We start from the raw sequence: 112,897 nt of genomic DNA on the forward strand, positions 1-112,897 counted from the left end.
GCCGATCTTGGCCTCAACATCATCCGCCCGCAGCTCGTCTCGGTGGCCGGTGCAGCCATTCCGTACCCGTTCGGCGGCAAGACGCGCCAGGTGCAGATCGACATCGATCCGCAGGCGCTTCAGGCACGCGGCCTCTCCGCACAGGACGTGGCGAATGCGCTCGCTGCGCAGAACCTGATCACGCCCGTCGGCACGCAGAAGATCGGCCGCTTCGAGTACACGTTGCAGCTCAACAACTCGCCGTCGGCGATCGACGAGCTGGGCAACCTGCCGGTGAAAGCGGTCAACGGCGCCACCGTGTTCATTCGCGACGTGGCGCACGTGCGCGACGGCTCTCCACCGCAGACCAACATCGTGCACGTCAACGGCGATCGTTCAGTGCTGATGACGGTGCTGAAGAACGGTTCCGCGTCCACGCTCGCGATCATTGCCGGCGTCAAGGAGCGCGTCGCCTCGATGAAGGATGCCTTGCCGGCGAACCTCAAGATCGCGCCCATCGGTGATCAGTCGCTGTTCGTCAGCGCTGCGATCGAGGGTGTGGCCCGCGAGGGCGTGATCGCCGCGGCGCTCACGAGCCTCATGATTCTCCTGTTCCTCGGTAGCTGGCGATCGACGGTGATCATCGCCACGTCCATCCCGCTCGCCATTCTCGGCTCGATCGCCGCGCTGTCGGCGCTGGGCGAGACGATGAACATCATGACCCTGGGCGGCCTGGCGCTGGCGGTAGGCATCCTCGTCGACGATGCCACCGTGACTATCGAGAACATCAACTGGCACCTGGAGCAGGGCAAGGACGTCGAGACCGCCATCCTCGATGGCGCCGCGCAGATCGTGACGCCTGCGTTCGTGTCGCTGCTGTGCATCTGCATCGTGTTCGTGCCGATGTTCTTCCTCGATGGCGTCGCCCGATTCCTCTTCGTGCCGATGGCCGAGGCGGTGATGTTCGCGATGATCGCGTCCTTCATCCTCTCCCGCACCCTTGTGCCGACAATGGCGAAGTACCTGCTGCATCCCCATTCGCATGACGATCCGCATGGGGACGGGAAGAAGCCTTCGCGCAATCCGCTGGTGCGCTTCCAGCGCGGATTCGAAGCACGCTTCGAACGGTTCCGCGAGAGCTACCACGGGCTGCTCGCCCTGGCCTTGCAGCACCGCAAGGTGTTCACGATCGGCTTTATCGCGTTCGTCGTGCTGTCGTTCGCGCTCGTTCCGATGCTGGGTCGGAACTTCTTCCCCGCGGTGGATTCCGGGCAGATCCTGATGCATGTGCGCGCGCCAGTGGGCACGCGCGTGGAAGAAAGTGCGCGCTTGTTTGCCGAAGTGACCGATGCGGTGCGTCGTGTCATTCCGAAGGACGAGTTGGGCACGGTGGTGGACAACATCGGCCTTTCGTCATCGGGCATCAACAATACCTACAACAACACCGGCACGATCGGCTCGCAGGATGGCGACATCCAGATCGCGCTGAACGAAGGCCACGCACCGACGGCTGATTACGTACGCTCGCTGCGCGAGACGCTGCCTCGGGAGTTCCCGGGCGTCACATTCTCCTTCCCGCCGGCCGACATCATCAGCCAGATCCTCAACTTCGGCTCGCCTGCACCGATCGATCTGCAGATCCGCGGTCCGAACCTGCCTGCGAATTTCGCCTATGCGAACCGCCTGCTGCGCGAGATCCGTCGCGTGCCGGGTGTCGCCGATGCGCGTATCCAGCAGTCGCAGACGAGCCCGGGCTTCAACGTCGATGTGGATCGCAGCCGCGCTCAGCAAGTGGGCATCACGGAGCGCGACGTCACCAGTAGCCTTGGCGTGAATCTCGCGGGATCGAGCCAGATCGCGCCGACCTTCTGGCTCAATCCGGCCAACGGCGTGTCCTATCCGATCGTGATGCAGACGCCGCAATACAGCCTGGACAGCCTGCCCGATCTGGAGAACGTGCCGATCAGCCCGAGCAGCGGGAACGCCGGTGCGCAGATCCTTGGCGGTCTCGCCACCGTATCGCGCACAGCGACCAATGCGGTGGTGAGCCAGTACAACATCAATTCGATGGTGGAAATCTACGCCACCACGCAGGACCGGGATCTCGGCGCTGTCGCCGCCGACATCCAGAAGATCATCGAGGCCAACAAGAAGGCGCTGCCCAAGGCGTCGAGCACGGCCCTGCTGGGTCAGGTGCAGACGATGAACAACGCGTTCTCGGGTCTGATTTTCGGCCTGCTGGGAGCGATCGTGCTGATCTACTTGTTGATCGTGGTGAACTTCCAGTCGTGGAGCGATCCGTTCGTCATCGTGACCGCGCTCCCCGCAGCCATTGCGGGCATCGTCTGGATGCTGTTCGCAACACATACCACGCTGTCGGTGCCAGCGCTCACGGGCGCCATCATGTGCATGGGCGTGGCAACGGCCAATTCGATCCTCGTCGTGAGCTTCTGCCGCGAACGTCTCGCTGAGCTGGGTGACGCGACGGCGGCAGCACTGGAGGGTGGCTTCGTGCGCTTCCGCCCCGTGCTCATGACTGCGCTCGCGATGATCATCGGCATGGCGCCCATGGCGCTTGGTCTTGGCGAGGGTGGCGAACAGAACGCGCCGCTGGGACGTGCCGTGATCGGCGGTCTCGTCTTCGCCACGGTTGCCACGCTGTTCTTCGTCCCGGTCGTCTTCAGCATCATCCACGCACGGCGTGGTCACCCGTCACCCACCCCGGCGAACGCTTCCGGAGAGCCCGTCCATGTCGCCTGATACGTTGCACACTCCTCCGCCGCGCCGGCTTCGTCTGGCCGGCATCATCGTTGCGATCGTCGTGCTCGCGATCGTCGTGGCCGGCGTGGCGACGCGCGCCAACGACTCGCGCAGGCTACGCGAATGGACCGATCAGCAAGCCGTCCCCACGGTCAGCGTGGTGACGCCGGAAGGCGGGCAGGGCGGCGGTGAGCTAAATCTTCCCGGTCGCCTCGCCGCCTATACGCGCGCACCGATCTTTGCTCGCACCAGCGGATACCTGAAGTACTGGAAGGCGGACATCGGGCAAAAGGTGAAGGCGGGCGACGTGCTTGCGGAGATCGAAACGCCGGATCTCGACCAGCAGCTGCTGCAGGCCAAGGCCGATCTCGCGAGCGCGCGAGCCAACGAGGCACTGGCGCAGACGACCGCCAAGCGCTGGCAGGCGATGCGCGATTCCGATTCGGTGTCCAAGCAGGAAGTGGACGAGAAGGTGGGCGACTACGACGCCAAGCACGCGTTGGCCCAGGCGGCGCAGGCCAACCTCGAACGGATCGAGGCGTTGAAGGGCTTTGCGAAGCTGGTGGCGCCGTTCGATGGCGTGGTGACGGCGCGCGAAACCGATGTGGGTGCGTTGATCAACGCAGGTGGTGGCGGCCAGGAACTGTTCGTGATCTCGGATGTGCGCAAGCTGCGCCTGTACGTGAACGTGCCGCAGAACTACGCGCCATCCATCCAGCAAGGCGCCACGGTGAAACTCACGGTACCGGAGTACCCGGGGCAAACGTTCAAGGGCACGATCGAGGCCAGCTCTTCGGCGATCAATGCGGCCTCGGGAACGACCCTGGTGCAGGTGCTGGTCGACAACAGCGACGGCAAGCTCCTGCCCGGAGGTTATGCCAGTGCGACCTTCGATCTGCCGGCCAACGCGTCGCTGTTGCGCGTGCCCGCGAGCGCGCTGGTCTTCGACGACAAGGGCCTGCGGGTCGCCGTCGTCGATCGCGACAACAAGGTGACGTTCAAGCCGGTCACCATCGCTCGCGACTTCGGTAAGACGGTGCAGCTCGGTTCCGGCCTTGCCGCGGGTGATCGACTGATTGAAAGCCCGCCGGATGGTTTGGCCGATGGCGATACGGTGCGCATCCAGGCACCCAAGACCGCGGAAGGCGATCATGCCAAGGCTTGACCGGGTCGCTATGGCGGTCGCCACGTGCGTGTCGCTCGGGCTTTCGGCGTGTTCGCTCGCGCCTGCGTACAAGGTGCCCGAGGTACCTGTCGCGGAGCACTATGCGAATGCGTCGGGTCCCTGGGTCGAAGCGACCCCGGCCGATCATATCGACCGCGATGGCTGGTGGAAGCTCTACGGGGACGCGCGCCTCGACGACCTGCAGGCGAAGTTGCTGGCGAACAACGCGACGCTCGCCGCGGCACTGGCGCACTATCAGCAGTCGGTGGCGTTTACACGGCAGGTGAGTGCCGGCCTGTACCCGCAGGTGGGATTGAACGGCAATGCCTCACGCAATCGCCAATCGGATACGCGTCCGTTACGCGGCGCCACGTCGCCGGCCTACTACGATTCGTACACGATCGGCGGACAGCTCGACTACGAGATCGACCTGTGGGGGCGCGTGCGCGATACCGTCGCGGCGGGCACGGCGGAACAGGCGGCCTCGGCGGCGGACCTCGCCTCCGTGCGTCTCAGTCTGCAGGCGCAGCTTGCCGACAGTTATCTGCAGCTCAACGGCTTCGATCGGCAGATCAAGGTGCTCAACGAGAGCATCGATGCGTTTGCGCGCGCACTCGAACTGACCCGCTCGCGCCACGAGGGCGGGATCGCTTCGGGCCTGGATGTGGCGCGCGCGGAGACCCAGCTGTCGAATGCGAAGTCGCAACTGACTCAGGCGCAGGCGCAGCGCGCGCTGGTCCTGCACGGCATCGCGGTGCTCGTCGGCGATTCCGCCTCGGGCTTTACGCTTGCGGCAAACGACGCGCCGGTGCAGGTGCCTGCCATTCCGCTCGAAGTGCCGTCGCTGCTGCTGCAGCGGCGACCGGACGTTGCCGCCGCCGAACGACGTACGGCGGCGGCAAACGCGCGCGTGGGTGTGGCACGGTCCGCGTATTTCCCGCAGCTCACGCTCGACGGGCAAGGCGGGTGGCAAAGCGACCGCTGGGGAAGCATCGCCACCGCACCGAACCGGTTCTGGTCCATCGGGCCGACGCTATTGCTCAACGTCTTCGACGGCGGGCGTCGCAAGGCGGCCGTCGAGGCCGCGAAAGCCGCGACGGACGAAGCCGGCGCGCAGTATCGCGGTGTGGCACTCGCGGCATTCGCGCAGGTGGAGGACAACCTCACGCTGCTGCGCGATCTCGGCACGGCGCTGGTCGATCAGCGTGCGGCAGCAGCTGCGGCGCAGCGCTCGGTGGATCTCTCACTCAATCGCTATCGCGAGGGCGCCGTGGGTTACCTCGACGTGGTGCAGGCGCAAACCGCGGCGCTGGATGCGCGACGCAACGTGATCGACCTGGAGACGCGACAGCTGCGCGCCAGCGTGCAACTGGTGCGTGCGCTCGGTGGCGGGTGGAACGCGTCATGAGATACGTTGCCCACCGCTTGCGGCGGCCGTAGGGCGCTGCGATGCGGGTGTGACCGTTATCGGCACGGGTCGGGGCACCGCACATGCCGCGACGCTATAGTGGCGCCATGCGCGACATCCTCGACCGCCAGAAACTCGCCCAGCTCAACGACGGCTCGCCCTCGGCCGCGTTGCGCATCGATCGTCTCGACCGCGCCATCGGCTTGCTGGTCGACCATGCCGCCGACATCGCCGACGCGTTGCGCGAGGACTTCGGTCATCGGCCGATCGTCGCGTCCATGGTCACCGACGTGGCGGCGTCGATCGAGCCGCTGAAGCATGCGCGCCGTCACGTGCGGCAGTGGATGCGTCGCGAACCGCGCAAGGTATCGCCGCGTGCCCTGGCGTGGCTTGGCGCACGCGCCTGGATCGACTACCAGCCCAAGGGCGTCGTCGGGCTGATCTCGCCGTGGAATTTCCCGTTCAATCTCACCTTCGCACCGTTGGCCGGGATTCTCGCTGCGGGAAACCGGGCGATGATCAAGCCTTCCGAATTCACGCCGCGCTCGTCTGCACTCATGCAGCGGCTCATTGCAGGTGCGTTCGATGAGACCGAGGTCGCCGTTTTCACTGGCGACGCCGACGTGGGCGCAGCCTTTGCGGCGCTGCCGTTCGATCATCTGATCTTTACCGGCGCGACATCGGTTGCGCGACACATCCTTCGTGCGGCAGCAGAGAATCTTGTACCGGTCACGCTCGAACTGGGCGGCAAGTCGCCGGCCATCGTCGGTCGCGACGCCGATCTGGACCTCGCCGCACGACGACTGATGTTCGGCAAAGCGCTCAACGCAGGCCAGGTCTGCGTCGCGCCGGACTACGTGCTCGTAGAGCGAAGCAAGGTGGACGCCTTGATCGGCGCATTGAAGAATGCCACGGTCGCGATGTTCCCCACCTTCGATGGCAACGCCGACTATGCGGCGATCGTCAACGCCAGGCACTTCGATCGCCTGTGCGGTTATCTCGACGACGCCGAAGCCAAGGGCGCCGTACGCCATCCGCTGCATGTTCAAAACGGCAGGGCGGACGAGCGGCAGCTTGTACCTACCGTGCTGACCGGGGTGAACGACGGCATGGCGGTCATGCAAGAAGAAATCTTCGGGCCGATTCTGCCGATCGTTCCGTATGACGCGATCGATGACGCCATTGCGTACGTCAACGCCCATCCGCGTCCGCTGAGCCTCTACTACTTCGGCGACGACCGCGCCGAAAGCGAGCGCGTACTTTCGCGTGTCGTGGCAGGTGGCATCACGCTCAACGACACGATCGTGCATCTGACGATGGACGATCTGCCTTTCGGTGGCATAGGTCCGTCAGGCATGGGGGCATATCACGGAGTAGACGGCTTCCGGACATTCAGTCATGCACGTGCCGTCTATCGGCAATCGCGCTTCGATATCACGGCGTTGCTGCGGCCACCGTACGGGGCGGCGATAAAGCGCCTGCTGGCTCTGAAAATCCGGCGCTGACGCGCCACGCGAAGAGGTAACGCTCGACCCTCTTCGCGTGGTGGTGTCTCTTACAGCTTGGCGCCGAGCAGCTCTTCGAGCTTGCGCTGGTCCACGGCGAACTTGCGGATGCCTTCGGCCAGCTTGTCGGTGGCCATCGCGTTCTCGTTGTGGCCCCAGCGGAACTTGGCCTCGGTGAGCTTCTCGGTGGCCGCTTCGCGGCGACCCATGTCCTTCAGCGCGACCGGCAGGGCGTCGTTCGTTTCGTCCAGTTCCTTCAGCAACTCAGGCGCGATCGTGAGGCGGTCGCAGCCGGCGAGTGCCTGGATCTGGCCGATGTTGCGGAAGCTGGCGCCCATGACGACCGTCTTGAAGTCGTGCAGCTTGTACCAGTCATAGATGCGGCGGACCGACTGCACGCCCGGATCTTCCTCGGGGGCGTAGGTCTTCTTGTCGGTATTGGCGACGTACCAGTCGAAGATGCGGCCCACGAACGGCGAGATGAGGAACACGCCGGCTTCGGCGCACGCCACGGCCTGCTCGAAGCTGAAGAGCAGGGTGAGGTTGCAGTCGATGCCTTCCTTCTGCAGCTTTTCTGCAGCGCGGATGCCTTCCCAGGTCGAAGCGAGCTTGATCAGCACGCGCTTGCGATCGATGCCGATCTCTTCGTACATGCCGATCAGGCGCTTGGCCTTCTCGATGGAGGCGGTCTCGTCGAACGACAGGCGGGCATCCACTTCGGTGGACACGCGGCCCGGCACGAGCTTGAGGATCTCGCGGCCGATCAGGACGGCGAGGCGGTCGCTGGCGTCCGTGAGCTGGCGATCACGGTCGCCGCCCTGGGACTTGGCCCACTGCACGGCCTCGTCGATGTAGCCCGCGTAGTTCGGGATACCGGCGGCCTTGAGCAGAAGCGACGGATTGGTGGTGGCGTCCTGCGGCTTGTACTTCTCGATGGCCGAGATGTCGCCGGTATCGGCCACGACGGTGGTGATCTTGCGGAGCTGTTCGAGTTGGCTGGTCACGTTGGGGGTTCCGTTACCTGATAAGGGATCTATTGTCGCGCCTATCGCCCGACAAATGTAGGCATCCGTAAGTATCGGTCAGCGGACATCCACCTCCCGTGAGCGGCTGAGTGCCCCTGGGTCAGTACAGGTCGATGGGATCGACGTCCAGCGACCAGCGGACCTTGCGTGCCGCCGGAAGGCCGGCGAGCGCTTGCTGCCACGGTCGCAGGAAGTTGTGCAGGCGCGCGCGCGTGCTCGCCTCGACCAGGAGCTGGCCGCGATGCCGGCCGGCGCGCAGCGGCATGGGCGCCGGCATCGGCCCGGCGACGCGCAGTTCCTTCGGCTCACCGATCAAGGCGTGTGCCTCGGCGAGGAAAACGTCCACCTCGGCGCGGCCCAGGGCATCGGCGCGCAGAAGCACCTGATGCGCGTAGGGTGGCAGGTCGAGCAATCGCCGTTCATCGAGCAGCCCGGCCGCTACCGCCGCGTACCCGCCGCGCAACAAGGCGTGCAGCATCGGGTGGTCGGGATGATGGGTCTGCAGAAGCACGCTGCCGGGCTTGCTCGCGCGGCCGGCGCGGCCGGCGACCTGCACGACCAGTTGAGCCAGGCGCTCGCCCGAGCGGAAATCGATGCTGTGCAGCCCTTCGTCCACACCGACGATGGCGACGAGGGTGAGGTTGGGCAGGTCGTGACCCTTGGCGAGCATCTGTGTGCCGACCAGGATCGCCGGCTTGTCCTCGCGCAGGCCGTCGAGCATGTCGCCGAAAGCGTCGCGCCGCCGCGTGGTTTCGCGGTCGATGCGCACCACCGGTATCTCGGGAAAGCGTTCCGCCAAGGCCTCTTCGAGGCGCTCCGTGCCCTGGCCCTGTGGGCTGAGATTGGCCGAGCCGCAGCTGGGGCAGGCCGCGGGTACCGCCGTCGTGTAATCGCAGTGGTGGCAGATCAGGCGCCGCCGTCCGGCATGCAGTGTCAACGGCCGGTCGCAGCGTGGGCAGTCGGCGTGCCAGCCGCAGTCGTGGCACAGCAGGACGGGCGCGTAGCCCCGTCGATTGCGAAACACGAGCGCCTGCTCGCCGCGCGCTACGCAGGCCGCCACGGCGTGGACCAGCGTCGGCGACAGACCATGGTCCAGCCGCTGCGCACGCATGTCCACGATCTGCACGCGCGTGGGCTGCGACGCGCTCGGTCGTGCGCGCAGCACCAGCCGGCGATAGCGCCCGGCTTCGACGTTGCCCAGGGTTTCGAGCGACGGCGTGGCCGAGCCCAGGACCACCGGCACGCCCAACGCACGAGCGCGCACCACGGCGAGGTCGCGTGCGTGGTACCGGAAACCTTCCTGCTGTTTGTAGGACGGGTCGTGCTCTTCGTCCACGACGATCAGGCCGGCCTCCGGCAATGGGGTGAACACGGCGGAACGCGTGCCGAGAATCACGCGCGCGCTGCCGTTGCGGGCGCGCAGCCAGGCGCGGGCGCGCTCGCCCTCTGCAAGATTCGAATGCAACACTTCCACCGCCACGCCAAGCCGCTCGCGCAGGCGGCGCACGGTCTGCGGCGCCAGCCCGATCTCCGGCACCAGCAGCAGGGTCTGCTTGCCCTCCGCCAGCGCCCGCTCGATCAGGGCGAGATAGACCTCGGTCTTGCCGCTGCCGGTGACGCCATCCAGCAGGTAGGGCTGGAAACCGCCGAAGCCTTCGCCGATCGCCGCCACGGCGGCCGCTTGTTCGTCGCTCAGGGCCGGGCCTGGCGCGGGCATGGCGGGCATGGATGCCTCTTCGACCATGCTCTTTTCGAGCAGGCCGGCTTCCAGCAGCCGCCGCGACGCGGCGCGCCAGTCGGGCAGGGCGAGGCCGAGGTCCTCGGCGCTGCGCGGTCCATGGGCGAGAGCTTCCAGAAGGGTGGCTGATGCGCCCTTGCGGCGCTTGCCGTCGTGCGCCTCGCGGCCTGTTTCGGTCAAACCCCAGACCTCGCGGCCCGTAGCGGGCAGCGGCCGCGGCTCGCGCAAGGCGAGCGGCAAGGCATTGGCCACCGCCTCGCCCGGAGCGCCGGCCCAGTAGTCGGCAGCCCAGGCCAGGGTCGCGAGCAGTTCGGCGTCCAGCAACGGGTAAGGGTCCAGTACCTCGACGACCCGCTTCAGACGCTTCGTGCCCACCGCCGCCTCGGCCGCGGGATCCACCACCACGCCAACCATTTCACCCCGGCCGAACGGCACGCGCACGCGGGATCCCGCCTGGACGTCACCTGCCTCCGGGGGCAGGTAGTCGAACAGCGTGGGCAGCGGTACGGGAAGGGCGACGCGTAGGACGGCGGTCATGAGCTCGGACGGATTATCGCAGAGCCTGTTTCATGGGGTATGCCGATTTTGCTGGTCAATGATTGGTCACCGGCACATGGGCTTGCCCGCGAATGAGATCCCTCGAAAGAGGAATACGAGCTAAGTGCCTGCTGGGCGACCGCTTTCCGTGTTATCCACAAGTCCTGTGGATAACTCTGTGGATGAGCCTCGGATGGGAGGCATCCAGGGCGCATGGTTGAGCCGTTCCGGTTAGCTTGGGTACATTTTAACCAAGCTGAAATGTATCTATAAATCAAAGGGTTGTCCGTTTGCTCGACCGGGCCGTTCACTGACTGTCCATGAAGACTTGACAAACGCGAAGGCCCCTCGCGGCCTGTGCACAACCCTCTGGCGCTTAGGAGAAAGTCCTAGTGCGCTGCACCGATGAGAAAGGCAAAGCCCACGGCGAAGATCACGAGCCAGAAATAGACGCTGCCTATCAGCCAGTACTTCAGCAGCGTCATCGGCCAGCCCTGCCGATAGACCCGTTTCTGCATCAGCAGCAGGTAGATGGGCATCCAGGCCCACATGACGAACTGGACCAGGCCGATCAGCTTGGCCGCGATCGCCGCATGGGGCTGGATCGCCTCCTTGGCGAAGCCGAGGATCATCAGGCCGAGCAGGGAAATGAACAGGAACGCGTGGCTGTGCAGCGCCACGATGATGTGTTCCATGTAGAGCCGGCGGCGGAACACGTAGAACAGTTTCAGGATCAGCGCGAAGACCGGGATCATCACCAGCAGGGTCTGCGGGAGCACCGAGAAGAAGCCTTCACCCATCCGATGCAGGACCTCGGTTTTCTGTTCGCCGCCCGCCTGCAGCTGCACGATATTCGACTTGAAATGGGCGATGCCGGTAGCAAGCCGGCGCGTCACGAAGTCCGGTAGCCAGGCGATGTCGACCACGGTGGGCTGGTGCACCCAGTTTTGATTGCGATGCTCCGTCAACGGCATCGAAGGCTGCCCGGCCGGCGGGGCGATGGGGGGTGCCTTCAGTTCGGTCAGTCGGCGATTGGCGGCTTCGAGCACCACGTCCTTGGCCACACCCAGCCCCGCGCGAGCGGGAGCCGGCAGGGCCGGGTTGGCCATGGCTTCGTCAAGGTCGTCGATCTGTCCGTTGTAGAGCTTGAGCACTTCATCGGGCGTCTTCGCCGCCTGGAAGGCGGCCACGTCGTCGGCTGCCGGCTTGCCGTCCGTGACACCTTCGCCGAAGCGCACCTCGCTGAAGGCTAGGTGCACGAAGAAGAATGCCAGCAGGCAGAACACGAACATCAGCCGGAAGGGCGCGATGTAGCGCACGCGGCGGCCCGAGAAGTATTCCAGCGTGAGGAAACCGGGCTTCGTGTACAGCGGCGGGAGCGTATGGACGATCCGCTCGTCCAGGTGGAAGAACAGATCGCCCGCGTCTTCCAGCATGTGCGAGATCGGGCGTATCACGCTCTTGATCGACTGGCCGCAGCGGTGACAGAACTCGCCCTGTAGCTCCGCGCTGCAGTTCGCGCACAGCAGGACGGGCGAAGGCTTCAGCTCGTTCATCCGTTGTTCCTCCCCTTTCGGCTGCGGATGATGGCACGGCAACCGCTACAATGGGCGGCCCCTTACCGCGATCCTTCCATGTCCATCGACCGCGCCCGCGCGCGGCGAGAGATCGGCGCCACCTTGCGGTTGGCCCTGCCGATGATCGTCGCTCAACTCTCCGCCATCGGCACCAACGTGGTCGATGCCGTGCTCGCCGGCCACCAGGGCGCGCACACGCAGGCGGCTGTCGTCACCGGCGCGAGCATCTGGGTGCTGGCGATCGTAACGGGCATCGGCACGATGATGGCAGTGCCGCCTACGGTGGCTCAGCTCGACGGTGCCGGTCGGCGCAGCGAGGTGGGCCCGGTGTTCCACCAGGCCCTCTATATCGCTTGGGGGCTCGGCCTGCTGCTGGGCATCGCGGTCTGGCACGCCTCGCCGTTGATGGCGATTTTCGGCGTCGCGCCCTCCATGCGCCCGGACGTTGAGGCCTTCCTCCACGCGATCTGCTTCGCCGCGCCTGCCCTCACCACCTATTTCGCGCTGCGCGGTTTGTCCGAGGGGCTGTCGATGCCGCGCCCGTCGATGTATTTCAGCTTCGGTGGCCTGCTCGTGCTGGCGCCGCTGGGTTACGTGTTGATGTACGGCAAGCTGGGTCTTCCCGTGCTTGGCGCGCGGGGCAGCGGCATCGCCACGGCGATCGTACTGTGGCTGGAAATGCTGGGTTTTGCGATCTACGTGCTGAAGCACCGCAACTACCGCGACCTCCACCTGCGCCAGCGCATGGCGGTGCCGAACACGAAGCAGATCGGCCAGCTCCTGCATATCGGCGTGCCGATGGCGGTCACGCTGCTGATGGAGGCCGGGCTCTTCGTGGCGGTGGCGCTGTTGATCGGGCGGTTGGGCGAAACCGTGACGGCCAGCCACCACGTCGCGCTCAACGTGGCCTCGGTCGCTTTCATGATTCCGCTGGGGCTGTCGATGGCGATCACGGTGCGCGTCGGCAACGCGGCCGGTCGGCGTGACGTCGCTGGCGTGCGTTACGCCGGCATGTCCGGCATCACGCTCGTGCTGGTGACCCAGTTCGTGTCCTCCGGCGTGATGCTGCTCTTTCCGGAAGCCATTGCGCGTCTCTACACGAACGATGCGGCGGTGATCGCGACCGCATCGCAGCTCATGATCCTGGCTGGCTTCTTCCAGTTCTCCGACGGCATCCAGGTCGCCTCCAACGGCGCGTTGCGCGGCCTCAAGGACACCCGTGTGCCGATGGGTATCACCCTGTTCGCCTATTGGGGCGTGGGCATGCCGGTCGGCTGGTGGCTCGCCTTCCATCGCGACCTCGGCGCGCGCGGCATGTGGATGGGCTTGATCGCGGGCCTGAGCATGGCCGCGATCCTGCTGTTCGCAAGATTTTGGCGCAGTAGCGCCAAAGGCAATTGGCGCAACGATCCGGAGACCGCGGCGCCCCTGCCATTCCACACGTGATACCAACGGGCCGACGCGCTACGCTGCGCGCGACCTTCGAGGAACCGCTTAGATGTCGGACCGCTACGACGCCGTGCCACCGCCCCTGCCGAGCCGCCCCCAACCGGTACCGCCGCCCCGGCGAGGCGGCTTTGGACGTTTCCTGCGCGGCCTGGGCCGCGGCATCAACATCACGCGACTGGTGATCGTCAACACGATCTTCTTCGGTCTGCTCGCAGCGATCCTGCTGGTGGTGTTCCTCGGTAGCCGGGCCAATTTGGTGGACGAGGGCACCGTGCTGGTGCTGGCACCCGAAGGCTCGCTGGTGGAGCAGTACAGCGCCGATCCGCTCTCGCGGGCCATTGGCCGCATGTCGGGCGACGGCGTGAAGCAGGTGCAGGTGCGCGATCTGGTCCGGGCGATCGACAGCGCCGCCAAGGATCAGCGCATCACGCGCATCGTGCTGCGTCCGGACCGCCTGCAGCCCGGCGGCTTCGCCGCGCTGCGCGAGGTTGGCGCGGCGCTCGATCGCTTCCGCAAGGCAGGCAAGCCGGTGCTGGTCTGGGCCAACAGCCTTGAGCAGGGCCAGTACTACCTCGCCGCACACGCGGACAAGGTCTACATCGATCCGCAGGGTGGCGTGATGGCTACGGGCCTCGCGAACTACCGTCTTTTCTACAAGGATCTGCTCGACCGTCTCGGTGTGCAGGTACATCTGTTCCGCGTCGGTCAGTTCAAGAGCGCGGCAGAGCCATTCATTCTGGATCATGCGTCGCCCGAATCGAAGGAAGCCGATGCATTCTGGCTCGGCGGCCTGTGGACCACGTGGATCGACGAAGTCGCACGCATGCGTGGCATCGACCCTGCCGCGTTGCGCGCCGACGTCGACGAGTTGGCCGAACGCGTGCGCGACGCCAAGGGCAGCCTCGCCCAGCTCGCGGTGGAAGAGAAACTGGCCGATGGCATCGCCACCGAGCAGCAGTTCGTGCAGATGCTGCGCAAGGAAGGCGTGCCGGCGGGCAAGAAGGACCAGTCGTTCCGCCAGATCGATCTGGCCGGCTATCTCGCCGACCGCGGTCTCTCGCAGGCCGACATGCTACAGACGGGTCCGGGCGTGACCGTAGTCGTGGCCGAGGGCGAGATCACAGGCGGCAAGCAGGCGCAGGGCACCATCGGCGGCGAGTCGACGGCAGCGCTTATCCGCAGCGTGCGCAAGGACCGTCGCACCCGTGCGCTGGTGCTGCGCGTGAATTCGCCGGGCGGCGAGGTGTATGCGGCCGAGCAGATCCGTCGCGAGGTCGAACTGACGCGCGAGGCTGGCATCCCCGTGGTGGTATCGATGGGTGACGTCGCCGCGAGCGGCGGGTACTGGATCTCGATGAATGCGAATCGGATCTATGCCGAGCCGAACACGATCACCGGCTCCATCGGTATCTTCGGCATGTTCTTCACCGTGCCGGATACGCTCGCCAAGATCGGCGTGAAGAGCGACGGCGTTTCGACGGGCTCGCTTGCCGGCGCGTTCGACATGACCCGCCCGCTCGATCCCAACGTCGGCGTGCTGATCCAGAGCATTATCGACAAGGGTTACCGCGATTTCGTCGGCAATGTGGCGAAGGCGCGCGGCAAGGACTACGCCGCCATCGACGCCATCGCGCAGGGTCGCGTGTGGACCGGCCAGCAGGCGATGGAGCGCGGCCTGGTCGATCGCATGGGCAGCCTCGACGACGCCATCCGCGACGCGGCGACGGAGGCCGGCATGGGCAAGGACTTCAACGTGCGCTACGCCGAGAAGCCCATGGGTGCATTCGAGCGTTTCCTGACCAGCGTCGGCGACAGCAGCGAAGCGCGCGTGGCGATGTCCTGGGGCCTGCGCCTGCCGTCATGGGTGGCCGAATTGCCGAAGCTGGCGCCGGAGTGGTCGCTGTTCCGCAACGCCGAGGCCGGCAAGCCGCACGTCTACGCCTACTGCTTCTGCTCGCCGCACTGAGGTTCGCGCGGACTTAGTTGGCTTGCGCCTCGATGGCCTTGGCTTGCGCCTTGGCCTGGTCGTCCACGACCTTTTGCACGTCCTGCGCCTTCTTTTTCTGCGCTTCCATCGAGTCCCACGGGGTTTCGACCCGCGCCTGAGGCGCGGGCGGCTCGTGCGGTTGAGGTGGCTTCGAACAGGCCGCGCAAGCGGTCGCCAGAGCAAGGAGCGGGAGATAACGGGACATGGCGGTCCTCCTGGGTCGGGACGAGTCTCGCGCGCCCGCGAGGTCAGCGCAAACGCGTTCCGTAGAATTCCCCATGCCGTTCCACGTCCATGTGCCAGTCGAACAGGGTGGAGAGGGCGTTTCCGTCGAGGAGTTGCTCCTTGCCCCCCTGGGCATGGAGGCGCCCATCGCGCAGCATCACGACGTGCTCGATCTCCGGCACGATCTCTTCCACGTGATGGGTGACGAGCAGCAGCGTCGTTCCACTCCGCGCAAGATCGCGCAACAGGTCGAGGAAGCGCCTGCGCGTGCCGGGGTCCAAGCCGGCACACGGTTCGTCCAGCAGCAGGGCCCGCGGCCGATGGACCAGCGCACGTGCGATCAATACCCGGCGGGCTTCGCCGGTCGATAGCGTGGATACATCTCGGTCAGCCAGGTGCAAGGCGCCCACGCGATCCAGTGCCTCCACGGCCCGCTCGCGCATGGCGTCGTTCACGACGTGGTCCAGGCCCAGCGTCATCGATGCGAAGAAGCCGGAAAGCACCGTGTTCAGCGCGCTCTCGCTGCTGGTTTCGAACTCACGGCGCAGGTCCGAGGACACGACGCCAAGCAACGAGCGCAGTTCGGCCACGTTCCACCGATCGCGGCCGAAGACGCGCACCACCGGCGAGCCATCGTCGTGGACGAGCGGATAGATGCGTCGCTCGATGAGCTTCACCAGCGTGGACTTGCCCGAACCGTTCGGTCCGAGAATCGCCGTGTGCTGGCCGGGAGCGATGTCGAGCGTGAGCGCATCGAGCAGGGGGCGACCATCGCGAAGCACGGTCGCGCGGTCGATCGAAAGCAGCGGAGAGGTATCCATGCCTCGGAGCATACCGCGCACATCAGCCGTTCCCTTGTACGATGCCCGGCATCGCACGGGAGACCCGACATGCATCCACGACTCACCAACTGGCGCCTCGACGGGCGTACCGCCCTTGTCACCGGCGCGAGCAAGGGCATCGGCTATGCCTGCGCCCGGGAACTGGCCGCCCTCGGCGCCGACGTCCTGCTCGTGGCCCGTGACGAACTGGTGTTGCAGGAAGTGCGCGACGAACTCGCCGACGAATGCCCCGATGTGGAAGTGCTGGGTATGGCGGCCGACCTTGCCGACCACGAGGACCGCCTCGCGGTGTTCGACTGGGTGGCCGACCTCGGCATGAACCTCTCCATGCTCGTCAACAACGTCGGCGGCAATACGCCGAAGGCGACATTGGATTACGAGGACGACGAATACCGCGCTCTGTTCGAACTCAACGTGTTTTCCGCGTTCGAGATGAGCCGTGCCGCGTATCCGCATCTCGTGCAGCACGCGCACGCCGCCATCGTGAACGTCGGCTCGGTATCGGGCATCACGCATGTGCGTACCGGTTCGCCGTATGGCATGACCAAGGCCGCGCTGCACCAGATGACGCGCAATCTCGCCTGCGAGTGGGCCGAAGACGGTATCCGTGTGAACGCCGTTGCGCCCTGGTACATCCGCACCCAGCGCAGCGAACCGGCATTGGCGGACGTGGAATACCTGGAGGAAGTGCTCGATCGCACGCCGATGGGGCGCATCGGCGAACCGGAGGAAGTGGCCTCTGCAGTGGCCTTCCTGTGCCTTCCCGCTTCCAGCTACATTACCGGCGAGATCATCGCCGTGGATGGCGGTTTCCTGCGCTACGGCTTCTAAAGCCATTAAGATACGCGGTTCCCCAGCGCCGGCTCGTCGCGAGCGGTGGGCGCATCCGCAGCTTTTCGAGTGACCTCATGAACATCGGTATCGACTTCGGTACGAGCTATTCCGCCGCCGCAACGTATGTGGATGGCGAGCTGACGCTCGTTCACTTCGGCGACGCCAAGCAGTTCCGCACCGCCGTCTTCTTTCCCGAAGTGGTGCCGGATCCGAGCGATTTCCGTCTCACGCCCGAACTCGACGCGCAGGTCGAGGCCCACGTGCGCGACGCGCGTGCACAGCAACGCCAGTTCGCCACCGAGGCGCGGCAGCAGGGGCGTTCGTATACCGAGCGCAGCGATGCCGATCTGCATCGCGATGCGTTGCGCACCGTGCGTCGCCAGTGGATGGAACGCCGTGCGGCGGAATCGCCCACCGCCACGGTCGAGAGCTTTCAGCACGCCCTGTTCGGCGACGACGCCGTGCAGGCCTACCTCGAATATGGCGATGGCAATCTGATTGAATCGCCGAAGTCGATGCTGGGTTATCGGCTCGACCCGCAGGTGCGCAAGGTGATCGTGCACATCGCCACGCATATCCTCGAACACATCCGCCTCGCGGCGAGCCGCCAGCTTGGCGGACCGGTGCGCACGGCCGTGATCGGGCGTCCCGTGCATTTCCGTAGTTCGATGGGGGATAGGGGCTCCGAGCAGGCCGTGGAGATCATCCGCGAAGCCGCGGCCGTTGCGGGCTTCGATGCCGTAACGTTTCTCGAAGAACCCGCCGCGGCCGCCATGCATTATCACAAGCGCCTCGCTACGCGGCAGACGGCGCTCATCGTGGACATCGGCGGCGGTACCACCGACGTCGCCTTTGCCGAACTGGGTGGCGACGAGCTGCCGCGCATCGTCCGCACCTGGGGCCTCGCCAAGGGCGGTACCGACCTCGATGTGAACCTCAGCATGCACAGCTTCATGCCGCAGCTCGGTAACAACCTCACGCGGGTGCCGGTGCACCACTACGTGGAAGCGGCCAGCGTGCACAACCTGCCGAAGCAGCGCGAGTTCCGTCGGCAGGATTACCGCTTCGTGGACGAACCCTGGCAATCGCGCCTGCGCGCGCTGCAACAGCCTGGCGCCACCACCCGGCTCAACCAGACCGCCGAACGCAGCAAGATCGCCCTGAGCAGCGACGCGGAGACGGCCGCGGACCTCGGCTTTCTCGAGCCGGGCCTCGGCGTAAGCGTGGCACGCAGCGACCTCGATGCGGCGGTCGAGCCGTTCGTCGAGCGCATGCAGCGCCTGCTCGCCGAAGTGCGTGCGGAGTGGCCGGGCGTTCCCGGCAGCGTGTTCCTCACCGGCGGCACATCGCGTTCGCCGGTAGTCAAGGCCGCCGTGCGCGAAAGTTTTCCCGATATCCCGCTGGTCGAAGGCGATCCGTCGCTCGGCGTCGTCTCCGGTCTGGCGGTGGCGGCTGTCGAGGGGAGTACCGAGCCCGCATCGGCGTAACGCTAGCCGCAGCCCTTCAGTTGCGCTTGGAGCTGGGCATCCTTCACGTCCAGCGGTCCGCGCTCGCTCTTGAACGCGTTGCGGATCTGTCGCTGGTTGGCCTCCGCATCCTCGCGCAGCACCTGGCACGCTTCGGCGGGCGAGAGCGGGCGGCACTGGTCCTGCACCCATACGTAGTTGCGCGTCGCCACGGCGGCCGCCATCCCATTGCCGCGGTTCAATTCCGGCGCGGAAGCAACGGCGGCGCCGCGACCGTACGCATCGGACAGGGGCTGGCTCACGGCGCCGAGCACGCCGAACGGCGCCTGGTACGGCGCCGGTTGCCCGTTCTCGCTCGTGTACGGCTTGCCGTCGGTCGCACGTATGCAGCCGAACAGCCGGGGCGGTGGAACCGTCGCCGCGGGTGGGGGCGTCGCATCCGATGCGTCGGTGCGTGCCGGTGCCTCGGGCATCGGAGCCACCTGTCCATCGGCGGGCACGGAGTCGGGCAGGGCGATCGTCTCCTGGCGCTGGTTCTTCGCGCAGGGCGCCTGCTGGTAGATGGTCTGGCCGCCCGCCTGGCACTTGTAGACCGTGGTGGCCGTCGTGGTGCCACTCGCAACGCATAGCGCCAGTGTCATCACGAGACAGCGCACGATCAGAACTCCGCCACGTGGTCCTCGCAAGCGAGGCCGAGCGTCATGGCGCCCTCGCCGACGTTGACCATGCCCGTGATGCCCATCGGCGATTCGAGCACCGTCACGCCCGCGTCCTCGCAGGTTCGCACGAGCGCGTTATAGCCCGGCAGGTTGCGCATTTCATCCAGGTCGCCGCCGTAGCTGAGCGACAGCGAAGGCACCAGCAGGCCGGCCTGGACGCGCTTGGTTGCATATTCGAACAGGGTCAACGCCCCTTGTTCGAAGCCGCGCACCTTGCCCACCGGGCCGGTTTCGCCGCGGTGCGCGCGGAGAATCGGCTTGATGTCCAGCGCCGTGCCGAGCATGGAACTCAGGAAGCTCACGCTGCGATCGCCCTTGCTGCGGGCACGCGAGCGCAGGTAATTCAGATCGCGCGGCAGCATGTAGCCGTAGGAACAGTCGGCCACCTGAGCCGCCCGTTCGCGCACTTCGGCGGGCGACTTTCCCGCCTGGATCATGCGCACCGTTTCGGCGATCGTCGGCGCCGAGCCGGCAAAGATGTTGCGTGTGTCGACCACGCGCATGAGGAAGGGGCCAGCGATCCCCGCCGCTTCGCGGATGGGCCGGTAATTCTTCAGGATGGCGAAGCTCGCCTTGATGACGTTGTCGTGGATCGGGCTGCGCGTGGCCATGATGGTCAGGCATACGACGCAGTCGAAGTCCTTGACCATGCGTTCCAGGAACAAGGTCTGCACATCCTCGACGGAGCTGGCTTCCGTCTCGGCGGAATGACTGCGGCTGCCCAGCTTCTGATCGCGGAATCGCTGGATTTCCACCGGATCGCGGTCGTCCTTGAAACGCTGCTGATCCACCTTGACCGCGATCGGCATGACGGCGATGCCGTTCCTGATCACGAACTCATGCGGCACGTCACAGGCCGCGTCGATCGCCACACCGATTCGCATCGGTCCACCCCCGTCGAAGGCCATACGGCCCCGTGGCGCCCGGATCGCCCTTTGCGCTCCAGCTCGCCCCGCTGGGCCGGATGCTACACTTGCATGAATGAATTTGGCACTCCGCCGGCGTGGCGTCGCCGGTAACCGCGCCGTCGGCATGCAAGGGCGAACGCCGCCGGCGCACGCGCATCCGGATTCGACATGAAAACCAAGAACGACATCGTCTCCAACTGGCTGCCCCGCTATACGGGCACGCCGCTGGAGGGCTTCGGTCGGCATATCCTGCTGACCAACTTCGGGCATTACGTGGAACGTTTCGCCCAGGACCATGGCGTGGAGGTCCGCGGCCGCGACCGGCCCATGCCCAATGCCACGGCCGACGGCATCACCCTCATCAACTTCGGCATGGGCAGCCCCAACGCTGCCACGGTCATGGACCTGCTCAGCGCCATCGAACCCCAGGCCGTGCTGTTCCTCGGCAAGTGCGGTGGCCTGAAGCGGAAGAACGCCATCGGCGACCTGGTGCTGCCGATTGCCGCGATCCGTGGCGAAGGTACGTCCAACGACTACCTGCTGCCCGAGGTTCCCGCCCTGCCGGCGTTCCAGCTCCAGCGCGCGGTCTCCACGATGATCCGCGATCTCGGCCACGACTACTGGACCGGCACGGTGTACACGACCAACCGCCGTGTCTGGGAGCACGACGACGGGTTCAAGGACTATCTCCGCCGCACCCGCTGCATGGCGATCGACATGGAAACCGCGACGATCTTCGCCGCCGGCTTCGCCAACCACATTCCCTGCGGCGCGCTGCTGCTGGTCTCCGACCAGCCGATGATCCCCGAAGGCGTGAAGACCGAGACCAGCGACGCGTCCGTCACCGCAAACTACGTCGATCGACACATCAAGGTCGGTGTGGAAGCGCTGAAACTCGTACGCCGCCACGGTCGCAGCGTGAAGCACCTGCGTTTCGAAGACGACGGCGAATAAGCGCTGCTCGCGAAGCCGCGGGAAACAGTGACGAACGCCACCGTTTCTCGCGGCGCTGCGCATTTTGAGTTTTGTTCCATAGAGTGCGTGCTACCCCTGCGACGCGAACGTGGCCGCCTGCCAGCGTTCGACCTCGCCGCCGCTACCGTCCCTCTCTTTTTATCCAAGAAAGGGGGGCACCATGCTGTTGACGCACGAGGTCGCAGAGATGTCCGGGGCACGACGTGATTCGTGACGTCACGAAAGGGGGTACCACATGAAGTCTGCCGATCTGCTGCTCGGCATCCTTGTCACGGTGATCTGGGGAAGCAACTTCTCCGTCATCGAAGCAGGCCTGCGCGATCTCGATTCTTTTCTTTTGACCGGCCTGCGTTTCACCTTCACGGCGTTTCCGATGATCATCTTTCTGCGTCGACCGAGCGATGTGTCGCTTGCGGTGCTGGCGGCCTACGGGCTGCTGTTCGGCGTGGGCCTGTGGTGGGTTGTGAACCTCGCGATGGCGCTCGGGTTGTCGCCGGGCCTGTCGTCGCTCGTGTTGCAGTTCAGCGCGTTCTTTACGTTGATCCTGAGCGCCGTGATCCTGCGCGAACGCATAGGGCGCATTCCGATCGTGGGGATGGTCGTTGCGGCGGCGGGCCTGTTGCTGGTGATTGCGTTTACGGACGGACACACAACGCTCGTCGGTGTGGCGCTGGTCCTGCTGGCCGCGCTGAGTTGGAGCGCATGCAACCTCATCGTGAAGCGTTACAAGCCTGCGGACATGATCGCGTTCATCGTTTGGTCCAGCGTGTTTTCCGCGCCGGTGTTGTTTCTTCTCACTTGGCTGAAATATGGCAATGCACCCTTCAACGGACTGCTCACGGGACTCACGTTGCGCGCAAGCGTTTCCGTGCTGTTCCAGGCCTATGTCACCACGGTGTTCGGTTATATGGTCTGGAACAACCTGATGAAGAAGTATCCGGCCTCGTCGGTGGCGCCGCTGTCGCTGATCGTTCCGGTGTCCGGCGTCGTGACCTCGTACCTCGTCTACCACGAGACCTTCGCGCCGATGGTGTGGGTGGGCGTGGTTGTGATGCTCGTCGGCGTCGCGATCTTCGTGCTCGGGCCGCGTCTTCGGCAGACGCGCCACGCTACGACCTAGAAAGTTCTTCACGCATTACCGGGGAAGATGACGGCTCGATTTCGTGGTTGCTGTTGACGGCTCGCTTCGTCGGTTTGGCTCGCCTTTCGGCCTCGCATCGGCGCCTGTGCCGCTTCGGGAGGCAGCCCCCCCCCTCGTCGCGAAGACTTATGTCGTTCCTTGCGATAGGAGAGCCGCTCCGGGGCTCGGTGTCTGATGGCTTGCGCCCCGGAGTTCCGCGATCAACCCTATCTTGCCGCCCGGTGTCGTCGTGCTAGCCTTCCCGCCTCCATCCCTGCCTGCGGTGCCGACATGACGAAGTTCACGAAGAGGTTCCTCATCGCCAACGGAATCGCCCTTGCCGCGTCCTTCGGGGTTCAGGCCTTCCAGAACGACCAGCCGGCCAATGCCACCCCGCCCGCCAGCGCCGGGCAGGTGAGCGCGGCGCAACTGGACCAGGCCATCGCCGGCAGTTGGCGCTCGCCGCAGAACAAGGCGCGCGACGTGTATCGCCATCCCCGCGAGATGCTGACGTTCTTCGGCATTCGTCCGGACATGACCGTGATCGAGATCTGGCCGTCGGGCGGCTGGTTCACGGAAATCCTCGCGCCGTTCCTGCACGACAACGGCCACTACATTGGCGCGGTCGAAGCCGGCTCGAAGAGCACCGATGCGCTGCGCAAGAAGTTCTCGTTCGCGCCGGCGCAGTACGGCAAGGCCACCTTGCTGGAATTCAACCACAAGGCGCCAGTGCTGGGCGCGCCCGGTTCGGCGGACATGGTGCTGACCTTCCGCAACGTGCACAACTGGGCTGCCGACGGCAGTGCGGAAGCGATGTTCAAGGCGTTCTATGCGGTGCTCAAGCCCGGCGGCGTGCTGGGTGTCGAGGATCACCGTGCCGATGCGGGCAAGAAGCTCGACGAGGTCGTCAATTCCGGCTATCTGCCGACCGACTACGTGATCAAGCTCGCCACCGACGCCGGCTTCAAGCTGGATGGGCAGAGCGAGATCAATGCGAATCCGAAGGACGACCACCAGCATCCGAAGGGCGTGTGGACGCTGCCGCCTACGTATGAACTCGGCGACAAGGACAAGGCGAAATATCAGGCGATCGGCGAGTCCGACCGGATGACGCTGCGCTTCGTGAAGCCCGCTACCTCGAAGTAAGTGCTGCTGGCGCTCAACAAGCCCTTCGGGGTGCTCTGCCAGTTCACAGGCGAAGCCGGCCGGCGCACGCTGGCCGACTTCGTGCCGCAGAAGGGCGTGTATGCCGCAGGAAGGCTGGACCAGGACAGCGAAGGCTTGCTGCTCCTGACCGACGACGGACGGCTGCAACACCGGCTGGCCGATCCGAGGCACAAGCAACCGAAGACGTATCTGGTGCAGGTCGAAGGCGTGCCGACTGAAGGCGCGCTCGATCGCCTGCGCCATGGCGTGACGTTGAACGACGGACCGACGCTGCCGGCCGGCGCCGAAGCGATCGATGCGCCGGACTGGCTATGGCCCCGCGATCCGCCCGTGCGCTTTCGCAAGACGGTGCCCGATGCCTGGCTGCGTATCGTGCTGCGCGAAGGCCGCAATCGCCAGGTGCGCCGCATGACGGCGGCCGTGGGACTGCCCACGCTGCGCCTGATTCGCGAAGCCGTGGGGGCTTATCGTCTGGACGGCCTCAAACCCGGCGAACTGCGCGTCATCGATCCCTAGCGCGACGCCCTTACCACTCGGCTACCGAGCCGTCCGGGTGGCGCCACAGCGGATTGCGCCAGTCGGGGGCTTCCCGGCTGCGCTCCACGATCAGTTCCTCGTTGACGTCGATGCCGAGACCGGGGCCCGTAAACGGGCGCGCATAACCACCTTCGTCGAGCGCCAAGGCCTCGGCGTTGCGCACGTAGTCGAGCACTTCGCCGCCGCGGTTGTAGTGGATGCCCATGCTCTGTTCCTGCAACGTGGCATTCCAACTCACGAAGTCCACGTGCAGGCACGCCGCCAGGGCAATCGGACCCAATGGGCAGTGCGGCGCAAGCGCCACGTCGTACGCCTCGGCCATGGCCGCGATCTTGACGCATTCGGTAATGCCACCGGCATGCGAGAGATCGGGTTGGAGAATGGCGATGCCGCCGCGTTCCAGTACGTGCTTGAACTCGAAGCGCGAGTACATGCGCTCGCCCGCCGCGATCGGAATCGCGGTCTGTGCCGCGATGCGCGGATAGTATTCGGCTTGTTCGGCCAGCACGGGTTCTTCGATGAAGAGCGGGCGGAACGGCTCCAGTTCCTTCACCAGAACCTTTGCCATCGGCGCGGACACGCGGCCATGGAAGTCGAGACCGAACTCGATCGTGTTGCCGAAGGCTTCGCGGATTTCCGCCACTCGCGCGACGGCAGCATCCACGGCCTTGCTCGAACCGATCATGCCCATTTCCTCGCACCCGTTCATCTTGAACGTGTCGAAGCCGTGCGCCATGCGTTCGCGAATCTGCGCGATGATGTCAGCCGGTCGATCGCCGCCCACCCAGCAATAGGTTTTCATGCGGTCGCGCACGCGGCCGCCCAGCAGTTCGAAGACCGGCGCGCCGAGTACCTTGCCCTTGATGTCCCACAGGGCCTGGTCGATCCCCGCGATGGCGCTCATGAACACCGCGCCGCCGCGATAGAACCCACCGCGATACATCGCCTGCCAGAGATCGTTGATGCGCGAGGGGTCCTTGCCGATGACGAACTCGGAGAGTTCATGCACCGCCGCTTCCACCGTGCGTGCGCGACCTTCCACGACGGGTTCGCCCCAGCCGACGACGCCGTCGTCGGTTTCCATCTTGAGGAACATCCAGCGTGGCGGCACGCGGTAGGTAGTGATGCGGGTGATCTTCATGCTTATACCGCGCGATAGGCTTTGACGAAGGCTTGCGCACGTTCGCGTGTGCGCGAGACGGGCTGGCCTGCTTTGTACAGATCGCTGCCGAGGCCCGCACCGATGCAACCGGCATCGAGGAACTGTCCGATGTTTTCGGGCGTGACGCCGCCCACGGCCAGCAAGGGGATGTCCGGCGGCAGTACCGCGCGGATTGCCTTGACGTAGCCGGGCCCCCATTGCGCTGCGGGAAAGAGCTTCAACGACTGCGCGCCCGCTGCGAGGGCGGCGAACGCCTCGCTGGGCGTGCTGAACCCGATGGACGTGTACATGTCGCGTTCGCGCCCGCGCCGGATCACCGCGGGATCGGTGTTCGGCGTGACCAGCAGATGGCCACCGAGGTCGGCCACGGCATCCACGGCGTCCGGCGTGAGCACGGTGCCGGCACCGACCAGCGCACGATCGTCCGCGGCATCCAGAGCCAGAGGAATGCTGCGTTGCCAGTCCGGCGAATTGAGCGGTATCTCGATGGCGTCGAAGCCCGCCGCGAGCAGCACCGCGACGTGGGCGACGACCTCGTCGGGCGTGATGCCGCGCAGGATGGCGATGAGCGGAAGAGCGGTAGGCCAGGCCATGGGCGTCACTCGTGATAGAGCTGGGAACGGCCACCGTCGATGCGAATGTCGGCAGCGTTGATGTAGCGTGCTTCGTCGGAGGCGAGGAACAGCGCGGTATAAGCGATTTCCTCCGGCTCGCCGATGCGCTTGTTCGGAAGGATCGCCTCCTGCCGGCGACGCTCCGCCTCGGGATCGGGCGCGGCGGCGAAACCTGCTTCGGCGATGGCCGTCAGCACCAGCCCCGGCGAAATCGAATTCACGCGTATGCCCCGCGCGGCGTACTCGATGCCCAGCGCCTTGGTCAGGCCGATCAGCCCGTGCTTGGCGACCGGGTACGGGAAGCAGTGCGGAATGATCTTGTGACCGTGGACCGAAGCGATGTTGACGATGCTGCCGTGTCCCAGTTCGAGCATGCCGGGCAGCACCGCCTTCGCGCAGTTCCAGGCGCCTTTCAGGTCCACCTCGAAGCAGCGCGTCCATTCGTCGTCGCTCAGCGACAGGGGATCGTTGAAGACGTTGATGCCGGCGTTGTTCACCAGCACGTCGGGTGCGCCGAAGCGCTCCGTTGCGGCAGCCACCATGCGTGTCACGGCGTCGGGGTGGGTGACGTCGGCCTCGAACAGCATGGCGTCCTGGGTGTCGAGGCTCGCTAGCGTCTCGCGGGCCTGCGCATTGTCTTCCAGCACGTTGAGGACGACCTTCGCGCCGTGCATGGCAAACAGGCGCGCGGTCGCGGCGCCGATGCCCTGCGTGGCGCCAGTGACGATGGCGACCTTGCCCGCAAGGCGCGGCAGCGGCGTGATGCGCGGATCGGGGCGGTGGCTCATGCGCGTGGCCCCTGGCCGTAACGTGCCTCCGGCAGGCCGCGACCGCGTGGCGGCGTGCCGATGAAGATCGCGCCGTTGTCCGGCTCGCGCGTATGCACGGCGGCGTCGAGACCCTTGTGCGCCGAGGTGATGACCATGCGGTCGAGCGCGCTGCCGGCGAAGCTGACGCAGCTTGGCTGGCGTGCGGGGAGATCGATCACGGCATCCGCGCGACCGTCGGGCGCATAGCGCACCACGCGCGAGGCGCCCCACTGGGCATTCCAGAGAAACCCATCGGCGTCCACAGTGGAGCCGTCAGGCTCATGCCCCGCTTCCAGTTCCGCGAACACGCGGATGCGATCGATCTCGCCGCTCGTGGCATCGTAGTCGCAGGCCATGATCTGCGCGGTGGGCGAGTCGGTGAAGTACATCGTGCCGCCATCGGGGCTGAAGCAGATGCTGTTGGTGATCGCGGCCTTGGGCAGCGCGAGGCGGGTGAGCTTGCCATCGGCGCTGTAGCGCCAGAACGAGGCGGTCTTTTCCGGGCCGCGCTCGTTGAGCGTACCGAAGATGAAGTGGCCGGCACGGTCGCAGCGGCCGTCGTTGGCGCGCATGCCGACAAGGTCGGGCTCGATGTCCTCGAGCACGGTGAGGTTGCCGTCGCGGGTGTCGTAGCGGGCGAGCTGCTTTTCCAGCGCCAGCAGGAGCACACCCGGTTCGCTGGTGAGTGTAAAACAGCACAGGCGCGCCGGCATCGCCGTCTCGGTGATGTGGCCCGTGGTGGGGTCGTATGCATAGAGCCGCGAGGCGGCAATGTCGGTCCAGCGTACGAGTTGCAGGTGGTCGTCCCAGATCACGCCTTCGGCATGGGCCTGGCGGTGGGCGGATATTGGTTTGAAGGCGTCGGTCATCAGCGTGATTGCCTGCGGTTCTTGAGCTGATCCACGAGCACGGCGACGAGCAGGATGCCGCCGCGGACGAGGTACTGGTAGAAAGTATCGATGTTCATGAGGCTCATGGCATTTTGCACGGTCCCCATGATGAGGACGCCAACGAGCACGCCGCTGATGCTCGCACGGCCGCCCATCAACGACACGCCGCCGAGCACACAGGCTGAAATGACGTTGAGTTCGAAGCCTTCCCCGGCATTGGGCTGGCCGCTGGTGATGCGCGAGGCGAGGATGACGCCCGCCAGCGCGGCGATGAGGCCCTGGATCAGGAAAATGGCGATGCGGACGCGGTCTACGGCGACGCCGGCCAGGCGTGCGGCATCGGGGTTACCGCCAATGGCGAGCGTGTTGCGCCCATAGGCGGTCTTGTTGAGCAGCACGCCGAAGACCACGAAGCAGGCCAGGGTGACCCATACCGGCACGGGCAGCCCGATGAATTCGGCGCTGCCGAGCGCGAAGAAGGACTCGTTGGTCACGCCGACGGCTTGCCCGTGCGACGCGATGAAGGCGAGGCCGCGAACGATTTCCATGGTCGCCAGCGTCGTGATGAGCGCATTGATCTTCAGCTTCGCGATCACGGCGCCATTGACGAAGCCCACCAGCGCGCCGGCGGCGAGACTCACGGCGATGCCTATCGCCACGCTGCCTGTCGCGTTGGAGACGATCGCGCAGAGCACGCCAGCGAAGGCCACGGTCGATCCGACCGAAAGGTCGAAGTCGCGCGAGGCGAGGCAGAACATCATGGTGCATGCCACCATGCCGATCTGCGAGACCGACAGTGCAAGGCCGACGACGTTATCCCAGGAGAAGAAATAGCGCACCGTCGCGCTGAGCACGACGAACAGCACCACGAAGATGCCGATCAGGCTGTAGTCGTCGACGATCTGCCAGAGCAGGGCGCGGCGACGCTCTTCGCGCGTGTCGCGTTGGGGCACGATGGCGGCGGCGTTGGGCTCGGTCATGGGTCAGGCGTTCCTTATCGCGGTAGATCCCGCCCCTTCGGGCAGGGCAGCGGCGAGGACGTTTTCCTCGGTCGCCGAGGCGCGGTCGAACTGTGCGGTGATACGGCCGCGGCACATGGTGACGACGCGGTCCGATACGCCCAGCACTTCGGGTAATTCGCTGGAGATCATCACCACGGCGACGCCGCGCCCAGCGAGTTCGTAGAGCACGTTGTAGATCTCGTTCTTCGCGCCGACGTCGATACCGCGGGTCGGTTCGTCGACGATCAGCACACGCAGGTCTTTTTCCGCCAGCCAGCGCGAGAGCACGGCTTTCTGCTGGTTGCCGCCGGAAAGAAGACGGATTTCCTGGCGACGATGCGGGGTGCGGATGCGCAGGCGATCGATATACGTATCGGCAGTGCGTGCCTCGTTGCGGTCGTTCACGAACAGGCCGGCGACGAGATGGTTGCGCCGTGCGCTGATGTTGATGTTCTCCGAGACCGAGCGAACGCCGATGATGCCTTCTTCCTTGCGGTCCTCCGGGCAGAACACCAGGCCGTGGCGAATCGCGTCGCGCACGTGCGAGGGTCGGATGGGCTTGCCGTCCACGAGCACCTCGCCTGACGTTCGGCGGTCGGCGCCGTAGATCACCCGCATGATCTCGGAGCGACCGGCACCCACCAGGCCAAAGAAGCCGACGATCTCGCCGGCCCGGACGTCGAAGCTCACCGGCAACGGTACGGCGCGCCCTGCCACGCCTTTCACCGAGAGCCGCACGTCGCCTTGCGTGCGCGGCGTGTAACCGAAGATGTCGCCGATCTCGCGGCCGACCATGCGTTGCACGAGCATGTCGCGTGTGACGCCTTCGAGCGCGTCGAAGTCCGCCACCTTGCGCCCGTCACGGAAGATCGTGGCGGCATCGCACAGCTCGAAGATCTCGTCGAGGCGATGCGAGATGTAGATCATGGCCTTGCCCTGCGCGCGCAGATCGCGAACGAGGCGGAACAGTACGTCCGTTTCCCGGTGCGAGAGCGAACTGGTGGGTTCGTCGAGCGCGAGGATGGTGGCATCGCGCAGGATCGCCTTGACGATCTCCACCATCTGGCGCTGCCCGATCGACAGTTGCTTGAGCCTCGCGCGGGGATCGAGGTCGACGCCCAGAGCGTCCAGGCGCTCGCGCGTCCACGCCAGGGCGCGACGGCGGTCGACGAAGCCGAAGCGCGTCGGCAGGCGGCCGAGGAGGAGATTCTCCATGACGGAGAGTTCCGGTACGTACTGGAGCTCCTGGTGGATCACGGCGACGCCGGCCGCAATGGCGTCGGCGGCGCTGCGAAAATGCTGTACCTGTCCGTCGATCGCGACCTCGCCTTCGTCGGGCACGTACTCCCCGCCGAGGATCTTCATCATCGTGGACTTGCCGGCGCCGTTCTCGCCGAGCAGGCCGTGCACGCTACCGGCGCGCACCTGGAAGCCCACATCACCGAGTGCGCGCACACCGGGAAACGTCTTCCCGATGTGGCGGAACTCGAGGCGCGGGCTGCCGCTCGTCGTCAAAGCCCCATCTCCTTGCGTACTTCGGCAGCGTTGTCGCGCGTGATGAGCTTGCCCGTGGTCAGCGTGAGCTGGGGTGGCGCCTTGCCGTTCTTGATCCACTCGTACATGTTCACTGAGGTTTCGTAGCCGTGGCGCTTCGGGCTGATCAACACGCTGCCGAAGAAACCGGTCGGCTGGGCCTTCTCGAACTCGTTGAGCGCCGATTGGCTGCCGCCGATGCCGACGCCGATCAAGTCGTCGGCGCGGAAGTTGCGACCTTCCGCCGCGCGCACCGCGCCGAGCACGGCTTCGTCGTTCAGGCCGAAGGCAACCCAGTGCTTGTACTTCGGATTCTGGGTGATCGCGATGTTGGCGGCGTTGAAGGCGTTTTCCGTATCCGTCTTGGCCTGCGGCGCGTTGACGACGTTGTCCTTTGGGAAGCCCGAGGCGGTCAGCGCAGCAATGGCGCCATCCGTGCGTTCCTTCGCGGTGGGCAACTGGTCGTAGGAAATGCGCAGGGCGCCGGTTTCTTCCGGCTTCCATCCGCGCTTCTTCATCTCGTCGGCGATGGCCTGGCCGACCTGCTCGCCGATCTTCGTGGCGGAGATGCCCATGTGCGGTACGGACTCGATGGGATTGCCGGAGCCATCGACGAGGCGGTCGTCCACCGTCATCAGTTTCAATCCGTCGGCTTTCGCCTTGGCGACGATCGAAGGACCAAGCTTCACGTCGGGCGTGCAGATGATGAAGCCCTGGGCATGCTGAGCCTTCAGGTTGTCGATGGTGGTCAGCACCTGGCCGCCGTCGGGCGCACCGATCTTCACCAGAGTGAAGCCTTTCTCCTTGGCCGCTTGCTCGGCGTACTTCCATTCGTCCTGGAACCAGGGTTCCTCGGGCTGCTTAACGACGAAGCCGATCTTCACATCCTCGTTGGAACCCGAGGAGCAGGCGGAAAGAGCCAGCGCCAGGGCAAGCGCCTTGAGGCCAAGGGCGATCTTCATCTTCATGCGGTGCTCCTCGTGAGACTCATGCAGGGGTTAGTCGACCAGCCCGCGGCGGCGGGCGACGGCGATGGCGCCGTACCCCGCGAGATCGCGTTGCTCGTCGTCGCCCAGCACCGTGACGGTGCCGGAGAAGAAGTCGTCGCCCTCCACCAGCCTGCCGATGGCCTCGCGCAGGATGGGCTTGCCGCTGACGACGAAGCGCGTGCCGGGATTCATCCGGATCGCACTGGAATTCTTGAGGGTGAGCAGGTCCGACCCGAGCACGGCGCCAAGCAGAAAGTTGGCGCGTGCGTTCGCGTCGTAGACGGCGAACTGATCGAGGATGCGCACGCTGAAACACGCGCGACCCAGGCCGATCTTCTTCGCCGATGCGGCGCCCGCAAGCAGCATTTCCGCATCGATGCGCGAGGCGAAACCGTCCTTCAGTGAGCCGGCGAGAATGGTGTCGTGCGAGATCACATGCAGCAGTTCGCCGGCGAGCGTGGTGACGCAGCCGTCGATGCGGCGCTGCGCATCGATGCTGACGAACTTCGAGTGCGAACCGGGAAGCACGATGACGGTGGCCTCGTCGAGGCCCAGGCGTTCGACGAGGGCGAACGATTCCACTTCCTCGCCGCGCATCATGTCCATGGCCTCGCAGTTGTGCAGGCCGATGTGCTCGACGTTGTTGCGCACGCCCGGCACGAACCAGATCGGTGCGTGCCAGACGTTGGCGATCAGACTCTCTCGCATCGCGCCAGCGAGATCGTCGATGCCGGCGGCGGCTACGACGTGGGGAATCTCGCACAGCCCCATGTTCGAGGTGATCATGCCCGAGGCCAGCGCGCGGTCGATCTGGGTCGGTTCCAGGCGTGCTACGGCCAACGCCTCCGCGATCGTCTCGCGTACGCCTTCTTCGAGCTTTGCCTTACTTCCCGTGATCGCCGTATCGCGCACGCCGACCTGACGGGCGGCCCGGCCGATCACGTGGCCGTCCTGCCAGACGGTGACACGCGTGTTGGTGGTGCCGGTGTCGACGGTGAGGATGTTCATCGCAGGTCCGTTCGTAAAACGCCCTGGATTCTTGGCGTCGCCTGCCAAGGCAGGCAAACTAGAAATTCTTCGGGCCTTCCTCAAATTTTTCTTGATGACCTTGCAATGAAGCGCTCGTTACCCCTCAACGCCGTGCGCGTGTTCGAGCTTGCAGCGCAGCATTCAAGCTTTACCAAGGCAGCCGAAGAGTTGTCGCTCACCCCCGCCGCGGTGAGCGCGCAAGTCAAATTATTGGAAGGCTATCTCGGTACGCCGCTGTTTGTGCGTAGCAACAATCGCTTGAAGCTCACCGCAGCGGGGGAGAATTACTTTCCGCGCATTCGCGACGCTTTTCGTGCATTGCAGCAGGCCACCGACCAGGTCATGGGGCAGCGCAGCGCGTCGCTTCGCGTGTCCGTGCCGCCGACCTTCGGCACAAAGTGGCTCGTGCCGCGCCTGTTTCGATTCTTCGCAAAGCACCCCGACATTGCGGTGGAAGTGGTCACGGACGGCGGCGAGGGCGTGTGGGATCTTGCGGTGGACGATCGTCCGATCGACGGTGCGGAGCAGGCGATCCTCGCCGTGAGTCGCTATACCCCGGTGTGCTCGCCCGGCGTGGCGGCGCAACTGCAAGGACCAGAGGATCTCGCCGCGCAGATGCTGCTGCACGAACGGCCGGGCCGTCGCGCTGCGCCGGCTGTGGGCTGGGATCAGTGGCTTGAAAGCGCCGGGGTAAGTCCCGGTTCCGTCTCTCGCGACATGGGTTTCGGCGACGGCACGATGATGTTGCAGGCGGCCATCGAAGGGCAGGGCGTCGCCTTGGCCCAGGAACTGCTCGTGGCGTATGACCTGGCGGCCGGCAGACTCGCCGAACCGTTCCGCCTGGACGTACCGCTGCAGCACACCTATTACCTCGCCGTATCGCGCGAGGCCGGTGCGCGTGACGAGACGGGGTTGTTCAAGCAGTGGCTCTTCGCCGAACTGGGTACGGTGCCGTAACACCGAGGCGCGCTGATGCGTGCCGAGTCAGGTTCAGCAGTCGCGCTCGGCCTTCTTCCGCCGCCACCAGATGAATCCTACGATCGCGATGGCAGCAACGATGGCGAGCCACAGCCCCGTCTGCCCGCGGTGGATCCACATGGCCAGCCACTCGTGGTTGTGCGCGCCGAAGTAACCGAGATAGACCCAGATCGGTACGCTGATCGCAGCGGCAAGGCCGTCCAACAGCAGGAAGCGGAAGAAGCCCACGCGGTGGGTCGCGCCGGCGGTGATGAACACGGCAGTGCGCATGCCCGGAAGGAAGCGGGCCACGAACATCATGCGGTTGCCGTAGCGCTCGAACTTTTCCTGGACCTTCGCGTAGCGCTCGGGCGTCAACAGGCGCGCGACGAGTCGCCAGCTCATGATCCGTCCGCCGAAGTGGCGCCCCAGCAGGAACATCGTGGAATCGCCGACCAGCACGCCGGCCATGCCGACGCCGACCATCGTGTGGACGTCGCCATAGCCCAGGCCTGTGATGATGCCGCCGGCTACCAGCGTGATGTCTTCGGGAAGCGGAATGCCCGCGCCGCAAAGCATCAGGGCGAAGAAGACGGCGAGGTAGCCGTTCCTTCCAAAGAAATCGACGAGGTCGTTGAGCAGGTCCATCAGCAGCGCACGAATCCGGCTTCGGCCGGTCCCTTGGAGAAACGGAAAGGGGATGATCCCATGGATCGCGTTAGGTTCGCGGTGCGCCGCATCATTCGCCGTCCATCTGGGCGGGCGCGGCGCGGGCCGCCAGCAGGACACGCAGCTCGGCTTTCTCGGTGTCGTCGAGCACGCCATCACGCGACTTGGCGATGAGGTATTCGCGCCGCTGGGTGGTGACCTGGCGCTGCATCTGCGCCAGGGCGTCCAGGAACTCGGTGCGCTGCATGTCCGCTTCGCCGATGACTTCGGCTTGCATCAGCTTCTGCAGTGACGTGTATTCGGGGCGGTCGAGAAAGTGCTCGACGAGCACGGCGGGGTTGATGCCCGGTCGCGCACGCGCCACGTCGATCAACTCCGCAAGCAGTTCCACCCCAGGACGCTCGAGGCGAAGGAAGGCGTAGGGTGGCTCGACTTCTTCTGCCAGCGACGGCTGCGCAAGCAACAAGGTGATCGCGCTGCGTACGAGGCTGCGTTGAACGTTGGCGGGGCGAGTCGGTGCCTGCCGGGCCGGTGCGGGTTCGGCGTCGAGTACCGCGCGAGCGCCGGTGCGGCGTTGCAGCTCCTGCGCCATAAGGTCGCGGAACGCGCCATCCGGCAGCTTCGCGATGAGCGGACGCGCCCGTTCGGCGAGTCGCGCCTTGCCGTCGATACGACTGGTATCCACGTCCCGGCCGAGTTCCTCGAAGAAATACTCGGACATCGGCATGGACGCCTTCATCCGCTGCTCGAAGCCTTCTTTGCCTTCCTTGCGAACGAGCGTGTCCGGGTCTTCGCCATCGGGCAGGAACAGGAAGTGAGCCTGACGGCCATCGCGCATGCGCGGGAGGATCGATTCCAGGGCGCGCCAGGCCGCCTGGCGGCCGGCGCGGTCGCCGTCGAAGCAGAAATAGACGTCCGGCGCGGCGCGGAACAATACCTCCGCGTGCTCAGGCGTGGTCGCGGTACCGAGCGTGGCGACGGCGATGGGCAGGCCGGCCTGATGCAGGGCGATCACGTCCATGTAGCCCTCCACCACCATGATCCGGGTGAGGTGCTGGTGGGCCTGCTTCACCTGCCACAACGCGAACAGTTCGCGGCCTTTGTGGAACAGTGGCGTCTCGGGAGAGTTGAGGTATTTCGGGCTTTGCTCGGACGACAGCACGCGCCCGCCGAACGCGATGACGCGGCCGCGGCGGTCGAGGATGGGGAACATCACTCGCTCGCGAAAGCGGTCGTAGCGGTTGCCGCGCTCGTTGCTGGCGACCATGCCCGCCTCGTTCAGGAGCTGGCGTCGCCGGTCGGTGGTGCCCAGTGCCTTCAACACGCCATCGAAGCCTGCCGGTGCCCAGCCGATGCGGAAGCGCTTGACGATCTCGTCGTCGAGGCCGCGGCGGTCCACGTATGCACGGGCTTCGGGGCTGTTGCCCAGTTCGCGCTGGTAGAAGCTGGCCGCCTCGTCCAGCAGGGTATAGAGGTCGCTGCGGTCTTCGCGCGGTTTATCGTCGCGGGTGCCTTCATAAGGCACCTTGAGGCCCGCGGACTGGGCCAGTTCCTCGATGGCATCGGGGAATTCCAGGCGGTCGTAGTCCATGATGAACTTGATCGCGCTGCCATGCGCACCGCAACCGAAGCAGTGAAAGAACTGCTTCTGCGGGCTGACATAGAAGGAGGGGGACCGCTCGTTATGAAACGGGCAGCACGCGGTCCATTCCCGCCCCGCCTTCTTCAGCGGCACGCGCCGCTCGATCACGTCGACGATGTCGACGCGAGTCAGCAGTTCATCGATGAAGCTGTCGGGAATACGGCCACGCATCAGTCCCCTAGGATGCCATGCATCCGCGTCCGTATGGCGACTGGCGTGGGTTTAGAACGCCAGCTTGAAGACGCCGATGACGGCGAGGATCGCGATCACGAACAGGATCAGGAAGATCGCGAAGCACACCTTGGCGATGGTGGCGGCCACGCCGGAGACGCGGCTGAAGCCGAGCGCGCCGGTAACCAGGGCGATCAGACCGAAAATGATGGCGTACTTGAGCATGGAATTGATCCGTCAGATGCCGGAGGTACCCACCCCCGGTCGCGAGCGGAGGATGCGTTGACCTGCGTGGGGACCTTGTGAAACCGCCCGGAGGGCCCTTCAGTGGGGAGTCCCTGTGGGAGCCGCCATGGCGGCGAGAAGCCAACGAAGCGGTGTAGCCGTGAGGAAAACCCCTCAAGCCATGTTGCCGCGAGGCAGGCTTTCCTCGCCGCCATGGCGGCTCCCACAGGAGTGGCCCATGGCGGCGGGATGTGCCTGGATCAGGCCAGCTTTGCCTTGATGCGGCCCGCCGCGGCGGCCATGTCGGCTCGGCCGGCGGCCTTTTCCTTGACCAGGGCGACGACCTTGCCCATGTCGCGGGCGCTGGTGGCGCCGGACTCGGCAATGGCGGCTTCGATGATCGCGTCGAGTTCGGCGTCGTCGAGCTTCGCCGGCAGGTAGCCGTCGATGATGCCCATCTCGTAGCGTTCGATGTCGGCCAGGTCGGTGCGGCCGGCCTTGTCGTACTGCTCGATCGAGTCGCGGCGCTGCTTCTGCATCTTTTCGAGCACGGCCAGGACCTGGGTGTCGTCCAGTTCGATGCGCTCGTCTACCTCGCGCTGCTTGATCTGAGCCTGGACCAAGCGAATGACGGCCAGCCGGTCCTTTTCCCCGCCCTTCATGGCGGCCTTCATGTCTTCGGTGATCTTTGCCTTGAGACTCATCGCTTTTCTCCGGGACGACGAAAAGCCGGCTTTACCTTTCGGCAAAGCCGGCTCGGGATGTTCCGCCTGACTGCGGTGGCTGCGGGACCGCGCCAGCCGCGATACCATGCCGGCCAAGAGGCCGGATGGTGGATCAGTACATGCGGGTCCGGCGCGTCGTGTCGCGGGACAGACGGCGCAGGTGACGCTTCACCGCGGCAGCGCGCTTACGCTTACGCTCCTGGGTCGGCTTTTCGTAAAATTCGCGCTTGCGCGTTTCGGCCAGCACGCCAGCCTTCTCGCACGTACGCTTGAAGCGGCGAAGGGCAAGCTCAAACGGCTCGTTCTCGCGGACTTTAACGCTCGGCATGGAAACTCCACTTGTTTAAACTGACCCGTGAAGCCGGGTGAGCCGTGGATTATAACGTGATCGAGATGAGAAATTCAAAGCCTGTTCTGGGCGTGGAAACGTCCTGCGATGAAACGGGCGTCGCGCTGCTCCGCTGGGACCCGGAAAACCCGGGCCGCGGCCTGCTTTCCCATGCGCTTTTCAGCCAGATTGCCCTGCATGCCGAGTACGGCGGCGTGGTGCCGGAATTGGCCAGCCGCGATCACGTGCGCAAGCTGCTTCCGCTGGTCCGCGAGGCGCTGAAGACGGCCGGGTTGACCCCGGCCGACCTGGGCGGCGTGGCCTATACCGCGGGTCCGGGCCTGGTGGGTGCGCTGCTGGTGGGGGCTTCCGCGGCGCGAGCCATGGCCTGGGCACTCGGCGTGCCGGCCATCGGCGTACATCACATGGAAGGCCACCTGCTGGCTCCGCTGTTGGAAGACGACCCGCCGGAGCCCCCGTTCGTGGCGCTGCTGGTCTCGGGCGGCCATTCCATGCTGGTGGAGGTGAAGGCCATCGGCCAGTACCGCATCCTCGGCGACACGCTGGATGACGCGGCGGGCGAGGCCTTCGACAAGACCGCCAAACTCATGGGTTTGCCGTATCCGGGTGGCCCGGCGCTGGCGAAGCTGGCCGAGCAGGGCGTGCCGGGGCGTTTTCGGTTCTCGCGCCCCATGGTCGATCGCCCTGGCCTCGATTTCAGCTTCTCGGGTTTGAAGACCCAAGTGCTGCTGGCCTGGCAGGCATCGGATAAGAGCGAACAGACCCGCGCCGACATCGCTCGCGGCTTCGAGGAAGCCATCGTGGACACGCTGGCGATCAAGTGCCGCCGCGCGCTGGACGCTACGGGCGCGAAGCGGCTGGTGATTGCCGGCGGCGTGGGCGCGAATCGCCGCTTGCGGGAACAGTTGGCTCAGGCAGGCGAGGCCGACGGCTTCCGCGTCTACTTTCCGCGTTTGGCGTTCTGCACGGATAACGGGGCCATGATCGCGTTGGCCGGCGCCATCCGCCTGGCCGCCGGCCAGCATCAGGACGAGACGATCCAGGTCCACCCGCGCTGGAACCTGGAAACGCTGCCCTCGGCCGTCTGATCGCGGGCGATGATGCGAGATCGCGCCATCGCCCGCTTGGGATGCTCTGAATAAGTTCTCGCAAGCGCCACGTCACCCTATCCCTTTGTTTTTTATACGTGAGGGCCGAGCCTGTCTGTCCGCAGATCTTCGGTGCGCCGGCTCAACAGACGGCCAGTCTGCCTTCGCCGACGCCCCTGTGATCTGCGAACAGACAGGCTCGGTGGCGCTTGCGATAACTTGTTCAGAGCATCCCTTGCGCGACACCGCCTTCGTCGCCGACCCTGTAACACTTCCTCCAGGCATTACGACCCCCATGGATATCGTCTTTATCGAGGACCTGCGCATCGATGCGGTCATCGGCATCTACGACTGGGAGCGCCGCATCCGGCAAACCCTGTCGTTCGATCTTGAGATGGCGTTCGACAATCGACGCCCGGCCGCGAGCGACGACATCGCCCACACTCTCAACTACAAGTCGGTCGCGAAGCGCTTGCAGGCATATGTCGAAGCGTCCAGCTTCGGCCTCGTCGAAACCCTGGCCGAACGTTGCGCCGAGATCGTGCGCGAGGAATTCGGGGTGAGCTGGGTCCGCCTCAAGCTGTCGAAGCCCGGCGCGGTGCGCGGCGCGCGTGCGGTCGGTGTGCGGATCGAGCGAGGCACGCGGCCGACATGATCGAGCCGGCACGCATCGAAGGGCTGCTCAAGGACACCATCGCGTCGCCGGAGCTCCGGCAGTTCGTCCTCGTGGCGGGTCTGCTCGCCATCGCCTGGATCGTCGGACTGCTCGGCCGGTTGTTCCTGCATCGTGTGGTGCGCGTGGCGACGCGGCATACCGCCTGGCGCTGGGACGATGCGCTCTATGAGTACGGCACGTTCCGCTGGCTGGCGCGCATGCTTCCTGCCATCGTCGTGTACTACGGCATCGCGTTGTTGATGCCCGTCGCGGAAGACAGCATCGGAGCGCTCGTGCGCAACGTGGCCGTGTGCTGGATGATCGTCTGTGTGATCGCGGCGATGGCCCGTGCGCTGCTCGCCTTCGAATCGCTCTACAGCGCCACGCCTGCCGGCAAGCGTTCGATCAAGGGCGTGGTGCAGTTGCTGCAACTCGCGTTGTGGATCGTGGCGCTGGTGCTGGTCGTCACCAAGCTCACCCATCAGAGCATTGGCCTGCTGCTTTCGGGTATCGGCGCGATGTCCGCCGTGCTGCTACTGGTGTTCAAGGACACCATCCTCGGCTTCGTCGCGGGCATCCAGCTCAGTACCAATGACATGCTTCGCGTGGGAGACTGGATCACGATGGCCTCGGCGGGCGTCGACGGCGACGTGATCGACATCACCCTGCACACGGTCAAGGTGCGCAATTTCGATCGCACCATCGTCACCGTGCCCACGTGGAAACTCATCGGGGAGTCGTTCCAGAACTGGCGCGGCATGACCGAGTCCGGCGGTCGCCGGATCAAGCGCGAGCTCTTCGTGGACGCCGCCTGCGTGCGCTTCCTCGACGAGGAGGAACTGGAACGCTTCGGCAAGGTGCACCTGCTCAAGGCGTACCTGGAGCGCAAGCGCGAGGATATCCGTCGCTGGAACGAGGCCTTGGGTGAGCCGGGCAAGCTGCCGGTGAACCGGCGTCGGCAGACCAACATCGGCGCATTCCGCGCCTATGCCGAGGCATACCTGGCCGCACACCCGGACGTGCATGACAAGATGACCCGCATGGTGCGCATGCGCGACCCGGGGGCGCAGGGCATTCCGCTGGAGGTCTACTGCTTCACCAACACGGTCGTCTGGCTCGATTACGAGCGCATCCAGGCCGACATCTTCGATCACCTCATCGCGATCCTTCCCGAGTTCGGCCTGCGCCCGTTCCAGCAGCCTTCCGGTGGCGACGTACGCGAAGGCGTCGCGGCGTTGCACACCTCGCTGGCGACGGAGGGCTGACGTGGGCCGCGCCTATCTGAGCCTGGGTTCCAACCTCGACGCCGAGCACTGGCTCGGCCTGGCGGTGGCGGAGCTGCGCGCGCGCTTCGGTCCTCTGGACGTGTCGCCGGTCTATCGCAGTACCGCAGTCGGTTTCGACGGGCCCGATTTTCTCAACCTCGCCGTCGCGATGGAAAGCGACCTCGCGCCGGAAGCCCTCAACGACTGGCTGCATGCGCTGGAAGATCGCCATGGGCGTGTTCGCGGCGGCGATCGCTACGCGAGCCGCACGCTCGACGTCGACATCGTTCTATACGACGACCTGGTGTTGAGCGGCGCGGGTCATTTGCAAATACCGCGTGCCGAGCTGCGCCATGCCTTCGTGCTCAAGCCCCTCGCAGACATTGCTCCCGACCTTCGCCACCCGGTCGACGGCCGGACGATGGCGCAGCTCTGGGAGGCATTCCCCAAGGAAAGCGAACCCCTTGTGGTGGACGAGCACTGCACCCTGGCACTCGCGGGCCGCGCCTCATCGCCGGGGGCCTGACGACGCGGTGGCGGCAGTCACCGCAAGATGCTACAACGCCTCCCACATCGGACAAGGGGGTTCAAGGAAATGGGTAAGTTCGCACGTAGTTGGGCGCTGATGAAATCCAGCGCCAACATTCTTCGCCAGGACAAGGAGCTGATGCTCTTTCCGCTGCTGGCAGGTCTGGCCTCGCTGGTGGTGATCGCGACCTTCGCGTGGCCCGTCTTCGCACTGGCGTCGAGCCACCACGCGGAGTTTGAAGGCCAGCGCGAGCATGTCTCGCCGATCTTCATGCTGGTCAGCTTCCTGTTCTATTTCGTGCAGTACAGCGTGGTGATCTTCTTCAACGTCGCCCTCGCGTCGGCGGCGATGATCCGTCTCGATGGCGGAAATCCCACCCTTGGCGACGGCATTCGTGTCGCCATGAGCAAGCTGCCCAACATCATCGGCTATGCGCTGATCTCGGCCACCGTCGGCATGATTCTCCGTGCCCTGCAGGAGCGTTTCGGCCTGATCGGGCGGATCGTGGTGGGCTTTCTCGGCTTCGGCTGGACGGTTGCGACCTTCCTCGTCGTGCCGGTGCTCGCCGCGCAGGACGTGGGTCCGGTGGATGCGGTGAAGCGCAGCGCGTCGCTGCTCAAGGACACCTGGGGCGAGAACCTCATCGGCAACGCCGGCATCGGCGTGGCGGGTGGCATCCTCACCTTCTGCCTGATCTTCGTCAGTGGCGTTCTGTTCTTCGCGGCGGCGAGCACGCATTCGGTAGCCTTGATGGTGGCCGTCGGTGTCGTCGCCATCATCGCGCTGGTGGCGCTGAGCCTGTTCCAGACGGCCATGCACGGTGTGTATTCGGCGGCGCTGTACCGCTTTGCGCACGACGGCGATCCGGGCCAGGGCTTCGATCGCGCGCTGCTCGAATCGGCGTTCCGCCAGAAGAAGTAAGCACACGGGCCGCCTCAGGGCGGCCCGTTTCTTTCAGGGGATCAGATGGCGAGCGCTCGCCCGCCATCCACGCGCACGACCTGCCCGGTCGTGTAATGCGCATCCAGCAGCAACCAGCGCACCGCTTCTGCCACGTCTTCCGGTTCGCCCTTGCGACCGAGCGGCGTTTTCGCGATCAAGGCCTCCGCGGCCTCTTCGGGCTTGCCCGAGGTGGGCCACAGGATCGCGCCGGGAGCCACGGCATTTACCCGGACCTCGGGGGCCAGTTCTTTCGCGAGTGCCTGGGTCAGCATGGCCAGCGCGGCTTTCGCCATCGAATACACCGGATGGCCGGCGAGCGGCCGTTCCGCATAGATATCGACGATGTTGACGATGGCCCCCCTGGCGTCACGCAGCGCGGGCGCGGCAGCCTGGGCGAGGAAGAAGGGCGCGCGCGCGTTGGCGGCAAACAGGTCGTCCCATTGCGCGGGCGAGGTCTGGCCGACCGGCGTGGGATAGAAGGCCGACGCGTTGTTGACCAGGCCGTCGAGACGTCCGTACCGATCGAGCACGGTGTCGATGAGCTGCGCCGGTGTCGCATCGTCCGAAAGCGAACCGGAACAGGTCATGGCGCTGTCTGCGCGTGCTTCGTTGAGCGTGCGCGCCAGGGCCGTGGCCTCGTCCGCGGAGTCGCGGTAGTGGATGGCGACATCGCATCCGGCGGCATGCAGGCGGCGCACGATGGCAGCGCCAACGCGGCGCGCGCCTCCGGTGACCAGGACGACGGGGGGCTTGTTCATCGCAACTCCAATTCAGCGCCCACGGAGCTTGCCGCAACGGACGCTCGTCGTCACCTCGGTCGAGAACCCGCGCCATCGCGGTGCGACGTGGTCGGCCTTGCGCGGAATGGCTGTGCGCTTACGCGTCCACGTGCCGCGAGAGCGTTTCGTCGGTGACGACCAGATCGCCGTCCTCGACGTGCACCTCGCCACTGAAGAGGTCCATGGCGGTCTTGGCGACCTGATTCGTGTCGTAATAGGCGTAGGCGCCCACGCCGAGCGCGCCCACGACCGGCAGCCAGCGCGAGATGCCCTTGCCGACCGCGCGCTTGGACACGCTCATGCCGATGCGACCGGCCAGCTTCTGCAACACGCCGGTGGCCGCGGTGCGGAACACCAAGCGGTCGCCGACGCGAATGGCAACGTCGCGAAAGGCCTGCGCGGCCGTGTGACGGAACAGGCACCACAACATCTGCTCGCGGCCCAGCGTGGCCGTCTTGCCATAGGCCGCGGCAATGTCGCTGACGAGCTGCCCCTGGATGCGCCAGATGGCGACCAGCTCAGGCAGCACGGTCAGCCAGCCGAGCGGCCCCGGCGGCAAGGCGAGCGAACCCGCCGTGAGCGCCGCCTTGTTGGCGGCGGCCTTGGTCAGGCGGTGGCACGCTTCTTCCGCACTGCCCACGCTGGCGCGCGGTACGTCGCTTGCCGGGATCTGGCTCACGAAGTCGAGGATGGCCCGGGTGACGGGGCTCTCGTCGCGTCCGACGACGACCGGAACGATTTCCTTGGACGTCGAGGTCTGGGATGCGTCGCGCTTCGCCATCGTTTGCTCCGGGTGACTGGCCTGACATGGTGGCGGCGGCCACGTGAGTCGCCCATGAAGCGAAAGTCGGCAGAAAGGTTGCACCCGCATAGTCGCGTCGCCGAATTCCCCGTTGGCACGTCCGCATATAGTTACGTTATAACATTCTCTTAGAAGAAGGCCCTCATGCCCCGTCTCCGCCTCGCGTTCTGCATCGCCCTCGCCCTGTCCGCCCCCGTCATGGCCGACGACGCCCCGCCGCAAAAGGCCACGAACCTCGGTGAGGTGGACGTCACCGCGCGTCTCGACGAAGCGCGTAACAGCCTGTCGCCCGATACCGGCAGCAGTCAGTACGTCATGGACCGGCAGACGATCCAGGCGCTGCCGTTGGGCGATTCGACGCCGCTCAACCAGGTGGTCTTGCAGGCGCCGGGTGTGGTGCAGGATTCCTATGGCCAACTCCACGTGCGCGGCGATCACGCCAACCTCCAGTACCGCATCAACGGCGTGCTCATTCCGGAGAGCATCGGCGGGTTCGGCCAGACGCTCGACGCGCGGATGATTCAGAACGTGAAGCTGCTCACCGGCGCGCTGCCCGCGCAGTACGGCGAGCGCACGGCGGCGGTCGTCGACATCACCACGCGGAACGCTACCCAGGACGGCGTCGGCGGAAGCGTCGGCGTTACCGGCGGCCAGTTCGGCACGTTCAATCCGAATGCCACCCTGTTCGGGCGCAGCGGCAACTGGAGCGGTTTCTTCACCGCCAACTATCTCGAGAACGACGTGGGCATCGAGAACCCCACGTCCAGCCGCAAGCCGATCCACGACCACACCAACCAGGTGAAGGCGTTCGGTGATATCTCCTACCTCATCAACAACGACACGCGCCTCAGCTTCATGTTCGGCGCGACCAACAACCGGTTCGAGATTCCCAACAACCCGAACCAGACGCCGTCGTTCGGTTATCTCGACGTGACCAACTTCGACTCCGCCCAGCTCAACGAGCGCCAGCAGGAAAAGACCCGCTTCGGCGTGCTCAGCCTGCAGGGCAAGCTCGGCGAGACCGCGTATCAGGTATCGGCGGGGCAGCGCTACAGCAGCCTGGCGTTCACCCCGGATGACATCGGCGACCTCATGTTCAACGGCGTGGCTTCCGACGTGCAGCGCACGAACCGCGCGAGCACGCTGCAAGCCGACTTCTCGACGCCGCTGGGCGACAACCACACGCTTCGCTACGGCATCTATGGCGCCTTCGAACGCGCCAGCGCGAACAACAACGCTCTCGTGTTCCCCGCCGATGCCGATGGCAATCAGACCTCGACCACGCCGATCAACGTCGTCGATGCCAGCCGGATCATCGCGCGCACCTATGCCCTGTACCTGCAGGACGAGTGGAGCATTGGCGAGAAGTGGACGGTGAACTACGGCGTGCGCGCCGATCGCTATGACGCCTTCCGTCCCGAAAGCCAGCTCAGCCCGCGCGTCGGCCTGGTGTACCAGCCGACCGACAGCACCACGATCCACGCCGGCTTCTCCCGCTACTTCACGCCGCCGGCCACGGAAATGATCTCGCCGACGTCGATCGCGAAGTTCGCCGGCACGACCAATGCGTTGCCGGGTGCCGGTAACGACACCCCGCTGGCGGAACGGTCGAGCTACTACGACGTGGGCATCTCGCAGAAATTCGGCGATGCGTGGACCGTCGGCCTCGACAGCTACTCGCGTCACGTCTCGCGCATTCAGGACGAAGGTCAGTTCGGTGCCGCGCTGGTCTACTCGACGTTCAACTACGACCAGGGCAAGGTGAAGGGCGACGAGCTCACGGTGAACTACGACGGCGGCGCGTTGACCGCGTATTTCAACTTCGCCTACAACCGTTCCGTCGGCAAGCGCATCATCACGGGTCAGTACAACTTCAATCCCGACGACCTCGCGTACATCCAGGATCATTTCATCCACCTGGATCACGACCAGAAGTACACCTCGTCGGGCGGGATCAGCTACGCGTTTGCCGATTCCACGCGTATCGGCGCCGATTACCTGTTCGGCTCGGGCCTGCGTCGCGACGGCATCGTGCCGAACGGCGACACCATGCCCGCGTACTTCCAACTCAACCTGAGCGTGTCGCGCGACTTCCACCTGACCTCCGCGGGTGCCACCCACGCGCAATTGGCGCTGGTGAACGCCCTGGATCGCACCTACGAGCTTCGCGACGGATCGGGCATCGGCGTGGGTGCACCGCAGTTCGGTCCGCGGCGTGGCGTGTTCCTTTCGCTCCAGCAGGACTTCTGACGCGACGGAGGGCGGCTGCCTGGGGCGGCCGCCCGCTGGATGCGGGAACCCTGCGCCCCCCGGGGGACGGCCATCCGTTATCCTGCGCGTTCGCCCCCGAACGTGTACGGCATGAACGCACAGCTTCCCGAACCCGGCGCCGACGAGCGCACCCACTCCGATCACCTCGCCGCGCTGCTGCGTGAGGAAATCGCCTCGCACGGTCCGATGCCTTTCTCGCGCTTCATGGAGCGCTGCCTCTACACGCCCGGCCTCGGCTACTACAGCGCGGGCAAGGCGAAGTTCGGCGCCGAGGGCGATTTCATTACGGCGCCGGAACTGGGCACGTTGTTCGCCCGCTGCATCGTTCGCGCCAGCGAACCAGTACTGGCGTCACTTGGTGCCGAGGCGGATTTCCTCGAAATTGGCGGCGGGAGCGGCGCTTTTGCCGAGGCGGCGCTCATGGCGATGGACGCCGCGCAGCGCTTGCCGCGCCGGTTCATGATCCTGGAGCCCAGCGCGGATCTCCGCGAGCGGCAGCGCGAACGCCTGCACGCGGCGCTACCCCCCGAACTGTTCGAGCGTGTCGTCTGGCTGGACGGCCCTCCGGAAACCGACTGGGAAGGCGTGCTGTTCGCCAACGAAGTCATCGATGCTCTGCCGACGACACGCTTCACCACGCGCGATGGCGAAGTGTACGAGGAGCACGTGGTATTGGATGGCGATGGGCGCTTCGTCCGTGTCGATCGTCCGGCCGATGTGTTGGTCGGCGGCGCCGTGCGCCATGTGGAGCGTGATCTCGGACGCGAATTCGAGGCCGGCTACCGCAGCGAGATCCTTCCGCAATTGCCCTATTGGGTGCAGGCCGTAGCAGGAAGCCTGCGTCGCGGCACGATGATCTTCGCCGACTACGGTTACACGCGCGGCGAGTTCTATCTGCCCGAACGCAACGACGGCACGCTGCGCGCGTTCTACCGGCACCGCACGCACGCGGATGCCTTCTATCTTCCTGGCCTGCAGGATCTCACGGCATCGGTGGACTTCACGGCCTTGGCCGAGGCCGGCAACAGTGCCGGCTTTGGCGTCGCGGCGTACATGCCGCAGGCGCAGTTCCTGCTGGCCGCGGGCATGCAGGAATTCTTCGAGAACGACTATCTCGCGCTTACCGACGAGGCGGCACGCTATCGCCTGGCGCAGGAAGTGAAGAAGCTGACGCTCCCCGACCAGATGGGAGAGCGTTTTCAGGTGATGTTGTTTGCCCGTGGCATCGAGGCGACCGCGCTGCCGGCCGAGGTCATGGCGGCCGATCAGGGTTCGCGGCTGTAACAACGGCGGCGGTGCATTAGGCGCCGCCCAGCGGCAGACGCGCTACGGCGGGCTCTCCGGCACGGTGCGTGCGAGCGACGCAATGGCCTGCACCTGCGCCTTCTTCATAGCCTCGCCGATGGCAGGCCCTTGCAACCCCTGCGCAACGAACGGCTGCGACGTCACGGCGGCAGCGGCATCGCGACACGCACGCAGATAATCGGCCTGAGGATACGGCGCCGTCTCGCTGCCGAGCCGGCCGCGCTTGTCGGCCATGCACGCGAGTAGAAAGGTTTCCAGTCGCTCGGGGCGACGCAGCGCGCCGATTGCGTCGAGCAGACGCAGGACGGTGGCGGGCTTGAGTTCGAGCGCCATGTGCGCGTTGAGATGGTGCTTGCAGACCATCTCCGCCATGAACGCGTACTCGGTCGGCACCTTCAGTCGCGCGGAAAGCTCGCGCACCGGCGCGATGCCGCGTTGCTCATGCATGATGTGCCGCGGCAGGACATCGGCGGGGGTCAATGCCTTGCCCAGGTCGTGCGTGAGCGCACACCAGCCCACCAACGCATCGCCCGGCGCGAGCTTCGCCGCGGCATCCAGCACCAGTTCGAGGTGAATGCCCGTGTCGATCTCGGGATGAAACTCCGGGCGCTGCGGTACCCCGTAGAGCGCATCCACTTCGGGAAACAGCACGCGCAGCGCGCCGCATTCGCGCAGCACGCGAACGAAGATGGACGGCATCGGCTCGGACAGCGCTTTGCGCGTTTCCGCCCACACGCGCTCCGGCACGAGGTGATCCGCTTCGCCGTCCTGCACCATGTGCCGCATCAGGGCCATGGTTTCGTCGGCGACCGTAAAGCCGAGCGGCGCATAGCGCGCCGCGAAACGCGCGACGCGCAGCAGACGCACGGGGTCTTCGGCGAAAGCGGGGGAGACATGCCGCAGCGTTCGGGTTTCGATGTCGCGCACGCCGCCGAACGGATCGACGAGCGTCCCGTCGTCGCGCTCGGCGATGGCGTTGATGGTGAGGTCGCGACGTTCGAGATCCTGCTCCACGGTGACCGTGGGATCGGTATGGAAAGCGAAGCCGTGATACCCGCGTCCCGTCTTGCGTTCTGTGCGGGCGAGGGCGTACTCCTCCTTTGTCTCGCCGTGGAGGAATACGGGGAAGTCCTTGCCTACCGCCTTGTAACCGGCCTCTAGCATCGCCTCCGGCGTGGCGCCGACGACGACCCAGTCGCGGTCCACGACGGGCCGGCCCAGCAATTTGTCGCGGACGGCGCCGCCAACGAGGTAGATGTCCATGCGTCCTCAGGGCCGCCGACGTTCGCGCGCCGCATCGAGCCGGCGATGGCGCGCCGGTGCGGCGAGCAGGCGGGGCAGCCAGTCGGAAAAGCGCTGCGGCACGATGCCGAGTTGCGCGAGCCCGTCCTGTTGGCCGACCGAATCGATCAGCAGCGAGCGGAAGTTGTCCGGCGTGAAGGGCTTGCCGGGCACGAATTGCGCGAACGCTGCCTGGAGGCGACCGAGTGCGTCGGGCATCGGCAACACGAGTCGATGACGGCAACGCGCATCGCGGATGGCGCGCACGATCTCGATGAGCGACAACGTCTCGGGGCCGTAGAGCTGGTAGGTCTGTAGCATCGTGCGGCGGTCCACGACGGCGCGCGCGATGGCTTCCGCTACGTCGCCCACGTAGACCGGTGCCATCTTCGCGTGGGGGCGTGGCAGAGGCATGACGGGAGCCACGCGCAGCAGCGCGTCGAAGCGGCTGACCAGACCATCGCCGGGGCCGAAGATCGTACTGGCCTCGTAGATCGTCCAGTCCAACGTCGAGGCCTTCACCAGGGCTTCGGCTTCGCCGCGCGAACGCAGGTAGCCGGACTCGCCCTTGCCTGCGTTGAGCGAACTCATGAGATGCAGGCGGTCTACGCCGGTGTCCCTGCATGCCTCCACGACGGCCCTGACCAACCCCACGTGCACGCGTTCGAACGTGTTCTTGCCGCTTTCGTTGAGGATGCCTACGAGGTGGATGACGGTGTCGGCGCCGGCAATATGCCGCCGCAGGGTCGGCACGTCATGCACGTCCGCGTTGACGAGGGTGATGTTGCGGCCGACGGCGCGTTGCCGATGCGCTTCGCGGTTGCGTGAGAGCATGACGAGCTGATGGCCGTCCGCAGCCAGCCGCGGCACGAGCGCACTACCGAGGAATCCCGTGCCGCCGAGCACGACGATGCGTTGGGGTGTCATGGGTGGTTCTCCTCAGGCGAGGTCGCCAGCGTAGGCATCATGGCGACCCTCGCCAAGCCGTTCACCGCTGCGGTTCCTGCGGTGTCGGCGCCGACGATGCGGCGGCGGGTGGTGACTCCATGACAGCGGGAGCCGTCGGTGGCGTCGGCTTGGCCGCGGCCGGTGCTGGGCACGACACCGGCTTGCGAACAGCGCCCGGGCCGGGCAACGCGTAGGTGCTGCCGATGCGCGTCATCCGGGTGGCGATCGGTAAGGCATTGCCATTGAGACGCCAGTCGTAGATAACCGCGAAAGCCATCACGCGAGCGACGTATTCGCGGGTTTCCTTGTACGGAATGGTGGCGACGAACACGTCGGGATCGAGTGCCCCGCGTGCTTCCACCCATTGATCCACCTTGTTCGGGCCGGCGTTGTAGGCGGCGCTGGCAAGCCAGGGCGCGCCGTTGTAGCGCGCGGCCATCTGCGCGAGATAGCGCGTGCCGAGTTCGATGTTGGTCGTGGGTTCGTAAAGGCTGTCGCCGCCGGCCCAGGCGAGACCGTTGCGCTTCGCCACCAGCGCGGCTGTGCCCGGCAGGAGCTGCATGAGGCCGCGCGCGTCGGCGCCGGAGCGCGCATCGCTCATCCACGCGCTTTCCGCGCGGATGATGGCGTAGGCCCACGGCGCCTCGATGCCGGCCTGGTTCGCCTGCTCGACCACGCCATCCTGGCGAGCCAGCGGGAAGCGCTGTTCGTAGAGACGCAGCGCATCGCCGGAGGACAGGCCGAATACCGCGCGGTCGTACCAGCCGTTGCGGAAGGCGAGGTCGGCCGCGAGGCGCTGGGTGTCCGCATCGCGTCCGGCCAGTGCCGCAGTCCACTCGCGTCGCGCGAACTTCTGCAAGCCCACGGCATACAGCTCGAAGGCCCGGTTGAGGCCGGGGTCGGAGAGCAGCGCCGCCTCGCGCGTCTCGTCAGTCGCCATGCGGGCGGGGCAGATCGCGTAGGACGCATCGCTGCGATCGGCGGCGAGGAAACCGAAGTACGTCGCCTCCTGGGCGACCGAACGGTAGAGCGCCTTCGCATCGCCCTGGCGACCCAGCTTCTCCAGCACGAACGCCCGGAAATAACGCCACTCGCCGTCGTCCTTCTGCGACTCGCCCAGCGCATCGAGCGCGGCCAGCGCGGCGTTCCAGTCCTGTCGTGCCAGGGCCACGCGCACGCGCCATTCGCGCGTGGCATCGCTCTGCGCGCCGGGTGCCAGCGATGCCAGGCGGTCGAGCGCCGACTCGTCGAAATCCGTGGCGTGGAACAGCGCCAACGTGTTCTCGATCGCGTCTTTTTGCTGCTCGCTGAGCTTGAACCGTGGCGCGAGCGTGCTCCAGGCGCTATCGGCAAGGGTGGACTGCTTGCGCGCCATGCGTTGCAAAGCGAGCGTCACCGCCTGGCGATGGCGCGGCGTATCGGGCCACGTACCGGCGTCGCGCAGCGCGGACGCGGGATCGTTCAATGCCTGGCCGATGCGCTTCGCCGCTTCGGCGTCTTCGGGCGGAAGCCACGGTGCGAGCGAGGCGACCGTGCCGCCCTTGCCGGCATCGGCGGCGACCTGGATGCGTGACCACAGGCGATCCGTCGTGAGCAGGCCCTGATCGTGTGCCGCCGCGATCACGGGATCGCAGGCATTGGGCAGGCTCGCCTTTTTCCAGAGGTCGGCAAGATCGGTCTCGAAGACCAGTGGCTCGTTGCGCGAAAGCTTCGCCTGCAGTGCGAAACAGCTCAGCGCGTCACCGAGACCCGGCTGGTACATCGCGCTGAAGGTGGCCCAATCCTTGCGCCGCGCCAGTTCCCCGAGAAAATCCCGGCGCAGGTCGCCGGCGGGAATGAGTCCCGGGTAGCGCGCGAGATACGCGTCCACGTGGGCACGGTCGAGCGTGCGCAGATCGTGTTCGAGCGCCGCGGCCTCCAGGTACGGAAAGAGCACGTAGCTTTCGAGACCGACCGCCTGAGCGCGCCATGCGTCGCCGCCCTGCTGCGCGACCGCGTAGGCCTGGCGGAAGCGGGCGCGCTGGGTCTCCGTCGTATCCGCCGATGCGGACGCGGCCGCGAGGAGGCCGCAGGCGGCGAGGGCGAGGCTGCCCATGACACGGAGTGAGCGGGCGGCGCGTCGCGATGCCGGTGGAGCGATCATCGGGATTCCTTCACGGGTACGTCCGGCTGGATTGTAAGGGAACGACGCGCGCAGACTGGATGAACACCCTGAACGGCGGGAATCGCCCTGATGCGCGCGGCCCGCTAAGCTTGCACCGCTTACACCCGTTTTCGACCTGGAACGTCATGTCTCTTTTTCGCTACGCGCGGTTCGCCCGGCCGCTCGCATGGATTGTCCTCATGGCTGCGGCCGTGTTCGGCGCGGCCTACTGGTGGCTTCTTGGCCGTCCGGTGACGCTCCCGGATTCCCCAACGGCGAAGATCGCCTGCGTGTCCTATGCGCCTTACCGTTTGAAAGGCGAGACGCCGTTCGATCCTAAGGCGTTCATTTCGCCGCAGCGTATTGAGGAAGACCTCAAGGCGTTGTCCACGCGCTTCGATTGCGTGCGCACCTACTCGATGGGTCAGGGCCTGGGCGCGGTGCCTGACATCGCGGGGCGTTATGGCATGAAGGTGTTGATGGGCATCTGGCTGGGCCGTGATCCGGTGGCCAATGAGCGCGAGATCGCACTCGGCATCGCTGCAGCGAAACGCGATCACAATAGCTTGCGCGGCATCGTGGTCGGCAACGAGGTGCTGTTGCGCAACGAGTTGTCCGAGAAGGCGCTGGCCAGCTACATCGCGCGCGTGAACGAGGCCACCGATGTCCCCGTGACCTACGCGGATGTCTGGGAGTTCTGGAAGGAGCACCCCGCACTGGCGAACGTTACCGACTACATCACTATCCACATCCTGCCGTACTGGGAAGACGAGCCGGTCGCACCGGAGAAGGCGGTGCGCCACGTGGCGGACGTCTATCAGCGGATGAAGGCGGAATTTCCGGGTAAGCAGGTGATGATCGGTGAGACCGGTTGGCCCAGCCAGGGACGCACGCGGCGCGATGCGAGCGCCAGTCTCGTCAACGAGGCGCGCTACCTGCGCGAGTTCCTCAACTACGCCGCCACGGTGGACATGCCGTACAACGTGATCGAGGCGTTCGATCAGCCATGGAAGCGCGATCTCGAAGGCACCGTAGGCGGCTTCTGGGGCATCTTCGATGCGAAAGGTGAGCCGAAGTTCGCCATGACCGGACCGGTCGTCGAAGAATCGCGCTGGTCTTGGGGGCTCGCCGCAGGCGGTATCGTGGCCGTGCTGTTCGTCCTCGCGGGGGCCTTCCGCCGGCGCTGGCACGGCGTGCCGGGGTGGGCGGCGCTTGCGTTGTCGGGCTTCGCGACGGGTACTGCGCTCGCTGCGCATGCGCGCCTGTTGTGGTTCGCTTGCCGCAACCCGCTTGAATGGACCGTCGGTATCGCGGCCGGTGTGGCCGGTGCGTTCACGGCGCTCTGGCTGGCGCGCGCCATCGCCGCGCGTCTCGCGGCGCCGGTGAATCCCGCCGAGGTCGCGCCACGCCCCGCCGAGCGGCGCATGTGGGGTATGGTGTGGACCGATGCCTTCACACCGCAGCGCTTCGTCTGGATGTTCGTCCTGACGCTCTACGGGATTCTGATGGCCTTCAACGGGCGTTACCGCGATTTCCCCATCGGCCTGTTCGCCATGCCGTGCATCGGGTTCCTCACGCTCGCACTGTTGCGCACGCGGGAAGACGCGCTGATGCCGCTGGTGGAGGAACGCTTTCTGGCGATCTGGCTCGTGCTGCTGGGCATCGCGGTGGTCGTGCAGGAGCTTGGCGCCAACGTGGTCGCCTGGGGCTGGCTGCTGTTGAACCTCGCGCTGGCGTTCCCCGTGCTGGCGGCGTGGGCCCGTGCCGCAAGGCGTCCAAGGGACGCAAGGCCAGCGTGATGTGAAGGCACCGCCAGCGAGGTATCGCTCGCGGTGCCGATGACTGCTGCGCTAAGCGCGGACCGGCTGATCCAGCGCGGGCCTTGCGCGGTCGTATTGAATGCGCACCAGCCGCAGCGTGCCGATCAGCAGCGCGAGCGCACCGCCTTCGTAGCAGTACAACTGCAAGGCGATGGCGCCGAGCGAGACGGCGAGCACCGCGGCAAACGTATGCCGCCAGCACACGGCGAGCAGCGCCGCGAGCACCGCGGCGTAGCCGTAGCCATAGCTCAGGAACCCGCGCACGACAGCCTCGCGCAGGTCACACCACCACGGTCCCGTGGCGGCTTCGCACGCATGCGCCATGTGCGGCGGCTCGACGAACTCGTAACGCACGAGCGTGGCGGCGAGGGCAACGACGACGATGACGGCCCAGGGAAGGGTGGTACGCAGGGAGGATTTCATGCTGGCCTAGTCCTTGGTGGCTGTGCCGGCCGCGTGTGCCAGGGGAAGCGGCAGGCGGATCTCGGCGGCGAGCGGCAGATGATCCGAGAAAGCGCGTGGCAATGTCCACGTGCGTTCGAGGGCGATGTCTGCCGACGTGAGAATGTGATCGAGCGCGCGCCGCGGCTTCCAACTGGGAAACGTGGGCGTCGCCACGGTGGGCGGCTGCAGCGCCGTGCGCTCGAATAGATGGCGCATTTCCGGGCTGGTCGGCTCGGTGTTGAGGTCGCCCATGAGCACGGCATGCGGATACGGCGCCAGCAGCTCGGCGATGAAGGCGAGCTGCCCGAGACGCGCGGCGGCGCCGAGCGAGAGGTGGGCGATCACCACCACCAGTGCCTCGGGACCGTGACCGAAGCGGACGAACAGTGCGCCGCGGCCCTTGATTCGTCCGGGCAGCGGATAGTCGATGACTTCGCTCGGTTCGATCCGGCTCAGCAGCCCATTGGCGGAATGCGCCACGCGTGCCATCGGCCGGTTCGGCTGGTGGCTCCAGAACGGCATGCCCGCCGCCTCGGCGATGTACCGGGTCTGATTGAGGAAGCCGGAACGCAGGCTGCCGGCGTCGGCTTCCTGCAGACCTACCACGTCGAAGTCGTGGAGCAGTTCCGCCAGTGCATCGAGGTTGGCGAGCTTGGATCGACCCGGCAACACGGCGTTGACGCTGCGGGTCACGTAGTCGCTGTAGCGCTGCACGCTCGCGCCGGCAAGGATGTTGCAGCTCAACAGCCGCAAGGTGCCCTGCGGAGCGAGCGATGGATTCGGCGTGGCGCGGGTCATGGATGCTGCGTCGGTCTCGACTGGCCGGGGAGGCCAGAGGATGCCCCCCGCCGCGTGAACGGAGGGCATCGGTGGGGGCGGATTACTTGCCGCCCTTCAGTTCCCGGTCCACCAGGTATTTCGCGACCCCGTTGAGTTCGTCGAAATCCTTGATGCTGGCGCTGCGGTACTTACCATCGACGACGATGGTGGGCGTACCGTCGACGCCCCAGCCCTGGATCAGCTTGGTGTCGCGGTCGATCTGCTGCTTGGTCGCATCGCTGTTGGCCGCGGCCAGGAAAGCGTTCTTGTCGACGCCATAGCCCTTGGCGTACCAGTCGGCCAGCTCGTCGATGGTGCGCAGCGGGTAGTGGTCTTCGTGAATCGCCTTGAACAGCGCGGCATGGGACTTGTCGAGGACGTTGAGCTTCTTGGCGGCGTAGTACGCCTGCGCGTACGGCAGCCACGCATCGTTGAAGGCAGCCGGCAGGAGGCGGAACGCCACGCCCTTGGGCAGCTCTTTCTGCAACTGCTCGGCCTTCGGCTCGTAGTGCGCGCAATGGATGCAGCCGTACGAGAACACCTCGACCACCTCCACCTTGCCGTCCTTGGGATCGAGGCGCTGCGGCGTGCTGGTGGCGACGTACTGCTGGCCGTCGGTGTATGGCGCGGCGGCGGTATCGGCGGGCCGCGCGCTGCAGGCGGCGGTCAGCGCAAGGCCGACGAAGAGAAGCGAAAGACGCTTGAACATGGAAATCTCCGGAAGGGGTCGAATCGCGATCACTTGCCCGCGGCTTCCTTGCTGACGAGCCATTGGGTCAGCTCGACCGATTGCGGATAGCCGCCAGCAGAAATCGGGGTGAGGCGGTACTTGCCGTTGACGACGATCGTGGGCGTGCTATCGACCTCGTACGCACGGATCAGTTCATCGGCCCGCTTCATCTTCGTGTTGATGGTGAAGGAGTTGGCCGTGGCAACGAATTCTTCGGGCTTCACGCCGAACTTCGCATAGAACTTCGCGACGTCCTCGATCGTCGGCCAGGCCGACTGCGGCTTCGGCTTGCCGGTCTTCTGGTCCATCATGCCGAGTTCGCCGCTCTTGAACACCGCATCGAACATCGCGTCGTGGCTCTGCTTGTCCACGCCGAAGGCCTGTGCGGTGACGTAGGCGCGCTGCAGCAGCGGCCAGTTTTCGTCGGGGCGGAACGAGGCGGGCGTATAGGTCATCACCGCGCCCTTCGGCAGGCTCTTCGCCAGCTCATCCACCACGCCGTGGTACTGAAAGCACGCCGGGCAGCCGTACGAGAACACCTCGGTCACTTCGATCTTGCCGGGCGTGCTGGTCGGCTGCGCCGGATCGATGCGGAAGTAGTTCTTTCCTTCCACCCACTTGCCATCGTCGACGAAGGGCTTCGGCGCCGGGCGATTGGCGTCCTCGGCGTCCGCGCTTGCGGCGGCAGGGGCGGGCGAGGCGGCGCTACCGGCAGCAGCGGGTGCCGCGGTGGAGGCGGCAGCCGGCGCGCTTGCCGTGGTGGACGGTTGGGCGGGAGCCGTCGCTGCGGGCGCCGGCGCGGCGGTGGAAGCGGCGGGCGGGGTGCCGGCGGAGCCGTCGGTGTTGCCCGAACTGCAGGCGGCGAGGCCGATCAAGGCGGCGCAGAGGAGGGGAAGGCGCATACGCATGGGGGGTCCTTTTCTTACCTTCTTAAAAAGGAACGGGCCCGAAGGCCCGTTCGATCTCGCAACTTTAACGCCATCAGGGCGTCGCGGGCGCGGCAGACGTCGGATCGTTGGTATGCAGACCCTCGATGTAGCTGGCGACAGCGGCGATGTCCTTATCGTCGAGCTTCTGCGCAATGCTCGACATGATCTTGCCGTGCGGGGTGTCGGTCGTCGCGCTGCCGTCGTGCCATGCCTTCAGGCGCGCCTCGATGTACTTGGCATGCTGGCTGGTGAGCTGCGGGTAGTGCGCACCCGGATTGCCGCGGCCGTCCGGGCCATGGCAGGCCATGCAGGCGGGGATGCCGCGATCCACGTCGCCCTGGCGGTACAGCGTCTGACCCTGGGCGACCAGCGCCTGGTCCGCCACGCCCGGCAACGAGGCCTTGCTGGCGAAGTACGCGCCGATGTCGTGCATGTCCTGCTCGGACAGCGGCTGTGCGAAGCCCATCATGATCGGGTTCATGCGCTTGCCCGACTTGAAGGCTTCGAGCTGTGCGGCGATGTACTGCTCGCTCTGGCCGGCGAGGCGCGGGTATTGCGGATCGCTGGAATTGCCGTCGATGCCGTGGCAGGCGCCGCATGCGGCAGCCTTGCCCTGGCCGGCCGTCGCGTCGCCCGGCTTCACCGGACCGCTGGCGACCGTGGGCGTCTCGGCCTTCGGCATGCCTGCCGTGGCGGGATCGGTCGTGGGATTGCCGCCGGGCTTGGCCTCGGCGCTTGCCGGGGCCGGCGTGGACGCCGGCTTGGCGGGAACGGCGGTCTGGGCCGCGGCTGCATGCATGACGAGCAACGCGGTAATGGCAGCGGCGGCGTGCCGAAACTTCATAAGTCTCTCCAAAGGGGAACCTTCCGGACCGGGGCGCGTTCCCTGCCGCGCCTCATCCAAAAGATTATGGGGGGCGCGGGAGAGCCCGGTCAAACCGCGTCAACGCGCGGCGGGGTGCCCGATCGCATACACTGCCGGGCCTCCGTTTCTTCGTGCCCTGCGGGCCATCCTTCCATGTCTTCCAATCCCCTGAACGGCGCCCGCTTCGTCCTCGCCGCGCATGAAATCACCCAGCTGCCCTTCGACCAGGGCGCCGAGGTCGCTTTCGCCGGCCGCTCCAACGCGGGCAAGTCGAGCGCGCTGAACGCCCTCACCGGGCACAACGGTCTGGCGCGCACGTCGAAGACGCCGGGGCGGACGCAGTTGATGGTCGTGTTCGACCTGCCACCGTTGAAGACGGAGGGCGCGGCGCCCGTCGATGCACGCCTGGTCGACCTGCCGGGTTATGGCTACGCCAAGGTGCCCGAAGCGATGCGCCAGCATTGGCGAGCCGAGATCGACGCCTATCTGAAGATGCGCCGAAGCCTGCGGGGCATCGTGCTCATCGTCGACATCCGCCACGAGCTGAAGGACTTCGATCGGACGATGCTTTCTTTCTGCGCGGCGACCGATCTCCCCTGCCACGTGCTGATGACCAAGGCCGACAAGGTCTCGCGCGGTCAGGCGAGCAAGGCGCTGGACGTGCTGCGCAAGGACTTCCGCCAGAACGGCGTGCAGGGCACGGCCCAGGTGTTCTCCTCCACCGCGAAAACCGGTATCGAGGAAGCGCGTGCGCGGATCATGGAGCTGCTGGCGACGCCAAGGCCCCACGAACTGTAAGGCCGCCATCTGTGGGAGCCGCCATGGCGGCGAGGGAATCCGCCTCGCGGCTACACCGCCTCGTTGGCTTCTCGCCGCTATAGCGGCTCCCACAGTCGGTAGCGACTAGCCGGTGGGAGCCAGCCTGCTGGCGATGGGAGCTTGCCTCGCTGCTACACCGCTTCGTTGGCTTTTCGCCAGCAGGCTGGCTCCCACCGGCACCTTTTGGCTCATCGCTACCAGGGTGGCTCCTACCTTTGCTTCGTAGGTATCGCGCCGCTACATGGCGCGCTCCCACAGTCGGTAGCGATGGTTTCCGCGAGTTCTACCGGGTCAGCCCAGCGTGTCCATGAAGACCCTGCACAACGCTTCCATGCCCTTGCGGTCTTCGTCGTCGAAGCGTGCCACCGAGGGGCTGTCCACGTCCCACACGCCGAACAAGCTGCCGTCCGCCTTCACCAGCGGCACCACGATCTCCGAGTTGGAGGCTGCATCGCAGGCGATGTGCCCATCGAAGTCGTGCACGTCGCGGATGACCTGGGTCTGGCGCGTCTGCGCCGCTGTGCCGCACACGCCGCGACCGAGCGCGATGCGAATGCAGGCGGGCTTGCCCTGGAATGGCCCCACGACCAGCTCGGTGCCGTCGAACAGGTAGAAGCCGGCCCAGTTGAGATCGGGTACGGCGTCGTAGACGAGTGCGGCGAAATTGGCCGCATTGGCGATGACGCTGGTCTCGCCGTGCATGAGGCCCTCGGCCTGCTCGACCAGCTCGGCGTACAGCGTGGCCTTGTCGTCGGTGGCGATCGCCTTGGCTTCGAACATGGCAGGTTCCGGATGCAATTTAAGGGACAGAAGCCGTGTATGGTGCCACGTCCGTTCCTCCGCAAGGCCACCGCACGATGTCTCGACACTTCTTCGTCGCCGGTACCGATACCGGCGTGGGCAAGACGCACGGCACCCAGGCGCTGATCCATGCCTTTCGCCGCGCAGGCGATCGGGTGGCCGGCATGAAGCCGGTCGCCAGCGGCTCGGCGCGCACGCGCGACGGCCTGCGCAATCAGGACGCCCTGGACCTGCAGGCCGCAAGTACACCGCCGCCACCCTATGAACGCGTCAACCCGATTGCTCTGGAAGATGCGGTGGCGCCGCATCTCGCCGCACGCCTGACCGGCACGCCCATCGCGTGGGAACCGCTCGATGCCGCCTTCGAGACGCTGACCCGCGATTACGAGCGCGTCGTGGTCGAGGGTGTGGGCGGTTGGCTGGTGCCCCTGGCCGAAGGCATGTCCGCCGAAGACATACCGAGGCGCTGGAACCTGCCCGTGGTCCTGGTGGTGGGTGTGCGCCTGGGTTGCATCAGCCACGCGCGCCTGACGGCGCGGGCAATCGAGGCCGATGGATGCCGTCTTGTCGGATGGATTGGCAACCTCATCGAGCCGACCATGCCGTTGCTGGAGGAGAATGTGGCGACGTTGCGCGAGTATCTGCCGGCGCCTTGCCTTGGCGTGCTGCCGCATCGCGTGGCACCGGCGGACGCGGCCGTTCTGATCGATCTCTCTTCACTTGGCTGACGGTGCCTTCACGGCCGCAGCCTTAACTAGTGATGTCATGACCACCTACTACCTTTCCGTACAGGACATGAGCAGGGCGAAGGGTCCCGACCCCGAGCTTTCCTTCGAGGGCATCGGCCCGGAAAAACTCGCCGCCGACATCGCCGAAGCGATGCGCAGCGACAGCCTCTTCCAGCGTTGGCGCGCCAAGCAGCCGGACCCTGACGAGGTCGATCCGAGTCTGGGCGTCACCGACGCCTCGGCGTCGGCCAAGGGCGAGTTGTCCAACGACCGCAACGACGTCCAGCTCACCACCTCGCTGCCGATGCGGATCGTGAAGCATCGCCTGAACCTCCTGATCGGATCGAGCTGGCAGCTACGCGACACCCGCTGACGCGTGCCGCACGGCCGGTAACGGCCGTCCGTGCAGGTGCCCGCGACCGATGGTGGTTGTCCCCGCCGCATCGCCGCGGCTAGAGTCGGTGCCTTTCACGCCAGGGGACAACCTGCTCATGCCGAAGGTCCATACGCTCGCGATCGCCATGTCGATCGCTTTCGCCGCCCATGCGTCGGCCAGCGACGCCAGCGCCGCGACGGCGGCCCCGTCCTCTGGCGCACCGGCCGCCCAGGCCAAGACTGCCAAGGCTTCCCGCATGCACACCAACCCGTTGCTCACGCGCAGCACGCTGCCGTTCCAGGCACCCCCGTTCGACAAGATCGTCGATGCGGACTTTCAGCCCGCGCTGGAAGAGGGCATGCGTCAGCAGCTCAAGGAAATCGAGGCCATCGCCAATGCGTCGGCCGAACCCACGTTCGACAACACCATCGTGGCGATGGAGAAGTCCGGCGAGTTGCTCAAGCGCACGCAGAACGTCTTCGGCGCGCTGACGGGCGCCAACACCAACGACACGCTGCAGAAGGTCGATGAAGACGAATCGCCCAAGCTGGCGGCGCATAGCGATGCGATCTACCTCAACGACAAGCTGTTCAAGCGCGTGGAGACGCTCTACCAGAAGCGCGATGCGCTGAAACTCGATCCGGAATCGGCGCGTCTGCTCGACGTGGTCTATCAGGACTTCGTGCACGCGGGCGCCAAGTTGTCGCCGGCCGACAAGCAGCGGCTCAAGGCGATCAACAAGGAAGAATCGACGCTCAGCACACGATTCTCGAACCAGCTTCTCGCGGCGACGAAGGCCGGCGCGCTGGTCGTAGACGACAAGAAGGCGCTCGATGGTCTCTCCGACGCCGAGATCGAAGCCGCGGCGCTCGCTGCCAAGGACCGCAAGCTCGACGGGAAGTATGTGATCCCGCTGCAGAACACCACGCAGCAGCCGGACCTGCAGGCCATGAACGATCGCGCCACGCGCGAGAAGCTGTTCAAGGCGTCGTGGGAGCGTGCCGAGCACGGCGATGCCAACGATACGCGCGAGATCATCACGCGCATCGCGCTGCTGCGCGCCGAGCGCGCGAAGCTGCTCGGCTTCCCGAACTACGCCGCGTGGAAACTCGACGACCAGATGGCGAAGACGCCGGAGGCCGCCGAGGCCTTCATGGAGCGCCTCGCACCCGCGGCCGTGGCTCGCGCCACCGCCGAATCGAAAGACATCCAGCAGGTGATCGACCAGGAGAAGGGCGGTTTCCAGGTGCAGGCCTGGGACTGGGATCACTACGCCGAGAAGGTGCGCAAGGCGAAGTACGACCTCGACGAGGCGCAGATCCGCCCTTATTTCGAACTCGACAACGTGCTTCAGAACGGCGTGTTCTACGCCGCGAACCAGCTTTACGGCATCACGTTCAAGGAGCGCAAGGATATCCCGGTGTGGCAGACGGACATGCGCGTGTTCGAGGTGTTCGACAAGGACGGCACCTCCATGGCGTTGTTCTATTGCGACTACTTCAAGCGCGACAACAAGAACGGCGGCGCATGGATGAGCAACCTGGTGGACCAGTCCACGTTGCTCGGCACGAAGCCGGTCGTCTACAACGTCACCAATTTCACCAAGCCCGCGGCGGGCCAGCCGGCGCTGCTGTCGTTCGATGACGTAACGACGATGTTCCACGAGTTCGGCCACGCCCTGCACGGCATGTTCGCCGCATCGCGCTACCCCACGCTGTCGGGAACGAACACGGCACGCGACTTCGTCGAGTTCCCCTCGCAGTTCAACGAACAGTGGGCGACCGATCCGAAGGTCTTTGCCAACTATGCCAAGCACTACCAGACCGGTGCGCCGATGCCGGCCGCCCTGGTGGAGAAGATCAAGAAGGCGAAGAGCTTCAATCAGGGCTACGCGATGAGTGAGCTGATTTCCGCCGCCCTGCTCGACATGCGCTGGCACATGCTGCCGCCGAATTCGCCCAAGCCCGATGTGGATACGTTCGAAGCCAATGCGTTGAAGCAGGCGGGCTTCACGTTACCGCAGGTGCCGCCGCGCTATCGTTCCAGCTACTTCGCGCACATCTGGGGCAGCGGTTACGCCGCGGGTTACTACGCGTATCTGTGGACGCAGATGCTCGACTCCGACGCGTTCGAGTGGTTCCAGGAGCACGGCGGGCTCACGCGCGAGAACGGCCAGATCTTCCGCGACAAGATCCTCTCTCGCGGCAACACCGAAGAGCTGGGCAAGCTCTACCGCGACTTCCGCGGCAAGGATCCGAGCATCGAACCGATGCTGAAAGATCGCGGCTTGAAGTGATACAGGACGAGGGGCGGCCGCATGGCCGCCCCTCCTGGTATGGCGGTTGGAGGTCGATGCAGTTGATCCGCATCTTGCCACCGCCATTTGCTTTCCTTGGCTAATAGAGTGCTTCCTCTTGATGCGTCTCCAAGGTGACATCGGAGGTGGGGTACGCAATGCATGTCAATACATATCCTTTCTTTATTTGCTCATCGTCGAGGAATGATTGGTCGCTCTGATCGACCGTGCCGCTGATCAGTTTTGCGGCGCAAGTAGAGCAAGTGCCCGCTCTGCATGTATAGGGCAACGCTATGCCGGCTTCTTCGGCTGCGTCCAAGATGTATGTATCTGGGTCCGCTTCTATTTTCGCCTCTTTCCCTTCCGGCATTTTCAGTGTCACTTTGTATGTCGCCATGTCTTTTGCTCCCGTCCTTGATAGCTGCGGTTCTTCAGCGGGGTGCCCGTGAAGTCATCGATAGGCCCGCTCACGGATCGAGCTGAATTCGGCTGATCCGCATGTTGCCTCCACGCCAGACGATGCCCTGCACTTCCTCCAGCGGCGGTGCGCAGTAATCGATCGTGTGGCGCAGGAGGCTGCCGTCGTGGGCGCGCGCCACGCGCGGCTTGTGCACGGTCAGTGCCTGCACTTCCGTCAACGTCGTATGCCGCAGCAGGCCGACGTGCACGTCCACGGCGCGACTTTCCAATTCGATGTGAAAGGTCACGTGCCGGTACGCGTGACGAAACAGGATCTGGCAGGCGTTGCGCAGTCGCAGATTGCCTTCGCTGACGGCGGTTAACGCAAAGCCGTCCTCCGCCTCCACGATGACGAGCGCCTCGTCGCCCGTGACGACGAGCAGTTCGCCCAGATCGTGCGTCTGGTTCGCCGCAAGCGTGTGATAGGAGACGTGCTCGAAACGTTCGAGATGCGGCTTCACGGCAGGCGCGCCTTTGCCTTCAGGCAACAGGGCCAGCGCACGTTGTGCTTCGTTCGGCGGCTGGCGCGGGTGGTGCCGCCCTGCTGCTGATATCGGAAAGGGCGGCAGGTGTGCCGCGCCCTGCGTGGGAGCCGTCATGTGAAACCCTCCATGGCATGGACCGGCATCCTGCCGGCAATGAACGTGCTCAAGCTAAGCAGCGACGCGACTGCACTCGCAATAGGCCGGACGACGTAGGCGGTTCGGTTGCGTCATGCGCGGCGCGCGACGCCTATTCGAACGGCGTGTCCGGACGACCGACACTGGGATTGCACTCTGCCGCCCAGGTATCCGCGTAGCCCACGTAAGGCCGGTCGGGCTCAAGGTTCCAGGTGGGCTTCTGCGGAAAGTTGATCAGGTGACAATCGAGCTGGTTGATCATGCCGCGCGTGTTTCGCCAATTGAGATTGCCGCTGAATTTCTCGATGACTTCCATATCCAGGCTGTCCCGCTTGGTGAGGTCCTCGCTGACCCTTCGCCCACAGGGCGTGGGCGTGACCTCCAGCACCGGTCCGTATTCGTCGATATGCCATTTGCCGGAGACGACGAAGCCTTCGCCGGTCTGCGCGTCGCACGGTGCCGCTCGACCAAGCCGCGTGCTGTGCCGTGCATCGTCCACGATGCGCACGGGGTGGGGACGAAGCGTGTGTGCGATCCACACGACGAGACCGGCCAGCAACAAGAGGACGATACCCGCGACAGCGATGCCTGATGCTTTCATGACGTTCCATCCTTGAGGTCATGGTGACGTGGCGCTTCCAGCGCACGTGACGAGCATAGCGACTTGCGCGTCGTTGGCGGCGGTGCAAAAAAAAGCCCCTTCCCATCGCGGGGAAGGGGCTTTCGTTCCGGCGTGCCGGAAACGCTTTGCGATTACTCGCCGATCGTGAGCAGCGATGCGTTGCCGCCCGCCGCCGTCGTGTTGATCGTGAGGGTGCGCTCGCCCGCGAAGCGGAGCAGGTAGTGCGGACCGCCCGCCTTCGGGCCGGTGCCCGACAGGCCTTCACCGCCGAACGGTTGCACGCCCACCACAGCGCCGATCTGGTTGCGGTTGACGTAACAGTTACCCACGCGTGCGCGGCTCTGGATGAACTCGATGGTGTCGTCGATGCGGCTGTGGATGCCCAGCGTCAGGCCGAAGCCGGTGCCATTGATCTGATCGACCACCTTCTCCAGCTCCGAGCCCTTCCAGCGGATCACGTGCAGCACCGGGCCGAAGATTTCGCGGGTGAGCGTCTGCAGCGACGGGATCTCGTAGGCGCGCGGCGCGAAGAAGGTGCCGTTGGCCGTCGATTCCGGCAGCGTGACCTCGGCGATCTTCTTCGCCTCGCGATCCATGCGCGCCGCATGGTCCACGAGGATCTTGCGTGCATCCTCGTCGATCACGGGGCCGACGTCCGTGGAGAGCAGGCCCGGATCGCCGACCTTCAGTTCGGCCATGGCGCCGGCAAGCATGTCGATCACCTTGTCGGCGATGTCTTCCTGCACGAACAGCACGCGCGCGGCCGAGCAACGCTGACCGGCCGACTGGAATGCCGACGAAATCACATCCTTGACGATCTGTTCCGGCAGCGCGGACGAGTCGGCGATCATGGCGTTCTGACCGCCGGTTTCGGCGACCAGCGCTGCGATCGGTGCGTTGCGGGCAGCAAGCGCGCGGTTGATCGCCCAAGCCGTTTCCGTCGAACCGGTGAAAGCCACGCCGGCCACGCGCGGGTCGCGGGTCAGCGCGGCGCCCACGGTGCCGCCATCGCCCGGCAGGAACTGCAGCACATCGGTGGGGATGCCCGCCGCATGCAGCAGCTTCACCGCCAGGTAGCCGATGAGCGAGGTCTGCTCGGCCGGCTTCGCGATCACGGCATTGCCCGCCGCGAGTGCGGCGGCGACCTGGCCGAGGAAGATGGCGAGCGGGAAGTTCCACGGGCTGATGCAGACGAATACGCCGCGGCCGTTGAGGAACAGCTGATTGCTTTCGCCGGTGGGGCCGGGCAACTGCTCGGGCTGGCCGAACAGGCGACGCGCCATCGTGGCGTAGTAGCGCAGGAAGTCCGCGGCCTCGCGGATCTCGGCGATGGCATCCGGCAGGCTCTTGCCCGCTTCGCGCACGCACAGCGCGATGAACTCGGCGCGGTTGTGTTCGAGCTGCTCGGCAGCGTGCTCGAGGATGGCCGCACGGCTCGCCGCCGGCAGGCGATCCCAGCCCGGCTGCGCCTTCACGGCAGCGGCAAGGGCGTGATCGACGAGCGCGGCGTCGGCATTCTCGACGGTGCCGATGATGCGGCGACGGTCGGACGGATCGGTGACCTCGACCTTGGCGCCGGACGTGGCATGGCCCGCGACGAGCGGTGCGGCATTCCAGGGGCCGCTGTGGCGGTTGATGGCGTCGGCGAGTTCGTTGAGCTCGTTGTCGTTAGCGAAGTTCATGCCCATGGAGTTCTTCCGAAGTTCACCGTAGAGATTGACCGGCAGGGGAATGCGCGGGTGGGGAATGGAGGCGAAGCCGCGCACGATCTCGCACGGATCGGCGACCAGCTCGCGCACCGGCACGCTCTCGTCCACCACGCGGTTGACGAAGCTCGTGTTGGCGCCGTTCTCCAGCAGGCGACGGACGAGATACGGCAGCAGGTCCTCGTGGCTGCCCACCGGCGCGTAGACGCGGCAGGGCACGTTGAGCTTGTCCTTGCCGATCACCTCGGCGTAGAGATCGGCGCCCATGCCGTGCAGGCGCTGGTTCTCGTACGGCCGACCCTTCGCGATGTGATGAATGGCTGCGATGGTATGCGCGTTGTGCGTGGCGAACTGCGGGTAGATGAGGTCGCTGCCTGCGGCGAACAGGCGCTGGGCGCAGGCGAGGTAGCTGACGTCGGTATTCGGTTTGCGCGTGTAGACGGGGTAGCCCGACAGGCCGTTCTCCTGCGCGCGCTTCACTTCCGCGTCCCAGTAGGCGCCCTTCACCAGGCGCACGAACCAGCGGCGGCCGGTGGCACGCGCCTTCTCGGTCACCCAGTCGATGACGAACGGTGCGCGCTTCTGGTACGCCTGGATGACGATGCCCAGGCCGTTCCAGCCTTCGAGCGACGGGTGTTCGAAGACGTCGCCGATGATGTCGAGCGACAGCTCCAGGCGATCGGCTTCCTCGGCGTCCACCGAAAGCGCGATACCGTTCTTGTAGGCGAGCTGGGAGAGTTCGAGAAGCTTCGCGCCAAGTTCCACACGGGCACGGGCACGGTTCGCCACTTCGTAGCGCGGGTGCAGGGCGGAGAGCTTCACCGAGATCGACGGCGCCTCCAGATTGTTCGGGAAGGGGCCGCGCGCGCCCAGGGCGTTGATGGCGTCGCGGTAGTCCTGCTGGTAGCGCTCCGCGGTGGCCTGGGTGAGCGCCGACTCGCCGAGCATGTCGTACGAGTAGCGATAGACCGCATGCTCCTTCTCGGCGGAACGGTCGAGCGCTTCCTTGATGGTGCGGCCCATGACGAACTGGTGACCCATGATCCGCATGGCCTGGCGCACGGCGAGACGAACCACCGGCTCGCCGGCACGGCCCACGAGGCGACGCAACGCGGAGGTGAAGTCGTGGCGGGTTTCCTCGGCCAGATTCACCAGGTGGCCGGTGAGCATCAGGCCCCAGGTGGAGGCGTTGACGAACAACGACTCGCTCTGGCCCAGGTGCTTCTTCCAGTCCGCCTCGCCGAGCTTGTCGCGGATGAGCTTGTCGGCGGTGGCCTTGTCCGGAATGCGCAGCAGCGCCTCGGCCACGCACATCAACAGCACGCCTTCCTCGGACGAGAGGTCGTACTGGCGCATGAACGACTCGACGGCGCTCTGGTCCTTGGCGCGCGCGCGGACGCGGGTAACCAGACCGGCGGCCACGTCGATCACGTGCTCGCGCTCGGTCGGGGGCAGGGTGGCCTGGACCAGGAGGTCGTTGACGGCCTCGGTTTCGTCGCGCAGCCAGGCGGCCGTGATGCGCGCACGCGCCGGCTCGACGCCGGTCGGGAGTTCGGGACGGAGGATGGTCGGGTTCACTTGGGTGTGTGGGCACGGGGGAGACCGCCCATTGTAAGGGTGCGGCGCCCTTCGTGTGTTGTTGCGATGCGGTGTGGCCCGCGCGGGGCCTGGGTGCGACAACGCGCCGTCTTCCAACCTTGCTGCTTGCTGACTAGCGCCCTATCATCCCAACGTTCCAGGCACGCCAGGCTCCCATGATCGTGCTTCGACCGACCGCCGCGGGTCAGCCGCGCGTGTTGTGGCTTCGGCCCAACCGTGCGTTGGACAAGCGCGGTCTGCGTCGGCTGATCATCGGGCTTGCGGCGATGGCCTTGGCGACGGCGTCATGGGGTGCGTGGCAGGGCAATGTATTCGCCCCGGTCTTCGCCCTTCTGGAGGCCTTCGTCGTGGGATTCGCGCTTGGCGCGGCCTGGCGGGCTGGCGGCAGGGGTGAACGTATCGCGATTGGCCCGGATACGCTTGAGGTTCGTGCCGTACCGGGTCGCCGGACGGTCCGCTTCCAGACGTATTGGGTACGGATCGGACTGGCGCAGGGGAACGGGCGGCAGCGTCTGTTGCTTACGTCGCACGGAAACGAGCTCGAAATCGGTGCCTTCCTTGGGGAAGAGGAAAGGACCGAGGTGTCAAGGAAACTCATGGTGCTGCTGTCCGAAGTCTCAGGCCAGACGCGCAGGTAGGTTCAACAAAGGTGCAAGACATGACATCTGGCGGCATCGGACGATCGGTATCGGCGTGGGCGGCAGGCGCCCTCGCGCTGTTCGGAGGGGCGGCGTGGGCCAACCCCGAACCGAACCAGTTGAACATGACCAAGGGCGCGGCGGAGTGGTCGCCCTATGCGATGCACATGGTCGCCCTGTGGGTCTGCGTGGTCATCGGCGTGATCGTCTTCGGCGCGATGTTCGTGGCCATGTTCCGCTTCCGCAAGTCGCGCGGCGCCGTCGCCGAGAAGTGGTCGCACAGCACCAAGCTCGAAGTGATCTGGACCGTGATCCCGGTCATCATCCTGATCTTCCTGGCCCATCTGGCCACAGGTGGCCTCACCAGCTTCGCCGACACCACGAACTCCGAGATGACCATCAAGGTCACCGGCTACCAGTGGAAGTGGCGCTACGACTACGTCGACTACAAGGGCAAGGGCGTCGATCGGGTCGGCTTCATGTCGAAGCTGGAAGAAACCTCCGACCGCACCCGCCAGCTCGGCTCCAACCTCGATCCGGCGAAGATCCAGGTCGATGGCTATCAGACCTATCTGCTCGACGTCGACAAGCCGCTCGTCGTGCCCACCGATACCAAGATCCGCTTCGTGATCGTCGGCGGCGACGTCATCCACTCCTGGTGGGTGCCGGCGCTGGGCTGGAAGATGGACGCGATTCCGGGTATCGCCAACTCGGCCTGGACCAAGATCAAGGAGCCGGGCGTGTACCGCGGCCAGTGCGCCGAACTCTGTGGGCAGGACCACGGCTTCATGCCGATCGTGGTCAAGGCCGTGCCCAAGGCCGAATTCGAACAATGGCTGGCGACGCAGGAAGACGAGGCCAAGGTTCAGAAGGCCGCGCAGACTGCCCAGACCGCTCCCGCCCCGGCCCCCCAGGGTTAACCCGATTCAAGCTTAGGTAGAGGTGCAAGGCCATGGCGCACGCAGCCACCCACGACCACCACGATCACCACGGAGCCCCCAAGGGTTTCTTCCAGCGATGGGTGATGTCCACGAACCACAAGGACATCGGCACGCTGTACCTGATCTTCTCGCTGACGATGTTCTTCATCGGCGGCGCCTTCGCGATGGTCATCCGCGCGGAGTTGTTCAAGCCGGGCTTGCAGCTCGTGCAGCCGTATTTCTTCAATGAAATGACGACGATGCACGCGCTGGTAATGATCTTCGGCGCGATCATGCCCTCCTTCGTGGGCCTCGCGAACTGGATGATCCCGCTCATGGTCGGCGCGCCGGACATGGCACTGCCGCGCATGAACAACCTGTCGTTCTGGATCATGCCGTTCGCGTTCATCCTGCTGCTCTCGACGCTGTTCATGCCGGGCGGCGGTCCTGCCGGCGGTTGGACGATGTACCCGCCGCTGTCGCTGCAGGGCGAATCGATCGCGTACACGATCTTCGCGGTGCATTTGATGGGTATCAGCTCGATCATGGGCGCGATCAACATCATCGCCACGATCCTGAACATGCGCGCGCCTGGCATGGACCTGCTGAAGATGCCGGTGTTCGTGTGGAGCTGGCTGATTACCGCGTTCCTGCTGATCGCGGTGATGCCGGTGCTGGCCGGTGCGGTCACCATGCTGCTGACCGACAAGTATTTCCACACCAATTTCTTCAATGCCGCGGGCGGCGGCGACCCGGTGCTGTTCCAGCACATCTTCTGGTTCTTCGGGCATCCCGAGGTCTACATCATGATCCTGCCGGCGTTCGGGATCATCTCGGAGATCATCCCCACCTTCGCCCGCAAGCCGATCTTCGGCTACCGCGCGATGGTGTTCGCCATCGCCTCCATCGCGTTCCTCTCGTTCATCGTCTGGGCCCACCACATGTTCGCCGTGGGCCTGCCGATGGGCGCCGAGATCTTCTTCATGTACGCGACGATGCTGATCGCGGTGCCGACCGGCGTGAAGGTGTTCAACTGGGTGTCCACGATGTGGGGCGGCTCGATGACCTTCGAGACCCCGATGCTGTTCTCGATCGCCTTCGTGATCCTGTTCACCATCGGCGGCTTCTCGGGCCTGATGCTCGCCCTCGCACCGGCCGACTTCCAGTATCACGACACGTACTTCGTGGTGGCGCACTTCCACTACGTGCTGGTGACCGGTGCCGCGTTCTCGATCATGGCCGCCGCGTACTACTGGTTGCCGAAGTGGTCGGGCAACATGTACAGCGAGACCTGGGGCAAGATCCATTTCTGGTCGAGCGTGATCTCGGTGAACGTGCTGTTCTTCCCGCAGCATTTCCTCGGTCTTGCCGGCATGCCGCGCCGCATCCCCGACTACAACGTGGCCTTCGCCAACTTCAACATGATCAGCTCGATCGGTGGCTTCTGGTTCGGCGCCTCGCAGCTGATCTTCCTCGGCGTGATCATCCACTGCGTGTTCTTCTCGAAGAAGAAGGCCGCCGATCGCTCGTGGGAAGGGGCCAAGGGTCTGGAATGGACCGTGCCGTCCCCGGCGCCGTTCCATACCTTCGACGTGCCGCCGGTCATTCATGACGACGAGCTCGCCCACGGCAACACGGAACACTGATCGATGCAGCAGATCACCGACGCCGGAACCGAGGCGCGCCGCAAGCGCGCCCGCCGCACCGCCTACATCCTGGGCGGTTTCGCGGTCGCGGTGTTCCTGCTGTCGATCGTGCAGATGTTGAAGGTCTGACCGGCCAAACAAGAAATCCACGGGAAACCACCATGGGTCACCAGCAACAAGACGTCTACTTCGTACCGAGCAAGAGCTACTGGCCCATCGTGGCGGCGGTCTCCATGTTCGTCACCGTGTTCGGTGCCGCGCACTGGCTGAACGCGCAACCGGGTCAGGGTGGCTTCGGCAAGCCGCTGTTCTGGGTCGGCATCGCCATGATCCTGGGCATGTTCTTCGGCTGGTTCCGCTCGGTGATCAACGAGTCGCTGGCGGGCAACTACAACGGCCAGGTGGACCGCTCGTTCCGCATGGGCATGATGTGGTTCATCTTCTCCGAGGTCATGTTCTTCGGCGCGTTCTTCGGCGCGTTGTTCTACGCACGTCTGTTCGCGGTGCCCTGGCTCGGTGGCGAAGGCCACGGCGTGCTGACCCACCAGTTCATCTGGCAGGGGTATGAAGCGGCATGGGGTGCCAGCGGTGGTGGCGGTCCCGAGAAGATCGGCGGCTCGTTCCAGACCATCCCGGCGTGGGGCCTCCCGCTGCTCAATACCCTGATCCTGCTGTCGTCCGGCGTCACCATCACCATCGCGCATCACGCGCTCAAGGCCGGCAACCGCAAGACGCTGCTGATCGGCCTTGGTGCCACGGTGCTGCTGGGCTGCCTGTTCCTGTGGTTCCAGGCGCACGAGTACGCGGAAGCGTACGAGCACTTCAACCTCACCCTCGGCAGCGGCGTGTACGGCGCCACGTTCTTCATGCTGACCGGCTTCCACGGCATGCACGTGACGCTCGGCACGATCATGCTCGCGATCATCTGGGTGCGCTGCGCGAAGGGCCACTTCTCCAAGGACGATCACTTCGGCTTCGAAGCGGTCGCGTGGTACTGGCACTTCGTCGACGTGGTCTGGCTGGCGCTGTTCCTGTTCGTCTACGTGCTCTGATCGAAGGGCGGCCTTAGGCCCTCGTCCTTAGATGCAAGTGCTTCTTTGAAGAGCTCGCCGCAAGGCGGGCTCTTCTGCTTGTTGAGGCACGCGGCGCGCATTTGTACCTGTCCAGCTACCGGAGCTACCGTTAGCTGTACGGTGAGGCAAGAGCCTTCGGTGTCCCCCTCGCTGCTCAGACAGGTCCTCCGCGTTCGAAAAGGAAGGCCGCTGGCGCGGCCCATGTATCGATGGGCCTTCGGCCGCTCTCTTGTGCGGAAACTCGCATCGAGGGGGACACCAAAGACTCCCACCAAGACAGAGGTCGTGTGTCGGGAGGCGGCACACCCGCCGACCGTCGCGCTACGAGACGTTACCGTCGACTTGCGAAACCAGAGCTACTCAGCGACGCCGCGCGAACGATCATCGACATCACGCACAGCGCCGATCAAACACACCTCACCGTCCCCTCTCGAAGCGGCACAAGCGCCGATGCGAGGCCGAAGGCGAGTCACGCCGACGCTAAGCAAACAGCGGGAAAGACGCCGCTACGTCCCCGCTATCGTCCGCGGCTATGACCGATCGCCCGGAATAAATACCATCCGAGTAGCCCGGCGATCAGACCAGTCGATTCGGCGATTACGAAAAAGCGAAGCATTCGATTCGGTGTCAGCGTATCTCCATTCACCGCGGCGGAAATGCAGTGAAATGCGAACATCAAGGTTCCGAACCACGCAATGCCGACGCGCCAGGTATACATCCAAAACGACTGTGTCACGGAAAGCCATCCGCTCAGCTTTGCGGCGCGCCGCCCAATCACCGGTTCGCTGCTCGCAGTTCGATGCCGCAATTTACCGCCGCACCGAGCATCCCGAGGCTGCCTCCAAATACCGCGCCTGCGAGCCCACCGATCGGCCCCCCGCTAAACAGTCCAGGAAGCCCCATGCCCATGGCGCCGATGCCTGCGCCGGCCACTAAATTTGCCGTCGAGCAGGCACCAGGAATCATGATGCGCCCACCGGAAATATGGGCGAGTTCGATAGAGCTTAGTTCACGCATTTTGACTTTCCTTTTCATCTTAGGGTGGAATGTTTGCCTCGCGGAAAGCCTATGTGGGGCTTGATCGCGATGCCCAGTTTGCATTGACAATTTCAGCACCTGCTGAGCTGTTCGCATCCATTTCGCGTAGGGGAATATCGTGCCCATTCGCTGATGCGACCTCGCGATTGGATGGATCAAGCCGATCGCATTCTTGTTTCGCCGCCAACGCATGGTCCCGCGTGTCATTGATGCTGTTTACGACGCAACTCACGAATCGCTTGGGCAGGCCGGCCTTGCTTCTGGCGCTCCGTTTTCCGATTGCGATGCATCAATACCCCTCCAGATCCGATAGCCCGTCGGCAAACTGACCCGGTCAAACCGCTCCCATGCTAGGTTCGGGCGTCCTTGGTAGGGGAGGCTCCGCATGACGATGTTTCGACTGATCGCGCTCGCGGTGTTGGCTTGCGCCATTACCACGCCGCTGCATGCCACCGATGCGCCTGTGGTCAGCGGACAGGCCCGCTTCACGGTGCTGACGCCGCGCGTGATCCGCATGGAATACTCACCGAGCGCGCAGTTCGAAGATGCACCATCACTGGTCTTCGCCACACGCGCCGCGGCGCCGGAGACGAAAGCCCAGGTCACGCATGAAAAGGGCTGGCTCGTCATTCGCACCGACGTGCTCACGCTGCGCTACAAGGAAGGCTCGGGCGCCTTCACGGCGGACAACCTCAGCATCGCGTCGAAGACGACGAAGCCCGCCATCGACTGGCATCCTGGCCTCAAGGACACCGCGAACCTCGGCGGCACGGCGCGCACGCTCGATCAGGTGGATGGCGATCGCCACGCCTCGGACAACTCGCTGCTCGACCTTGGCGATGGCCTGATCTCGCGCGATGGTTGGCATGTCGTCGACGACACCGGCAGCTATGTGCTCGGCAACGAGACCCTGCCGTGGGTACATCGCCGAACCTGCCAGGACTGCACCGATCAAACCTTCTTCGGTTACGGTCATGACTATGCGGTCGCGCTGAGCGATTTTGCTCAGGTGGCTGGCCGCGAGCCGCTGCCGCCGCGGTATGCCTTCGGGTACTGGTGGTCGCGCTACTGGAACTACAGCGACGACGAACTGCGCGATCTCGTCGCGCATTTCAACCGCTACGGCATTCCGCTCGATGTCCTGGTGATCGATATGGACTGGCATCGTACCGACGGCCTTTCATGGGTTCACCCCAAGAAAGACGTCAACGGCCAGAGCATGGGGTGGACGGGTTATACGTGGAATCGAAGCCTGTTTCCCGAGCCGGGGCGCCTGCTGCACTGGCTCGGCGAACAAGGCCTAAAGACCACGCTGAACCTGCACCCGGCCTCAGGCATCCTGCCGCATGAGGATGCGTACAAGGATTTCATGGCGGCGCTGAGGGCCGATCCGGCGAAGCCGCTGCCGTTCGAAGCCGCCGATGCCAACTATATGGCAGCGTATTTCCGCACCGTACTCGATCCGTTGAACGCGCTGGGTGTGACCTTCTGGTGGCTCGATTGGCAGCAGTGGAAGGAATCGAAGGCCATGCCCGGGCTGTCCAATACGTGGTGGCTCAACCACGTGTTCTTTACCCACATGCAGGAAGAGGGCAAGCGGCGCGCGTTGATTTACCACCGCTGGGGCGGGCTCGGTAATCACCGCTATCAGGTCGGTTTCTCGGGCGACTCGATCATTTCGTGGGCATCGCTGGCATTCCAGCCGCGCTTCACCGCCACCGCTTCCAATGTCCTCTACGGCTATTGGAGTCATGACCTCGGCGGTCATACGTTCCGCGACGAAAGCGATCCCGCCACGCGTCGCATCGATCCGGAGCTTTACATTCGCTGGATGCAGTTCGGTGCATGGAGCCCGATCATGCGTACCCACACGACCAAGAATCCGGATCTCACGAAGGAACCGTGGCGCTTCGCACCCGCCGAGTTCGATGCGCTGCGCGATACGGTGCTCACGCGCTACACCTTCCTGCCCTATGCCTACACCATGGGCAGGAAGGCATACGACACCGGCATCTCGCTCGTGCGTCCCATGTATTACGCGTGGCCGGACAATGACGAAGCATATAAGGCCAGCGGCGAATACATGTTTGGCGACGACCTGCTCGTCTCACCCGTGACGTCGGCCGGCGATGCCAACGGCTTCGCCACACACGCCACCTGGCTGCCGATGGGCGACTGGTTCGACACCAACGACGGTAGCGTCGTGAAGGGCGGTCGCACGATCCAGGCCCGCTATCGACTCGACGAAGTGCCCGTGTTCGCGCGTGCCGGAGCGATCGTGCCCACCAACACCGATCCGACCGTGAGCGTCTCGCATGACGTTGGCGCACGTACGTTGCGCGTCTATCCAGGTGGCAACGGGAAGGCGGAACTGTATGAGGATGCGGGCGACGACGAAGGCTATCGCGGCGACGCGTTCGCGCGCACTGCGCTGTCGTCGGAATGGTCGAAGCACGCGCTGCGCGTACACATTGCGCCGCGTGTGGGTAGCTACCCCGGCATGCCGACCTCACGCCAGTGGTCCGTGGACGTGCCCGCCGTCGCGATGCCCGCTCGCGTGACGGTGGATGGCGTGACGCTCGTCCGTTCCGATGAAACGAAGCCCGGCACCTGGCGTCTCGCCGGCAAGGACCTCACGCTGCATGTCACGCTCCCCGCGCACGGCTACGACCAGGCGCAGACCGTCGAAGTGACATGGCCCGCCAACGCACCCGACGTCAACGGTCTGGTTGGGCAGATGCGTGACGTGCGCGCCGCGGTGGCCTGGCTCAAGGCGCACTGGCAAGACGTGAACGGCGTCCCCGACGAGGTCTCGCTCGCCGCGCAGGCCGACTTGCTGATCGACTACCACCCCGACCAGTTCGCCGAGGAGGTCGCCGCATTCCGCAAGCGCTACGCCGCGCTGGACAAGTCACTGGAACAAGGCGGCGTACCGGCCGACATGCGCGCGACGTTCAAGGCGAAGCTGGGCCGCTGAGTCGAAGGCTAAGGCCCCGCGGCTTGTTCCTAAACGGTGGTCTGAGACAACGCTCAGTGTTAGTGCTGGCTCGGCTGCGTAATTCGACTCATGCATCCCGTGTGCCCCAACGGCTACGCAGGCATGTCCTGTTTGATGGATTAGGTTCTCGCTAAGACAGTTGTTCGATGCCTTGCTTTCGCTCTTGTGTAACGTGTCAATGCACGAGGGAAATGGCGGCACTGTCTAGGTAATGGGGCGTGAGATCCCTACAGGGAGCCGTACCTCATTGTCGCGTTAGCCGCGCCATCGGCCGTGCCTTCTTTCGCTCATTCGAAAGGGGCGCGCGTCGATGCGCGAGAACTTTTTCAGGGAGAGATAGATGACGGGTATTCCATCGTTTAATCGGTTAGGCGCGCGAGCGGTCCTGCGAGGCCTTGTGGCGGCGTGGATTGGGGTGGCACTGGCGCCCAACGTCGCCGGTGCCATGGCCTTCGGCTCGCAGGACACTCAGATATTGAGTGCGAGCGAGCGTATAGAGATGGAGCAGCTGCTTGCTGCCGAAACAAGCACCATTGTTAAGAGGCAGGAGCAGTTGGACGGTCAAGGTATCCTCAGGACACCGACCGTCAGGTTCACCGATGATGGAACCAAGCTCATTGTCGAGTTGGGATCAGGTCATGTGCCGAAAATCAACGGAGGGGAGTTCGAAGATCACCTGATGGAGATCGCCAATACGCTCATATTTCGGATGGAGGCCATTGCTCCGATTAAGGGTGTCGACTTCGTTTTTGATGGGTACGATATCTTCCATTATTTTCCCGAAGACTGGAGGCCTGCACCTCCGCGGCGCGTTCCTAGGGTCGGTGCGAACGGTCAGCCACAATCAACAAAGGTTCTTATCTCGGCAGGGCACGGACTTTATTACCACCGAACCTATACGAATGCCCAGGATGCAGCGGCTATTGCTGATCCGGAGTTCCAAAAGGCCGCCATGCGCGGCCTGGAAAAAGGGATATCGCATGTATCTGCGGAACACGCTTCCCGATGCGTTCGCGATCGTGAGCCATCCCGATATCACGATAAGACGTGGGCAGTCGGCCAATCTTGAAGCACCGTTCAAAGGCCATCCGACTTTCCCGGTTTTGCGAGAGACCAAGCCCATCTCATGTCCCGTAGGATGGAAATGCACAGGGGGAACTCAGTCCCTCACTGAAACGTCATCCCCATTCGTGACGAGGGCCGGCTGCGCATCGAGCAATCCCGGCGAAGGAACGATTCGCTGGGAGGTCGAGTTCACTGATGCTTATGGTTTGAAATCCCACGCGCAGTTCGACATGCACTGCACGCTCTAGGTAGATTCACCGGACTAGGTCGGAAACAGCATAAGCTCGCACTGAACGGTCAATGCCCATCGATTGACACCCCGCGAAGCGGTTTGCCATAAGTGCGGAGCACGCTACGCACCGTCTTTGCGAAAGGTGAACCTATGAGGCGTACCGCTGCTTTTCTCTTCCTCACCTGTCTCGCGGCGAGCGCCGCAGCGGCGGACACTTATCGCCTCGGTTCCCGCGTGATTTCCACCGGGGACAGCGAAGGTCGGTTGCGCGAGGTGGCTGGCAAGCCGGATCGTGAAACGCCGATCGAGACCGATCGCGGTGGCCTGGCAGGGTATCGGCTGGAGTACTACCGGGGTGGCAAGTCGGTGCTGATCGAGTTGATCGACGGCAAGGTGGCCCGGATCACCCAGATCGACCCGTGAGCGCCGCCGCCATCGGCGGCGCCAATTGCCGCACCGCGCCTTGGCTCTTGGCGGGCCCGCGTTAGGGCCTGTTTACCCTATTCGCGTGGCCCGCGCCGGGAGCTGTTTGCTCGGCAGGCAAGGAAGAACGAAGGAGTGTATGTCGATACACAACTGAGAGATGACGAGGCCTGACGGGCAAACAGACCCGGCCCTTTGGGTTGCCCCGGAGTGGCCGCCATGCGGCAGCGCGCGGCTTGGCCTGGCAGCCAGCCAGGCCGGCGCCACGCACTACCACCTGACGGCCACTCCGCGGCAACGCGGGCTACGCGAATAGGGTAAACAGGCCCTAGAATTGGCCCACCCCGTGGGGGTGCAGCCAACCCATGAAGATGCCCAGCGCCACCATGGCGATGAGCAGCAGCGATAATCCGATACGGCGGGTGAGGGCCCAGACGGTGCGCTTGCTCTGGCCCTTGTCGGTCATCATGAAGAAAAGCGCCTGCCCGAGGTTGAACAACACCACCAGCAGCAGGATCACCAGCGCATATTTGTAGATGGTTTCCACGTGACCGTTCCGCCCCATTGCGACAATCCGAGTATAGCGGCGGCTGCGCGGGGTCTTGCATGACCTTTCTGCGCCGTCCGACGTGGTTCGCTGTCGCACTCACGGTGGCAGGCATCCTGGTCTTCGTGCGACTGGGCATGTGGCAACTGGACCGCGCCTCGGAAAAGGACGAACTGCTGCGGCGGTTCGCCGCAGGCGCCGCGGCCGGTGTCGAGGAATTCGGCATGGTGGCGGAGACGCCGCCCGACGATCGCTATCCGCGGCTCGACGTACACGGCAGTTTCGTACGCGATCGCTACTACCTTCTGGACGATCAGACCCACGCGGGTCAGCTCGGCGTGCATGTCTACGCGCCGTTCGCGCCACGCGGCCACGACCGCTACCTGCTGGTGGACCTGGGGTTCCTGCCCAAGGAGGGTGGGGCGAATCCGCGCCTGCCGCCACTGCCGACGGGAGACACCGATGTCCATGGCCTGTACGTACCGCCACCGGGCGTCGGCATCCGCATGGGCGGCGATCGTCTGCCCGAGCAGCGGGGCGCCGAGAAGACCGTGATCTACGTGGATCTCAAGGACATCGCTGCCGATCTGGGCCACTCGCTGTATCCTCGCGTGCTGCTCATGGACGCCGACCCCGCGAGCATCTACGCGCGCGACTGGACGCCCGGCTTCATGCCGCCGGCGCGCCACCGCGCCTACGCCTTCCAGTGGTTCACCTTCGCCCTTGCGGCGGTGGTGATCTTCGTCCTCCTGCACCGCAAGCGACGTTGAGCAGCGGCCCGAGAACCCATGACCGATTCGAACGCCAAGTCCACCACACCGCGCAGCGGGCGCTTCAAGCTCGTGCTCATCATGCTGGTCTTCCTGGCTCCCATCGTCGCCGCGGGGATGCTGACCTTGTCCGGCTGGCAGCCGCAGGGCAAGGGCAACGGCCAGCCGATCGTGCCGCAGCGCAGCGTAGCCGACGTGCGCGTGGATGCGGGCGGCAAGCCGTGGGCGTGGCGCGACAGTGAGCCCCGCCTCACCCTGGTGGCGTTGCCTGGCCCGGGCTGCGCCGAGCGCTGCGTGCAGACCCTGGCGCTGATGCGCAATGCGCGCATCGTGCTCAATCGCAATGCCGACCGCCTGCGGTTGCTGTACATCGGCGCACCGCCCGTCGTGGCGGGTGCCGATGCTGTGATGACCGATTACGTCGTCGGCACTGACCCGGCAGATGCCTTCGCCGAATTCCGCCCGCGCGAGGCGGACAGCGTGGCAGCCGTGCTGGTCGAGTCGAACGCCACGGCGCTGGCCTGGTATCCGGCGGGCTTCGACCCTAACGGTTTGCGCAAGGATCTGCAGAAGGTGATCCGCTGATGTCGCCCCGCACCGTGAAGATTCTCCGCACGCTTGCCTTGCTGGCAGCGTTGTTCGCCTTCTGCGTCGTGATGTTCGGCGCGTTCGTGCGCCTGTCCAATGCCGGTCTGTCGTGCCCGGATTGGCCGACCTGCTACGGCAAGGCCACATGGCCCGGGCATGCGCAGGACATCGCGCAGGCGAACCAGGCCTTCCCCGATCGCCCGTTCGAAACGCACAAGGCGTGGCGCGAGCAGGTGCATCGTTTCCTCGCCGGCAGCCTCGGCGTGATGGTGCTGGCGATTGCCGTCGTCGCTGCATGGCGTCGCCGGTTCGCGGTGTCTGCCGTGCTCGTGGCGGCGGTGTTCGCCGCGGTGGGCGTGGTGATGTACATGCGCGGCGAGCATGTCGTGTCGTCGTGCCTGTCGGCCCTCGCGATCGCCTTGCCGCTGGTGGCCGCGGCCACGCTGCCGCGACCCGGTGCGTGGAAGGTCGGTGTAGCCGTGCTGGCCGTGATCATCTTCCAGGCCATGCTCGGCATGTGGACGGTCACGTTGCTGCTGAAACCCATCGTCGTGATGGGTCACCTGCTCGGCGGCCTCGCCACCTTCGCGCTGCTTGCCTGGGCTGCGCTGCGCTGGTGGCGCGTCGGTACGCCGGACGATCGCTACGCCGCGTTGCGTGCGCCGGTCGCCCTCGGCATCGCAGTGCTGGTCTGCCAGATCGCGCTCGGCGGCTGGACCAGCTCCAACTACGCCGCGCTTGCGTGCGGCACCGATTTCCCGAAGTGCCTGGGCGAATGGTGGCCGCAGACGGATTTCCACGAAGGTTTCGTACTCTGGCGCGGCATTGGCGTGAACTACGAAGGTGGCGTGCTCGACATGGCCGCGCGCAGCGCGATCCAACTCGCTCACCGCATCGGTGCGCTGGTGACCTTCTGCTATCTCGGCTGGCTCTCCCATCGGCTCGCGCGTGCCGGCTTGCGCAAGGCGGGTATCGCCGTCGCCGTCGTGCTGGTGGCCCAGGTGCTGCTCGGCATCGGTAACGTCCATCTCGGCCTGCCGCTGCCGGTCGCGACGGCGCACAATGGCGTCGCTGCGCTGCTGCTGTTTACCCTCCTGGTAGCGCTTGCCAGCACGCAGCGCCTTCCGGCGCCGGAGTCCCCGTGAGCATCCTCGGCCAATACCTGGAACTGACCAAGCCGCGCGTCGTCGCGCTGCTGGTGTTCTGCGCGGTCATCGGCATGTTTCTCGCCGTGGACGCGAATGGGCAGCGGGTGCTTCCCACCTGGCACGCCGTCGTCTTCGGCACGCTCGGCATATGGTTAGCGTCTGCGTCGGCTGCCGCGTTCAATCACCTGATCGATCAGCGCATCGACAAACTGATGGCGCGCACCTCGCATCGTCCGCTCGCCACGGGACAGCTCACGCCCATGCAGGTGTTCGTGTTCGCCATGGCGCTTGGCATCGTCTCGATGCTGGTGCTGGTGTTCCTGGTCAACATGCTTACCGCGGTGCTGACCTTCTTCTCGCTGATCGGTTACGCCGTGATCTACACCGCGTACCTCAAGCGTGCGACGCCGCAGAACATCGTGATCGGCGGCATCGCCGGTGCGGCGCCGCCCATGCTGGGCTGGACCGCGGTCACCGATTCGCTCCACCCGTACGCCCTGCAGTTGCTGCTGATCATCTTTGTGTGGACGCCGCCGCATTTCTGGGCGCTGGCCATCTTCCGCGTGGACGACTACTCGCGCGCGCAAGTGCCGATGTTGCCGGTGACGCATGGCGTGACCTATACGCGTTGGCACATTCTTTTCTACACGATCCTGCTCTTTGTCGTGACGCTGCTGCCGTTCTTTACCGGCATGAGCGGTCTGATCTACCTGTTCGGTGCCGTCGTGCTCGGCGCGGGCTTCCTCTGGTATGCGGTGCGCCTGCTCAACCCGCCGGACGAAATGTTCGCCATGCGTACCTTCAACTACTCCATCATCTACCTGATGGTGTTGTTCGCGTTCCTGCTGGCCGATCACTGGCTGGTGGAACCGGTGATCCAGACGGGCTTGCGCTTCGAGCCGGTGGCCTGAGCGCGTTAGCGATCCAGGGCGTCGCGTAGCCAGTCGGTGACGCGCTCGGGATGTTCCAGATGAAGATGGTGGCCGCCGTCCATATGGGTGACGCGGATGTCGTCCACGCAGTCGATGCGTACCTGCAGCGCTTCGGGCTCCAAGTAGGGCGGATGCGGCCGGGCGAGCAGCAGTGACGTCGGCGCAGCCAGGCCAAGCAGCAGCGCCATGATCTGCGTTTCCGCCAGGCGGATGGCCGTGGGGCGCGACAGGCGCGGGTCGCTGCGCCAGCTGTAGCCGCCCTCGACCTCGCGCAGGCCGCGCTCGACGATGGGGTGCGCCAGATACGCGTCCAGGCCGCTCGCCATCGCGCGGGCGCGGGCCGCATCCTCGATGCTCGGAAACACGCGCAGCGGGCGGGTCGCGCCTGGCGTCACGGCCATGGCCTCGCGAAAACGATCGAGCGTGCGCGAACCGTCGTCGCCCAGCGGGCCAAGGCCCTCGATCAGGGCCAGACCACGGATACGTTCCGGTGCCGCAATGGCCACCATCGTCGCTACGCCCGCGCCGAGCGAATGCCCGAGCAGGTGGAAGCGGGGCAGTGCGAGCGCGTCGGCCGCCGCGAGCACGGCGCGCGCGTAGTCGAGGTACTGGTAGATCGTGCTGTCGGGCAGGTGATCGGATCGACCGTGGCCCGGCAGATCGAGCGCGATCACATGGAAGCGATCGGCGAGTCGCGGGGCGATCAACGCAAAACTGGCAGCGTTGTCGAGCCAGCCATGCACCATCAGCAGCGGCGGCGCATCCGGTTGCCCCCAGGCCAGGGCCGACAGCTCCAGCCCCGGCACCGAAACGGTCAACTCACGCATGTGCGCCGGCCTTGCACGCCCTCTCGCGCGCTTCTGCGAGGCGCACCGCTGCCGCTGCGGCGTCGTAGTCCTGCGCGAACTCCGGCCAGCCCTGCGTGTGGCGCAGCACCAAGTCGGCGATGGCGTCGACATGCGCGGACGTGGCGTTCAGGCAGGGGATGTAGCTCAGTGTCTCGCCGCCGGCCTCGCGGAAGAACTCGCCGTTCTGCATGGCAATTTCCTCCAGCGTTTCGAGGCAATCGACAGCGAATCCGGGGCTGATGACGTCGATACGCTTGATGCCCTGCGCGCCGAAGGCCTTCACCGTCTCGTCGGTATAGGGGTGCAGCCAGCGTTCCCGGCCGACGCGCGACTGGAAACTCATGGGCGCTTCGTCCGCGCTCAGGCCCAGTGCCTCTCGCAGGAGGCGCGCCGTCGCGTGGCACTGGCAGAAGTAGGGATCGCCATTGCGCAGGTAGCGCTCGGGGATGCCATGGAAGCTCATGAGCAACTTTTCGCCGCGTCCGTTCCGCTCCCAATGCGTCCGCACGCTGTCGGCAAGCGCGGCGATATACGCCGGCTCGGCGTGGTAGTCGTTGATCTGCCGCAGTTCCGGCGGCCAGCGCAGGCCCTTGATCGTGTCGGCCACGGCATCGAAGACACTGCCGGTGGAGGTGGCGGAATACTGCGGATACAGCGGAAGCACCAGCAGGCGCCGCACGCCTTCGCGCTGCAACTGCGCGATGGTATCCGCCACGGCGGGCTTGCCGTAGCGCATGGCGAGCGCCACACGGATCGGGCCGGGCCGGCGGCGCCCGAGTTCCGCCTGCAGCGCAGCTGCCAGCGCTTCGCTGCCGACGCGCAACGGCGAACCCTGCTCGGTCCAGATGCGTGCATAAGCGTGCGCGGAGCGTTTCGGCCGCACGCGCAGGATCACGCCGTGCAGAATGGCCTTCCACAGCAGGCGGGGGTATTCGATAACGCGCGGATCGCCCAGAAACTGCGCCAGATACGGCCGCACGGCCGCGGCAGTGGGCGCATCAGGTGTACCGAGATTAACCAGCAGCACACCGGCCTGGGGGAGAGTGTCGTGGGAATGACCGGCAAGGCCGGTATAGTTTGGCGTACCTGGCATCGGCGTTCAGCGCTCGCGGGGATCGTTGCAGTCTGCCATAGGGCGGTGCAGCGACGCTCGTCGGGATCGCCGCCATCGATGCCCATCCGCGCCAGAAGGAGTCACCGATGTCCCCACGCCTGTTCAACCTGCTTGCCCTGGGATTCCTCACGCTGCTGCCCTCGATGGCGGCGCAGGCGGCGGATCCGCCTCGGAAGCAGGCTGTCGAAGCCGTGCGCGTGTTGCGGGACATGATCGACGACGCCCCTGACAAATCCCTCCCGACCGACATGCTGCGTAACGCCCACGCCATCGCGGTCATTCCGAAAATGGTCAAGGGCGGCTTCGTGTTCTCGGGCACGAAAGGCGAAGGCCTCATCTCCATCAAGCATGATGGCGTCTGGTCGAACCCGAACTTCATTTCCCTCGCCGGTGCCGGCGTCGGCTTCCAGGCGGGTATCCAGTCGGCCGATGTGATCCTCGTCTTCATGACCGATCGCGGCGTCAACGAGATCATCGACGGCAAGTGGACCATGGGCGCCAATGCTGGCGCCGCCGCCGGTCCGGTGGGCCGCTCGGCCACGGCGGCCACCGATGGCCGGATGAATGCCGAGATCTACACCTACGCCCGCGCGAAGGGTCTGTATGCCGGCATCGCCCTGGATGGCGCCCATTTCAGTATCGACGACGACTCGAACCGGGAAATCTACGGTCCGGGCATCACGCCGCGCAGGATTTTCGAGGGCGGCGTGACGAATGTTCCAAGCGAGGTGGTGAATTTCAGGGATAAACTGGAGGAGTACACTAACCGCTGACCCCCGTCCCACTGGCCGCCGCAAGGCGCCCTCGAGGTTTCCATGAGCATTACCCATATCGTCCTCCTGCTGCTCGTCGTCGTGCTGATCTTTGGTACGAAGAAGCTGCGCAACATCGGCTCGGACCTGGGCGGCGCCATGCGCGACTTCAAGAAGGGTCTGGACGGCGACGAAGAAGCACGCCAGGCGCGCGAGCGGGACGACAAGCTCCGCGCCGACCCGCCGCCGTCGACCCAGGTGCCGCCGGCCCACAGCGAGACGAGCGAGCCGCGCGACCGCGCTCCGTGATCCTGGCGGCGCCATGATCGACATCAGCCTGACCAAGCTGCTGCTCCTCGCGGTGGTGGCGCTCATCGTCCTGGGACCGGAACGCCTGCCCCATGCCGCACGCACCGCCGGCGCCCTGCTGCGCCGCATGCGCAATGGCTGGGACAGCGTGCGCGCGGAGGTGGAGCGCGAGATCCAGGCTGAGGAAATCAAGCGCACACTGCGCGAGACGGCTGAGAATGCGCGCGCCACGCACGAGAGCGTGCGGGACGACGTCCGTGCCGCAGGAGCGGAGATACGCGGCGCCAGCGAGCGCATCCGCGACACCTTTACCGAAACCCAGACGGCCCGCGCCGCGGGCCGCGAGCCCGACCCGGCGCTCGACATGCTCCCGTTGAAGCGCGGCGAGCCGGTGCCGCCCGAGAACCAAACGCATGACCGCACGTGAGCCCGATCCGTCGTCCGACGACGTGGTCGAAGAGGGGCTGTTCTCCCACCTGATCGAACTGCGCTCGCGTCTGCTTCGCGCCATCGTCGTGTTGCTGCTCGTGCTGCTGGCGCTGGTGCCGGTGGCGAATCATCTTTATGCCGAACTGGCAAAGCCGCTCGTGGAGCGCATGCCGCAGGGCGCGCACCTCATCGCGACGGAAGTGGCCAGCCCGTTCGTGACGCCGCTGAAGCTCGCGTTCTTCGTCGCGCTGTTCATCAGCATGCCGATGATCCTCTACCAGCTCTGGGCCTTCGTGAGCCCGGGCCTCTACCGGCACGAGAAGCGCCTTGCGCGCCCGTTGCTGGTGGCATCTCTGGTGCTGTTCTATTCCGGCTGCGCCTTCGCCTATTTCATCGTGCTGCCGGCCGCGTTCAAGTTCCTCAACGCCGTGACCCCCGACGGCGTGGCGATGATGACGGACATCACGCATTACCTCGATTTCGTGATGCTGATGTTCTTCGCTTTCGGGCTCTGCTTCGAAGTGCCCGTGGCGGTGGTGATCCTGGCCGCCATCGGCATCGTCGATGCCGAGAAACTGAGCAAGGGCCGCGGCTATGCCATCGTCGGTGCCTTTGCGATCGCCGCCTTCATCACCCCCCCCGATCTCCTTTCGATGATCATGCTCGCGGTGCCGATGTGCCTGCTCTACGAGTTGGGTCTGCTGGCCGTGCGTTTCCTGTTGAAGCCGCCCGAGAGGGAATGAGCGATGGGGGCTTCGGTCGGCTGGTTCGCGGTAAAGGGCAAGGGGCGCGACGAGGTGTTCGCGGCGCTTGATCTGGTGCGTAACGAACGCACCGCGAGTCACCCCGGCACGGGCTACTCCCTGGCCCTTCCGAACGGCTGGTTCGCCGTGGTGACTCGCTTCGAAAGCCCGCTGATCGCCGATGCTGACATGCGCCGCCTGTCGCATGGCTGCGTGGTGATCACCTGCGAGTACGACGATCACGTGATGGTCAGTTCATCGACCTGCTACGTGAATGGCCTGCGCAACTGGCGCGCCGAGCACGACGGCCAGCACGACGACAACCGCCACCTCGCCACCAGCGGTAGCCTGCCCGCCGCGTTCGATGCCATCCACGCGCGCATCGAAACGATGCAGGATGCCGCCGATACCGACGGCGACGACGTCGATCACTATTACTCGTTGCCGATCGAGCTGGCGCAGAGCGTGACCACTTTCCACGCGGACCTGCCTGCCTCGGCCTACGGGGCCACGTTGTGCGAAGGCTGGACGCTGGTCGAGGCGACCGCGGTGCCGGCCGCCGATCCCGACCTTCCGCGCAAGGTGCGCAAGGCGGTGGCTAAAGCCACCCGCCCCTGGTGGAAGCTCTGGTAGTTGGTTACTTCCGGCCCAGCGCCAGGCCCTTCAGCACATTGAGTGCCTGCGACAGAGCATAGTCGTCGATCGCCAGCTTGCCGTCGTCGTCGCTGGCGCTCTTCTCGTCCGCCGCGGCTTTTTCATTGACGAGATGATTCGGCAGGTCCGCTTCCGAGCCGATGAGCTGCGGTGGCGTGTCCGCCTTGCTTACGGCGAGATCGGCGAGCGGAATGTCCGGCTTGATGCCTTCGGCCTGGATCGAGGTTCCGTTCGGCGTGTAGTAGCGCGCGGTGGTGATCTTCACCGCGTGGTCCTGATCGAGCGGCAGCACCGTCTGCACCACGCCCTTGCCGAAGGTGCGGCGCCCCATGATGAGCGCGCGGTGGTTGTCCTTCAGCGCACCGGAGACGATTTCTGCCGCAGACGCCGTGCCGTTGTCGGTGAGGATCACGATCGGCGCGCCCTTGAGCAAGTCGCCCGGGTGTGCGTCGAAATGCAGATTCGCGTCCGGCAGGCGTCCCTTCGTGGTCACGATGGTGCCGCTGTCGAGGAAGGTATCCGCCACGCCCACGGCCGTGGTGAGCAGGCCGCCCGGGTTGGAGCGCAGGTCCAGCACCGCGCCCTTGGGCGCACCGTGCTTCTTGATGTAGTCGGAGAGCTTGGTGTCCAGATCCGTCGCGGTGTCTTCCTGGAACTGGCTCAGGCGGATGTACACGTAGCCCGGATCGAGCTGGCGCAACTTCACGCTGGTGACGTTGATCCGTTCGCGAACGAGCGGCAGGTCGATCGGCTTGTCCGACTTCTCATGGAGAATGGTGAGGGTGATCTTGCTGCCGGGGTCGCCGCGCAGCTTCTTGAACGCCTCGTCGATGTTCTGGCTGTCGACCACCATGCCGTCCACCTTGAGGATCGTGTCGCCCGGCTTGATGCCTGCGCGCGATGCCGGTGTGTCGTCGATCGGCGAAACGATCTTCAGCATGCCGTCGACCTGCAGCACCTCGATACCCAGGCCGCCATACTGGCCGGTGGTGTCCTCGTCGAGTTCGTCGAGGCCTTCCTTGTCGAGGTATTCGCTGTGCGGATCGAGGTTCTGCAGCATGCCGCTGATGGCGGCATTCATGATGGTCTTGTTGTCGAGCTTCTCGACGTATGCCTGCTGGATGATGTGATACACCCGCGTGAAATTGCGGATGTCGTCGAGGCTGACCGCATCGTCGGCCTGTTGGACCACAGCAGCGGCGCTGGTCGACGAAGCGGCCGGCGCATCCGGCTGCTTGATCGGTTTCTGCGGGACTTGCGCCTCGACCTGGGTGACGGCCAATGCGCCGAGAGCCAGCGCGAGGGCGAGGCGAAGAGGGTGCGGGTGGCTGCGAAGAGTCATGCGAATGTCCTTAATGCCGTTTGCCGAGCCAACCGCGCGCATCGATGGGCTTGCCGCCCTGGCGCAGTTCGAAATAAACGCCGTTGTCGCCGGCGGGCGCCGCTGCGGTGCCGACGGCTTCGCCGGCCTCTACCGTGTCGCCGACGCCATGCAACAGGGTTTCGTTGTTGCCGTACATGCTCATGAATCCGTTGCCGTGGTTCACGATGATCATCATGCCGTAGCCGCGCAGGAAGCTCGCGAACACCACGCGCCCGCGCGATACCGCCTTCACTTCGCTGCCGCGCGGCGCCACGATGATCACGCCGTTGCCATAGGCGTGGACGGGTCCGTTGGCGGGCCAGGGCAGGTTGCCGCGCAGGTTGCCCATGGGCGCGGCCGCCGGTGCGCCCTTCGGCGCCGGCGCCGGCTCTGCGGCCTTGGCAGCCTCGTCGATCACCTTCTGCAGGCGGGCGACCAGGGCATTCATGTCCTGCTCGTTCTGTTTGAGGGCGGCCATGCGCTGGGCCTGGTCCTTGTACTTCGAGTCGGTTTCCGCCACCAGTTTCTGTTGCTCGGCGCGCTGCTTTTCCAGATCCTTCGCGCGCGTCTCGCGCTCGGCCCGGGAGGCTTCCAGCTTCTGCTGCTCGGCCGTGATGGCGGCTTCGACCTCCTGCAGGCGGGAAAGATCCGCAAGCAGGCTGCGAATGCGTTCCACCCGGTTCTCCTGGAAATAGCGGGAGTAGGCGAGGGCACGGGAAATCCGGTTCACGTCCTCGTCGCCGAGCAGGAGCTGGAGGTCCGAGCCGCGGCCGAGGGTGTAGGTAGCGCGCAGCAGATCGCCCAGCGCGCCCTTCTGCTTGTCCAGGCCGGCCTGCATCTCGGCGCGCTGCGCGTTCAGTTGATCGAGGTCATGGCGGCGCTGTTCCAGCTCGGCCTCGGTCTCGCGAACGGCGCGCGCGGCCGCCGACACCTGTTCGGCCTGCCGCGCCAGGGCGGCGTTGGCGCTGTCCCGGGCGTTGGCGGTCTCCCGCTGTTCGCGGGTCAGCGTCTCGATGTCCTTGCGCACGCCCTCCAGCTTCTGTCGGGCGTCCTGCTGCTCCGCCCGCGCCTTGGCGTCCTGCGCGGAGCGAGCCGGCAGGGCGGTGGTGCATGTGAAGGTGGCGAGGATCAGGGTGGCAGGCAGACGGAGGATTGGGCGCATTCGGAGATTATTACCTATCCGGCGACGTCGGCCACGCGCCGCCCGTCACCTCGCTGGTATGCCCGCATGGCCTTGTGCTGCCCCGTCCGGCCGCACTGGTCTCGCCCGGCGGTCGTAAGAATTTCGTTTGCGCGACGTTTGGACGTCCGAATGGCTTTGACGCAACGCGGCAATTGTGCCTAAAGTGGGCTGAGCCCTTCGCGCGTATGTGATGGTCGGCCCGTCCAGGCCGCGGGGCCACATGCGCGTCACACCCAGCAAAACCAAAGCCACGAGGAGGCGGATGGTGAAGCAAGGCACTCCGCGCCTCTATGACGAGGCGTTCGAACACGACAGTTGCGGCTTTGGCATCGTCGCGCAAATAGATGGTCATGCCAGTGCAGCGCTGGTCGATACGGCGTTCGCTGCGCTCGCGAAGCTTTCGCATCGCGGCGGCGTCAACGCCGATGGCGTGAGTGGCGATGGCTGCGGCGTGCTGTTGCGCCGACCGGTGGAATGGCTTCGCGCGCTCGCCGCAGAAAGCGGCATCGTGCTCGCGACGCACTTTGCCAGCGGCGTGGTATTTCTCGATCCGGACGGAGACGACGCCGCCGCGCGCGTGCTCGATGCCGAGCTGGAACGCGTAGGCCTGCGTGTTGCCGGGTGGCGCGACGTTGCCGTCGAGCCGTCCGCCTGCGGTCCGCTCGCCGCGGCCTCCATGCCGCGCGTGCGCCAGGTATTCGTCGATGCGCCGGGCGATCGCTCGCCCGCCGCGTTCGAGGCGGCGCTGTTCCATGCGCGTCGCCGCGCCGAACTGGCACTGGCCGGCGACAAACATTTCTACGTCGTCTCGTTGTCGGGCGAAGTCGTGGGCTACAAGGCCATGGCCGCACCGGGTCATCTGCGTGACGTGTATCCCGACCTCAAGCATCCGGCGCTGGTTGCCGATGCCGTCGTCTTCCATCAGCGTTTTTCCACCAACACGTCGCCGCAGTGGCGTCTTGCCCAGCCGTTCCGCTTCCTGGCCCACAATGGCGAAATCAACACGATTCGCGCCAACCGCCGCTGGATGCAGGCACGCACGTCGGTGATGCGCTCGGAGCACGTGGACCTTTCCGACATCGGGCCGCTGGTGCGTCAGGAGGGATCGGACTCCGAAAGCCTCGACAACGCGCTCGAAGTGCTGCTGATGGGCGGCATGGATCTCCTGGCTGCGATGCGCGTGTTGGTACCACCGGCTTACGCTGCGCGCGAAGACATCGACGAGGATCTCGCGGCGTTCTACGAGTACTACGCGTTGCACAGCGAGCCGTGGGATGGTCCGGCTGGCCTGGTGATGTGCGACGGGCGCTATGCCGCATGCACGCTGGATCGCAATGGCCTTCGCCCGGCGCGCTGGGCGCTGTCGGACGACAATCACCTCATTGTCGCTTCCGAGGCGGGCCTTTGGGACGTGCCTTCCTCGCGCGTCGTCGCGAAGGGGCGCCTCGCGCCGGGCGAGATGATCGCCGTGGACTTCCGTGAGCATCGCCTCCTGCGTGACGCCGACATCGATGCCATCAATCGTTCGCGTGCGCCGTTCCGCGACTGGCTGCGTGGTGGTGTGACCTACCTCGAATCCGACCTGATCGATCCGAGTCTCGCCGCCGAGCCGCTGCCCGCCGAGGAGCTGCGTCGTTACCAGAAGCTCTACGGTCTCTCGCGTGAGGAATGCGAGTCGGTGTTGAAGGTGCTCGCGGAGACGGAGGCCGAAGCCACCGGGTCGATGGGCGACGATACGCCGATGGCCGTGCTGTCGCGGCAGATACGCCCCTTGTACGACCGTTTCCGCCAGGGTTTTGCGCAGGTCACCAATCCGCCGATCGATCCACTGCGCGAGCGGCTGGTCATGTCGCTGGTGACCCAGATCGGGCAGGAGAAGAACATCTTCGATCTCGGTCCCGAGAACGCGAAGCAGATCCTGCTCAACTCGCCGATTCTTTCCCAGCGCAAGCTGCGGCAGATCCTCGCGCATCCGGATTACGCGGACACGCCGCGCTTCGACCTCATGATCGGTGCGGACGAAACGCTCGAGCAGGCGCTGGTGCGGATCTGCGACGCCGCCGAAGCCGCGGTGCGAGCGGGGGTGAGAATCGTTTTCTTGAGCGATCGTTATCCGCGTCGCGATCTGTTACCGATCCATTCGCTGCTCGCCACGGGCGCCGTGCATGCGCGGCTCGTCGACAAGGGGTTGCGCTGCCAGTGCAACATCATGGTCGAGACGGCCACGCCGCGCGATCCGCATCACTTCGCCTGCCTGATCGGATTCGGTGCCACCGCGATCTATCCGTGGCTGGCCTACCAGAGTCTTTTCGACATGGGCCGCGCGGGACACATCCGCAACGGCGAAGGCGCGCCGCGCGAGATCGGTCGCAACTATCGTCGCGGTATCCGCAAAGGTCTGTTGAAGATCCTGTCGAAGATGGGCATCTCCACGGTCGCCGGCTACCGCGGTGCGCAGTTGTTCGAAATCGTCGGCCTTGCGCCCGAGGTCGTGGCGCTGTGCTTCCCGGGCACGCCTTCGCGTATCGGTGGCGCCGGTTTCGCCGATCTGGAGCACGAGCAACGCCTGCTTGCTGCCGAGGCCTGGGACGAAGCGCAGTCGCTTCGTGCAGGCGGCCTGTTCAAGTACGTGCATGGCGGTGAGTTCCACATGTACAACCCCGACGTCATCGCGAGCTTGCAGGTCGCGGTGCGTACGGGCCAGTGGTCCGACTACGAAACCTATGCCCATTACGTGGATGCGCGACCACCGTCGGCGCTTCGCGATCTCCTCGTGCCGCGCGGCGCGACGCCGATTCCGCTCGACGAGGTAGAGCCGGTCGAGGACATCCTCCGTCGATTCGATTCCGCGGGCATGTCGCTGGGCGCGCTGTCGCCCGAGGCGCACGAGGCGCTGGCGATCGCCATGAACCGCCTCGGCGCGCGCAGCAACTCGGGCGAAGGTGGCGAAGATCCTGCGCGCTACGGCACCGAGCGGGCATCGAAGATCAAGCAGGTGGCTTCGGGCCGCTTCGGTGTCACGCCCGCCTATCTCGTCAATGCCGAGGTCTTGCAGATCAAGATCGCGCAGGGCGCCAAGCCCGGCGAGGGCGGTCAGCTTCCGGGTCACAAGGTCGATGCCACGATTGCACGTCTGCGCTACGCGAAGCCGGGCATCGGCTTGATTTCACCGCCGCCGCATCACGACATCTATTCCATCGAAGACCTCGCGCAGTTGATCCACGACCTCAAGGAAGTGAATCCGCAGGCGCTCGTATCGGTGAAGCTGGTGTCGCATGCGGGCGTGGGTACCGTGGCCGCGGGTGTCGTGAAGGCTGGCGCGGATCTCATCACCGTGTCCGGTCACGATGGTGGCACGGGCGCGAGCCCACTCACGTCGATCAAGTACGCCGGCACGCCGTGGGAACTCGGTCTGGCGGAGACGCAGCAGACACTGCGACTCAACGACCTGCGCGGACGTGTGCGCCTGCAGACGGACGGTGGCCTGAAGACCGGCCTCGACGTCATCAAGGCGGCGATGCTCGGCGCGGAGAGCTTCGGCTTCGGTACCGGGCCGATGGTGGCGCTGGGCTGCAAGTATCTGCGCATCTGCCACCTCAACAATTGCGCTACCGGCGTTGCCACGCAGCATCCTGTTTTGCGGCAGAAGCATTTCCTCGGACTGCCTGAGATGGTGATGAACTATTTCCGCTTCGTCGCGGAAGACGTGCGCCGCCAACTGGCTCGCCTGGGCGTGCGCTCGCTCGCCGACATCATCGGTCGCAGCGATCGTCTCGAGCAGATCGACGGCGTGACGGCGGTGCAGGAGCGCCTCGATCTCTCGCCGCTGGTCAGTTCGGATGGCCTCGGCGCCAAGGTGGACTTCGCCTGCACCTTCGCACGCAATCCCATGCGCGATCCCGCCGCGCTCGCGAATCGCATCGAAGCCGATACCCGTGCCGCCGTGGCGGACGGTCTCGGCGGCACCTTCGATTACGCCATCGCGAATACGGATCGCGCGATCGGTGCGCGTCTGTCCGGTGACGTGGCGCGTCGCTGGGGCGACGCCGGCATGGTCGAGCATCCGATCCATCTGCGTCTTTCCGGTGCAGCGGGGCAGAGCCTCGGTGCGTGGAATGCAGGTGGCGTGCACATCGATCTCGTCGGCGAAGCCAACGACGGCGTCGGCAAGGGCATGGCTGGTGGTCGTCTCGTCATTCGTCCGCCGGAGGATTCGCCGTTCCAGAGCCACGAAGCGTCGATCATCGGCAATACCTGCCTCTACGGGGCCACGGGTGGCGAGTTGTTTGCGGCAGGTCAGGCCGGCGAACGCTTCGCCGTGCGCAATTCCGGCGCATTGGCAGTGGTCGAGGGTGCTGGCGATCACTGTTGCGAGTACATGACCGGCGGCGTGGTGGCGGTGCTCGGTCGCACGGGCCTCAACTTCGGCGCGGGCATGACGGGTGGCTTCGCCTACGTACTCGATCTGGAGCGTAGCTTCGTCGATTGCTACAACCACGAACTCGTGGACATCGTGCGTATCTCCCCCGAAGGCATGGAGCACTACATGCAGCATCTTCGCCAGCTTGTTGCGCGGCATGCCGAGCTTACGGGCAGTGCGTGGGGCCGCCGCGTGCTTGCCGACTTCCGCGGCCTGTTGCAACGTTTCTGGCTGGTGAAACCCAAGGCCGCAAGTCTCGACGCGCTGGCCGAAGAACTGCGGAGTGCCGCATGAGCGCGAAGGATTTCCGTTTCCTCGACCTGCCGCGCCAGGTGCCACGTACGGTGCCGGTTGCCGTGCGCGTGCTCGGCTATGGCGAAATCTCCGGCGACTTCGCGTCGTCGGAAGCCGCTGCGCAATCGGAGCGCTGCATCGACTGCGGCAATCCTTATTGCGAGCACGCCTGCCCGGTGCACAACTACATTCCCAACTGGTTGAAGCTGGTGCAGGACGGTCGCTTGTTCGAGGCCGCCACGCTGATGCACGAGACCAATCCGCTGCCGGAAATCTGCGGCCGTGTGTGCCCGCAGGATCGTCTCTGCGAAGGCGCCTGCACGTTGGAGCAAGGCGACTTCGGCGCGGTAACCATTGGCAGCGTCGAGCGCTGGGTCACGGACGAAGCCATTCGCCAGGGCTGGCGCCCGGATCTGTCGCGCGTGCGCGAGACGGGCGCACGCGTGGCGATCGTTGGCGCCGGTCCGGCCGGGCTCGCCTGCGCGGATCGCCTGCGTCGTGCCGGCATCGCCGCGCACGTATTCGATCGCCAGCACGAGATCGGTGGCCTGCTCACCTTCGGCATCCCGCCGTTCAAGCTCGACAAGAACGTGGTGCGTACACGACGCATGGTGCTCGAAGGCATGGGCGTGGTCTTCCACCTCGGTCTGGAGATCGGGCGCGACATCACCTTCGACGAACTGCTGGCCGACTACGATGCCGTCTTCGTCGGTACGGGCGCGTACACCTATGTGGATGGGCAACTCGAAGGACGTCACCTGCGTGGCGTACACGATGCGCTGCCTTTCCTCATCGCCAACACGGAGCGTCTGCTTCGCGACGAACCGCCCGCCCCGGAGTACGACCTCGCGGGCAAGCACGTCGTGGTGCTCGGCGGCGGCGATACCGGCATGGATTGCAATCGCACGGCCATTCGCCTCGGTGCGGCGTCGGTCACCTGCGTGTACCGCCGCGACGAGCCCAGCATGCCGGGGTCACGTCGCGAGGTGGGTTACAGCCGCGACGAAGGCGTGCGCTTCCTCTTCCAGCGCCAGCCCATCGCGCTCGTGGGTGACGACGGTGCGGTGAAGGCCGTACGCGTGGTGGATACGGAACTGTTCGATGCGGGCGACGGCCGCCTTCGCCCGCGCAACGTCGAAGGCAGCGAGACCGACCTGCGCGCGGACGTGGTCATTCAGGCCTTCGGCTTCCAGCCGAGTCCGCCCGATTGGTGCGATGCCTTTGGTATCGAGCGGGACCGCAGTGGCCGGATCGTCGTGGGTGCGGAAGGGCGCCTGCCGTTGCAGACGAGCCATCCGCGCATCTTCGCGGGCGGCGACAATGTGCGCGGTGCCGATCTCGTCGTGCGCGCGGTGTACGACGGTCGCGAAGCCGCGGCTTCGATCGCCCGTCTGCTGGCAACGAACACGGTGGCTGCGACCGTTACCGCCTGAAGCAAGGGGCGTCGGGGTCATCCCCGGCGCTCTTGGCTTCCCACCGCGTCGCGCCCACAATGACCGGATGGTCCCCAAGGGCTCCACGTCCCCATGTGTCTGATTGCCTTTGCCTGGCGCGCGCATCCGCGCTGGCGTCTCGTGCTCGTGGGTAACCGCGACGAGTTTCATGCACGGCCGACGGCCCCGCTCGCATCCTGGGACGAGGCGCCGCAGATCGTCGCCGGTCGCGATCTCGAGGCCGGAGGGACCTGGGCCGGGGTCGGTCCGCGAGGCCGGGTCAGTGCGATCACCAACGTGCGCGATCCGAGCGCCAGTCACGACGGACTGTCCCGCGGGTTGCTGGTCGCCGATTATCTCGGTGCCAGTCTTCCGGCGCGCGAACATGCCATCGAACTCATGGCCAGCGCGCGCGACTACCGCCCCTTCAACTTGCTGACTTTCGACCACGAAGACGCCTACTACCTCGGCAATCACCCGAGTGCGCGCGCACAGCCTGTCGATGCGGGCGTGCATGGCTTGAGCAATGCCGACTTCAACGCGCCCTGGCCGAAGACGCAGGCGATCGTGCAGCGTCTGGAAGCCTGGCTCGCGGCGGGGCATGACGACGACACCGATGCCCTGTTCGCCATGCTTTCCGACCGGGGTGGCTGGCCCGACGACCTGCTTCCCGATACGGGCGTCGGTATCGAGCGTGAGCGCTTTCTGTCGAGCGCCTTCATCGTCGGCGAGCACTACGGCACCCGAGCCAGCACGGTGATCCTGGTCGATCATGAGGACCGCACCGCCATCATCGAGCGCCGCTTCGGGCCGCATGGCGCTTATCTGGGCGAGAGCCGCGCCGACGTCTGAGCTCGTTCGCGAGGCGGTGTTCTTGCGCGTGGAATGGAAAGTGTTTTGCGCCCGGCGCAATTGATTCGCCCGGCCTTCGCCCCGAGCATGAAGGAGTCCGCCAAGCGGCCATTCTTTCCTTCCTCCTGGAGCTTTCCATGAACATCGATCTCACCAAGCGCAGCGCCATCGTCACGGGTTCCACGGCCGGTATCGGTCTGGCCATTGCCACCGGTCTCGCCGCTGCCGGCGCGTCGGTCGTCGTGACCGGCCGTACCCAGGCCCGCGTCGACGAAGCCATCGCGGCGGTCAAGAAGGTGGCACCCGAAGCAAAGGTCACCGGCGTCGCCGCCGATCTCGGCACGGCCGAAGGTGCGGCCACGCTCATCAAGGCCGTGCCCGAGACCGACATCCTCGTAAATAACCTCGGCATCTTCGAGCCGAAGGACTTCTTCGAGATCGACGACGCCGAGTGGACCCGGTTCTTCGAGGTCAACGTGAACTCCGGCGTTCGCCTCTCGCGTCATTACGCGAAGGGCATGGTGCAGCGTGGGTGGGGCCGCGTGCAGTTCATCTCCAGCGAGTCGGGCATCCAGGTGCCGGCGGAGATGGTGCATTACGGCGTGACCAAGACCGCACAACTGGGCGTGTCGCGTGGCCTCGCCGAAGTGCTTGCCGGCACCGGCGTCACCGTCAACGCGATTCTCCCGGGTCCCACCCTGTCCGAAGGTGTGAGTGAGTTCTTCGGCAAGATCGCGAAGAATCAGGGCGTGTCGATGGAACAGGTGGAGCGCGACTTCATCCAGACCCACCGTCCGACGTCGCTCATCAAGCGTCTGCTGAGCGTGGAAGAAGTTGCCAACGTGTCCGTCTATCTCGCCTCCGAACAGGCGTCCGGTACCACCGGCGCGTCGATCCGTGTCGACGGCGGCGTCACCCGCTCGATCATCTGATCCTCATCCGCCGATCTGGCAGACGATCCGCGAGAAGGCGCCATCGTTCCGCTGGAACTCCGGCCGCGGCGCATGGAAGCGCCGATTGCTCATGGTGACGGATTCCACCTTGTCCATGCGAAATGACTTCCACCCGGTGGCAGCGCCTGACGCGCTGCCACCGGCGACCTGATACGCACTGAGCAGCCGGTCGCCCGCGACGTCGTCGCCGTAGATGTGTGGCTGCACCAGACGCTCCGCACCGCCGTACTGCACCACCAACAGATGCATCGTCGCGATGGCCTCGCAGATGACATCATCGAATCGCGTCACGACACATCGCCGTCCACGTAATACCAACGCCCATCCTCGCGCACGAAGCGACTGACCTCGTGCATGCGCTCAGCGCTGCCACCACCCATGCGCAACCGCGCCACGAACTCGACGATAGCCGTGTCCACCGTGGGATTCTCGTGACTCTTCACCGAAAGCCCCAGCCATGTTGGCTTAGGCGATTGTGTCGCGAGCCCCAGCGATGCCGGGCGCGTGCTTGGATGCCAGGTTGCGAGCAGATAGTCCTCCAAGCCCAGCACATAGGCGCTGTAGCGCGAACGCATGAGAGCTTCGGCGGAGGGAGCGGGCGTACCGGCATGCCAACGCCCGCAGCAGGCGGTATAGGTTGCGCCGCTTCCGCATGCACACGGATGGGCGGTGATTCCTGCCATGGCGATCGCTCCGGTCACAACGGGGTTCGGTCGCCGATGCTACACGGCTTGCCTATTCAGGAACGTTCCGCTTTTCGGCAGTGGGATCGGGTTTCGTGCTGCGGGACGTCATCTATGGCCCGCCTGGCGAGGCCACGGCCGCCCGATTCAAAGGAGGTTCACTCCAAATCCGCATCGTAGTGGGGTCGTTTTCAAGGGATTTATCCACCATGCGCAGCATCCTCACGGCGCTTGCCGCCTCCATGGCCATTGGCAGTGCCATCGCCAGTACGCCGGTGACGGCGGTCAGCCACCTCGATCTCGACCGCTATGCCGGCACGTGGCACGAGATGGCGCGGCTGCCCATGTATTTCCAACGGAAGTGCACCGGGGCGGTGACGGCGACCTATGCCGTCCAGCCGGATGGTACGGTCTCGGTGCATAACGCCTGCGTCACCGCGGACGGCAGCACCATCGCCAGCGACGGCGTGGCGCGTCGTCCCGAGCCGTTCTCGCAAGGCAAGCTCCAGGTACGCTTCGCACCGAAGTGGCTTTCGTGGGTGCCGTTCGTCTGGGCCGACTATTGGGTCATCGCCCTGGACGAGAACTACCAATGGGCCATGGTGGGGCAGCCCGGTCGAAAGTATCTCTGGATCCTTTCGCGTACCCCGACCATGGACAAGGCGACGTTCGAGGCATTGAAGGCGCGCGCTACGGCCATGGGCTACGACCTTTCGGCGCTCGTCGTATCGGGGAAGATCGAGTAACCAGCGTTCCGTAACCTATGTCGTTGCTCATTCGACCGGCGAATGATGCACGTGCCTGTTCGTTCGAAGGGTACGTGGCGGCTTTGGTTATTCGGCGAAATGATCGTCGCGAGGTCGGACGATCTTGACGACAAGTGCAATGGCGCCGCGATCGAGTTCGACCGAAAGCGGTGCGATGACCGTGTCGCCGATGCCGAAGGCAGTGTCGCCCGTACGGGCCGTACCCTGGGCAAGATGAAGCAGAGCGACGTCCTGGGTGTCGACGCGCCCGGGACCATGCGCGACATCGATCGTCCCGCGAATGTCGCCGCGCCGAACCATCAGATTGAAATCGCGCGTCGCGCCGCCCGACAGCGCGACCTCGACGCGTGCCTCGCCGGGAAACGCGAATGGCACGCACGGTGTCGTCAGCGCGTGGGTGCGCTCGCCGTCGAGCGTCATCGTGAAGCCGTCGCCTTGGAGCAGCACGATGGTTCGATCGATACCGGGGAACCGCGAGAACGGCGATGCCGTATCGACGTCGGCGATGCTGACGCGCCACAGGAAATCGTCCATGGAGGCGCCGGGTGGCTCGACGGCGATTTCCCGCGTGATGCCGAGGCCGTTCTTCCACGGCACAGCTTTCAACTCGTCGAAGCGGATGATGGTCATGCGACGCGCTCGATATCGCGCGCAAAAGGCGGAAGAGCACGCAACATGCCCGTGCCGTAGCGTTTGGTGATGACACGCCGATCCAACAGGACAATGCGCCCGGTATCGGTTTCGGTACGAATCAGGCGGCCGCAGTACTGCGTGAGCAGGCGCGTCGCATCCGGCACGCTGACTTCGATGAAGGGATTGCGTCCGCGCGATTCCAGCCATTCGGCATAGGTCGCGCCGACGGGATCGGTGGGTACGGCAAAGGGGAGCTGCGTGACCACCACGGTTTCGCAGAGCTTGCCCGGCAGGTCGAGACCTTCGCCGAACGACGCGAGCCCGAACAGCGTGCTGCCCCTGCCGGCTTCGATGTCCGCGCAATGTTCCGCGATCAATTGCGCCTTGGACAGCGAGCCCTGTGCGCGTACCTTGCGCACGAACTCGATGGGCAGCACTTGCAGCACACGATCGAGCTTGGCGCGCGAGGTGAACAGCACGAGGTTGCCGGCATTCCAGTCGAGGTGTTTCGCCAGCCATTCGGAGACCTCGCGCGCATGGCCTTCGCGATCGTCGGGTAGCGTTTTCAGAGCCGGCACCGAAAGGGTGGCCTGACGTTCGAGGTCGAAGGGCGAGGGCAGGCTGATCGTCACGGCCTCGTTCGGCAGCCCGACCGAATCGGCGAAGCCGCGGAAGTTGCCACCCGCGCTCAGCGTCGCGGAGGTCATCACCACCGCCGACGCGTTGTCCCAGAGCACGTTACGCAGCAAGCCGCCGGCCGATACCGCCGAGGCATGGCAGACCAACTGTTGCTCGGGCGTCATGCTGACCCAGCGTGCGAGCGGCGGGCTGTTCTCGCGATCCTCCGCGGACCACGCGTACCAGGTGCGCACCTGGCGATCCAAGCGTTCCAACGCTACGCCGAGTTCGCGCGACAGCGCTTCCTGCGTGGGGCCGCCAGCCTCCATTTCCACGACGGTCCGGCGGACCATGCGCAGCCAGCGCTGGATGTCCTTGGTCAGGAGATGCAGATGCTCGGCGTGCATCTTCCAGTTCTCCGGAAGCTGGCCGAGCGAGGCGCGGAACACCGGCTCGGTTTCGCTGGCCGAAGGCGTCCACGAAAGACGGATCTCGCGCTCGATCTCCTCCAGCGCATTCGAGAGTTCGAGCAGTTTCTCGTCACCGGCTTCGAGCGTGAGGTTGCCGATGCTTTCCTTGTCGGTCAGCGAATAGGCGCCGTGGATCTGGTTCTGCAATCGTCCGATGCGGCGCACGGCCGTCGCGAGATGCACGTCGGCCGCACCGCGGTCGATCGCCTTGCCCGGCACGTGATGCGCCTCGTCGAAGATGTAGAGCGTTTCCTCCGGCTTCGGCAGGATGACGCCGCCGAAGGTGTCTTCATCGCGCGGCATGGTGAGGTCGGCAAGCACCAGGTCCTGGTTCGCGACGACGATGTCGGCTTCGCCGATGGCACGGCGTGCGATGAAAAAAGGACAGACCGCGAAGGCGCCGCACTTGCGCCCCGTGCAGCCGCCAGCGCTGGTGGTGATCATGCCGCGTACCAGATCCGACAGCGGCTCGGGGCTGGTGTCGATATCGCCGTTCCATTCGCGCGACTCGAAGGCCTTGCCGAGCTTTTCGATGGCCTTGGTATCGCGCTCCGCGGGCGGCCGCGACCACAGGGCCAGTTCCGCGTCGAATTCGAAGCCACTCTGTGCAGAGGGTTCGGCGCCGGCCATGCGCAGGTTGCGCGGGCACAGGTAACGCGCACGGCCCTTGGCGAGCGCCACCTTGGCCTCGACGCCGCACAGCGTCAGGTACTGCGGAATGTCGCGCTGGACGAGCTGCTCCTGCAGCGCCACGGTCGCCGTGGCAATCACCAGCTTCTTTTTCTGCGCGCGCGCCACTTCCAGCCCGGCAATCAGGTACGCCATGGATTTACCGGTACCCGTGGGCGCTTCGATCACCGCGGCACCCGCCGGCTCGGCCAGCGCCTTCGCCACTTCGGCAATCATCTTCAACTGCGCGGCACGGCCACGGAACCCGGGAAGTCCGTCTTTCAGGCGCGCATAGGCGGCGCGGACCGCGGCTTTGGTGTCGTCGGTGAGCATCGATGGGATGAACGGCGGGGAGGGCAACCCTGCAAGGTTACCTTATCGCCGTCTCAGCCCACGGATCAGGCGTGCCGGCTCCACGCGGAGGACGAGTAGCCGCTACCGGCAACAAGCCCAGCCACAACGAAGTTGTGCTCTTCCCAGGTGCCGTCGGCGTGCTGCACGTGGATTTCGACCGGGCGGCCGAGGCTGTCGGACAGGCCGGGCGCGAGGGCCTCGGCGGCGGCGATGGCGGCGGACTGGGATTCGTAGCGACCGAGCGGGAGCGATGCACGGCGGACGATCCACGGTCCCTGTGTCGATTCACTGTACGGAATGAACAACTGGGCTGAACTCGAAGCCATGGGACCCTCGCTAAGGCAGGTGTACCAGACGGGCGAGGCCGCTGTTGCGGCCTCGGAATCCACGCTACCGCAGGGGTGCTAAAAAACCCGTTAAGCCTTCTCGTTCAGTGATTTACCGGATAGGTAGAGTCGGCGGAAACACTCGGGTGCATGGGTGTTGATAAGCCCGCAGGCCTCCATCCAGGCGAAGACGATCGTGGGGCCGACGAATGTGAAGCCGCGCCGGCGCAAGGCCTTGGACGCCTGCTCGGACAGGGGGCTGTTCGGTGGCACCGGGCCTTTCCAGAGAAGCGGCTGCCCCTCCACGAAGCCCCAGGCGAATCCCGCAAAATCCTCGTCCGCGTCGCGCATGGCCAGGAAGGCACGGGCATTGCGGATCGTGGCCTCGATCTTCGCGCGCGAACGGATGATCCCAGCGTCGGCGAGCAGTCGTTGCACGTCGCCCTCGTCGTAGCGCGCCACTCGCTCCGGATCGAAACCGTCGAACGCGCGACGAAAGCCGGCACGCCGGGCGAGGATCGTGCGCCATGAGAGCCCGGCCTGGAAACCGTCGAGCACCAGCTTTTCCCACAGCTTGCGGCTGTCGCGCTCCGGCACGCCCCACTCGCGATCGTGGTAGTCGCGCATGAGCTCATCCGCCGTCGCCCAGGCGCAACGGACGAGCCCTTCGGTCATGCGCTGAAACCGAGGTAATCGAGCTTGCCGATGGCGACACCGTTGTGCCGCAGGATGTCGTATGCGGTGGTCACGTGAAAGAAGAAGTTCGGCAGTGCGAAGGTCAGCAGGTACGACGCCCCCGTGAACTCGTGTTCCTTCTCCTTGAACTTGCGCGCGATCGTCCGCGACTCACCGGCTTCGAGCGCGGCGCGATCGACCGACTCGATCCAGGCCACGGTCGCATCGATGCGCTTGCGCAGGTCGGCGATGGTGGTCTCGTTGTCTTCGAACGACGGCGGCTGCACATCGGCGAGCCGTGCCACGGCGAACTTGGCCGTGTCGCTGGCGCGCTGAATCTGCCCTGCCAGGTTGAGCATGTCCGGGGCAAGGCGCGCCGTGACGAGATCGTTGCCTGCATGGGCCTCGGCCTTGGCGAGAAGGTCGCCGAGCACGCGGAAACCGCGGATGAAAACGGGAGCGGAGGCTTCGTAAGTGGAGAGGCTCATGCGGGTTCCTGGTGGCGGGCGGATCGGTTGGACGTGGGGATGCTTCCATGGAAGCACAAGCGCCTCGCACGCGCTGCCGTTCGGGTCTACCATCGTCCGAATCCCACCGAATCCGCGGGTCCCCATGCCGCCACTCGATGCAACGACTTCCGCGCCCGACGCCATCGTCGCCGTGCGTGGGCTCTCCAAGACCTACAAGTCCGGGTTCCAGGCGCTCAAGCGCGTAGACCTGGACATCAAACGCGGCGAGATCTTCGCCTTGCTGGGCCCCAACGGTGCAGGCAAGACCACGCTCATCAGCATCGTCTGCGGCATCGTCAACGGCAGCGAAGGCACGGTGACCGTCGACGGTCATGACATCGTGCGCGACTATCGCGCGGCGCGTGGCCTCATCGGTCTGGTGCCGCAGGAGCTTTCAACCGACGCCTTTGAAAGTGTGTGGGCGACGGTGAAGTTCAGTCGCGGCCTGTTCGGTAAGTCGCCGAATCCGGCGTACCTCGAAACGATCTTGCGCGAGTTGTCGCTGTGGGAGAAGAAGGATTCCAAGATCATGACGCTGTCCGGCGGCATGAAGCGTCGTGTGCTCATCGCCAAGGCACTCGCCCACGAACCGCGCGTGCTCTTCCTCGATGAACCCACGGCCGGTGTCGACGTCGAGCTGCGCCACGACATGTGGCAGATGGTCCACCGCCTGCGGGAATCGGGCGTCACCATCATCCTCACCACGCACTACATCGAGGAAGCCGAGCAGATGGCCGATCGCATCGGCGTCATCAATCGCGGCGAGCTGGTGCTGGTGGAGGAAAAGCACACGCTGATGCAGAAGCTGGGCAAGAAGCAGTTGTCCCTGCAATTGCAGGCGCCGCTGCAGGCCGTGCCGGAAGGTCTGGCCGATTGGCCGCTGGAACTGTCGGCGGACGGCAGTTGCCTCACCTATACGTTCGACGCACAAGGCGACGACACCGGCATCGCAGAACTGCTGCGCAAGCTCAATGCGCTTGGCATCGACTTCAAGGATCTGCATTCCAGCGAGAGTTCGCTGGAAGACATCTTCGTCAGCCTGGTGAGGAGTCGCGCATGAATCTCTACGCGATCCGCGCCATCTACCGCTTCGAGATGGCCCGCACGTTCCGCACGTTGATGCAGAGCATCGCGTCGCCGGTGCTGTCCACGTCGCTGTACTTCGTCGTCTTCGGTGCGGCCATCGGTTCGCGCATGGGCGACGTGGATGGCGTCAGCTACGGGGCCTTCATCATCCCCGGCTTGATCATGCTTTCGCTGCTCAACGAGAGCATCTCCAACGCATCGTTCGGCATCTACATGCCCAAATGGGCCGGCACGATCTACGAACTGCTGTCCGCGCCGGTGTCGTACGCGGAAGTGGTCGTCGGTTACGTCGGTGCGGCGGCGACGAAGTCGGTGGTGCTCGGCCTGCTCATCCTGGTGACGGCACGCCTGTTCGTCGACTACGAGATCCTGCATCCGTTCTGGATGGTGGGTTTCCTGGTACTCACCGCGGTGACCTTCAGCCTGTTCGGTTTCATCATCGGCCTGTGGGCGGACGACTTCCAGAAACTGCAGGTGGTGCCGCTGATGGTGATCACGCCGCTGACCTTCCTGGGCGGCAGCTTCTACTCGATCTCCATGCTCCCGCCGGTATGGCAGAAGATCACGTTGTTCAATCCGGTGGTCTACCTGGTCAACGGATTCCGCTGGAGCTTCTACGGCAAGGCCGACGTCGATGTGGTGGTGAGTGCCGGGGCCACGGTGGCCTTCCTGCTGCTGTGCCTCGGCGTGGTGTGGTGGATATTCCGCACCGGGTGGAAGCTCAAATCGTAGACGCCGATGCCGGGGCCTGAGTCAGGCCCCGGCCGGTCGTGCGTCACGCCTTGCCGAGGAAGTCCGCCTTGCCCAGCACCACGCCCACGCCGCGCAGGATGGCGTACGCCGTGGTGGTGTGGAAATACACGTTCGGCAGCACGTAACCCAGCAGGTAATCCTGGCCGTGGAAGTGCTGCTCGCCGCTGCGCATCTTCAGCACGATCTCGCGGTCTTCGCTGCCGTCGATCTGTTCGGGTTTGAACGACTTGAGCATGTCGACCACGGCCGCGATACGCTTCTGCAATTCGTCGAAGCTGGTCTCGTTGTCGTCCATCTTCGGCGGCTCCATGCCTGCCAGCCGATAAGCGGCACCCTTGGACATGTCCGTGGCGATCTGCACCTGGCGGATCAGCGGGAACATGTCGGGCGTGATGCGCGTATTGAGCAGCACTTCCGGCGCGATGTTGCGCTCGGCAGCATGTGCGGCGCCCTTGGCGAGCACGCCGGAGAGGTTGGTCAGCGCGCGGACGAGGACCGGTACGCAGGTCTGGTACATGGTGATGGACATGGGATCGCACTTCTCGTGGTGGAGCGGCCGGGCGGCCGCGGCGAGCTATTGTGGGGGCTGCTTGGCGACGCGTCGACGGGCGCAGCGGTTACGATGGGCCATGACCCCGCCCAACGCTCCCGCGCCACGTACCGACGCTACCGTTCGCGCCACCCGCCTGCGCCTCGCCCAGCGGGCGCTCGATCGTCTCTTCCGGTCGATGCCGCTCCGCGGGCGTGCGCGGCTGGGCCTGTTCATGGCGTTCAAGGTGGGGCTGTCGGCCTCGGTGGCCTTCGCCATCGGTCATGCGATGCATACGGAGCAGGCGTTCTGGGCCGCGATCAGCGCCGTCGCCGTCACCCAAACGCATTATGCGGATACCCGCGGGGCTGGCCGTGACCGCTTTCTCGGCACGGTCATCGGCGGTGTGGGAGGGTTGCTCGGCCTCTGCGTCGGACAGAGCGGCAGCCTGCTGCTCTTTGCCGCCGCATTGGTGCTCGTGACCCTGGCTTGCTGGCTTGCCAACGTGGGTTCGGCGGCCCGCATCGCCGGCATCACCACGGCCATCGTGCTGCTGGTGCCGAGTGACGGGCCGCGCTGGGAACTGCCGGTCATGCGCCTGGCCGAGGTCGCGCTTGGTACGCTGTGCGCGCTTGTCATCGGCTGGCTCGTGACGCGGCTGGAAAATCGGGTGGAACACAAAGCGAAGGACACCACTGCATGAGCATGCGACACCGCCACGGCGAGTTCCATCGGCTCAGCCGCATCGGCTGGTTGCGCGCCGCCGTCCTGGGCGCCAATGACGGCATCGTCTCCACCGCGAGCCTCCTCGTCGGCGTCGCCTCGGCGGCACGTGCGGAGCCGGGCGACATCATGATTGCCGGTGTGGCCGGCCTTGTGGCGGGCGCCATGTCCATGGCGGCCGGCGAGTACGTGTCGGTCCGCTCGCAGGCCGACAGCGAGGAGGCCGAACTGGCCATGGAATCGCGCGAGCTGCAAGACGATCCCGACGGCGAACACCGCGAGCTGGCCGAGATCTACGTGCGCCGCGGTCTCGACCGCGAACTTGCCCAGCGCGTCGCGACGGAACTCATGGCGCACGACGCGCTGGAAGCCCATGCGCGCGACGAACTCGGCTTGTCGGTCACGTTGGCGGCGCGCCCGCTCCAGGCGGCTGCGGCCTCGGCAATCAGCTTTGCGAGCGGTGCCATCTTGCCGATCATCGCTGCCGGGCTGTCGTCGCGCTCGTTGGTCACGCCGATCACGATCGGCGTTTCGCTGCTGGCTCTCGGCATCCTCGGCGCCATCTCCGCGCGCATGGCGGGAGCGCCGATCGGCCGGAGCGTCACCCGCGTGCTTTTCTGGGGCGCGCTGGCGATGGGCATCACCGCCGGGGTGGGCCGCCTGTTCGGCGTGGCTGCGTAACCCGGTTCAGCCCATCACGCAGCGATTGCGGCCGCCGTTCTTTGCCGTGTACAGCGCGAGGTCGGCGCGGTTGAACACCGCTTGCGGCGTATCGCCCGCCTGGAAGTACGCCAGCCCGATGGACGCCGTGACGCGTACGGGCTGACGGCTCGCGTGGAAGGCGAGGTGCTGGATCTTTCCACGCAGGCGTTCGCAGACCTGCAAGGCCTCGGCTTCTTCCGCGCCTTCGAAGATCACGATGAATTCTTCGCCACCGTAGCGCGCAACGAAGTCACACGGACGCACATGCTTCATCAGCGCCTGGCCGATGATGCGCAGTACGGCGTCGCCAGCGGTGTGACCGTAGGTATCGTTGATGCTCTTGAAGTGGTCGATGTCGATGGCCGCGATGCCGAGCGGCTTGCCGTCGGTCCGCCAGTTTTCAAACGCGGCCTCGATACGCTTTTCGTAGGCAAGGCGATTGGGCATGCCGATCATCGTGTCGGTCTGCGCCAGTTCGTGCTCGCGCTCGAGCGACCGCTGCAACGTGTTGCGCTCGGTCTCCAGTTGCTCGATGCGCTGGCGCATCTTTTCCGCGCGCTCGCGATACGCCGTGAGACGCGCGCTTTCGCGGTCGCGGAAATCGCGAAAGCAGAAAGCGATGGTCTCCAGGCTGTGATTCACCTGCTCGCGCAGTTCGTGTATGTCGTCGATCTCCAGCGCCGCCTCGCCCAGCAGGCGCATCTCGTGCGCCACCGATGCGTCCAGGGCTTGCCCGTTGGCTTCGCCCACGGACTGGTCGGCCAGCTCGCGCGACATGTAGCCGCTCATCTCGTCGAGGCGGTTGGTCACATGGCGGAGTACCGCCTGCAGGGCGTCGATCTCGCGCTGCAAGCCGATCCGCTGTTCGTTGACGAGGTCGGCGAGGCGATCGCCGCAGGCCGCCAGGGCCACGAGGTCACCGGCATCGGCCACGTCGTGGCGCAATTCGTTGGCGCGATCGGCCAGGCGCGGCAGCACGACGATGCGCTCCACGAGCCGGCTCAGCGACGACTGTACGGACGAACCATGCTCGTTGCGGTGCGGGCGCGTGATGGCGATCGAGCGATCTTCGTGATTTCCTGCGGATCGCTCGCCGAGCGCCGATATGGCCGTCGCCAGTTCGTTTACCAGTGGCTCGAGCGCCAACGGCTCCATGGGGCCGGCCAGCGCTACCGAGAGGCGCTCGATGTGGGGATCGACCTGGTCATGCGCACCGTGCGCGATGTGACCGAGGCAAGCGACCAATTGACGAAGCAGTGATTCCGCGGTGCGCCACTGGGCCTCTTCGCGGGTCAACCGCTCCACGGCTTCGTGATACTTGCTTTCCCAAACCTGGTTTTCCAAACGCACGTCCCCGACCGTCGCGTCATGTGTCGATTCCGCGCCATCATACGATGAAGCCTTCGCCTTGGCTCATGTCTCCGAGGCGGGTGCGACCACGGGCTCTTCCCGGGTCGCCCGGAAGGCGACCACGGTGCCCAACGTGAGCAGCGCAGCGGCCACGAGGAACGGCATGCCCGCGATATGAAGCGTCCTGGCGGGGGCAATCCAGAACGCGAAGATCTGCGCGAACAGGTACGGGCCGAAGATGCCCGCGAAGCTGCCCAGGCTGGTCACGCCGCCTTGCAGGCGGCCCTGCTCGTCGGGATGCACTTGGCGGGTCATGATCGACTGGATGGGCGGCCCGGAGAGGCCCCAGAGCGACATGAGCGGGATCCCGATGAGGAAGACCCAGCCGATAGAGGAAAGGCCCATCACCGCGAATGCCGCCGCGCCGAAGGCGAGGCCGGCCAGCATCACCCGTCGCTCGCCGAAGCGGGCCGTGAGGCGACCGGTGAGAAAGGCCTGCACCGTGCCGTCGCACGCGCCCACCAGGGCGAGCACGTAGCCCACGGCCTGCGGGCCCCAGTCATAGCGGTAGTCCGCATAGAGCACGAAGACCGTCTGCAGCACGTAGTGGGCGAGATAGAACAGAAACATGACCGTGGCCAGGCCGAACAATGTGCTGTTGCGGCGAAGCAGCTTGAGCGCACCGATCGGATTCGCCGTACGCAGTTCGAAGCGCGCCGAACGCCGTTCCGGAGGAAGCGATTCGGGCAGGATGAAGAAGCCGTACATGAAATTGGTCAGCGCCAGCGCGGCCGCCACCCAGAACGGCAGGCGCAGGTCGATGCCGCCGAGAAAACCGCCGAGCGCGGGCCCGATGATGAAGCCGATGCCGAAGGCGCCGCCGAGCAGGCCGAATGCCGCGGCGCGTTTCTCGGGAGGCGTGACGTCGGCGATGTACGCATTGGCGGTGGTGAAGCTGGCGGCCGTCATGCCCGAAACGATGCGTCCCGCAAACAGCAGCCAAAGCGACGGCGCGATCGCCATGAAGACGAAGTCCAGCCCGAGGCCCAGGTTGGACAGGAGAATCACGGGCCGCCGACCGAAGCGATCGGACAGCGCACCCTGGATCGGCGAGCAGATGAACTGCACGGTGGCGAACACCGTACCGAAGATGCCGACCCACCATGCCGCGTTCGACACGGTGCCGCCCGTCATCTGTTCGATCAGGTGCGGAAGCACGGGAATGATGATGCCGAACGCCAGGATGTCGATCAGCACCGTGACGAAGATGAAGATCACCGCGGCGCGACGAACATGCGTGTGAGTCTGCGGTTCCATGAAAGTCCGTGAGGTCGACTAGGGATGCTCTGAACCTATTCAGAGCATCCCTAAAGGGCGTCAGACGAGTCGCTTCAACCTGGGCGCCACGATGGGTACGGTGAGCATCGTGCTTGCCACCGCCATAAGCAGCAACGCAGTGAACGTTTCGCTGGTGATGACGTGGCGATCGAGCAGGATGTTGACGAAGATGATCATGATCAGCGCCTTGGTCTGCAACAGCCAGCCGATCGTCCACGCATCGCCGCGCGCCCATCCGAGCAGTTTGCCGGCCAGGCCTACGCCGGCAAGCTTGCCCGCCACCGAGGCCACCAGCAGCAGCGCAGCCGCGACGAACACGGCGGTACCGCCCACCGACCAGTTGGTGCGAAGCCCGGTCGAAAGGAAGAACACCGGCATCACCACGAGCAACACGTGCTCGCGCAGCTTGTCGAGGTGCTCCAGCGTGAACCAGTCGCGGTCCATCACCGCTCCGGCGAGGAAGGCACCCACCATGTAGTGCAGCCCGGACCAGTCCGCACCATAGCCGCACGCGGCCAGCCAGATCAGTCCGATGTACCAGCGATCGCTTTCCTTGAGTCGCGCCATCCACTTGCGGAACAGCCATGCCGTCACGGCGAACACGGCGAGAAACGCGGCCTGATGACCCACGCGCTGCCAGTCGAGCAGGATGATCGCGAGCACGCCCCAGATGGCGAGATCGTCGAGGCTCGCATAACGCAGCACGCGCATGCCCAACGGTTCGCGAAGGATATTCATCTTTTCCAGCAGCAGGATCAGGATGGGCAGCGCAGTCACCGAACACGCCATGCCTACGCCGAGCACGAACTGCCACGTGGCGGCGGCTTCACCCATCCAGCCGTCTCGCCACGCGAGCATGCCGAGCGCGGCGAGACAGCCCGCCACCAGTGGACCGGCCAGTGCGAGGCCCGCGGTCGTGCCGCACTCGCGGCGACGGCGCCAGACCTCGCGCAGATCCAGCTCGATGCCGGCGATCCAGACGAACACCATGACCGCCCACCAGGCGATACCGTTGAGCGCGCCGATGACCGGCGGTGCGAAGACGGTGGCGTAATAGTCGGGGAATATCTTGCCCAGCACCCCGGGCCCGAGCACGATGCCCGTGACAATCTGCACGACGACCAGTGGTGCCCAGTAATCCGTGCGAAACACGCGCCAGATCAGATACGGCACGCCAAGAATGATCGTCATCGCGATCAGGAAAAGTTCGGTGATATTCATTGGCCCTCCCCGGGGTCGGCAGAGGGTAACTGAATTGGTGCGCGCTGGTTCAATGGCGCCTGCTCGTCCGGCACTTATTGTGGCGGCTGTGACAGTTCCCTGGCATCCAGCACGCCGTCATGGTTGCGATCCAGCTTGTGGAACTGGTGGATGAGGTTCCGCTGGAATTCGTCGAGGTGTATGGGTCTCGCGCCGGGCCGCATCGGGCCGTCGTTGGCGTCCAGCACGCCGTCGCCGTTGACGTCCATGCGCAGGAAACCCTGGCTCATGTAGCGCACGTATTCCGCTTCGTCGATGCGGCCATCGCCGTTTTCGTCCATTCGGCGGAGGTACTCCGCCGGGGTACGCGGGACATCCTGCGCGAACGAGGGGCCGGCAAGGACGAAAGCGGCAAGGAGGGCGTAGGCGGGTCGATTCATGGGCGGGCAGTCTGGGCGATAAGAGGGCGTTTGTCGTGCTGCGGCGTCCGGGAGTACCTTTGGTCCCTTGGCAGGCTAGCCCAGGGAACCTCTCATGATCTACGACAGTATCCTCGACACCATTGGCCGCACGCCCATCGTTCGTCTGCACCGCGTGGCACCGGCACACGTCACGCTTTATGCCAAGGTGGAATCGTTCAATCCCGGCGGATCGGTCAAGGACCGCCTCGCCATCGCCGTCATTCTCGATGCCGAGCAGAAAGGCCTGCTCAAGCCGGGCGACACGGTGGTCGAAGCGACCTCCGGCAACACGGGCGTCGCGCTGGCGATGGTCTGCGCGGCGAAGGGTTACAAGTTCGTGGCGACGATGGCCGACAGCTTCTCCGTGGAGCGCCGCAAGCTGATGCGCGCCTACGGTGCCAAGGTCATTCTTACGCCTGCTGCCGAACGGGGCAGCGGCATGGTGCGCCGTGCCGAGGAACTGGCGGCAAAGCACGGCTGGTTCCTGCCGCGGCAGTTCCAGAACCCGGCCAATCCCGGTTATCACCGCAGCACCACGGCGTCCGAAATCCTTCAGGACTTTGCCGGCCGTCGGCTCGATGCCTTCGTGACCGGCTGGGGCACCGGCGGCACGCTGACCGGCGTGGGCGAGATGCTCAAGCTGGCGCGACCCGAGGTGAAGATCGTGGTCTCGGAGCCGGCGCAGGCGCCCTTGCTGCAGGACAAGCCGTGGTCGCCGCACAAGATCCAGGGCTGGACGCCGGATTTCGTGCCGGATGTCCTCAACCGCAAGGTCTTCGACGTGAACGTGCCCGTGGACGAGGTGGTGGCACGCGACACGGCGCGCCGCCTTGCTGCCGAGGAAGGCCTGTTCGTGGGTGTCTCCGCGGGGGCCACTGCGGCCGCGGCTCTGCAATACGCAGAAAACGCCGAGAAGGGCAGCGTCATCCTGACGATGCTGCCGGATACCGGTGAGCGCTACCTCTCCACCTTCCTCTTCGAGGGCGTGGAAGAGGGCACCGACGAGGCCTGGCTGAACAGCCTGGGATGACCCGCGCTCCGCGATGATGGGGGGCTAGCCGCCCTCGTCATCGCGAAGCAACGTCGGCACTGCGTTCCCGTCACGCGTCAAACGTCACGGTAGGGGCCTCGAACGTCAGGAGGTCAACGTCATGGCATGGTTCCGCAGCAAGAGCATGGGTGAGGAGTGGTTGGGTCGCGCGCAGCGCATCGCGGGTGCCACGGTGGGCAACCACCCGCGTGAAGCCTTTGGCGCCGCGCGTGAGTACGCCGGGCGCGCCGGATCGCTGGCGAGCCAGGCGTTCGACGGCGCGAGCCGCGGCGTTCGTCGCCATCCCGGCGTGACCCTCGCCATTGGTGCTGGCATTGGCGCTGTCGTCGCGGCGTGTCTGCTGGCCAATCGCTACGCGCGCCTGCAGGAAGACGAGTACGACGCACACGATCCGACCCGCCAACGCCCAACCGACAGCAGTGGCGATGCGTTGGACGGTTCGGGCGAGGACAACCCCGTGCCGGGCGAAACCGGACTTTATTGAGTCCCAAGTCACAGGGGCGCTGACCGCGCCCCTGTGACGAGTGCGATCACGCGGCGTTGGACCGCCGCCGCAACACCGCCAGTGGTTGCGCCCAGGTCGCACCCGGTCGCCGCTTGCTCGTGACGAGCGTGAGTTCGGAGGGCTGGAACACGTTGATGTTGTGCGTGGCTGGTGTGGTGAGGATGTACTGCGCGCGCGTGCTCTTCAGGAACGCACCGACCTTGTCGATGTTGAAGATGTCCAGATGCGCGAACGGTTCGTCGATGAAGACGAAGCCGCCCGGCCGGTCCTCGTCGCGCATGAGCGCCACGAGCAACAACAGCGATTTCATCACCTGCTGGCCGCCCGATGCCTCGCCGTCGTCCATGCCGATCCAGCCCTTCTTGTCGAACTCGAAGCGCACATGCAACGCGGCGGACGATAGCGCGAGGTCGTCATTGCTGAGTTCGGGAAGATCGACCTCCACGCCGATGCCCGCCAGTTCCGCGAGCACCTTGAGGTTCTTGGCATAGCGGCGCACGGTGTTGCGCAGCACCTGGATATAGGCACCACGCGCCTCGTGGGTGATGCGCGACGCGCGCTCGAGATGGACGCGGCGCTTTTCCAGATCGAGTTTCAGTCCATCGTGGTTGGACAGCAGCTTCTCGCGGAGCGCGAGCACGCTGGGATCCTGTTCCCAGTGGCCTTCTTCTAATCGGCGTTCGACGCGGTCGATCTCGCGGCGTACCGCCGCGGGCGATTCGAAGCGCTCCCGCAGCGAGGCCATGGCGGCGCGTCCGCGCAACGCCAGGGGCACATGGCGCCGCTTGGCACGGAACGCCTTGAGGCGCTCGACCTGCTCGCCACGCAGCTGATGATGCTGGCGCACCGCATCTGCCAACTGGCGCTGCACGTCGCGCTGTTCGCGCGCGCCGTTGTCGCGGGCGTTGGATGTCTTGAGCCGCTTCTCGCGTACCGCCTCGTAATGCTGTTCGGCCGCCGCATGACTGTCGGCGGTGCGCTGCACGTCCTCGCGCAGGCGGGCCTGCTGCTCGTGTGCTTCTGCGAATTCATCGGCGCGGTCGGCGAGCTGACTGCTGGCGCTGGCGCCGCGCAGCACGGCTTCGGCGTCGCTTGCGCGTGCCAGGGCGTCCTTGCGCTCGCTTGCGATCTCGCGCAGACGTGCCTCGATGCTGCGCAACGCGGCTTCGCCGTCGCGGAGTTGGCGTTCGCGCGCCGCGGAGCCGAAGTACATGTCGTCGACGCCGAGATGGCGCCCGCCGCGTCGTTCCTTGAAATAGCCCTGCGGGGTGATCCAGTCCTGATCGCGGCTGCAGGAGGCGCCTTCGGTCACGTTCTCCACGCGGCGGATGCGATCGAGATTGCGCAGCAACCATTCGGGCGCGGCAGCGGAGAAAGAAACGACTTCGAGCAGCGAACCGCGAGTCGCCGATCCGGCGGGCGCACGGTCCGCGACCACGAAGTGTTTGTAGCGATGCTGCTCGCCGAGCTTCCACGCCGCTTCGCGATCGCGTGGATCGTCCAGCAGCACGACGTGGCGATAACCCGCGAGCACGGCTTCGACCGCCGGCTGCCAGCGTGGCTCGGCGATCTCCACGATTTCGCTGAGCATGCTGTGGCGGATGCCGGCATCGTCGAGCGCGCGTCGGAACGAAGCTTCGAAGTCAGGCGTGTAGCGACGCCCGCTGCGCCAGGCCGAAAGCTGGCTGGTGACGGTGGTCAGTTCCTGGCGCAGCCGGGTTTCCTCGGCTTGCAGATGATTCGCCAGGGCGCGCGCGTCGCGCGCCACGTTGGCGAGACGTTCGTGATCCGCGCCACCCTG

At 65.5% G+C, this 112,897-nt stretch carries 107 protein-coding genes (2 of these 107 only partly in view); 53 read left to right on the forward strand and 54 right to left on the reverse strand.

Annotated elements, in window-relative coordinates; genetic code table 11:
* From BT115_RS09470 to BT115_RS09485, 4 genes are all read left to right on the forward strand, one after another.
* On the forward strand, nt 1-2,739 hold the 3' portion of the coding sequence (locus BT115_RS09470; protein WP_072322381.1) for an efflux RND transporter permease subunit. The gene continues 465 nt to the left of window position 1, outside the view; 2,739 of the gene's 3,204 nt are visible here — the last part of the coding sequence; its start codon lies off the left edge, out of view; the stop codon is at nt 2,737-2,739.
* Complete coding sequence (locus BT115_RS09475) at nt 2,729-3,904, forward strand: efflux RND transporter periplasmic adaptor subunit (RefSeq protein ID WP_072322382.1); 1,176 nt, start codon at nt 2,729-2,731, stop codon at nt 3,902-3,904. The genes BT115_RS09470 and BT115_RS09475 overlap by 11 nt, the downstream gene beginning before the upstream one ends.
* Complete coding sequence (locus BT115_RS09480) at nt 3,891-5,312, forward strand: efflux transporter outer membrane subunit (RefSeq protein ID WP_218184747.1); 1,422 nt, start codon at nt 3,891-3,893, stop codon at nt 5,310-5,312. Before BT115_RS09475 ends, BT115_RS09480 begins: the two co-directional genes overlap by 14 nt.
* 83 nt (nt 5,313-5,395) lie before the next feature.
* Entirely contained in the window at nt 5,396-6,817 is a 1,422-nt protein-coding gene (locus BT115_RS09485; protein ID WP_072322384.1) for a coniferyl aldehyde dehydrogenase, read from the forward strand.
* Between the two features lie 50 nt (nt 6,818-6,867).
* Here the strand turns inward: BT115_RS09485 and tal are convergent, their stop codons facing one another.
* The 3 genes from tal to BT115_RS09500 all read right to left on the reverse strand — a co-directional run bounded on the left by tal (nt 6,868) and on the right by BT115_RS09500 (nt 11,673).
* Entirely contained in the window at nt 6,868-7,821 is a 954-nt protein-coding gene (gene tal / locus BT115_RS09490; protein WP_072322385.1) for a transaldolase, read from the reverse strand.
* A gap of 121 nt (nt 7,822-7,942) precedes the next feature.
* A complete protein-coding gene (locus tag BT115_RS09495; protein WP_072322386.1) occupies nt 7,943-10,117 on the reverse strand; it encodes a primosomal protein N' in 2,175 nt (724 codons plus the stop codon).
* Nucleotides 10,118-10,506: 389 nt separating this feature from the next.
* Nucleotides 10,507-11,673, reverse strand: coding sequence for a DUF3667 domain-containing protein (locus tag BT115_RS09500; protein ID WP_072322387.1), 1,167 nt, complete (start codon nt 11,671-11,673; stop codon nt 10,507-10,509).
* A 78-nt stretch (nt 11,674-11,751) separates the two neighbouring features.
* Here BT115_RS09500 and BT115_RS09505 point away from each other — a divergent pair, with 78 nt between their 5' ends.
* Complete coding sequence (locus BT115_RS09505; protein WP_072322388.1) at nt 11,752-13,140, forward strand: MATE family efflux transporter; 1,389 nt, start codon at nt 11,752-11,754, stop codon at nt 13,138-13,140.
* Between the two features lie 52 nt (nt 13,141-13,192).
* Entirely contained in the window at nt 13,193-15,109 is a 1,917-nt protein-coding gene (gene sppA, locus BT115_RS09510) for a signal peptide peptidase SppA (protein WP_072322389.1), read from the forward strand.
* Between the two features lie 13 nt (nt 15,110-15,122).
* On the opposite strand, the gene BT115_RS09515 is transcribed toward sppA, so the two are convergent.
* Nucleotides 15,123-15,335 carry a hypothetical protein gene (locus tag BT115_RS09515; protein ID WP_072322390.1) on the reverse strand — a complete coding sequence of 71 codons (213 nt, stop codon included), beginning with the start codon at nt 15,333-15,335 and terminating at the stop codon, nt 15,123-15,125.
* 43 nt (nt 15,336-15,378) lie between these two features.
* A complete protein-coding gene (locus BT115_RS09520) occupies nt 15,379-16,176 on the reverse strand; it encodes an ABC transporter ATP-binding protein (protein WP_255369399.1) in 798 nt (265 codons plus the stop codon).
* 69 nt (nt 16,177-16,245) lie between these two features.
* Between BT115_RS09520 and BT115_RS09525 the strand changes: the two genes are divergently transcribed.
* Together BT115_RS09525 and BT115_RS09530 are read left to right on the forward strand one after the other, a co-directional pair.
* Nucleotides 16,246-17,028 carry an SDR family oxidoreductase gene (locus BT115_RS09525; RefSeq protein ID WP_072322392.1) on the forward strand — a complete coding sequence of 261 codons (783 nt, stop codon included), beginning with the start codon at nt 16,246-16,248 and terminating at the stop codon, nt 17,026-17,028.
* A 77-nt stretch (nt 17,029-17,105) separates the two neighbouring features.
* Nucleotides 17,106-18,518: an Hsp70 family protein gene (locus BT115_RS09530; protein ID WP_072322393.1), complete on the forward strand. Its 1,413-nt coding sequence runs from the start codon at nt 17,106-17,108 to the stop codon at nt 18,516-18,518.
* A gap of 2 nt (nt 18,519-18,520) precedes the next feature.
* Here the strand turns inward: BT115_RS09530 and BT115_RS09535 are convergent, their stop codons facing one another.
* Nucleotides 18,521-19,153: a DUF4124 domain-containing protein gene (locus tag BT115_RS09535; protein ID WP_083527400.1), complete on the reverse strand. Its 633-nt coding sequence runs from the start codon at nt 19,151-19,153 to the stop codon at nt 18,521-18,523.
* Nucleotides 19,154-19,155: 2 nt separating this feature from the next.
* Nucleotides 19,156-20,100 (reverse strand): DegV family protein, encoded by a 945-nt coding sequence (locus BT115_RS09540; RefSeq protein WP_177257397.1) that lies wholly within the window; start codon nt 20,098-20,100, stop codon nt 19,156-19,158.
* A 192-nt stretch (nt 20,101-20,292) separates the two neighbouring features.
* On the opposite strand from BT115_RS09540, the gene BT115_RS09545 reads away from it, so the two are divergent.
* From BT115_RS09545 to BT115_RS09560, 4 genes are all read left to right on the forward strand, one after another.
* Nucleotides 20,293-21,078 carry an AMP nucleosidase gene (locus BT115_RS09545; RefSeq protein WP_072322394.1) on the forward strand — a complete coding sequence of 262 codons (786 nt, stop codon included), beginning with the start codon at nt 20,293-20,295 and terminating at the stop codon, nt 21,076-21,078.
* Between the two features lie 256 nt (nt 21,079-21,334).
* The gene (locus BT115_RS09550; RefSeq protein ID WP_072322395.1) at nt 21,335-22,219 is read left to right on the forward strand and encodes an EamA family transporter; all 885 of its coding nucleotides are present in this window, start codon (nt 21,335-21,337) and stop codon (nt 22,217-22,219) included.
* Nucleotides 22,220-22,510: 291 nt separating this feature from the next.
* Nucleotides 22,511-23,365 carry a class I SAM-dependent methyltransferase gene (locus tag BT115_RS09555; RefSeq protein ID WP_072322396.1) on the forward strand — a complete coding sequence of 285 codons (855 nt, stop codon included), beginning with the start codon at nt 22,511-22,513 and terminating at the stop codon, nt 23,363-23,365.
* Nucleotides 23,366-23,902, forward strand: coding sequence for a pseudouridine synthase (locus BT115_RS09560; protein WP_072322397.1), 537 nt, complete (start codon nt 23,366-23,368; stop codon nt 23,900-23,902). It begins immediately after the preceding gene.
* Between the two features lie 10 nt (nt 23,903-23,912).
* Here the strand turns inward: BT115_RS09560 and dgoD are convergent, their stop codons facing one another.
* From dgoD to BT115_RS09600, 8 genes are read right to left on the reverse strand one after another with little or no spacing between them, the layout of a single operon-like run.
* Nucleotides 23,913-25,064 carry a galactonate dehydratase gene (gene dgoD, locus BT115_RS09565; protein ID WP_072322398.1) on the reverse strand — a complete coding sequence of 384 codons (1,152 nt, stop codon included), beginning with the start codon at nt 25,062-25,064 and terminating at the stop codon, nt 23,913-23,915.
* Nucleotides 25,065-25,066: 2 nt separating this feature from the next.
* Nucleotides 25,067-25,678: a 2-dehydro-3-deoxy-6-phosphogalactonate aldolase gene (locus BT115_RS09570; protein ID WP_072322399.1), complete on the reverse strand. Its 612-nt coding sequence runs from the start codon at nt 25,676-25,678 to the stop codon at nt 25,067-25,069.
* 5 nt (nt 25,679-25,683) lie between these two features.
* Nucleotides 25,684-26,487, reverse strand: a complete 804-nt coding sequence (locus BT115_RS09575; RefSeq protein WP_072322400.1) for an SDR family oxidoreductase — start codon at nt 26,485-26,487, stop codon at nt 25,684-25,686.
* Nucleotides 26,484-27,377: an SMP-30/gluconolactonase/LRE family protein gene (locus tag BT115_RS09580; protein ID WP_072322401.1), complete on the reverse strand. Its 894-nt coding sequence runs from the start codon at nt 27,375-27,377 to the stop codon at nt 26,484-26,486. Before BT115_RS09580 ends, BT115_RS09575 begins: the two co-directional genes overlap by 4 nt.
* The gene (araH, locus tag BT115_RS09585; protein WP_072322402.1) at nt 27,377-28,378 is read right to left on the reverse strand and encodes an L-arabinose ABC transporter permease AraH; all 1,002 of its coding nucleotides are present in this window, start codon (nt 28,376-28,378) and stop codon (nt 27,377-27,379) included. Before araH ends, BT115_RS09580 begins: the two co-directional genes overlap by 1 nt.
* 3 nt (nt 28,379-28,381) lie before the next feature.
* Nucleotides 28,382-29,914, reverse strand: a complete 1,533-nt coding sequence (araG, locus tag BT115_RS09590; protein WP_072322403.1) for an L-arabinose ABC transporter ATP-binding protein AraG — start codon at nt 29,912-29,914, stop codon at nt 28,382-28,384.
* Nucleotides 29,911-30,900, reverse strand: coding sequence for an arabinose ABC transporter substrate-binding protein (locus tag BT115_RS09595; protein ID WP_072322404.1), 990 nt, complete (start codon nt 30,898-30,900; stop codon nt 29,911-29,913). Before BT115_RS09595 ends, araG begins: the two co-directional genes overlap by 4 nt.
* 30 nt (nt 30,901-30,930) lie before the next feature.
* The gene (locus BT115_RS09600) at nt 30,931-31,929 is read right to left on the reverse strand and encodes a 2-dehydro-3-deoxygalactonokinase (protein ID WP_072322405.1); all 999 of its coding nucleotides are present in this window, start codon (nt 31,927-31,929) and stop codon (nt 30,931-30,933) included.
* A gap of 105 nt (nt 31,930-32,034) precedes the next feature.
* Here BT115_RS09600 and BT115_RS09605 point away from each other — a divergent pair, with 105 nt between their 5' ends.
* A complete protein-coding gene (locus BT115_RS09605) occupies nt 32,035-32,907 on the forward strand; it encodes a LysR substrate-binding domain-containing protein (RefSeq protein ID WP_072322406.1) in 873 nt (290 codons plus the stop codon).
* Nucleotides 32,908-32,940: 33 nt separating this feature from the next.
* Here the strand turns inward: BT115_RS09605 and BT115_RS09610 are convergent, their stop codons facing one another.
* From BT115_RS09610 to rpsU, 5 genes are all read right to left on the reverse strand, one after another.
* The gene (locus BT115_RS09610; protein WP_072322407.1) at nt 32,941-33,555 is read right to left on the reverse strand and encodes a DedA family protein; all 615 of its coding nucleotides are present in this window, start codon (nt 33,553-33,555) and stop codon (nt 32,941-32,943) included.
* A 91-nt stretch (nt 33,556-33,646) separates the two neighbouring features.
* Nucleotides 33,647-35,389, reverse strand: a complete 1,743-nt coding sequence (gene dnaG, locus BT115_RS09615) for a DNA primase (protein ID WP_072322408.1) — start codon at nt 35,387-35,389, stop codon at nt 33,647-33,649.
* A gap of 51 nt (nt 35,390-35,440) precedes the next feature.
* Nucleotides 35,441-35,614 carry a DUF1328 domain-containing protein gene (locus BT115_RS09620; protein WP_072322409.1) on the reverse strand — a complete coding sequence of 58 codons (174 nt, stop codon included), beginning with the start codon at nt 35,612-35,614 and terminating at the stop codon, nt 35,441-35,443.
* Nucleotides 35,615-35,874: 260 nt separating this feature from the next.
* The gene (locus BT115_RS09625; RefSeq protein ID WP_072322410.1) at nt 35,875-36,318 is read right to left on the reverse strand and encodes a GatB/YqeY domain-containing protein; all 444 of its coding nucleotides are present in this window, start codon (nt 36,316-36,318) and stop codon (nt 35,875-35,877) included.
* 133 nt (nt 36,319-36,451) lie between these two features.
* A complete protein-coding gene (rpsU, locus tag BT115_RS09630) occupies nt 36,452-36,667 on the reverse strand; it encodes a 30S ribosomal protein S21 (protein ID WP_029213735.1) in 216 nt (71 codons plus the stop codon).
* Nucleotides 36,668-36,732: 65 nt separating this feature from the next.
* Between rpsU and tsaD the strand changes: the two genes are divergently transcribed.
* From tsaD to BT115_RS09655, 5 genes are all read left to right on the forward strand, one after another.
* Entirely contained in the window at nt 36,733-37,776 is a 1,044-nt protein-coding gene (gene tsaD, locus BT115_RS09635; protein ID WP_072323142.1) for a tRNA (adenosine(37)-N6)-threonylcarbamoyltransferase complex transferase subunit TsaD, read from the forward strand.
* 295 nt (nt 37,777-38,071) lie between these two features.
* Complete coding sequence (folB, locus tag BT115_RS09640; protein WP_072322411.1) at nt 38,072-38,431, forward strand: dihydroneopterin aldolase; 360 nt, start codon at nt 38,072-38,074, stop codon at nt 38,429-38,431.
* The gene (locus tag BT115_RS09645) at nt 38,428-39,696 is read left to right on the forward strand and encodes a mechanosensitive ion channel family protein (RefSeq protein ID WP_083527401.1); all 1,269 of its coding nucleotides are present in this window, start codon (nt 38,428-38,430) and stop codon (nt 39,694-39,696) included. Before folB ends, BT115_RS09645 begins: the two co-directional genes overlap by 4 nt.
* 1 nt (nt 39,697) lies before the next feature.
* Nucleotides 39,698-40,222 carry a 2-amino-4-hydroxy-6-hydroxymethyldihydropteridine diphosphokinase gene (folK, locus tag BT115_RS09650; protein WP_072322412.1) on the forward strand — a complete coding sequence of 175 codons (525 nt, stop codon included), beginning with the start codon at nt 39,698-39,700 and terminating at the stop codon, nt 40,220-40,222.
* Nucleotides 40,223-40,291: 69 nt separating this feature from the next.
* A complete protein-coding gene (locus tag BT115_RS09655) occupies nt 40,292-41,146 on the forward strand; it encodes a DUF6159 family protein (RefSeq protein ID WP_072322413.1) in 855 nt (284 codons plus the stop codon).
* Between the two features lie 41 nt (nt 41,147-41,187).
* On the opposite strand, the gene BT115_RS09660 is transcribed toward BT115_RS09655, so the two are convergent.
* Nucleotides 41,188-41,925 carry a pteridine reductase gene (locus tag BT115_RS09660; RefSeq protein WP_072322414.1) on the reverse strand — a complete coding sequence of 246 codons (738 nt, stop codon included), beginning with the start codon at nt 41,923-41,925 and terminating at the stop codon, nt 41,188-41,190.
* 118 nt (nt 41,926-42,043) lie between these two features.
* Nucleotides 42,044-42,727: a hypothetical protein gene (locus tag BT115_RS09665; RefSeq protein ID WP_072322415.1), complete on the reverse strand. Its 684-nt coding sequence runs from the start codon at nt 42,725-42,727 to the stop codon at nt 42,044-42,046.
* Between the two features lie 165 nt (nt 42,728-42,892).
* On the opposite strand from BT115_RS09665, the gene BT115_RS09670 reads away from it, so the two are divergent.
* Complete coding sequence (locus tag BT115_RS09670) at nt 42,893-44,998, forward strand: TonB-dependent receptor (RefSeq protein ID WP_072322416.1); 2,106 nt, start codon at nt 42,893-42,895, stop codon at nt 44,996-44,998.
* 111 nt (nt 44,999-45,109) lie between these two features.
* Complete coding sequence (locus BT115_RS09675) at nt 45,110-46,303, forward strand: class I SAM-dependent methyltransferase (protein ID WP_072322417.1); 1,194 nt, start codon at nt 45,110-45,112, stop codon at nt 46,301-46,303.
* A 42-nt stretch (nt 46,304-46,345) separates the two neighbouring features.
* Here BT115_RS09675 and BT115_RS09680 read toward each other — a convergent pair whose 3' ends face one another.
* The 3 genes from BT115_RS09680 to BT115_RS09690 form a co-directional block, all read right to left on the reverse strand.
* Nucleotides 46,346-47,587: a multifunctional CCA addition/repair protein gene (locus BT115_RS09680; protein WP_072322418.1), complete on the reverse strand. Its 1,242-nt coding sequence runs from the start codon at nt 47,585-47,587 to the stop codon at nt 46,346-46,348.
* A gap of 6 nt (nt 47,588-47,593) precedes the next feature.
* Entirely contained in the window at nt 47,594-48,532 is a 939-nt protein-coding gene (locus BT115_RS09685; protein ID WP_072322419.1) for a complex I NDUFA9 subunit family protein, read from the reverse strand.
* 61 nt (nt 48,533-48,593) lie between these two features.
* Nucleotides 48,594-50,696, reverse strand: a complete 2,103-nt coding sequence (locus BT115_RS09690) for a transglycosylase SLT domain-containing protein (RefSeq protein ID WP_072322420.1) — start codon at nt 50,694-50,696, stop codon at nt 48,594-48,596.
* Nucleotides 50,697-50,842: 146 nt separating this feature from the next.
* Between BT115_RS09690 and BT115_RS09695 the strand changes: the two genes are divergently transcribed.
* On the forward strand, nt 50,843-52,495 hold the full coding sequence (locus BT115_RS09695; protein ID WP_072322421.1) for a glycoside hydrolase family 17 protein: 1,653 nt from the start codon (nt 50,843-50,845) through the stop codon (nt 52,493-52,495).
* 51 nt (nt 52,496-52,546) lie between these two features.
* Here BT115_RS09695 and BT115_RS09700 read toward each other — a convergent pair whose 3' ends face one another.
* From BT115_RS09700 to BT115_RS09720, 5 genes are all read right to left on the reverse strand, one after another.
* Nucleotides 52,547-52,939: a hypothetical protein gene (locus BT115_RS09700; RefSeq protein WP_072322422.1), complete on the reverse strand. Its 393-nt coding sequence runs from the start codon at nt 52,937-52,939 to the stop codon at nt 52,547-52,549.
* 6 nt (nt 52,940-52,945) lie between these two features.
* Nucleotides 52,946-53,758, reverse strand: coding sequence for an endonuclease/exonuclease/phosphatase family protein (locus tag BT115_RS09705; RefSeq protein ID WP_072322423.1), 813 nt, complete (start codon nt 53,756-53,758; stop codon nt 52,946-52,948).
* 82 nt (nt 53,759-53,840) lie between these two features.
* On the reverse strand, nt 53,841-54,488 hold the full coding sequence (locus BT115_RS09710) for a thiol:disulfide interchange protein DsbA/DsbL (protein ID WP_072323144.1): 648 nt from the start codon (nt 54,486-54,488) through the stop codon (nt 53,841-53,843).
* 29 nt (nt 54,489-54,517) lie between these two features.
* Nucleotides 54,518-55,417, reverse strand: coding sequence for a thiol:disulfide interchange protein DsbA/DsbL (locus BT115_RS09715; protein ID WP_072322424.1), 900 nt, complete (start codon nt 55,415-55,417; stop codon nt 54,518-54,520).
* Nucleotides 55,418-55,490: 73 nt separating this feature from the next.
* Nucleotides 55,491-56,282, reverse strand: coding sequence for a c-type cytochrome (locus tag BT115_RS09720; RefSeq protein ID WP_072322425.1), 792 nt, complete (start codon nt 56,280-56,282; stop codon nt 55,491-55,493).
* 174 nt (nt 56,283-56,456) lie between these two features.
* Between BT115_RS09720 and yihA the strand changes: the two genes are divergently transcribed.
* Nucleotides 56,457-57,101: a ribosome biogenesis GTP-binding protein YihA/YsxC gene (yihA, locus tag BT115_RS09725; protein ID WP_072322426.1), complete on the forward strand. Its 645-nt coding sequence runs from the start codon at nt 56,457-56,459 to the stop codon at nt 57,099-57,101.
* Nucleotides 57,102-57,413: 312 nt separating this feature from the next.
* Here the strand turns inward: yihA and BT115_RS09730 are convergent, their stop codons facing one another.
* Nucleotides 57,414-57,902, reverse strand: a complete 489-nt coding sequence (locus BT115_RS09730) for a GAF domain-containing protein (protein WP_072322427.1) — start codon at nt 57,900-57,902, stop codon at nt 57,414-57,416.
* Nucleotides 57,903-57,979: 77 nt separating this feature from the next.
* Here BT115_RS09730 and bioD point away from each other — a divergent pair, with 77 nt between their 5' ends.
* From bioD to dcp, 3 genes are all read left to right on the forward strand, one after another.
* The gene (gene bioD, locus BT115_RS09735) at nt 57,980-58,651 is read left to right on the forward strand and encodes a dethiobiotin synthase (protein ID WP_072323145.1); all 672 of its coding nucleotides are present in this window, start codon (nt 57,980-57,982) and stop codon (nt 58,649-58,651) included.
* A gap of 37 nt (nt 58,652-58,688) precedes the next feature.
* Entirely contained in the window at nt 58,689-59,024 is a 336-nt protein-coding gene (locus BT115_RS09740; RefSeq protein WP_072322428.1) for a hypothetical protein, read from the forward strand.
* A gap of 118 nt (nt 59,025-59,142) precedes the next feature.
* Nucleotides 59,143-61,323: a peptidyl-dipeptidase Dcp gene (dcp, locus tag BT115_RS09745; RefSeq protein WP_072322429.1), complete on the forward strand. Its 2,181-nt coding sequence runs from the start codon at nt 59,143-59,145 to the stop codon at nt 61,321-61,323.
* Nucleotides 61,324-61,423: 100 nt separating this feature from the next.
* Here dcp and BT115_RS09750 read toward each other — a convergent pair whose 3' ends face one another.
* The 4 genes from BT115_RS09750 to putA form a co-directional block, all read right to left on the reverse strand.
* A complete protein-coding gene (locus BT115_RS09750) occupies nt 61,424-61,720 on the reverse strand; it encodes a 2Fe-2S iron-sulfur cluster-binding protein (protein WP_072322430.1) in 297 nt (98 codons plus the stop codon).
* 70 nt (nt 61,721-61,790) lie between these two features.
* Nucleotides 61,791-62,381: a hypothetical protein gene (locus BT115_RS09755; RefSeq protein WP_072322431.1), complete on the reverse strand. Its 591-nt coding sequence runs from the start codon at nt 62,379-62,381 to the stop codon at nt 61,791-61,793.
* 133 nt (nt 62,382-62,514) lie between these two features.
* Complete coding sequence (locus BT115_RS09760) at nt 62,515-63,003, reverse strand: DUF2599 domain-containing protein (protein ID WP_072322432.1); 489 nt, start codon at nt 63,001-63,003, stop codon at nt 62,515-62,517.
* A 152-nt stretch (nt 63,004-63,155) separates the two neighbouring features.
* Nucleotides 63,156-66,308 (reverse strand): bifunctional proline dehydrogenase/L-glutamate gamma-semialdehyde dehydrogenase PutA, encoded by a 3,153-nt coding sequence (gene putA / locus BT115_RS09765; protein ID WP_072322433.1) that lies wholly within the window; start codon nt 66,306-66,308, stop codon nt 63,156-63,158.
* Nucleotides 66,309-66,484: 176 nt separating this feature from the next.
* Here putA and BT115_RS09770 point away from each other — a divergent pair, with 176 nt between their 5' ends.
* From BT115_RS09770 to BT115_RS09785, 5 genes are read left to right on the forward strand one after another with little or no spacing between them, the layout of a single operon-like run.
* Nucleotides 66,485-66,967, forward strand: coding sequence for a DUF2244 domain-containing protein (locus BT115_RS09770; protein ID WP_177257398.1), 483 nt, complete (start codon nt 66,485-66,487; stop codon nt 66,965-66,967).
* Nucleotides 66,968-66,987: 20 nt separating this feature from the next.
* A complete protein-coding gene (coxB, locus tag BT115_RS09775) occupies nt 66,988-67,887 on the forward strand; it encodes a cytochrome c oxidase subunit II (protein WP_072322434.1) in 900 nt (299 codons plus the stop codon).
* Between the two features lie 32 nt (nt 67,888-67,919).
* On the forward strand, nt 67,920-69,533 hold the full coding sequence (gene ctaD, locus BT115_RS09780; protein ID WP_072322435.1) for a cytochrome c oxidase subunit I: 1,614 nt from the start codon (nt 67,920-67,922) through the stop codon (nt 69,531-69,533).
* A gap of 3 nt (nt 69,534-69,536) precedes the next feature.
* Nucleotides 69,537-69,662 carry a hypothetical protein gene (locus BT115_RS18925; protein ID WP_255369400.1) on the forward strand — a complete coding sequence of 42 codons (126 nt, stop codon included), beginning with the start codon at nt 69,537-69,539 and terminating at the stop codon, nt 69,660-69,662.
* A 32-nt stretch (nt 69,663-69,694) separates the two neighbouring features.
* The gene (locus BT115_RS09785; RefSeq protein WP_072322436.1) at nt 69,695-70,585 is read left to right on the forward strand and encodes a cytochrome c oxidase subunit 3; all 891 of its coding nucleotides are present in this window, start codon (nt 69,695-69,697) and stop codon (nt 70,583-70,585) included.
* Nucleotides 70,586-71,380: 795 nt separating this feature from the next.
* Here the strand turns inward: BT115_RS09785 and BT115_RS09790 are convergent.
* Nucleotides 71,381-71,623, reverse strand: a complete 243-nt coding sequence (locus BT115_RS09790; RefSeq protein ID WP_072322437.1) for a hypothetical protein — start codon at nt 71,621-71,623, stop codon at nt 71,381-71,383.
* Between the two features lie 406 nt (nt 71,624-72,029).
* Between BT115_RS09790 and BT115_RS09795 the strand changes: the two genes are divergently transcribed.
* The 3 genes from BT115_RS09795 to BT115_RS09805 all read left to right on the forward strand — a co-directional run bounded on the left by BT115_RS09795 (nt 72,030) and on the right by BT115_RS09805 (nt 76,362).
* Nucleotides 72,030-74,621 carry a glycoside hydrolase family 31 protein gene (locus BT115_RS09795; RefSeq protein WP_072322438.1) on the forward strand — a complete coding sequence of 864 codons (2,592 nt, stop codon included), beginning with the start codon at nt 72,030-72,032 and terminating at the stop codon, nt 74,619-74,621.
* A gap of 361 nt (nt 74,622-74,982) precedes the next feature.
* On the forward strand, nt 74,983-75,711 hold the full coding sequence (locus tag BT115_RS09800) for a hypothetical protein (protein ID WP_072322439.1): 729 nt from the start codon (nt 74,983-74,985) through the stop codon (nt 75,709-75,711).
* 378 nt (nt 75,712-76,089) lie between these two features.
* Nucleotides 76,090-76,362 (forward strand): hypothetical protein, encoded by a 273-nt coding sequence (locus BT115_RS09805; protein WP_072322440.1) that lies wholly within the window; start codon nt 76,090-76,092, stop codon nt 76,360-76,362.
* 328 nt (nt 76,363-76,690) lie between these two features.
* Here the strand turns inward: BT115_RS09805 and BT115_RS09810 are convergent, their stop codons facing one another.
* Nucleotides 76,691-76,927, reverse strand: coding sequence for a twin transmembrane helix small protein (locus BT115_RS09810; protein WP_072322441.1), 237 nt, complete (start codon nt 76,925-76,927; stop codon nt 76,691-76,693).
* A gap of 41 nt (nt 76,928-76,968) precedes the next feature.
* On the opposite strand from BT115_RS09810, the gene BT115_RS09815 reads away from it, so the two are divergent.
* From BT115_RS09815 to cyoE, 4 genes are read left to right on the forward strand one after another with little or no spacing between them, the layout of a single operon-like run.
* Nucleotides 76,969-77,679, forward strand: a complete 711-nt coding sequence (locus BT115_RS09815; RefSeq protein ID WP_072322442.1) for an SURF1 family protein — start codon at nt 76,969-76,971, stop codon at nt 77,677-77,679.
* An 18-nt stretch (nt 77,680-77,697) separates the two neighbouring features.
* Nucleotides 77,698-78,264, forward strand: coding sequence for a hypothetical protein (locus BT115_RS09820; protein ID WP_072322443.1), 567 nt, complete (start codon nt 77,698-77,700; stop codon nt 78,262-78,264).
* Entirely contained in the window at nt 78,264-79,412 is a 1,149-nt protein-coding gene (locus tag BT115_RS09825; RefSeq protein WP_072322444.1) for a COX15/CtaA family protein, read from the forward strand. The genes BT115_RS09820 and BT115_RS09825 overlap by 1 nt, the downstream gene beginning before the upstream one ends.
* On the forward strand, nt 79,409-80,326 hold the full coding sequence (gene cyoE, locus BT115_RS09830; RefSeq protein WP_072322445.1) for a heme o synthase: 918 nt from the start codon (nt 79,409-79,411) through the stop codon (nt 80,324-80,326). Before BT115_RS09825 ends, cyoE begins: the two co-directional genes overlap by 4 nt.
* A gap of 5 nt (nt 80,327-80,331) precedes the next feature.
* On the opposite strand, the gene BT115_RS09835 is transcribed toward cyoE, so the two are convergent.
* Entirely contained in the window at nt 80,332-81,174 is an 843-nt protein-coding gene (locus tag BT115_RS09835) for an alpha/beta fold hydrolase (protein WP_072322446.1), read from the reverse strand.
* Entirely contained in the window at nt 81,167-82,288 is a 1,122-nt protein-coding gene (gene hemH, locus BT115_RS09840; protein WP_072322447.1) for a ferrochelatase, read from the reverse strand. Before hemH ends, BT115_RS09835 begins: the two co-directional genes overlap by 8 nt.
* Before the next feature lie 107 nt (nt 82,289-82,395).
* On the opposite strand from hemH, the gene BT115_RS09845 reads away from it, so the two are divergent.
* Genes BT115_RS09845 through BT115_RS09865 form a run of 5 tightly spaced genes read left to right on the forward strand, consistent with a single transcriptional unit; the run spans nt 82,396 to nt 85,175 of the window.
* Nucleotides 82,396-83,082 (forward strand): lipid-binding SYLF domain-containing protein, encoded by a 687-nt coding sequence (locus BT115_RS09845; RefSeq protein ID WP_072322448.1) that lies wholly within the window; start codon nt 82,396-82,398, stop codon nt 83,080-83,082.
* Nucleotides 83,083-83,124: 42 nt separating this feature from the next.
* Entirely contained in the window at nt 83,125-83,370 is a 246-nt protein-coding gene (gene tatA, locus BT115_RS09850; protein WP_072322449.1) for a twin-arginine translocase TatA/TatE family subunit, read from the forward strand.
* A gap of 13 nt (nt 83,371-83,383) precedes the next feature.
* Entirely contained in the window at nt 83,384-83,797 is a 414-nt protein-coding gene (gene tatB / locus BT115_RS09855) for a Sec-independent protein translocase protein TatB (RefSeq protein ID WP_072322450.1), read from the forward strand.
* Nucleotides 83,784-84,542, forward strand: a complete 759-nt coding sequence (tatC, locus tag BT115_RS09860; RefSeq protein ID WP_072322451.1) for a twin-arginine translocase subunit TatC — start codon at nt 83,784-83,786, stop codon at nt 84,540-84,542. The genes tatB and tatC overlap by 14 nt, the downstream gene beginning before the upstream one ends.
* A gap of 3 nt (nt 84,543-84,545) precedes the next feature.
* Nucleotides 84,546-85,175 (forward strand): hypothetical protein, encoded by a 630-nt coding sequence (locus BT115_RS09865; protein WP_072322452.1) that lies wholly within the window; start codon nt 84,546-84,548, stop codon nt 85,173-85,175.
* 4 nt (nt 85,176-85,179) lie between these two features.
* Here BT115_RS09865 and BT115_RS09870 read toward each other — a convergent pair whose 3' ends face one another.
* The gene (locus tag BT115_RS09870; protein WP_072322453.1) at nt 85,180-86,538 is read right to left on the reverse strand and encodes a S41 family peptidase; all 1,359 of its coding nucleotides are present in this window, start codon (nt 86,536-86,538) and stop codon (nt 85,180-85,182) included.
* Between the two features lie 10 nt (nt 86,539-86,548).
* Nucleotides 86,549-87,721, reverse strand: a complete 1,173-nt coding sequence (locus tag BT115_RS09875; RefSeq protein WP_072322454.1) for a murein hydrolase activator EnvC family protein — start codon at nt 87,719-87,721, stop codon at nt 86,549-86,551.
* Nucleotides 87,722-88,004: 283 nt separating this feature from the next.
* On the opposite strand from BT115_RS09875, the gene gltB reads away from it, so the two are divergent.
* From gltB to BT115_RS09895, 4 genes are all read left to right on the forward strand, one after another.
* Entirely contained in the window at nt 88,005-92,456 is a 4,452-nt protein-coding gene (gene gltB / locus BT115_RS09880) for a glutamate synthase large subunit (RefSeq protein WP_072322455.1), read from the forward strand.
* Complete coding sequence (locus tag BT115_RS09885; RefSeq protein WP_072322456.1) at nt 92,453-93,889, forward strand: FAD-dependent oxidoreductase; 1,437 nt, start codon at nt 92,453-92,455, stop codon at nt 93,887-93,889. Before gltB ends, BT115_RS09885 begins: the two co-directional genes overlap by 4 nt.
* A 93-nt stretch (nt 93,890-93,982) precedes the next feature.
* Nucleotides 93,983-94,741, forward strand: a complete 759-nt coding sequence (locus BT115_RS09890; protein WP_072322457.1) for an NRDE family protein — start codon at nt 93,983-93,985, stop codon at nt 94,739-94,741.
* A gap of 137 nt (nt 94,742-94,878) precedes the next feature.
* Entirely contained in the window at nt 94,879-95,673 is a 795-nt protein-coding gene (locus BT115_RS09895) for an SDR family NAD(P)-dependent oxidoreductase (protein WP_072322458.1), read from the forward strand.
* 3 nt (nt 95,674-95,676) lie between these two features.
* Here BT115_RS09895 and BT115_RS09900 read toward each other — a convergent pair whose 3' ends face one another.
* Nucleotides 95,677-95,985: a hypothetical protein gene (locus tag BT115_RS09900; protein ID WP_072322459.1), complete on the reverse strand. Its 309-nt coding sequence runs from the start codon at nt 95,983-95,985 to the stop codon at nt 95,677-95,679.
* Nucleotides 95,982-96,377: a YchJ family protein gene (locus BT115_RS09905; RefSeq protein WP_072322460.1), complete on the reverse strand. Its 396-nt coding sequence runs from the start codon at nt 96,375-96,377 to the stop codon at nt 95,982-95,984. The genes BT115_RS09900 and BT115_RS09905 overlap by 4 nt, the downstream gene beginning before the upstream one ends.
* 209 nt (nt 96,378-96,586) lie before the next feature.
* On the opposite strand from BT115_RS09905, the gene BT115_RS09910 reads away from it, so the two are divergent.
* Entirely contained in the window at nt 96,587-97,123 is a 537-nt protein-coding gene (locus tag BT115_RS09910; protein WP_072322461.1) for a lipocalin family protein, read from the forward strand.
* Nucleotides 97,124-97,210: 87 nt separating this feature from the next.
* Here the strand turns inward: BT115_RS09910 and BT115_RS09915 are convergent, their stop codons facing one another.
* The 5 genes from BT115_RS09915 to BT115_RS09935 all read right to left on the reverse strand — a co-directional run bounded on the left by BT115_RS09915 (nt 97,211) and on the right by BT115_RS09935 (nt 101,377).
* Nucleotides 97,211-97,774, reverse strand: a complete 564-nt coding sequence (locus tag BT115_RS09915; RefSeq protein ID WP_072322462.1) for a HutD/Ves family protein — start codon at nt 97,772-97,774, stop codon at nt 97,211-97,213.
* Nucleotides 97,771-99,867, reverse strand: coding sequence for an ATP-dependent DNA helicase DinG (dinG, locus tag BT115_RS09920; protein ID WP_072322463.1), 2,097 nt, complete (start codon nt 99,865-99,867; stop codon nt 97,771-97,773). Before dinG ends, BT115_RS09915 begins: the two co-directional genes overlap by 4 nt.
* A 65-nt stretch (nt 99,868-99,932) precedes the next feature.
* Entirely contained in the window at nt 99,933-100,214 is a 282-nt protein-coding gene (locus tag BT115_RS09925) for a DUF2188 domain-containing protein (RefSeq protein WP_072322464.1), read from the reverse strand.
* Between the two features lie 90 nt (nt 100,215-100,304).
* On the reverse strand, nt 100,305-100,889 hold the full coding sequence (locus BT115_RS09930) for a DNA-3-methyladenine glycosylase I (RefSeq protein WP_072322465.1): 585 nt from the start codon (nt 100,887-100,889) through the stop codon (nt 100,305-100,307).
* On the reverse strand, nt 100,886-101,377 hold the full coding sequence (locus BT115_RS09935; RefSeq protein ID WP_072322466.1) for a DUF1993 domain-containing protein: 492 nt from the start codon (nt 101,375-101,377) through the stop codon (nt 100,886-100,888). The genes BT115_RS09930 and BT115_RS09935 overlap by 4 nt, the downstream gene beginning before the upstream one ends.
* A 124-nt stretch (nt 101,378-101,501) precedes the next feature.
* Here BT115_RS09935 and BT115_RS09940 point away from each other — a divergent pair, with 124 nt between their 5' ends.
* Together BT115_RS09940 and BT115_RS09945 are read left to right on the forward strand one after the other, a co-directional pair.
* A complete protein-coding gene (locus BT115_RS09940; RefSeq protein ID WP_072322467.1) occupies nt 101,502-102,458 on the forward strand; it encodes an ABC transporter ATP-binding protein in 957 nt (318 codons plus the stop codon).
* On the forward strand, nt 102,455-103,216 hold the full coding sequence (locus BT115_RS09945; RefSeq protein WP_072322468.1) for an ABC transporter permease: 762 nt from the start codon (nt 102,455-102,457) through the stop codon (nt 103,214-103,216). Before BT115_RS09940 ends, BT115_RS09945 begins: the two co-directional genes overlap by 4 nt.
* Before the next feature lie 43 nt (nt 103,217-103,259).
* Here BT115_RS09945 and BT115_RS09950 read toward each other — a convergent pair whose 3' ends face one another.
* Complete coding sequence (locus BT115_RS09950; RefSeq protein WP_072322469.1) at nt 103,260-103,766, reverse strand: DUF1993 domain-containing protein; 507 nt, start codon at nt 103,764-103,766, stop codon at nt 103,260-103,262.
* Between the two features lie 100 nt (nt 103,767-103,866).
* Here BT115_RS09950 and BT115_RS09955 point away from each other — a divergent pair, with 100 nt between their 5' ends.
* A complete protein-coding gene (locus BT115_RS09955; RefSeq protein ID WP_072322470.1) occupies nt 103,867-104,469 on the forward strand; it encodes an FUSC family protein in 603 nt (200 codons plus the stop codon).
* Nucleotides 104,466-105,170 (forward strand): VIT1/CCC1 transporter family protein, encoded by a 705-nt coding sequence (locus BT115_RS09960; RefSeq protein ID WP_218184748.1) that lies wholly within the window; start codon nt 104,466-104,468, stop codon nt 105,168-105,170. Before BT115_RS09955 ends, BT115_RS09960 begins: the two co-directional genes overlap by 4 nt.
* A 6-nt stretch (nt 105,171-105,176) precedes the next feature.
* Here BT115_RS09960 and BT115_RS09965 read toward each other — a convergent pair whose 3' ends face one another.
* The 4 genes from BT115_RS09965 to BT115_RS09980 form a co-directional block, all read right to left on the reverse strand.
* Nucleotides 105,177-106,541: a GGDEF domain-containing protein gene (locus BT115_RS09965; RefSeq protein WP_072322471.1), complete on the reverse strand. Its 1,365-nt coding sequence runs from the start codon at nt 106,539-106,541 to the stop codon at nt 105,177-105,179.
* Between the two features lie 63 nt (nt 106,542-106,604).
* Nucleotides 106,605-107,858 (reverse strand): TCR/Tet family MFS transporter, encoded by a 1,254-nt coding sequence (locus BT115_RS09970; protein WP_072322472.1) that lies wholly within the window; start codon nt 107,856-107,858, stop codon nt 106,605-106,607.
* 60 nt (nt 107,859-107,918) lie between these two features.
* Complete coding sequence (locus tag BT115_RS09975; protein WP_072322473.1) at nt 107,919-109,100, reverse strand: cation:proton antiporter; 1,182 nt, start codon at nt 109,098-109,100, stop codon at nt 107,919-107,921.
* A gap of 74 nt (nt 109,101-109,174) precedes the next feature.
* Nucleotides 109,175-109,519 (reverse strand): hypothetical protein, encoded by a 345-nt coding sequence (locus tag BT115_RS09980; protein WP_072322474.1) that lies wholly within the window; start codon nt 109,517-109,519, stop codon nt 109,175-109,177.
* Nucleotides 109,520-109,613: 94 nt separating this feature from the next.
* Here BT115_RS09980 and cysK point away from each other — a divergent pair, with 94 nt between their 5' ends.
* Nucleotides 109,614-110,570 carry a cysteine synthase A gene (gene cysK, locus BT115_RS09985; RefSeq protein WP_072322475.1) on the forward strand — a complete coding sequence of 319 codons (957 nt, stop codon included), beginning with the start codon at nt 109,614-109,616 and terminating at the stop codon, nt 110,568-110,570.
* Between the two features lie 121 nt (nt 110,571-110,691).
* On the forward strand, nt 110,692-111,075 hold the full coding sequence (locus tag BT115_RS09990) for a hypothetical protein (protein WP_072322476.1): 384 nt from the start codon (nt 110,692-110,694) through the stop codon (nt 111,073-111,075).
* A gap of 46 nt (nt 111,076-111,121) precedes the next feature.
* On the opposite strand, the gene BT115_RS09995 is transcribed toward BT115_RS09990, so the two are convergent.
* A protein-coding gene (locus tag BT115_RS09995; protein WP_072322477.1) for an AAA family ATPase crosses the window boundary here: on the reverse strand, nt 111,122-112,897 show its 3' portion. It continues 1,017 nt past the right edge of the window; only the last 1,776 of its 2,793 coding nucleotides appear in the window; the start codon falls outside the window, past its right edge; it ends in the stop codon at nt 111,122-111,124.

The sequence above is a fragment of the Luteibacter sp. UNCMF366Tsu5.1 genome, from assembly GCF_900119235.1.
In the GTDB taxonomy this organism is placed as follows: Bacteria; Pseudomonadota; Gammaproteobacteria; order Xanthomonadales; family Rhodanobacteraceae; genus Luteibacter; species Luteibacter flocculans.

Bases quoted from the DNA above. Each gene is read 5' to 3' on its own strand.
- BT115_RS09475 (WP_072322382.1), top strand. From the start codon at position 2,729: ATGTCGCCTGATACGTTGCACACTCCTCCGCCGCGCCGGCTTCGTCTG.
- BT115_RS09480 (WP_218184747.1), top strand. From the start codon at position 3,891: ATGCCAAGGCTTGACCGGGTCGCTATGGCGGTCGCCACGTGCGTGTCG.
- BT115_RS09485 (WP_072322384.1), top strand. From the start codon at position 5,396: ATGCCGCGACGCTATAGTGGCGCCATGCGCGACATCCTCGACCGCCAG.
- BT115_RS09495 (WP_072322386.1), bottom strand. From the start codon at position 10,117: ATGACCGCCGTCCTACGCGTCGCCCTTCCCGTACCGCTGCCCACGCTG.
- BT115_RS09500 (WP_072322387.1), bottom strand. From the start codon at position 11,673: ATGAACGAGCTGAAGCCTTCGCCCGTCCTGCTGTGCGCGAACTGCAGC.
- BT115_RS09505 (WP_072322388.1), top strand. From the start codon at position 11,752: ATGTCCATCGACCGCGCCCGCGCGCGGCGAGAGATCGGCGCCACCTTG.
- sppA (WP_072322389.1), top strand. From the start codon at position 13,193: ATGTCGGACCGCTACGACGCCGTGCCACCGCCCCTGCCGAGCCGCCCC.
- BT115_RS09515 (WP_072322390.1), bottom strand. From the start codon at position 15,335: ATGTCCCGTTATCTCCCGCTCCTTGCTCTGGCGACCGCTTGCGCGGCC.
- BT115_RS09520 (WP_255369399.1), bottom strand. From the start codon at position 16,176: ATGGATACCTCTCCGCTGCTTTCGATCGACCGCGCGACCGTGCTTCGC.
- BT115_RS09525 (WP_072322392.1), top strand. From the start codon at position 16,246: ATGCATCCACGACTCACCAACTGGCGCCTCGACGGGCGTACCGCCCTT.
- BT115_RS09530 (WP_072322393.1), top strand. From the start codon at position 17,106: ATGAACATCGGTATCGACTTCGGTACGAGCTATTCCGCCGCCGCAACG.
- BT115_RS09540 (WP_177257397.1), bottom strand. From the start codon at position 20,100: ATGCGAATCGGTGTGGCGATCGACGCGGCCTGTGACGTGCCGCATGAG.
- BT115_RS09545 (WP_072322394.1), top strand. From the start codon at position 20,293: ATGAAAACCAAGAACGACATCGTCTCCAACTGGCTGCCCCGCTATACG.
- BT115_RS09550 (WP_072322395.1), top strand. From the start codon at position 21,335: ATGAAGTCTGCCGATCTGCTGCTCGGCATCCTTGTCACGGTGATCTGG.
- BT115_RS09555 (WP_072322396.1), top strand. From the start codon at position 22,511: ATGACGAAGTTCACGAAGAGGTTCCTCATCGCCAACGGAATCGCCCTT.
- dgoD (WP_072322398.1), bottom strand. From the start codon at position 25,064: ATGAAGATCACCCGCATCACTACCTACCGCGTGCCGCCACGCTGGATG.
- BT115_RS09570 (WP_072322399.1), bottom strand. From the start codon at position 25,678: ATGGCCTGGCCTACCGCTCTTCCGCTCATCGCCATCCTGCGCGGCATC.
- BT115_RS09575 (WP_072322400.1), bottom strand. From the start codon at position 26,487: ATGAGCCACCGCCCCGATCCGCGCATCACGCCGCTGCCGCGCCTTGCG.
- BT115_RS09580 (WP_072322401.1), bottom strand. From the start codon at position 27,377: ATGACCGACGCCTTCAAACCAATATCCGCCCACCGCCAGGCCCATGCC.
- araH (WP_072322402.1), bottom strand. From the start codon at position 28,378: ATGACCGAGCCCAACGCCGCCGCCATCGTGCCCCAACGCGACACGCGC.
- BT115_RS09595 (WP_072322404.1), bottom strand. From the start codon at position 30,900: ATGAAGATGAAGATCGCCCTTGGCCTCAAGGCGCTTGCCCTGGCGCTG.
- BT115_RS09600 (WP_072322405.1), bottom strand. From the start codon at position 31,929: ATGAACATCCTCACCGTCGACACCGGCACCACCAACACGCGTGTCACC.
- BT115_RS09605 (WP_072322406.1), top strand. From the start codon at position 32,035: ATGAAGCGCTCGTTACCCCTCAACGCCGTGCGCGTGTTCGAGCTTGCA.
- BT115_RS09610 (WP_072322407.1), bottom strand. From the start codon at position 33,555: ATGGACCTGCTCAACGACCTCGTCGATTTCTTTGGAAGGAACGGCTAC.
- dnaG (WP_072322408.1), bottom strand. From the start codon at position 35,389: ATGCGTGGCCGTATTCCCGACAGCTTCATCGATGAACTGCTGACTCGC.
- BT115_RS09620 (WP_072322409.1), bottom strand. From the start codon at position 35,614: ATGCTCAAGTACGCCATCATTTTCGGTCTGATCGCCCTGGTTACCGGC.
- BT115_RS09625 (WP_072322410.1), bottom strand. From the start codon at position 36,318: ATGAGTCTCAAGGCAAAGATCACCGAAGACATGAAGGCCGCCATGAAG.
- rpsU (WP_029213735.1), bottom strand. From the start codon at position 36,667: ATGCCGAGCGTTAAAGTCCGCGAGAACGAGCCGTTTGAGCTTGCCCTT.
- tsaD (WP_072323142.1), top strand. From the start codon at position 36,733: ATGAGAAATTCAAAGCCTGTTCTGGGCGTGGAAACGTCCTGCGATGAA.
- folB (WP_072322411.1), top strand. From the start codon at position 38,072: ATGGATATCGTCTTTATCGAGGACCTGCGCATCGATGCGGTCATCGGC.
- BT115_RS09645 (WP_083527401.1), top strand. From the start codon at position 38,428: ATGATCGAGCCGGCACGCATCGAAGGGCTGCTCAAGGACACCATCGCG.
- BT115_RS09655 (WP_072322413.1), top strand. From the start codon at position 40,292: ATGGGTAAGTTCGCACGTAGTTGGGCGCTGATGAAATCCAGCGCCAAC.
- BT115_RS09660 (WP_072322414.1), bottom strand. From the start codon at position 41,925: ATGAACAAGCCCCCCGTCGTCCTGGTCACCGGAGGCGCGCGCCGCGTT.
- BT115_RS09665 (WP_072322415.1), bottom strand. From the start codon at position 42,727: ATGGCGAAGCGCGACGCATCCCAGACCTCGACGTCCAAGGAAATCGTT.
- BT115_RS09670 (WP_072322416.1), top strand. From the start codon at position 42,893: ATGCCCCGTCTCCGCCTCGCGTTCTGCATCGCCCTCGCCCTGTCCGCC.
- BT115_RS09675 (WP_072322417.1), top strand. From the start codon at position 45,110: ATGAACGCACAGCTTCCCGAACCCGGCGCCGACGAGCGCACCCACTCC.
- BT115_RS09680 (WP_072322418.1), bottom strand. From the start codon at position 47,587: ATGGACATCTACCTCGTTGGCGGCGCCGTCCGCGACAAATTGCTGGGC.
- BT115_RS09685 (WP_072322419.1), bottom strand. From the start codon at position 48,532: ATGACACCCCAACGCATCGTCGTGCTCGGCGGCACGGGATTCCTCGGT.
- BT115_RS09690 (WP_072322420.1), bottom strand. From the start codon at position 50,696: ATGATCGCTCCACCGGCATCGCGACGCGCCGCCCGCTCACTCCGTGTC.
- BT115_RS09695 (WP_072322421.1), top strand. From the start codon at position 50,843: ATGTCTCTTTTTCGCTACGCGCGGTTCGCCCGGCCGCTCGCATGGATT.
- BT115_RS09700 (WP_072322422.1), bottom strand. From the start codon at position 52,939: ATGAAATCCTCCCTGCGTACCACCCTTCCCTGGGCCGTCATCGTCGTC.
- BT115_RS09705 (WP_072322423.1), bottom strand. From the start codon at position 53,758: ATGACCCGCGCCACGCCGAATCCATCGCTCGCTCCGCAGGGCACCTTG.
- BT115_RS09710 (WP_072323144.1), bottom strand. From the start codon at position 54,488: ATGTTCAAGCGTCTTTCGCTTCTCTTCGTCGGCCTTGCGCTGACCGCC.
- BT115_RS09715 (WP_072322424.1), bottom strand. From the start codon at position 55,417: ATGCGTATGCGCCTTCCCCTCCTCTGCGCCGCCTTGATCGGCCTCGCC.
- BT115_RS09720 (WP_072322425.1), bottom strand. From the start codon at position 56,282: ATGAAGTTTCGGCACGCCGCCGCTGCCATTACCGCGTTGCTCGTCATG.
- yihA (WP_072322426.1), top strand. From the start codon at position 56,457: ATGTCTTCCAATCCCCTGAACGGCGCCCGCTTCGTCCTCGCCGCGCAT.
- BT115_RS09730 (WP_072322427.1), bottom strand. From the start codon at position 57,902: ATGTTCGAAGCCAAGGCGATCGCCACCGACGACAAGGCCACGCTGTAC.
- bioD (WP_072323145.1), top strand. From the start codon at position 57,980: ATGTCTCGACACTTCTTCGTCGCCGGTACCGATACCGGCGTGGGCAAG.
- BT115_RS09740 (WP_072322428.1), top strand. From the start codon at position 58,689: ATGACCACCTACTACCTTTCCGTACAGGACATGAGCAGGGCGAAGGGT.
- dcp (WP_072322429.1), top strand. From the start codon at position 59,143: ATGCCGAAGGTCCATACGCTCGCGATCGCCATGTCGATCGCTTTCGCC.
- BT115_RS09750 (WP_072322430.1), bottom strand. From the start codon at position 61,720: ATGGCGACATACAAAGTGACACTGAAAATGCCGGAAGGGAAAGAGGCG.
- BT115_RS09755 (WP_072322431.1), bottom strand. From the start codon at position 62,381: ATGACGGCTCCCACGCAGGGCGCGGCACACCTGCCGCCCTTTCCGATA.
- BT115_RS09760 (WP_072322432.1), bottom strand. From the start codon at position 63,003: ATGAAAGCATCAGGCATCGCTGTCGCGGGTATCGTCCTCTTGTTGCTG.
- BT115_RS09770 (WP_177257398.1), top strand. From the start codon at position 66,485: ATGATCGTGCTTCGACCGACCGCCGCGGGTCAGCCGCGCGTGTTGTGG.
- coxB (WP_072322434.1), top strand. From the start codon at position 66,988: ATGACATCTGGCGGCATCGGACGATCGGTATCGGCGTGGGCGGCAGGC.
- ctaD (WP_072322435.1), top strand. From the start codon at position 67,920: ATGGCGCACGCAGCCACCCACGACCACCACGATCACCACGGAGCCCCC.
- BT115_RS18925 (WP_255369400.1), top strand. From the start codon at position 69,537: ATGCAGCAGATCACCGACGCCGGAACCGAGGCGCGCCGCAAGCGCGCC.
- BT115_RS09785 (WP_072322436.1), top strand. From the start codon at position 69,695: ATGGGTCACCAGCAACAAGACGTCTACTTCGTACCGAGCAAGAGCTAC.
- BT115_RS09790 (WP_072322437.1), bottom strand. From the start codon at position 71,623: ATGCGTGAACTAAGCTCTATCGAACTCGCCCATATTTCCGGTGGGCGC.
- BT115_RS09795 (WP_072322438.1), top strand. From the start codon at position 72,030: ATGACGATGTTTCGACTGATCGCGCTCGCGGTGTTGGCTTGCGCCATT.
- BT115_RS09800 (WP_072322439.1), top strand. From the start codon at position 74,983: ATGACGGGTATTCCATCGTTTAATCGGTTAGGCGCGCGAGCGGTCCTG.
- BT115_RS09805 (WP_072322440.1), top strand. From the start codon at position 76,090: ATGAGGCGTACCGCTGCTTTTCTCTTCCTCACCTGTCTCGCGGCGAGC.
- BT115_RS09810 (WP_072322441.1), bottom strand. From the start codon at position 76,927: ATGGGGCGGAACGGTCACGTGGAAACCATCTACAAATATGCGCTGGTG.
- BT115_RS09815 (WP_072322442.1), top strand. From the start codon at position 76,969: ATGACCTTTCTGCGCCGTCCGACGTGGTTCGCTGTCGCACTCACGGTG.
- BT115_RS09820 (WP_072322443.1), top strand. From the start codon at position 77,698: ATGACCGATTCGAACGCCAAGTCCACCACACCGCGCAGCGGGCGCTTC.
- BT115_RS09825 (WP_072322444.1), top strand. From the start codon at position 78,264: ATGTCGCCCCGCACCGTGAAGATTCTCCGCACGCTTGCCTTGCTGGCA.
- BT115_RS09835 (WP_072322446.1), bottom strand. From the start codon at position 81,174: ATGCGTGAGTTGACCGTTTCGGTGCCGGGGCTGGAGCTGTCGGCCCTG.
- hemH (WP_072322447.1), bottom strand. From the start codon at position 82,288: ATGCCAGGTACGCCAAACTATACCGGCCTTGCCGGTCATTCCCACGAC.
- BT115_RS09845 (WP_072322448.1), top strand. From the start codon at position 82,396: ATGTCCCCACGCCTGTTCAACCTGCTTGCCCTGGGATTCCTCACGCTG.
- tatA (WP_072322449.1), top strand. From the start codon at position 83,125: ATGAGCATTACCCATATCGTCCTCCTGCTGCTCGTCGTCGTGCTGATC.
- tatB (WP_072322450.1), top strand. From the start codon at position 83,384: ATGATCGACATCAGCCTGACCAAGCTGCTGCTCCTCGCGGTGGTGGCG.
- tatC (WP_072322451.1), top strand. From the start codon at position 83,784: ATGACCGCACGTGAGCCCGATCCGTCGTCCGACGACGTGGTCGAAGAG.
- BT115_RS09865 (WP_072322452.1), top strand. From the start codon at position 84,546: ATGGGGGCTTCGGTCGGCTGGTTCGCGGTAAAGGGCAAGGGGCGCGAC.
- BT115_RS09870 (WP_072322453.1), bottom strand. From the start codon at position 86,538: ATGACTCTTCGCAGCCACCCGCACCCTCTTCGCCTCGCCCTCGCGCTG.
- BT115_RS09875 (WP_072322454.1), bottom strand. From the start codon at position 87,721: ATGCGCCCAATCCTCCGTCTGCCTGCCACCCTGATCCTCGCCACCTTC.
- gltB (WP_072322455.1), top strand. From the start codon at position 88,005: ATGGTGAAGCAAGGCACTCCGCGCCTCTATGACGAGGCGTTCGAACAC.
- BT115_RS09885 (WP_072322456.1), top strand. From the start codon at position 92,453: ATGAGCGCGAAGGATTTCCGTTTCCTCGACCTGCCGCGCCAGGTGCCA.
- BT115_RS09890 (WP_072322457.1), top strand. From the start codon at position 93,983: ATGTGTCTGATTGCCTTTGCCTGGCGCGCGCATCCGCGCTGGCGTCTC.
- BT115_RS09895 (WP_072322458.1), top strand. From the start codon at position 94,879: ATGAACATCGATCTCACCAAGCGCAGCGCCATCGTCACGGGTTCCACG.
- BT115_RS09905 (WP_072322460.1), bottom strand. From the start codon at position 96,377: ATGGCAGGAATCACCGCCCATCCGTGTGCATGCGGAAGCGGCGCAACC.
- BT115_RS09910 (WP_072322461.1), top strand. From the start codon at position 96,587: ATGCGCAGCATCCTCACGGCGCTTGCCGCCTCCATGGCCATTGGCAGT.
- BT115_RS09915 (WP_072322462.1), bottom strand. From the start codon at position 97,774: ATGACCATCATCCGCTTCGACGAGTTGAAAGCTGTGCCGTGGAAGAAC.
- dinG (WP_072322463.1), bottom strand. From the start codon at position 99,867: ATGCTCACCGACGACACCAAAGCCGCGGTCCGCGCCGCCTATGCGCGC.
- BT115_RS09925 (WP_072322464.1), bottom strand. From the start codon at position 100,214: ATGGCTTCGAGTTCAGCCCAGTTGTTCATTCCGTACAGTGAATCGACA.
- BT115_RS09930 (WP_072322465.1), bottom strand. From the start codon at position 100,889: ATGACCGAAGGGCTCGTCCGTTGCGCCTGGGCGACGGCGGATGAGCTC.
- BT115_RS09935 (WP_072322466.1), bottom strand. From the start codon at position 101,377: ATGAGCCTCTCCACTTACGAAGCCTCCGCTCCCGTTTTCATCCGCGGT.
- BT115_RS09940 (WP_072322467.1), top strand. From the start codon at position 101,502: ATGCCGCCACTCGATGCAACGACTTCCGCGCCCGACGCCATCGTCGCC.
- BT115_RS09945 (WP_072322468.1), top strand. From the start codon at position 102,455: ATGAATCTCTACGCGATCCGCGCCATCTACCGCTTCGAGATGGCCCGC.
- BT115_RS09950 (WP_072322469.1), bottom strand. From the start codon at position 103,766: ATGTCCATCACCATGTACCAGACCTGCGTACCGGTCCTCGTCCGCGCG.
- BT115_RS09955 (WP_072322470.1), top strand. From the start codon at position 103,867: ATGACCCCGCCCAACGCTCCCGCGCCACGTACCGACGCTACCGTTCGC.
- BT115_RS09960 (WP_218184748.1), top strand. From the start codon at position 104,466: ATGAGCATGCGACACCGCCACGGCGAGTTCCATCGGCTCAGCCGCATC.
- BT115_RS09970 (WP_072322472.1), bottom strand. From the start codon at position 107,858: ATGGAACCGCAGACTCACACGCATGTTCGTCGCGCCGCGGTGATCTTC.
- BT115_RS09975 (WP_072322473.1), bottom strand. From the start codon at position 109,100: ATGAATATCACCGAACTTTTCCTGATCGCGATGACGATCATTCTTGGC.
- BT115_RS09980 (WP_072322474.1), bottom strand. From the start codon at position 109,519: ATGAATCGACCCGCCTACGCCCTCCTTGCCGCTTTCGTCCTTGCCGGC.
- cysK (WP_072322475.1), top strand. From the start codon at position 109,614: ATGATCTACGACAGTATCCTCGACACCATTGGCCGCACGCCCATCGTT.
- BT115_RS09990 (WP_072322476.1), top strand. From the start codon at position 110,692: ATGGCATGGTTCCGCAGCAAGAGCATGGGTGAGGAGTGGTTGGGTCGC.